At 46.5% G+C, this 115343-nt stretch carries 97 protein-coding genes, 1 tRNA gene and 1 other RNA gene (1 of these 99 running past the window's edge); 36 read left to right on the plus strand and 63 right to left on the minus strand.

Annotation, left to right across the window (positions count from 1 at the left end):
* Positions 1-2: 2 nt before the first annotated feature.
* A tRNA-Pro gene (locus QMA41_RS19465) sits at positions 3-76 on the minus strand.
* A gap of 262 nt (positions 77-338) precedes the next feature.
* Here QMA41_RS19465 and QMA41_RS19470 point away from each other — a divergent pair.
* From QMA41_RS19470 to rluF, 3 genes are all read left to right on the plus strand, one after another.
* A complete protein-coding gene (locus QMA41_RS19470) occupies positions 339-479 on the plus strand; it encodes a DUF3149 domain-containing protein (RefSeq protein ID WP_006959603.1) in 141 nt (46 codons plus the stop codon).
* A 156-nt stretch (positions 480-635) separates the two neighbouring features.
* Entirely contained in the window at positions 636-1217 is a 582-nt protein-coding gene (gene smrA, locus QMA41_RS19475; protein ID WP_006959604.1) for a DNA endonuclease SmrA, read from the plus strand.
* A gap of 128 nt (positions 1218-1345) precedes the next feature.
* Positions 1346-2380, plus strand: a complete 1035-nt coding sequence (gene rluF, locus QMA41_RS19480) for a 23S rRNA pseudouridine(2604) synthase RluF (RefSeq protein ID WP_281630388.1) — start codon at positions 1346-1348, stop codon at positions 2378-2380.
* Positions 2381-2450: 70 nt separating this feature from the next.
* On the opposite strand, the gene upp is transcribed toward rluF, so the two are convergent.
* Positions 2451-3077 carry a uracil phosphoribosyltransferase gene (gene upp / locus QMA41_RS19485; protein ID WP_019275559.1) on the minus strand — a complete coding sequence of 209 codons (627 nt, stop codon included), beginning with the start codon at positions 3075-3077 and terminating at the stop codon, positions 2451-2453.
* Between the two features lie 178 nt (positions 3078-3255).
* Between upp and purM the strand changes: the two genes are divergently transcribed.
* The 5 genes from purM (at position 3256) to QMA41_RS19510 (ending at position 6232) form a co-directional block, all read left to right on the plus strand.
* Entirely contained in the window at positions 3256-4296 is a 1041-nt protein-coding gene (purM, locus tag QMA41_RS19490; protein WP_006959607.1) for a phosphoribosylformylglycinamidine cyclo-ligase, read from the plus strand.
* Positions 4297-4299: 3 nt separating this feature from the next.
* Positions 4300-4941, plus strand: coding sequence for a phosphoribosylglycinamide formyltransferase (purN, locus tag QMA41_RS19495; RefSeq protein ID WP_021456564.1), 642 nt, complete (start codon positions 4300-4302; stop codon positions 4939-4941).
* Positions 4942-5057: 116 nt separating this feature from the next.
* Complete coding sequence (locus tag QMA41_RS19500) at positions 5058-5708, plus strand: tellurite resistance TerB family protein (RefSeq protein ID WP_065740580.1); 651 nt, start codon at positions 5058-5060, stop codon at positions 5706-5708.
* 126 nt (positions 5709-5834) lie between these two features.
* On the plus strand, positions 5835-6041 hold the full coding sequence (locus QMA41_RS19505; protein ID WP_281630389.1) for a YaeP family protein: 207 nt from the start codon (positions 5835-5837) through the stop codon (positions 6039-6041).
* Complete coding sequence (locus QMA41_RS19510; RefSeq protein WP_006959611.1) at positions 6041-6232, plus strand: DUF4250 domain-containing protein; 192 nt, start codon at positions 6041-6043, stop codon at positions 6230-6232. Before QMA41_RS19505 ends, QMA41_RS19510 begins: the two co-directional genes overlap by 1 nt.
* A gap of 58 nt (positions 6233-6290) precedes the next feature.
* Here QMA41_RS19510 and QMA41_RS19515 read toward each other — a convergent pair whose 3' ends face one another.
* A complete protein-coding gene (locus QMA41_RS19515; RefSeq protein WP_019275555.1) occupies positions 6291-6641 on the minus strand; it encodes a DUF3622 domain-containing protein in 351 nt (116 codons plus the stop codon).
* A gap of 167 nt (positions 6642-6808) precedes the next feature.
* On the minus strand, positions 6809-10720 hold the full coding sequence (purL, locus tag QMA41_RS19520; RefSeq protein WP_281630390.1) for a phosphoribosylformylglycinamidine synthase: 3912 nt from the start codon (positions 10718-10720) through the stop codon (positions 6809-6811).
* Between the two features lie 314 nt (positions 10721-11034).
* Between purL and mltF the strand changes: the two genes are divergently transcribed.
* Both mltF and QMA41_RS19530 read left to right on the plus strand, forming a co-directional pair.
* The gene (gene mltF / locus QMA41_RS19525; RefSeq protein ID WP_095561122.1) at positions 11035-12561 is read left to right on the plus strand and encodes a membrane-bound lytic murein transglycosylase MltF; all 1527 of its coding nucleotides are present in this window, start codon (positions 11035-11037) and stop codon (positions 12559-12561) included.
* A 212-nt stretch (positions 12562-12773) separates the two neighbouring features.
* Positions 12774-12908 (plus strand): hypothetical protein, encoded by a 135-nt coding sequence (locus QMA41_RS19530; RefSeq protein ID WP_006959616.1) that lies wholly within the window; start codon positions 12774-12776, stop codon positions 12906-12908.
* Positions 12909-12950: 42 nt separating this feature from the next.
* On the opposite strand, the gene tadA is transcribed toward QMA41_RS19530, so the two are convergent.
* The 6 genes from tadA to QMA41_RS19560 all read right to left on the minus strand — a co-directional run bounded on the left by tadA (position 12951) and on the right by QMA41_RS19560 (position 18415).
* Complete coding sequence (tadA, locus tag QMA41_RS19535) at positions 12951-13460, minus strand: tRNA adenosine(34) deaminase TadA (protein WP_019275552.1); 510 nt, start codon at positions 13458-13460, stop codon at positions 12951-12953.
* A gap of 295 nt (positions 13461-13755) precedes the next feature.
* Entirely contained in the window at positions 13756-15315 is a 1560-nt protein-coding gene (locus QMA41_RS19540; RefSeq protein WP_019275551.1) for an AbgT family transporter, read from the minus strand.
* A gap of 276 nt (positions 15316-15591) precedes the next feature.
* A complete protein-coding gene (locus QMA41_RS19545; RefSeq protein WP_152472038.1) occupies positions 15592-16023 on the minus strand; it encodes a typIV pilin in 432 nt (143 codons plus the stop codon).
* A complete protein-coding gene (locus QMA41_RS19550; protein WP_281630391.1) occupies positions 16013-17293 on the minus strand; it encodes a hypothetical protein in 1281 nt (426 codons plus the stop codon). Before QMA41_RS19550 ends, QMA41_RS19545 begins: the two co-directional genes overlap by 11 nt.
* Position 17294: 1 nt before the next feature.
* Positions 17295-17930 (minus strand): prepilin-type N-terminal cleavage/methylation domain-containing protein, encoded by a 636-nt coding sequence (locus QMA41_RS19555; RefSeq protein WP_281630392.1) that lies wholly within the window; start codon positions 17928-17930, stop codon positions 17295-17297.
* Positions 17924-18415 carry a GspH/FimT family pseudopilin gene (locus QMA41_RS19560; protein ID WP_045986211.1) on the minus strand — a complete coding sequence of 164 codons (492 nt, stop codon included), beginning with the start codon at positions 18413-18415 and terminating at the stop codon, positions 17924-17926. Before QMA41_RS19560 ends, QMA41_RS19555 begins: the two co-directional genes overlap by 7 nt.
* A 103-nt stretch (positions 18416-18518) precedes the next feature.
* On the opposite strand from QMA41_RS19560, the gene QMA41_RS19565 reads away from it, so the two are divergent.
* Positions 18519-18956 carry a type IV pilin protein gene (locus QMA41_RS19565; RefSeq protein ID WP_038156543.1) on the plus strand — a complete coding sequence of 146 codons (438 nt, stop codon included), beginning with the start codon at positions 18519-18521 and terminating at the stop codon, positions 18954-18956.
* 41 nt (positions 18957-18997) lie between these two features.
* Here QMA41_RS19565 and dnaJ read toward each other — a convergent pair whose 3' ends face one another.
* From dnaJ to grpE, 4 genes are all read right to left on the minus strand, one after another.
* Positions 18998-20143, minus strand: coding sequence for a molecular chaperone DnaJ (dnaJ, locus tag QMA41_RS19570; protein WP_095664653.1), 1146 nt, complete (start codon positions 20141-20143; stop codon positions 18998-19000).
* 179 nt (positions 20144-20322) lie between these two features.
* Positions 20323-22236 (minus strand): molecular chaperone DnaK, encoded by a 1914-nt coding sequence (dnaK, locus tag QMA41_RS19575; protein WP_019274188.1) that lies wholly within the window; start codon positions 22234-22236, stop codon positions 20323-20325.
* A 357-nt stretch (positions 22237-22593) separates the two neighbouring features.
* Positions 22594-23865, minus strand: coding sequence for a dicarboxylate/amino acid:cation symporter (locus QMA41_RS19580; protein WP_019274187.1), 1272 nt, complete (start codon positions 23863-23865; stop codon positions 22594-22596).
* Positions 23866-24152: 287 nt separating this feature from the next.
* A complete protein-coding gene (gene grpE / locus QMA41_RS19585) occupies positions 24153-24758 on the minus strand; it encodes a nucleotide exchange factor GrpE (RefSeq protein ID WP_281630393.1) in 606 nt (201 codons plus the stop codon).
* Positions 24759-24902: 144 nt separating this feature from the next.
* Here grpE and nadK point away from each other — a divergent pair, with 144 nt between their 5' ends.
* From nadK to bamE, 3 genes are all read left to right on the plus strand, one after another.
* Positions 24903-25787 (plus strand): NAD(+) kinase, encoded by an 885-nt coding sequence (gene nadK, locus QMA41_RS19590; RefSeq protein WP_019274185.1) that lies wholly within the window; start codon positions 24903-24905, stop codon positions 25785-25787.
* A gap of 207 nt (positions 25788-25994) precedes the next feature.
* Positions 25995-27659, plus strand: coding sequence for a DNA repair protein RecN (gene recN, locus QMA41_RS19595; protein ID WP_281630394.1), 1665 nt, complete (start codon positions 25995-25997; stop codon positions 27657-27659).
* A 189-nt stretch (positions 27660-27848) separates the two neighbouring features.
* Positions 27849-28208: an outer membrane protein assembly factor BamE gene (gene bamE, locus QMA41_RS19600; RefSeq protein ID WP_006959629.1), complete on the plus strand. Its 360-nt coding sequence runs from the start codon at positions 27849-27851 to the stop codon at positions 28206-28208.
* Positions 28209-28383: 175 nt separating this feature from the next.
* Here bamE and QMA41_RS19605 read toward each other — a convergent pair whose 3' ends face one another.
* Together QMA41_RS19605 and QMA41_RS19610 are read right to left on the minus strand one after the other, a co-directional pair.
* Positions 28384-28737 carry an RnfH family protein gene (locus QMA41_RS19605; protein WP_281630395.1) on the minus strand — a complete coding sequence of 118 codons (354 nt, stop codon included), beginning with the start codon at positions 28735-28737 and terminating at the stop codon, positions 28384-28386.
* Entirely contained in the window at positions 28727-29170 is a 444-nt protein-coding gene (locus QMA41_RS19610) for an SRPBCC family protein (RefSeq protein WP_006959631.1), read from the minus strand. The genes QMA41_RS19605 and QMA41_RS19610 overlap by 11 nt, the downstream gene beginning before the upstream one ends.
* 118 nt (positions 29171-29288) lie before the next feature.
* Between QMA41_RS19610 and smpB the strand changes: the two genes are divergently transcribed.
* The gene (gene smpB / locus QMA41_RS19615) at positions 29289-29774 is read left to right on the plus strand and encodes an SsrA-binding protein SmpB (RefSeq protein ID WP_006959632.1); all 486 of its coding nucleotides are present in this window, start codon (positions 29289-29291) and stop codon (positions 29772-29774) included.
* A gap of 67 nt (positions 29775-29841) precedes the next feature.
* Positions 29842-30208: a transfer-messenger RNA gene (ssrA, locus tag QMA41_RS19620) on the plus strand.
* Positions 30209-30270: 62 nt separating this feature from the next.
* On the opposite strand, the gene QMA41_RS19625 is transcribed toward ssrA, so the two are convergent.
* A complete protein-coding gene (locus QMA41_RS19625) occupies positions 30271-31080 on the minus strand; it encodes a M15 family metallopeptidase (protein WP_281630396.1) in 810 nt (269 codons plus the stop codon).
* Positions 31081-31309: 229 nt separating this feature from the next.
* The gene (locus tag QMA41_RS19630; protein ID WP_006959654.1) at positions 31310-32620 is read right to left on the minus strand and encodes a PAS domain-containing methyl-accepting chemotaxis protein; all 1311 of its coding nucleotides are present in this window, start codon (positions 32618-32620) and stop codon (positions 31310-31312) included.
* Between the two features lie 222 nt (positions 32621-32842).
* Between QMA41_RS19630 and QMA41_RS19635 the strand changes: the two genes are divergently transcribed.
* A complete protein-coding gene (locus QMA41_RS19635) occupies positions 32843-34483 on the plus strand; it encodes a mechanosensitive ion channel family protein (protein ID WP_281630460.1) in 1641 nt (546 codons plus the stop codon).
* Between the two features lie 63 nt (positions 34484-34546).
* Here the strand turns inward: QMA41_RS19635 and QMA41_RS19640 are convergent, their stop codons facing one another.
* Positions 34547-36019 (minus strand): BCCT family transporter, encoded by a 1473-nt coding sequence (locus QMA41_RS19640; protein WP_281630397.1) that lies wholly within the window; start codon positions 36017-36019, stop codon positions 34547-34549.
* A 483-nt stretch (positions 36020-36502) separates the two neighbouring features.
* Here QMA41_RS19640 and QMA41_RS19645 point away from each other — a divergent pair, with 483 nt between their 5' ends.
* Positions 36503-37003 carry a hypothetical protein gene (locus QMA41_RS19645; RefSeq protein ID WP_021456544.1) on the plus strand — a complete coding sequence of 167 codons (501 nt, stop codon included), beginning with the start codon at positions 36503-36505 and terminating at the stop codon, positions 37001-37003.
* Positions 37004-37030: 27 nt separating this feature from the next.
* Here the strand turns inward: QMA41_RS19645 and QMA41_RS19650 are convergent, their stop codons facing one another.
* Complete coding sequence (locus QMA41_RS19650; protein WP_281630398.1) at positions 37031-37378, minus strand: ATPase; 348 nt, start codon at positions 37376-37378, stop codon at positions 37031-37033.
* 9 nt (positions 37379-37387) lie between these two features.
* A complete protein-coding gene (locus QMA41_RS19655) occupies positions 37388-39739 on the minus strand; it encodes a S8 family serine peptidase (protein WP_043007089.1) in 2352 nt (783 codons plus the stop codon).
* A gap of 684 nt (positions 39740-40423) precedes the next feature.
* On the opposite strand from QMA41_RS19655, the gene QMA41_RS19660 reads away from it, so the two are divergent.
* Positions 40424-41188 carry a 1-acylglycerol-3-phosphate O-acyltransferase gene (locus QMA41_RS19660; protein ID WP_043007087.1) on the plus strand — a complete coding sequence of 255 codons (765 nt, stop codon included), beginning with the start codon at positions 40424-40426 and terminating at the stop codon, positions 41186-41188.
* On the opposite strand, the gene QMA41_RS19665 is transcribed toward QMA41_RS19660, so the two are convergent.
* Entirely contained in the window at positions 41185-42156 is a 972-nt protein-coding gene (locus QMA41_RS19665) for a chemotaxis protein (RefSeq protein WP_006959667.1), read from the minus strand. The two genes, QMA41_RS19660 and QMA41_RS19665, sit on opposite strands and share 4 nt — an antisense overlap.
* Before the next feature lie 458 nt (positions 42157-42614).
* Entirely contained in the window at positions 42615-43883 is a 1269-nt protein-coding gene (locus tag QMA41_RS19670; RefSeq protein WP_043007083.1) for an O-acetylhomoserine aminocarboxypropyltransferase/cysteine synthase, read from the minus strand.
* Between the two features lie 116 nt (positions 43884-43999).
* On the opposite strand from QMA41_RS19670, the gene QMA41_RS19675 reads away from it, so the two are divergent.
* Positions 44000-44551 (plus strand): hypothetical protein, encoded by a 552-nt coding sequence (locus tag QMA41_RS19675; RefSeq protein WP_281630399.1) that lies wholly within the window; start codon positions 44000-44002, stop codon positions 44549-44551.
* Here the strand turns inward: QMA41_RS19675 and QMA41_RS19680 are convergent.
* Entirely contained in the window at positions 44548-45525 is a 978-nt protein-coding gene (locus QMA41_RS19680; RefSeq protein WP_019274171.1) for an ion channel, read from the minus strand. The two genes, QMA41_RS19675 and QMA41_RS19680, sit on opposite strands and share 4 nt — an antisense overlap.
* A gap of 93 nt (positions 45526-45618) precedes the next feature.
* Entirely contained in the window at positions 45619-46515 is an 897-nt protein-coding gene (locus QMA41_RS19685; RefSeq protein ID WP_095664643.1) for a LysR substrate-binding domain-containing protein, read from the minus strand.
* A 103-nt stretch (positions 46516-46618) separates the two neighbouring features.
* On the opposite strand from QMA41_RS19685, the gene QMA41_RS19690 reads away from it, so the two are divergent.
* Both QMA41_RS19690 and QMA41_RS19695 read left to right on the plus strand, forming a co-directional pair.
* Positions 46619-47872 carry a D-amino acid dehydrogenase gene (locus QMA41_RS19690; RefSeq protein ID WP_281630400.1) on the plus strand — a complete coding sequence of 418 codons (1254 nt, stop codon included), beginning with the start codon at positions 46619-46621 and terminating at the stop codon, positions 47870-47872.
* A 282-nt stretch (positions 47873-48154) separates the two neighbouring features.
* Entirely contained in the window at positions 48155-49693 is a 1539-nt protein-coding gene (locus QMA41_RS19695) for an alanine/glycine:cation symporter family protein (RefSeq protein WP_038156459.1), read from the plus strand.
* Between the two features lie 120 nt (positions 49694-49813).
* On the opposite strand, the gene QMA41_RS19700 is transcribed toward QMA41_RS19695, so the two are convergent.
* The 4 genes from QMA41_RS19700 to guaB form a co-directional block, all read right to left on the minus strand.
* Entirely contained in the window at positions 49814-50404 is a 591-nt protein-coding gene (locus QMA41_RS19700; RefSeq protein ID WP_038156453.1) for a GPR1/FUN34/YaaH family transporter, read from the minus strand.
* 251 nt (positions 50405-50655) lie between these two features.
* The gene (locus QMA41_RS19705) at positions 50656-52311 is read right to left on the minus strand and encodes a chitinase (RefSeq protein WP_281630401.1); all 1656 of its coding nucleotides are present in this window, start codon (positions 52309-52311) and stop codon (positions 50656-50658) included.
* A gap of 312 nt (positions 52312-52623) precedes the next feature.
* Positions 52624-54177 carry a glutamine-hydrolyzing GMP synthase gene (gene guaA / locus QMA41_RS19710; protein WP_281630402.1) on the minus strand — a complete coding sequence of 518 codons (1554 nt, stop codon included), beginning with the start codon at positions 54175-54177 and terminating at the stop codon, positions 52624-52626.
* A 126-nt stretch (positions 54178-54303) separates the two neighbouring features.
* Entirely contained in the window at positions 54304-55767 is a 1464-nt protein-coding gene (gene guaB / locus QMA41_RS19715) for an IMP dehydrogenase (RefSeq protein ID WP_006959688.1), read from the minus strand.
* 231 nt (positions 55768-55998) lie between these two features.
* On the opposite strand from guaB, the gene xseA reads away from it, so the two are divergent.
* A complete protein-coding gene (gene xseA / locus QMA41_RS19720; RefSeq protein ID WP_281630403.1) occupies positions 55999-57330 on the plus strand; it encodes an exodeoxyribonuclease VII large subunit in 1332 nt (443 codons plus the stop codon).
* Here xseA and QMA41_RS19725 read toward each other — a convergent pair.
* The 14 genes from QMA41_RS19725 to QMA41_RS19790 form a co-directional block, all read right to left on the minus strand.
* The gene (locus tag QMA41_RS19725; protein WP_006959692.1) at positions 57327-57545 is read right to left on the minus strand and encodes a zinc ribbon domain-containing protein; all 219 of its coding nucleotides are present in this window, start codon (positions 57543-57545) and stop codon (positions 57327-57329) included. The genes xseA and QMA41_RS19725 overlap by 4 nt on opposite strands.
* 77 nt (positions 57546-57622) lie before the next feature.
* Complete coding sequence (locus QMA41_RS19730) at positions 57623-58612, minus strand: sensor domain-containing diguanylate cyclase (protein ID WP_281630404.1); 990 nt, start codon at positions 58610-58612, stop codon at positions 57623-57625.
* Positions 58613-58923: 311 nt separating this feature from the next.
* A complete protein-coding gene (locus QMA41_RS19735; protein WP_281630405.1) occupies positions 58924-59790 on the minus strand; it encodes an alanyl-tRNA editing protein in 867 nt (288 codons plus the stop codon).
* 58 nt (positions 59791-59848) lie between these two features.
* Positions 59849-61336 (minus strand): ribosome biogenesis GTPase Der, encoded by a 1488-nt coding sequence (gene der, locus QMA41_RS19740; protein WP_006959698.1) that lies wholly within the window; start codon positions 61334-61336, stop codon positions 59849-59851.
* 155 nt (positions 61337-61491) lie between these two features.
* On the minus strand, positions 61492-62652 hold the full coding sequence (gene bamB, locus QMA41_RS19745; RefSeq protein WP_019274162.1) for an outer membrane protein assembly factor BamB: 1161 nt from the start codon (positions 62650-62652) through the stop codon (positions 61492-61494).
* Positions 62653-62663: 11 nt separating this feature from the next.
* Positions 62664-63278 carry a YfgM family protein gene (locus QMA41_RS19750; protein WP_038156430.1) on the minus strand — a complete coding sequence of 205 codons (615 nt, stop codon included), beginning with the start codon at positions 63276-63278 and terminating at the stop codon, positions 62664-62666.
* 61 nt (positions 63279-63339) lie between these two features.
* The gene (gene hisS, locus QMA41_RS19755) at positions 63340-64608 is read right to left on the minus strand and encodes a histidine--tRNA ligase (RefSeq protein WP_038513214.1); all 1269 of its coding nucleotides are present in this window, start codon (positions 64606-64608) and stop codon (positions 63340-63342) included.
* A gap of 31 nt (positions 64609-64639) precedes the next feature.
* Positions 64640-65758, minus strand: a complete 1119-nt coding sequence (ispG, locus tag QMA41_RS19760; protein WP_019274159.1) for a flavodoxin-dependent (E)-4-hydroxy-3-methylbut-2-enyl-diphosphate synthase — start codon at positions 65756-65758, stop codon at positions 64640-64642.
* An 8-nt stretch (positions 65759-65766) separates the two neighbouring features.
* Positions 65767-66759: a cytoskeleton protein RodZ gene (rodZ, locus tag QMA41_RS19765; protein ID WP_281630406.1), complete on the minus strand. Its 993-nt coding sequence runs from the start codon at positions 66757-66759 to the stop codon at positions 65767-65769.
* Between the two features lie 323 nt (positions 66760-67082).
* Positions 67083-68207, minus strand: coding sequence for a bifunctional tRNA (adenosine(37)-C2)-methyltransferase TrmG/ribosomal RNA large subunit methyltransferase RlmN (locus QMA41_RS19770; RefSeq protein ID WP_006959710.1), 1125 nt, complete (start codon positions 68205-68207; stop codon positions 67083-67085).
* A gap of 162 nt (positions 68208-68369) precedes the next feature.
* Positions 68370-68798 (minus strand): cysteine desulfurase sulfur acceptor subunit CsdE, encoded by a 429-nt coding sequence (gene csdE / locus QMA41_RS19775; protein ID WP_038513219.1) that lies wholly within the window; start codon positions 68796-68798, stop codon positions 68370-68372.
* 17 nt (positions 68799-68815) lie between these two features.
* Positions 68816-69625 (minus strand): tRNA cyclic N6-threonylcarbamoyladenosine(37) synthase TcdA, encoded by an 810-nt coding sequence (tcdA, locus tag QMA41_RS19780; RefSeq protein ID WP_281630407.1) that lies wholly within the window; start codon positions 69623-69625, stop codon positions 68816-68818.
* Positions 69626-69712: 87 nt separating this feature from the next.
* Positions 69713-70816 (minus strand): murein transglycosylase A, encoded by a 1104-nt coding sequence (mltA, locus tag QMA41_RS19785; RefSeq protein WP_065740631.1) that lies wholly within the window; start codon positions 70814-70816, stop codon positions 69713-69715.
* A 68-nt stretch (positions 70817-70884) separates the two neighbouring features.
* Positions 70885-71274, minus strand: a complete 390-nt coding sequence (locus QMA41_RS19790) for a DUF2850 domain-containing protein (RefSeq protein ID WP_006959717.1) — start codon at positions 71272-71274, stop codon at positions 70885-70887.
* A 245-nt stretch (positions 71275-71519) separates the two neighbouring features.
* On the opposite strand from QMA41_RS19790, the gene argA reads away from it, so the two are divergent.
* Together argA and QMA41_RS19800 are read left to right on the plus strand one after the other, a co-directional pair.
* Positions 71520-72857: an amino-acid N-acetyltransferase gene (gene argA, locus QMA41_RS19795; protein WP_006959719.1), complete on the plus strand. Its 1338-nt coding sequence runs from the start codon at positions 71520-71522 to the stop codon at positions 72855-72857.
* Positions 72858-73111: 254 nt separating this feature from the next.
* Positions 73112-73291: a hypothetical protein gene (locus QMA41_RS19800; protein WP_006959721.1), complete on the plus strand. Its 180-nt coding sequence runs from the start codon at positions 73112-73114 to the stop codon at positions 73289-73291.
* A 29-nt stretch (positions 73292-73320) separates the two neighbouring features.
* On the opposite strand, the gene recD is transcribed toward QMA41_RS19800, so the two are convergent.
* The 4 genes from recD to QMA41_RS19820 form a co-directional block, all read right to left on the minus strand.
* Positions 73321-75420 (minus strand): exodeoxyribonuclease V subunit alpha, encoded by a 2100-nt coding sequence (gene recD / locus QMA41_RS19805; RefSeq protein WP_281630408.1) that lies wholly within the window; start codon positions 75418-75420, stop codon positions 73321-73323.
* A 2-nt stretch (positions 75421-75422) separates the two neighbouring features.
* Positions 75423-79043: an exodeoxyribonuclease V subunit beta gene (recB, locus tag QMA41_RS19810; RefSeq protein WP_281630409.1), complete on the minus strand. Its 3621-nt coding sequence runs from the start codon at positions 79041-79043 to the stop codon at positions 75423-75425.
* Positions 79044-79298: 255 nt separating this feature from the next.
* Positions 79299-82760: an exodeoxyribonuclease V subunit gamma gene (recC, locus tag QMA41_RS19815; RefSeq protein ID WP_281630410.1), complete on the minus strand. Its 3462-nt coding sequence runs from the start codon at positions 82758-82760 to the stop codon at positions 79299-79301.
* Between the two features lie 94 nt (positions 82761-82854).
* A complete protein-coding gene (locus QMA41_RS19820) occupies positions 82855-83823 on the minus strand; it encodes a TDT family transporter (RefSeq protein ID WP_281630461.1) in 969 nt (322 codons plus the stop codon).
* Positions 83824-83930: 107 nt separating this feature from the next.
* Between QMA41_RS19820 and QMA41_RS19825 the strand changes: the two genes are divergently transcribed.
* Entirely contained in the window at positions 83931-84818 is an 888-nt protein-coding gene (locus QMA41_RS19825; protein WP_281630411.1) for a LysR substrate-binding domain-containing protein, read from the plus strand.
* A gap of 56 nt (positions 84819-84874) precedes the next feature.
* On the opposite strand, the gene QMA41_RS19830 is transcribed toward QMA41_RS19825, so the two are convergent.
* Positions 84875-88057 (minus strand): multidrug efflux RND transporter permease subunit, encoded by a 3183-nt coding sequence (locus tag QMA41_RS19830; protein WP_281630412.1) that lies wholly within the window; start codon positions 88055-88057, stop codon positions 84875-84877.
* A gap of 15 nt (positions 88058-88072) precedes the next feature.
* Entirely contained in the window at positions 88073-89296 is a 1224-nt protein-coding gene (locus QMA41_RS19835) for an efflux RND transporter periplasmic adaptor subunit (protein WP_281630413.1), read from the minus strand.
* A gap of 147 nt (positions 89297-89443) precedes the next feature.
* Between QMA41_RS19835 and QMA41_RS19840 the strand changes: the two genes are divergently transcribed.
* The 4 genes from QMA41_RS19840 (at position 89444) to ppk2 (ending at position 92308) form a co-directional block, all read left to right on the plus strand.
* Positions 89444-90073, plus strand: coding sequence for a TetR/AcrR family transcriptional regulator (locus tag QMA41_RS19840; RefSeq protein ID WP_281630414.1), 630 nt, complete (start codon positions 89444-89446; stop codon positions 90071-90073).
* A gap of 194 nt (positions 90074-90267) precedes the next feature.
* Entirely contained in the window at positions 90268-90573 is a 306-nt protein-coding gene (locus QMA41_RS19845; protein ID WP_019274144.1) for a YebG family protein, read from the plus strand.
* Between the two features lie 144 nt (positions 90574-90717).
* Positions 90718-91467, plus strand: a complete 750-nt coding sequence (locus QMA41_RS19850; protein ID WP_281630415.1) for a copper homeostasis protein CutC — start codon at positions 90718-90720, stop codon at positions 91465-91467.
* A 58-nt stretch (positions 91468-91525) separates the two neighbouring features.
* On the plus strand, positions 91526-92308 hold the full coding sequence (gene ppk2, locus QMA41_RS19855) for a polyphosphate kinase 2 (protein ID WP_281630416.1): 783 nt from the start codon (positions 91526-91528) through the stop codon (positions 92306-92308).
* A gap of 42 nt (positions 92309-92350) precedes the next feature.
* On the opposite strand, the gene phoU is transcribed toward ppk2, so the two are convergent.
* The 4 genes from phoU to QMA41_RS19875 are packed head-to-tail and all read right to left on the minus strand — an operon-like array spanning position 92351 to position 97755.
* Positions 92351-93049, minus strand: coding sequence for a phosphate signaling complex protein PhoU (phoU, locus tag QMA41_RS19860; RefSeq protein ID WP_019274141.1), 699 nt, complete (start codon positions 93047-93049; stop codon positions 92351-92353).
* 21 nt (positions 93050-93070) lie between these two features.
* Complete coding sequence (gene pstB, locus QMA41_RS19865) at positions 93071-93889, minus strand: phosphate ABC transporter ATP-binding protein PstB (RefSeq protein WP_006959735.1); 819 nt, start codon at positions 93887-93889, stop codon at positions 93071-93073.
* Between the two features lie 3 nt (positions 93890-93892).
* A complete protein-coding gene (gene pstA / locus QMA41_RS19870; RefSeq protein WP_038513253.1) occupies positions 93893-95539 on the minus strand; it encodes a phosphate ABC transporter permease PstA in 1647 nt (548 codons plus the stop codon).
* Between the two features lie 26 nt (positions 95540-95565).
* On the minus strand, positions 95566-97755 hold the full coding sequence (locus QMA41_RS19875) for an ABC transporter permease subunit (RefSeq protein ID WP_281630417.1): 2190 nt from the start codon (positions 97753-97755) through the stop codon (positions 95566-95568).
* Between the two features lie 195 nt (positions 97756-97950).
* On the opposite strand from QMA41_RS19875, the gene ppk1 reads away from it, so the two are divergent.
* Together ppk1 and ppx are read left to right on the plus strand one after the other, a co-directional pair.
* On the plus strand, positions 97951-100062 hold the full coding sequence (gene ppk1 / locus QMA41_RS19880; RefSeq protein ID WP_095572558.1) for a polyphosphate kinase 1: 2112 nt from the start codon (positions 97951-97953) through the stop codon (positions 100060-100062).
* Positions 100037-101536: an exopolyphosphatase gene (gene ppx / locus QMA41_RS19885; protein ID WP_281630418.1), complete on the plus strand. Its 1500-nt coding sequence runs from the start codon at positions 100037-100039 to the stop codon at positions 101534-101536. Before ppk1 ends, ppx begins: the two co-directional genes overlap by 26 nt.
* Before the next feature lie 100 nt (positions 101537-101636).
* On the opposite strand, the gene QMA41_RS19890 is transcribed toward ppx, so the two are convergent.
* The 3 genes from QMA41_RS19890 to phoB are packed head-to-tail and all read right to left on the minus strand — an operon-like array spanning position 101637 to position 104610.
* Positions 101637-102596 carry a phosphate ABC transporter substrate-binding protein gene (locus QMA41_RS19890; protein ID WP_019274135.1) on the minus strand — a complete coding sequence of 320 codons (960 nt, stop codon included), beginning with the start codon at positions 102594-102596 and terminating at the stop codon, positions 101637-101639.
* Entirely contained in the window at positions 102596-103894 is a 1299-nt protein-coding gene (gene phoR / locus QMA41_RS19895) for a phosphate regulon sensor histidine kinase PhoR (RefSeq protein WP_006959747.1), read from the minus strand. Before phoR ends, QMA41_RS19890 begins: the two co-directional genes overlap by 1 nt.
* 26 nt (positions 103895-103920) lie before the next feature.
* On the minus strand, positions 103921-104610 hold the full coding sequence (gene phoB / locus QMA41_RS19900; protein ID WP_006959748.1) for a phosphate regulon transcriptional regulator PhoB: 690 nt from the start codon (positions 104608-104610) through the stop codon (positions 103921-103923).
* 207 nt (positions 104611-104817) lie between these two features.
* Between phoB and rdgC the strand changes: the two genes are divergently transcribed.
* The 3 genes from rdgC to QMA41_RS19915 all read left to right on the plus strand — a co-directional run bounded on the left by rdgC (position 104818) and on the right by QMA41_RS19915 (position 107553).
* Complete coding sequence (gene rdgC, locus QMA41_RS19905) at positions 104818-105732, plus strand: recombination-associated protein RdgC (protein WP_281630419.1); 915 nt, start codon at positions 104818-104820, stop codon at positions 105730-105732.
* A gap of 163 nt (positions 105733-105895) precedes the next feature.
* On the plus strand, positions 105896-107296 hold the full coding sequence (yegQ, locus tag QMA41_RS19910; RefSeq protein ID WP_006959751.1) for a tRNA 5-hydroxyuridine modification protein YegQ: 1401 nt from the start codon (positions 105896-105898) through the stop codon (positions 107294-107296).
* Positions 107297-107298: 2 nt separating this feature from the next.
* On the plus strand, positions 107299-107553 hold the full coding sequence (locus QMA41_RS19915) for a YfhL family 4Fe-4S dicluster ferredoxin (protein WP_006959752.1): 255 nt from the start codon (positions 107299-107301) through the stop codon (positions 107551-107553).
* 53 nt (positions 107554-107606) lie between these two features.
* Here QMA41_RS19915 and mepA read toward each other — a convergent pair whose 3' ends face one another.
* Complete coding sequence (mepA, locus tag QMA41_RS19920) at positions 107607-108461, minus strand: penicillin-insensitive murein endopeptidase (protein WP_281630420.1); 855 nt, start codon at positions 108459-108461, stop codon at positions 107607-107609.
* A gap of 23 nt (positions 108462-108484) precedes the next feature.
* Positions 108485-108817, minus strand: coding sequence for a DUF1904 domain-containing protein (locus tag QMA41_RS19925; RefSeq protein ID WP_095664616.1), 333 nt, complete (start codon positions 108815-108817; stop codon positions 108485-108487).
* A gap of 160 nt (positions 108818-108977) precedes the next feature.
* On the opposite strand from QMA41_RS19925, the gene QMA41_RS19930 reads away from it, so the two are divergent.
* A complete protein-coding gene (locus tag QMA41_RS19930; protein WP_281630421.1) occupies positions 108978-109907 on the plus strand; it encodes a substrate-binding domain-containing protein in 930 nt (309 codons plus the stop codon).
* Positions 109908-109988: 81 nt separating this feature from the next.
* On the opposite strand, the gene secF is transcribed toward QMA41_RS19930, so the two are convergent.
* The 5 genes from secF to queA all read right to left on the minus strand — a co-directional run.
* A complete protein-coding gene (secF, locus tag QMA41_RS19935; RefSeq protein WP_006959756.1) occupies positions 109989-110936 on the minus strand; it encodes a protein translocase subunit SecF in 948 nt (315 codons plus the stop codon).
* 14 nt (positions 110937-110950) lie between these two features.
* Entirely contained in the window at positions 110951-112807 is a 1857-nt protein-coding gene (gene secD / locus QMA41_RS19940; protein WP_080568951.1) for a protein translocase subunit SecD, read from the minus strand.
* A gap of 21 nt (positions 112808-112828) precedes the next feature.
* Positions 112829-113155: a preprotein translocase subunit YajC gene (yajC, locus tag QMA41_RS19945; protein WP_006959758.1), complete on the minus strand. Its 327-nt coding sequence runs from the start codon at positions 113153-113155 to the stop codon at positions 112829-112831.
* 176 nt (positions 113156-113331) lie between these two features.
* The gene (gene tgt / locus QMA41_RS19950; protein WP_019274130.1) at positions 113332-114468 is read right to left on the minus strand and encodes a tRNA guanosine(34) transglycosylase Tgt; all 1137 of its coding nucleotides are present in this window, start codon (positions 114466-114468) and stop codon (positions 113332-113334) included.
* 172 nt (positions 114469-114640) lie between these two features.
* Positions 114641-115343, minus strand: the 3' portion of a protein-coding gene (gene queA / locus QMA41_RS19955; RefSeq protein ID WP_281630422.1) for a tRNA preQ1(34) S-adenosylmethionine ribosyltransferase-isomerase QueA. Its footprint extends 350 nt past the window's final position; 703 of the gene's 1053 nt are visible here — the last part of the coding sequence; its start codon lies beyond the right edge, outside the window; its stop codon occupies positions 114641-114643.

Below are 115343 nucleotides of genomic sequence, written 5' to 3' on the forward strand. Positions count from 1 at the left end.
GGTCGGTGAAGAGGGATTCGAACCCCCGACCCTCTGGTCCCAAACCAGATGCGCTACCAAGCTGCGCTATTCACCGAGATGTTTCTTCGAGCTGATTGCCCGTCAACGAAGGCGTATATTACGGATTCTGATCGTTAACGCAAGCCATTTTACTAAGTTTTTTTACATTTAGGCTTGTTTGACTAAAACACCACCAATGGGTGATAAAATGTGAGCACAAACACAGCACAAGAAACAAATACGCAACCAAAACCATACAATTGATCCAGATCAGTGCCAGTATTGTAACCGTCTATTAATTTAATCCATGTCATCACTATTTTGGATTTGGAGGAAACATGGACTTTTGGCTGAATCTCCTGTTTGGTAATGCAGTTGGACTATCTTCAATGCTAGTCATCTTTGGGGCTTTAGGTCTTATGCTTTTTTATGGCGGTTACTTCATATACAAAGTAATGAACGACAAATCTCCTCACTAGATCGCTTAGCCCTATTTTCGAATAGAGTATCGCTATGCACCGAAGTAGATTCTCTGTCTACTTCGGTTTTTTATTTCCAGTAACCTAAATCTCTGCACCATTATTGGCTGTCATAGGTATAATAAGTTTACCGATTCCCTACTCTGAGATGCAGTTATGTCTCACGATGATGATTTCGCTTTGTTCCAAGAAATGATGGGTGACGTAACACCAATCAAACAAGATACAACCGAACATAAAAAACACCATAAGGTCACTGAAGCACAGCTTGCTAAACGCGAAGCAGCTATCTGGTTAACCGAAGATGACCCAGAATATTTGTCAGTAGACCATGCTCCCATGCTGAAGCCTGAAGATCTCATCGAGTTTAAGCGAGATGGTGTTCAGGAAGGCGTCTACCGAAAGTTACGCTTGGGCAAATACCCCATCCAAGCCCGTCTTGATTTGCACCGCCGCACCTTGAAGGAAGCTCGGGATGAAGTGGTTAAATTCCTCAAACAGTGCATAAAAATGGATATCAGAACGGTCGTCATCGTTCACGGCCGTGGTGAGAAATCTAATCCACCAGCCCTAATGAAAAGCTATGTAGCACAATGGTTAGAACAAATTCGCGACGTACAATGCGTTCATAGTGCACAGCGCTTTCATGGTGGCAGCGGCGCTGTTTATGTCATGCTGCGCAAAAGTTCAGATAAGAAACTCGAAAACCGAGAACGTCATCAAAAGCGTCTTGGTTAACCAAGATATCTTCTAAGTAATATTAAACTTACTCAGATGGCATAACAGTGCTAGAATGTTCAGGCAGCCTAACGGGCTGCTTTTTCATTTTTAGATTAATGCCGTTGTGAAACGTTAGAGAGAACAACATGTCACAAGATGCCAAACGCTTAAACAAATTCATTAGTGAGACGGGCTTTTGCTCACGCCGCGAAGCCGACCGCCTGATAGAACAGGGTCGTGTCACGATTAATGGCAAAGTCCCTGAAATGGGGACTAAAGTTCTACCGGGCGACGATGTTTGCGTTGATGATAAGCCGATCAACGCTGCAACAGATAAGCCTGTTTATATCGCTTTGAATAAGCCGACTGGCATCACCTGTACCACTGAACGTGATATTCCAGGCAACATTGTTGATTTCATTGGCCACAAGAAGCGTATCTTTCCTATCGGTCGTCTAGACAAACCATCTGATGGCTTGATCTTTCTGACCAATGACGGTGATATCGTCAACAAGATCCTCCGTGCCGGCAACAATCACGAAAAAGAGTATGTTGTTCGTGTCGATAAACCGATTACCGAACAGTTCATCAAAAAAATGAGTTCGGGTGTGGATATCCTCGATACCACTACGCTTCCGTGTAAAGTCAGTAAAGAAACAAAGTTCTCTTTCCGCATTGTCCTCACTCAGGGCCTGAACCGACAAATTCGTCGTATGTGTGAAGCTCTGGGTTACGAAGTGTTCAAGCTTCGTCGCGTTCGCATTATGAATATCACCCTCGATGGAATCCCGAACGGTCAGTGGCGCTACCTAAGCGACGACGAGATCGGAGAAATTCTCGCTATGTGTGAGTCATCGAGTGGAACGGAAGACGCCTCAAAAGTGGATGCACGTGGTCGCAACATTCGCAAAGCGACTGACGCCAAGCTATTTGACAGTCGTGAAGAAAATCAGGAGTCGAAAGCTCGCCGTAATCAAAAGCAGCGCACCTTCAAAGGCAAAAATGCCGAAGAATTTCGCCATGCTCCTAATTCTAAAAAAGGGCGTGGAGGAAAATCCGATTCCAAATCTAAGCCGAGCAACAACAAAGGCAAAAACGTCTACAAGCCAAAGTCGGATAAACCCGCTCAGCGACCATCAAATAAGCCCCGTACAGGCGGTACATTAAGTTTGAAGAAATAATCGTTTAGCGCAACATGATCATAAAAAGGGAGCCAATGGCTCCCTTTATAATTTGCTTTCAATCTTCGATTTATACTGTACCGAAGATCTTATCGCCTGCATCACCAAGACCAGGAACGATGTAGCCTTTGTCGTTTAGCTTCTCATCGATAGCTGCAGTGAACAGTTCAACATCTGGGTGTGCTTTTTCGAGCGCTTCAATACCTTCTGGAGCAGCAACAAGCACAAGAACCTTAATAGACTTACAGCCTTTCTCTTTCAGCAAGTCGATCGTAGCGATCATCGAACCACCAGTAGCTAGCATTGGGTCAACAACCAGAGCAATACGCTCATCCATGTTTGAAGCAAGCTTGTTAAAGTATGGTACTGGCTCTAGTGTTTCTTCATCGCGGTAGATACCAACAACACTGATACGTGCACTTGGCATGTGCTCAAGCACACCATCCATCATACCAAGACCTGCACGCAGGATTGGCACAACCGTTACTTTCTTGCCTTTAATCTGGTCTACTTCTACTGGACCATTCCAACCTTCAATGGTTACTTTCTCAGTTTCAAAGTCTGCAGTTGCTTCGTAAGTCAGTAGGCTACCAACTTCAGTTGCTAGCTCACGAAAGCGCTTAGTGCTGATCTCACCTTCTCTCATTAGACCAAGTTTGTGTTTAACAAGAGGGTGTTTTACTTCAACAACTTTCATTTCCATCTCCGGATACATAGGTGATTTTTAAACAAACCTTCAGATTATAAACGATTTCGTTCTCAATTTCTTGCGATAGAACAAAAGAAAAAACTAGCGCAAACGTTTGCTATATTGGTTTGTCCGCTGTTAGAATAGCGCCGATTTCATATCCAACTTTCAAACTGAGGACTTCCTTGTGAGTGCTGATAACACTTCTCTTAGCTATAAAGACGCTGGCGTAGATATCGATGCAGGTAACGCACTAGTAGACCGCATCAAAGGTGCCGTTAAACGTACTCGTCGCCCAGAAGTAATGGGTGGTATTGGTGGTTTTGGTGCTTTGTGCGAGCTACCAACAAAATATAAGCAGCCGGTACTTGTCTCAGGTACTGATGGTGTTGGTACAAAACTACGCCTTGCACTGGATATGAACAAACATGACACCATCGGCGTCGATCTTGTCGCTATGTGCGTTAATGACTTGATTGTTCAAGGTGCTGAGCCGCTATTCTTCCTAGATTATTACGCAACTGGCAAGCTGGATGTAGACACTGCTGCCGACGTCGTTACTGGCATTGCAGATGGTTGTATTCAAGCTGGCTGTGCTCTAATTGGTGGTGAAACCGCTGAAATGCCTGGCATGTACGAAGGCGAAGATTATGACGTCGCGGGATTCTGTGTCGGCGTAGTTGAAAAAGAAGACGTTATCGATGGCAGCAAAGTCGCGGCAGGTGATGCGCTTATCGCGGTAGGTTCAAGTGGTCCTCACTCAAATGGCTATTCACTCATTCGTAAGATTCTCGAAATATCAGGCGCGGATAAAAACGAAGAGTTAGCGGGTCGTACTATTGGTGAGCACTTACTAGAGCCAACAAAAATTTACATTAAATCTGCGCTTAAAATGATTGAAGCGCATGATATCCATGCCATTTCTCACATCACTGGCGGAGGTTTCTGGGAAAATATTCCTCGCGTCCTGCCTGAAGGCACCAAAGCCGTTATCGATGGCAATAGCTGGGAATGGCCGGTGATCTTCAACTGGCTGCAAGAAAAAGGCAATGTGACCACTCATGAAATGTACCGCACATTCAACTGTGGTGTTGGTCTAGTGATTGCGCTGCCAAAAGAACAAGCAAACGCGGCAGTGGCGTTGCTTGAGGCAGAAGGCGAGAAAGCATGGATTATTGGTGAAATCGCCAATGCAAGTGCAGATGAAGAACAAGTAGAGATCAAATAAATTATGAAGAGTATTGTTGTTTTAGTTTCAGGAAATGGTTCGAACTTACAGGCGATTATTGATGCTTGTGAAACCAAGATCAGTACTGGCCGAGTGACCGCTGTTTTTTCAAACAAAGCAACAGCTTATGGCTTAGAGCGTGCTAAGAAAGCAGGCGCAGCCGCACACTCTTTGGATCCGAAATCATTCGATACCCGAGACGCGTTTGATCATGAATTGATGAAGCAGATTGATGAATACAAGCCAGATGTCATTGTACTCGCGGGTTACATGCGCATCTTAAGTGGCGAATTCGTTCGCCACTACAGAGGCCGAATGATCAATATCCACCCTTCTCTACTACCGAAATACCCAGGCCTGAACACCTACCAGCGAGCCATTCATGCCGGAGATGAAGAACACGGCACCAGTGTTCACTTTGTTACTGAACAACTGGATGGTGGCCCGGTAATCCTGCAGGCTAAAGTGCCTATCTTCGATGAAGATACAGTTGAGACATTAACCGAACGTGTTCAGACTCAAGAGCATAAGATTTATCCTCTGGTCGTACAGTGGCTGGTTGAAGAACGTTTGGTAATGAAAGACGAGAAGGAAGCTTATCTTGATGGCAAGCTACTGGGGATTCATGGGTACGCCCAAGAATAATATTTCGGAAAACGATATATGAAAAGGCGAGCTGAATGCTCGCCTTTTTGTTATCACGTATTAATCTTCTATTCATCTCACCTGATTTAGTCTGAACAAAACTAAGGAGGTCCGGAATGGATTTGAAAGGTTTATTAAATCAAGCGTTAAACTCAGACCTTGTTCGTCAGGGTCAACAAAAAGTGCAGCAACAGTCCGGTTCAAACACGCTAAAGTCCCTCGGAGCAGGTGCTGTGGGTGGTGGCTTAGTCAACCTACTCATGGGGTCTAAAAAAAGTAAAAAACTTGGCAAAAAGGTCGGCAAAAATGCACTCAAAATTGGTGGTGCGGCGGCTTTAGGGGCACTGGCTTATACCGTTTACAATAACTGGCAGGGCAAACAAAGTACCGCTTCATCACAAGAAGATTTTAATGCCCACGATGCTATTCATAACGAGCTCATCATCAAAGCTATGATTGCTGCTGCAAAAGCTGATGGTCATGTCGATGCGGAAGAAATGCAGCGCATAGAATCCACGCTGAAAGAAGCAGGTGCGGATGCTGGGTTACAGACCATGCTACACAATGAGCTAAACAAACCTCTCGATCCAAGCGAAATTGCTCGGCTCGCTCAGTCGCCACAACAAGCTTCAGAGATTTATCTCGCGTCTCTAATTGTTGTCGATGAACAGAATTTCATGGAGAAAACCTATTTGCAGGAGTTAGCCAAGCAGTTACAACTGGCGCCAGAAGTGACTTTCCAGCTTGAACAACAACTGCAAAACTAAGCCAAAGCGAATAAAGATCCAGCAGCTCAGCCTAGAGTTTGAGCCAGAACAAACAGCTGCTTTGAGTTTCATTGACAGCCTGTGTATATTTGAGAGCAGTTCTCATTTAATTATTAGGTTAACAACATGAAAGTATATGATTGCTGCGACTTGGTCCGCGAGCTCTACGCGCAAATCGGCAGTGGCGACCAAGCCTATGTACCTAAAGCGATTACTTGCTCACTACGAGCGTTAAACGATATTGCGGCGGATACTAGCCTACCGCAAAATGTAAGAGACAAAGCAGCGTTTGCAGCAGCTAATCTGCTGATTTCAGATTTCGAGGATAAATAATGAACTTGGCGAACTTTGAGACGATGGATCCAATAATGCTGATGAGCATCGTCAACATGAAACTACGAGATGACTTTGGTGGTGATTTAGATAAGCTGGCGACGTATTTTGATATCGATAAGTCAGCACTGGAGACTAAACTCGCTTCCGCAGGTTTTGATTTCCTACCAGAAGCAGGACAATTTCGTTAATCAAAGCGTTATCGGATACAAAAAACCGCCTAAGCAGGCGGTTTTTTATTAGAAGTGATTACTCTTCGTCGAAAAAGTCATCTTCATCATCTAATTCAGCTTGCGCTGCGGCTGCGCGCTTCGCTTCTTCGTAACGTGCTTTCTTTTCAGCGGCTTCTTGCGCTAGGCGCTCTTCACGTTCAACACGAACTTTACGTGCTTCGCCTTTTCGTTCGTTACGTGCCGCTTGGTTTTGAATAAAACCTGCTAGCTCTTTCTCCGCCCATTCTTGCGCTAGAGCTTCTGTTTCAAAGCCTGCTTCTCGCTTAGATACAGATGTTTTACGTGAAGTCACTTGGCGAGTAATTTCTGCACACCAACCGTTACGCTTTTCAGTCACACGAATGGCAAATTTTTTGTTGTTCGACATATTCATTTCCTAAGGGATTCTAATGGAGTATTGAGGGATTTAGCCATCCCTTGGCAAGCGCGGTATTAGAGCGCAAAAAAGAGCCCTTGGCTATAGATTTTTCAACAAATAAAAAAGCGCAGACCTTACGATCTGCGCGTTTACTTTGTAGTGACGATTAAAGTCGATTAACCGATGTTCTTACGTGCGTTTTGGAACATGCGCATCCAAGCGCCATTCTCGCCCCAACCTTCTGGAGACCAAGAGTTCGCGACTGTACGGAATACACGCTCAGGGTGTGGCATCATGATAGTTACGCGACCATCTTGAGTCGTTAGACCTGTGATTGCGTTTGGTGAACCGTTCGGGTTGTTCGGGTATTGCTGCGTTGGGTTACCGTGGTTGTCCACGTAACGAACTGCAACCGTGCCTGATGCTTCAATCGCTGCTAGGTGGTCAGCATCTCGTACTTCTACGCGGCCTTCACCGTGTGATACTGCGATAGGCATACGAGAGCCAGCCATGCCGTCGAAGAATACAGAATCAGACTTCTGAACTTCAACTAGGCTAAAACGAGCTTCAAAACGCTCAGACTCGTTACGAACGAAACGAGGCCACAGGTCTGCACCTGGGATTAGCTCTTTCAGGTTTGATAGCATCTGACAGCCGTTACACACACCTAGAGAGAACGTATCTTCACGTAGGAAGAAGCCTTCAAACTGATTGCGAGCTTGCTCGTTGAACAAGATAGATTTCGCCCAACCTTCACCCGCACCTAGTACGTCACCGTAAGAGAAGCCACCACAAGCCACTAGGCCTTGGTACTCTTCTAAAACAGCTTGACCGGTTAGGATGTCGCTCATGTGAATGTCGGTTGCTTCAAAACCTGCACGGTCGAATGCTGCTGCCATCTCAACGTGAGAGTTAACGCCCTGCTCACGTAGGATTGCCATCTTAGGCTTAGCACCAGTATTTACCATAGAACCCGCGATGTAAGGCGCTGCGATGTCTTCATTTACATCGAAGCTTAGCTTCACGTTCAGACCTGGGTCAGAGTTGTCTTTCTTCGCTTCATGCTCTTGGTCAGCGCATGCTGGGTTATCACGCAGACCTTGCATCTTATGCGTTGTCTCAGCCCAGATAGTACGTAGTTCAGTACGGTTACGTTCAAGAACCACTGTCTCACCAGAAGTGATCACTAGCTCGTCAGAAGCTTCTACGCTGCCAATTACGTGTGAACATGCTTCAAGGCCGTTTGCGGCTAGCGTAGACAGTACAGAATCTAGGTCGTCATTCTTAACCTGAAGTACCGCACCCAACTCTTCGTTAAATAGTGCAGCTAGAGCATCATCACCTAGGTCAGCGATGTCAGCTTTAACACCACAGTGACCCGCGAATGCCATCTCAGCAAGAGTAACGAATAGACCGCCATCGCCCTTATCGTGGTAAGCCACAACTTGATCGTTCGCAACAAGAGCTTGAACACCTTCGTAGAAACCTTTTAGCTGTGCTGCGTTGTCTACGTCTGCTGGCTTATCACCAAGCTGCTTGTAAACCTGTGCTAGCGCTGTCGCGCCTAGACGGTTTTGACCGTTACCTAGGTCGATAAGAACGAGTGACGTGTCACCCTTGTCAGTGCGAAGCTGTGGAGTGATTGTCTTACGCACATCTTCAACACGAGCAAACGCTGTGATGATAAGAGATAGCGGAGACGTTACTTCTTTCTGCTCGCCGTTCTCTTCCCACTTAGTCTTCATCGACATCGAGTCTTTACCAACTGGGATAGTCAGGCCAAGTGCTGGACATAGCTCTTCACCCACAGCCTTAACTGCTTCGTAAAGACCTGCATCTTCACCAGGGTGGCCAGCTGGAGACATCCAGTTTGCAGACAGTTTAACGTGTTTGATATCACCGATGTTCGTCGCTGCAATGTTCGTGATTGCCTCACCAACTGCTAGACGAGCTGAAGCACCAAAATCTAGTAGAGCAACTGGTGTACGCTCACCCATCGACATCGCTTCACCGTGGTAAGTATCGTAGCTTGCTGCTGTTACTGCGCAGTTTGCTACTGGCACCTGCCACGGGCCAACCATTTGGTCACGCGCAACAAGACCAGTCACCGTGCGGTCACCGATAGTGATTAGGAATGTTTTTTCTGCAACCGTTGGTAGACGTAGAACACGATCCACTGCTTCGTTTAGCTCAATACCATCACGGTTAACCGCTGGGTTGTTCGCTTTTAGCGTTTTCGCATCACGGTGCATCTTAGGTGTCTTACCTAGGAGCACATCCATTGGCATATCGATTGGCGTGTTGTCGAAGTGTGAATCTTCAAGTTTCAGTTCACGCTCTTCCGTTGCCACACCTACTACAGCGTATGGTGCGCGCTCACGCTTACAGATCGCATCGAATACTTCCATGTTCTCTGGTGCAACCGCCATTACGTAACGCTCTTGAGATTCGTTACACCAGATCTCAAGCGGGCTCATGCCCGGTTCGTCGTTTGGTACATCACGCAGTTGGAAGATACCGCCACGCTCGCCATCGTCTACAAGCTCTGGAAGTGCGTTAGAGATACCGCCCGCGCCTACATCGTGGATGAATGCGATTGGGTTCTCTTCACCAAGCTGCCAACAACGGTCGATCACTTCCTGACAGCGGCGTTCCATCTCTGGGTTCTCACGCTGTACTGAAGCAAAGTCTAAATCTTCTGCTGATTGACCAGACGCCATTGAAGATGCTGCACCGCCACCAAGGCCGATGTTCATTGCAGGACCACCAAGAACGATTAGGCTTGCACCGACTGGGATCTCTTTCTTCTGCACGTGCTCGTCGCGGATGTTACCCATACCACCAGCGATCATGATTGGCTTGTGGTAACCACGAACTTCTTCACCAGCGTGAGAGTTCACTTTTTCTTCGTAAGTACGGAAGTAACCAAGTAGGTTAGGACGACCAAATTCGTTGTTGAACGCCGCGCCACCAAGTGGCCCCTCTAGCATGATGTCTAAAGCGTTAACGATGCGACCTGGCTTACCGAAATCTGTTTCCCATGGCTGTTCAAAACCAGGAATACGTAGGTTAGATGTTGTGAAACCAACAAGGCCCGCTTTTGGCTTACCACCGATACCAGTCGCGCCTTCGTCACGGATTTCACCACCTGAACCAGTTGAAGCGCCCGGCCAAGGAGAGATAGCCGTTGGGTGGTTGTGCGTTTCCACCTTCATTAGGATGTGTGCATTCTCTTGGTTGTAACCGTATTGGCGAGTTTCTGGGTTCGGGAAGAAACGACCCACATCCGAACCTACCATTACTGCTGCGTTATCTTTGTATGCAGACAGTACGTTTTCAGGCGTGGTTTCGAATGTGTTCTTGATCATCTTGAACAGTGACTTCTCTTGCTTAACGCCGTCGATAGTCCAGTCTGCATTGAAGATCTTGTGGCGACAGTGCTCTGAGTTCGCCTGTGCGAACATCATTAGCTCGATGTCTGTTGGGTTACGGTCTAGCTTGTTTACGAACGCATCGTAAAGGTATTCAATTTCATCGTCTGCAAGTGCAAGACCTAGGGTAACGTTTGCGTTTTCAAGCGCAGCGCGACCACCATTAAGTAGGTCAACATCAGCCACTGGTGCAGGTTCAGCCACTTGGAACAGTGCAGCTGCAGAGTCAAAGTCAGTAAAAACCACTTCCATCATGCGGTCGTGAAGAATCGCCTTTAGCTCAACGAGTTGAAGCTCAGAAAGCTCTGCCGATGTTTCGATGTAGTAAGCCGTACCACGCTCTAGACGAACGACTTTATCTAGACCACAGTTATTAGCAATGTCAGTCGATTTTGAAGACCAAGGCGAGATAGTGCCAGGGCGAGGAGTAGCAAGCAGAAGAAGACCTGCAGGCTCGTGCTCTTCAATTGTAGGACCGTAAGTTAGGAGCTTTTCCAACTTCTCAACTTCTTGAGAATCAAGATCCGCTGATAATTCAGCAAAGTGAGCAAACTCAGCGTAAATACCTGTTACAGGTAAGCTTAATTCACGACAAAGCTCTAGAAGCTTGTTAACACGAAACTCAGAAAGAGCTGGGGAGCCACGCAAAATTCTCATGTGCTTAGGTCTCTTATGCAATTGATTAAGGTGATATTGGAATAAATTCAGTGGGTTAGACTGTTTTACTTCGAAGCTATTCCCCAAGGATTAAAAACCTATGCCGATTTCACCTCTCCTTTGCGGGCGCATTATAAAGGAATTATTTTTGTGATGTAACACCAAAAGCAACCGTTTGCGTCATTTTTTTCGTCAAATTTGAATTACAGCAAAAATCCCAATTTTAAATCTTTAACCCGAAGTGACTCTGATTGTCTTGCCTTGTTATGACACTTTGATATAAATGCCCTACTGGAAGTATGAGAATGATGTGAATGAAGAAGCATTACTTGAACCGTTGGACATCAATCAGCGCCTTGCTGTTTTCTGTATTGATGTTATCCGGCTGTCAGATTGAGTCAGAGCCCAAAAGTGATTTAGACCAGATACGTGAGCGTGGTGTGTTACGTGTCGGAACTCTGAATAACCAGCTGTCTTACTATATCGGTCCTGATGGCCCTGCAGGTTTGGATTACGAACTGGCCCGCGAATTCGCCAATGAGCTTGGTGTGCAGTTGGAAATGAAACCAGCCTACCGTATCTCGTCGTTATATCCTGCGCTAGCCAAAGGTGAAATCGACATTATTGCTGCAGGTTTGACTCAGTCACCTGAACGTATGGAGCGATTCCGACCTGGCCCCGCTTACTACTACGTCAGCCAGCAAGTTGTGTATAAAAAAGGTAAGAAACGACCACGCAACCTAGAGCAACTCCTCAATATCCAACCCGTACCAACAGATGATGGTGAAGAGCTTCCTATCCTTAAAATCATCAGTGACTCTCACGTTAAACAAACTCTGAGCGCCATCAAACAAGAAGAGCACCCTGACTTTGCCTTTGAAGTTGACCCAGATGCTGAAGTGAGTGATCTGCTAAAACAAGTCTCTGATGGAGAGCTGATGTTCACTGTTGCGGATTCAGTCGAAGTCTCTTTATCACAACGTATCTACCCAGATATTGCGCTCGCATTTGAGCTAACAGAAGATCAGCCAATTTCTTGGTTTGTTCGTCGTTCTGAAGATGAAAGCCTTTATGCGCTTATGATCGAATTCTTCGGCTACACCAAACAATCTGGTCACTTAGCCTCTTTAGAAGAAAAGTATATCGGTCATATTGGCAGCTTCGATTACGTTGATACCCGCGCTTTTATTCGTGCGCTAGACTCTAAGCTTCCACAATGGTCACCTCTGTTTAAAGAATACTCAGATGAGTTTGACTGGCGACTCGTGGCGGCACTGGCTTATCAGGAATCACACTGGAACCCGCTTGCTAAATCTCCGACAGGTGTACGAGGCATGATGATGTTGACACTGCCAACCGCTAAAAGTGTTGGCGTAACCAATCGTCTCGATCCTAAGCAGTCAGTTCGTGGAGGTGTTGATTACCTGCGACGAATGGTGTCTCGCATCCCCGACTCCATTGATGAGCATGAAAAAATTTGGTTTGCCCTTGCATCCTATAACGTCGGCTATGGTCACATGATGGATGCCCGAAGACTCACCAAGAAGCAAGGCGGTAACCCAGATGCATGGGCTGACGTGAAAGATCGCCTACCGTTGCTGCGCCAGAAAAAGTACTACAGCCAAACCCGCTATGGCTATGCACGTGGTGATGAAGCGAGAAACTACGTCGAGAATATTCGCCGCTATTACCAGAGTATCATCGGCCATGTCGAACAGCAGACCACGGACAACAGTGATGTCAATATTGATGATCTTGCCGTGATTGAAGTACCTGACAGCCCAATATCAGCGGCGCCAGCGGTATCTTCTGCTGATCCAGCAGCAGAAATACAAGAATAGAAACAACTAGTTAAAGTGCCCAGCCATTGACTAATGGTTGAGCACTTGAATTTTACTTGCCTGACCCAAACATAGTATCGTGAACCAACCTTTTTGGTAGCATTATTTAAATGGTAACAATTGGCTGGTAAAAGACGAGTTACATAACATAATCAATGCCTTCAATACAGATAACAGGCATACAGTTTTAACCCACAGTAGGAGGTTGTTTTATGCGTAGACGTAAAATGCAGTCAAAACGCCTTAATAAAACCGTTGCGGCAAACCGCCGTAAAAGAATGCTCAGCAATAACAAGAAGAAAGTCATTGCCCGTCATCGAGCTTTTATGCAGCTAATTTGTGCATAAACCAGTTGGCAAACACCTTGAATCAGGTGTTTGCTGAAAAACCTACCCTTCTGAACGCTTCATTTGTTTTTGCGCTTTTTTCTCTTTACGACGACGTTTAAAGAACGCCTGAAGCTGGCCTCGACACTCTTCTTCCATCAGTCCTTGTTCAATATCGGCATAGTGATACGCCGCTTGATGTTCAAACAGATTGAGTACTGTTCCTGCAGCCCCCGCCTTTAAGTCCGGAGCACCATAAACAATGCGTTTCACTCGGCTATGGAGTAAGGCCCCCGCGCACATAGGGCACGGCTCTAGCGTAACGTATAATGTTGTATCCAACAGTCGGTAATTTTCCAGTACTTGGCCGGCTTTACGCAGCACCTGCATTTCAGCATGAGCCGTCGCATCATGATGCCCAATTGACTGATTCCATCCTTCAGCAACGATCTCACCATCTTTCACTAGTACGGCCCCAACTGGAACCTCTCCCTCAGCTTCGGCCTGAGCCGCCAACTCCATAGCACGGCGCATGAAAAACTCGTCTTGAGGGGAAAACTGTGAATCTGACAAAAGGAAGCTCCGGTTGTATAAGTAAACGGCTAGGGGTAGCAAATTCTACCCGTATGAACGCGGAAGTGAAAGCAGGACGCAGAGCACCTCACATAAACTACTTCTTAGCACTAAAAAGAAGCGCCAGTCTTTCGACTAGCGCTTCTAAAATCCTAATACCTAAATAGTTGGTGTTGTAGCTAAGCAACAAGCAAGGTTCAGCCCTAATCACCTAGAGGCTCTATGTGATTAGAGTGGCCGTCGCTCCGGTGAACTTGCGCAGTTAACAAAGCTACAGCGCCAAATCTGACGGTATTTACATTGTGTAAGTGTATGGTGCTTGAATACCTAGCGGAATGCCTAACATCCAGTAAGCCACTAGGAAGATTGACCAACCGATTAGCATAGCAATCGAGAATGGCATCATTAATGACGCTAGCGTACCAATACCAGTCGACTTCACGTAACGCTGACAGTAAACCACGACTAGAGGGAAGAATACCATCAGAGGTGAAATGATGTTCGATACAGAGTCACCCACACGGTATGCCGCTTGAGATAGCTCTGGAGAAATACCAACAGCCATTAGCATAGGCACCAGAATTGGACCAATCAGTGCCCATTTCGCTGATGCAGAACCGATTAGAAGGTTTACAGAAGCCGTTAGAAGAATCATACCGATGATTGTTGCTTCACCTGGTAGGTTCATCGCTTTCAGACCTTCTGCACCGTATAGCGCTAGCATCGTACCGATGTTTGATTGCGCGAATGCAGATAGGAATTGTGCACAGAAGAACGACATTACGATGTATGCGCCCATGGTAGACATCGTATCCGCCATCGCTTTGATGATGTCGTTACTTGTCTTGAACGTGCCAGAAACGCGACCGTAAACGTAACCCGGAATGATAAACAGGATGAAGATCAACGGAACGATAGACTTCATGATTGGCGCAGAGAACGCAGTGATCTCACCTTCCGGTGAACGCAGTGCAGAATTTTCTGGGATAAGCGCCACAACAAGAAGTGCGATGCCCGCCATCATAGCCCAACCCGCGTAACGAAACGCTTTAGACTCAAGCTCAGTGAAAGAACCTAGATCTGGTGCTTTCTCTGCGTCTTCGTCGATTGGAGTGTTCTTTAGACGTGGCTCGATGATTTTTTCAGTTACATACCAACCGATAGCCACAATGATTACTGAAGATAGACCAGTAAAAAAGATATTCGCTAGAGGGTTAACTACGTACTCAGGATCGAGAACCTGTGCCGCTGTTTGAGTAAAGCCAGCTAGTAGAGGGTCGATACCTGAAGGGATGAAGTTGGCAGAGAAACCACCTGATACACCTGCGAACGCTGCCGCGATACCCGCTAGAGGGTGACGACCTGCTGCATGGAAGATAATACCACCAAGTGGAATAACCAGAACGTAGCCTGCATCCGCAGCAGTGTGCGACACGATTGCTACAAGAATTAGCATTGGAGTAAGAAGTTTTGCTGGCGTGAAGTTCAGCATCTTCTTAAGACCAGTGGTGATGAAGCCAGAAGAATCGGCAACACCTACACCCAACATCGCTACTAGAACGATACCAAGTGGTGCAAAGCCAGTGAACGTTGTCACCATGTTAGCAAGGAAACTTGCTAGTGCTTCGCCTGTCAGAAGGTTAGTGATGGTAAGAGCTTCGCCAGTTCGAGGGTTTAGAAGGTCGAAAGAAACATTCGACAAAAGTGCAGACGCAGCCCAAGTAATGATCAGTGCCCAGAAGAACAGAATGGCCGGATCCGGGATTTTATTACCAGCTCGTTCTATAAAATTAAGAAAGCGATCCATGCCATTCGGCTTGGACGATGGTGCTTTATTTACTGCTTGGTTACTCATGGTAACTCCATATGTGATGTTGTTGCCTTAGGCCTGTAATAATTGTTGTGACGACCTATTTTTCAGCTACACATTTTATTAAATTGCCCCATAAAAAGCACAAGATTCCAGAAGCTTTTCCATATTTGGAGACATATTTTGCAAAATTGCCATTACTACGCAACAAAGTAAAAACACTAGCCACCCATATAATGAAACAGATTTGAAACCATTTTGAAAAATATAGAGAACGCTTTTAAGTAAAATATCAATAATTAATTTTGATTATAAAATACCCTACATACTAAATTCATTGAATTTGGAAACTGATGTCATTAGCTCAATGGATTGCTGTTTTCCATGGCGATCGAACCAACACACTTCCACGGTAATGTGCTTAACTTCAATCCCATTTTGTAACGAGGAGCGAGCCTCGCATCGCGTTTGAAAGTAATCAGCCGATAACGGCTGACACTGAGTTTGCGAATAGCAGGCATCTTGTTCTATATCGTCGAATAGATAACGTCCTCCCTTCACCGTTGATCCATGCGTGGTGAATTGTTCAAGCTCAGACTCTGCCAAGTAGAGCGCTTCAATAGACCGTTGAGCCCAATCGGATTTCATTTCAATATAGGTATGTAATTTGACTAAACCGACAGCACTGCCGCTGACAAGCAAGAGAGCCAATAGCACCTCAAATAAGCTGACACCTTTCTGGTTAGAAATCATGCCAACTGCCATTGCTCCATTTGACCTTATGGAAATGTCGAGCAGCCGAGGCCGTGACATCTTTATTGAACTGCATGTATAAAGCATTGTTGATCAAAGCGTAGCTATCAGGAGCATCCAATACTAAACCACCTAATGGGTAGACATTTCCATTCTGAAAGTAGCTCACTCTGTGTTGCTCGACTGTGTGCACGTTCAAGGATTCTATCAGAGTCGATAGCAATAGATTGTTGTTTGATTGCGCCCAATCAACAAACCCTGCTGACGGCGTCTCAGAAACAAAGTGATAAATCATGGCCTTCAATGCTTGGTTTCCTGAAATTGAAGCTATGCCATTGTGAAGCACCAGTATCAAGCCTTCATTCAAATGCGTATCAATGGCAAGGTTTATGGATTGCAGGTCATCTGCGCTAAGTTCACAGCTACCGTATACCCAAATAAGTTCATGAGATGCTTTGATAAGATTTGTAATCTGTTGACCGCAATTTTCTATATATTTCGCACTGGGTAACTCGCTGGATAAGCGTGGCATGGTACTTTTAAGCTCATTTGGCACATAACCGAACAAGCTGGTGTCTGACATAACCTCAAACCAATGGCTACGTGGCACATTAAAAACTTCCTGAAATACATCAAGTTGCTCCACATGCTCGAAGTCATTCTGAGTTAAAGGGAGCTGCCAACTGAAATCGGTGTAGTGAGTTGTGCTGCACTGATGCAAATCTGAGCCATGACTCTCAGGAAAGTAGCGAGAGATATCGGTTGCTTGATATGGGTGTATGGTGTCATAGCTATGCGCATAGAAAGTATTTTGATAACGAACCGAAGTACACGCCCAGCGGAACTCGCTAACGCGTTGATTCACATGCGGCGCTATGTTGAGTCCACCATTCACCAATAAATGCGAGGTTGTAGTGATTGGACTTTTGATTTGAAGTTCGGGCAGAAGAAACGCTTTGCTTAAGGTTAAGAAGCCACTGGTTGCACGGACAATATGTGGTGTTCCCGTTTCTATCTTAAGCGCATCCAAACTCAGTTGTTGCTGACATTCACTCAGCTCTTCTGGTATGGCTTGTTTTCCAACAACAGAGGAAATCGCACACTCTAACCCGCTCTCTGCGCGCCAATGTGCACGGCGACTTTCCACTTCATTTTGGCTCTGTTTCATTTGGTAGAACAAGGCTTTATAACTGCCCATGACAATCATGAGTACGCCAGCTAGCAAAAGACTGGTGATTAGAAGGGTCGCAGCACCTCGCTGAGATGTCACGTCACCAGTTCCTCTGTTTAATGGAAAAGGCGAGCGTATTCGATACCTCAGGGGAAAAGCGCAAATAGGTACTTAGTTCAACATTGAGTAGTGAGGAGGAATGGGCTGCACTGGTTAAAGGCACGGACTCCAGTTCAAACTCGGTCACGACAATAAGATTGCTATCGAGCACTGTGTTACAGGTATTACCAAAATGTGTGGTGAAGTTTTCTGCTTCTAAAGCAGACATAGCTCTTGGTAGCTTCTTCGCGCAGACTCTCAAAACCTCTTTTGATTCGCTCTGCCGCTGATATACCACATTCGTGTATGCTGTCTCAGATCCTAAGCTGCCTGACAGGTAAGCGAACGCGAGCAGAGTGTGATGCTCACTATGTTTGACGTAGTACGTTTGTGCTGCGCCAGATAAACGGACGCTTTCACCCAGTACTCCACCATGACCCGCTCGGTACAAATCTAACTTCATCATTTGCAGAACACTATTCGTGCTTTGTAGCAACATCAGCTCTTTGGCGTGAGCAGCAGAGAGCCGTTGACTGTGGAGAAGCATAGTTACGGCTATAGCAATGACTATGAGAGAAATCGAAGTAGAAACGAGAAGCTCAATTAAGCTATAACCCGATTGACCTCCTCTCAACATGGCTGATAACCAAGAGTAATGCCCGAAGGTGCACACACTCTTACGATAGCTGAGCGAAAGTGAGTTCTGAGCTCGAGAACCGTTTCAGAAGATAACTTAGGGTAAAATGTAAACCGCCCGCTCTTGGGTCGCCCATGTGTGGCATCAAAACTGATTTGATTTGAGCTGTAAGTCGTCGCCAGTTCGATGCCAGTAAACGGCTCGCCAGATAAACGCATAAGAACTAAACCATTGTCCTCATCTTCGCTGTCCGTCAAATTCAACGTCCAAGAATCACCTGACCTTGTGAGATGTATCCATAGAGGCTGTCGGCGCAAGATCGCTTGAGATTTTGCCATTAAGACGAAGCCATTCAATTCTTTAGCGAGCCTCATCATCTTAGTGGTATCAGAAACTGAGCTAAAATTAGGAACCGCCCATACCAGTAACAAACTCATCACAGACAGAGTGACAACGGACTCCAGTAACGTAAAGCCACGAGGCATTTCCCAAATCCCTATGTAAATTTAAAAGTGTCGAGAACCATACTTGGCTTGATATTAACAGCGCATAACAATAGGTCAGAGGTGGGTACTAGGAGAGCTCGAAGTGATTGGCGTAAATAACTGCAAACAGAGTAAACAAAGTTTAATTGGGATGACGTTACTCGAATTACTGATCGTGGTTACTCTGATTGGCATCTTGGCGATGTTCGCCTATCCAAGCTATTTGGATCAGGTACGGAAGTCTCACCGCATCACCGCTATTGCGGATCTCGCCCGTATCCAACTCGAATTAGAATCAAGCTATAACGGCCAATATGATTGGCATAAGGTAATATCGAGTGGGAAATGTACGGTGTGCCTTTCCGAGCAAAGTCGCTTTGTGTTTAGCGTGACCAGTAGCGCCAATGCGGCGTACATTATCAAAGCGACAGCGCAAGCAAACAGCCAACAAAATTTAGACTCTTGCTTACAGGAATACAACGTTGATTACCTCAGCCTTGATGCTAGCAATAAAGCGTTTCCTCTTAGCTGCTGGCAATAAAAAAGCCTGCAGTTACAGGCTTTATGTAGAATTTGTTTTTTTTAGCTAGTCAGGTCATCGAAGAACTTCTTCACGCCATTGAAAAAGCCTTCAGCTTTTGGCTTGTGCTTCGTTGCCGCTTCACCACCACAAGACTCTTCAAACTCTTTCAATAGATCTTTCTGGCGAGTACTTAGATTTACCGGAGTTTCTACAACCAGCTTAACGATAAGGTCGCCAACGCCACCGCCGCGAACACCCTTCACGCCTTTACCGCGCATACGGAACATACGACCCGTTTGAGTTTCGGTTGGTACTTTCAGGTTCACACGACCATCCAGTGTTGGTACTTCGACTTCACCACCTAGTGCAGCCATTGCAAAGCTGACAGGCACTTCACAGTAAAGGTTATTGCCATCACGCTCAAAGATGTGGTGCTCTTTGACGTGAACTTGTACATACAAATCACCCGCTGGAGCGCCCATTTCTCCCGCTTCACCTTCACCAGAAAGACGAATACGATCGCCAGTATCAACACCAGCAGGAATCTTAACGTTAAGCGTTTTAGTCTTCTGTTTACGGCCTTGACCATGACATGAGTTACAAGGGTCTTTGATGATCTTGCCTTTACCATGACAGGTAGGACAGGTTTGCTGAACAGCAAAGAAGCCTTGGCGCATTTGAACCTGACCGTGACCGTGACATGTGCCACACGTTTCAGGAGACGAGCCTTTCTTCGCACCGCTGCCATCACAAATATCACAGTTCACAAGCGTTGGAACTTCGATTTCTTTTGAAACACCACGAACGGCTTCTTCTAGCGACAGTTCCATGTTGTAGCGCAGGTCTGCACCGCGTTGCGCGCGCTGCTGGCCACCACCACGTCTGCCACCACCAAAGATATCACCAAACACGTCACCAAAAATGTCACCGAAATCAGCACCAGCACCGCCGCCAAAGCCACCACCGCCCATGCCGCCTTGTTCGAAGGCTGCATGACCGTATTGGTCGTAGGCTGCTTTTTTCTGAGGATCCAGTAGGATTTCGTACGCTTCTTTTACTTCTTTAAACTTCTCTGCAGCAGACTCATCACCCTGGTTGCGGTCTGGGTGGAATTTCATTGCAAGGCGCTTGTACGCCTTTTTAATATCACGTTCTGATGCATCTCGGCTTACGCCTAATACTTCGTAAAAATCACGTTTTGACATGTTCTTCGTCACCAATTTATTACTGCAAACGACCGATTGTCGCTTGGTGTTTGTATCGTTCTAGATAAAGGCTTTGTGCAAAAGTGCTTATCTGGAAAGACAGCGTATTTACAAACAGGCGGGCGTGTGAGTTACCTCAAACGCCCGCATATTACTTTAAGTTAAGTCAGAGTCGAGAATTATTTTTTCTCGTCTTTAACTTCTTCAAACTCAGCGTCAACAACGTCTTCTTCTTGCTTAGGCTGTTCACCAGCTTCAGCACCTGCTTGTTGAGCCTGAGCTTGCTGCTGAGCGATTTCCATTAGCTTCTGAGCCGCTGCCATTAGCGCTTGAACTTTCGCGTCGATAGCTTCTTTATCTTCGCCACCTTTCACTTCTTCAAGTTCAGTAATTGCAGCTTCGATCTTCTCTTTCTCTTCAGCTGGAAGTGCGTCACCCGCTTCTTCAACTTGCTTACGAGTGCCGTGGATCATTTGGTCAGCTTGGTTACGTGCAGCCGCTAGCTCTTCGAACTTCTTGTCCGCTTCTTTGTTAGCTTCTGCTTCTTGAACCATTTTCTCGATTTCGTCGTCGCTTAGACCGCCTGAAGCTTGAATAGTGATCTTCTGCTCTTTACCTGTCTGCTTGTCTTTCGCAGATACGTGCAGGATACCATCCGCATCAAGGTCGAAAGTTACTTCGATTTGAGGCATACCACGAGGTGCTGGCTGAATGCCTTCTAGGTTGAATTGACCTAGAGACTTGTTATACATCGCCTGCTTACGCTCACCTTGAAGAACGTGAATAGTTACCGCGTTCTGGTTGTCTTCTGCTGTAGAGAAAACTTGGTTCGCTTTCGTTGGGATAGTGGTGTTCTTCTCAACTAGCTTAGTCATTACGCCGCCCATAGTCTCGATACCTAGAGACAGAGGAGTAACGTCTAGTAGAAGTACGTCTTTCACATCACCAGCAAGTACACCACCTTGAACTGCAGCACCCATTGCTACTGCTTCATCAGGGTTCACGTCTTTACGAGCATCTTTACCAAAGAATTCAGCAACTTTCGCTTGAACCATAGGCATACGAGTCTGACCACCTACTAGGATAACGTCAGTAATGTCGCCTACAGATAGGTCAGCATCAGCTAGAGCAACTTTCAATGGCTCAAGAGAACGTTGTACTAGGTCTTCAACTAGAGATTCTAGCTTAGCACGCGTCACTTTAACGTTCATGTGCTTAGGACCAGTCGCATCTGCAGTTACGTAAGGTAGGTTTACGTCAGTTTGAGAAGTAGAAGAAAGCTCGATCTTCGCTTTTTCTGCTGCTTCTTTAACACGCTGCATTGCTAGAGGATCGTTCTTAAGGTCGATACCTTGCTCTTTCTTGAACTCTTCAACTAGGTAGTTGATCATGCGGTTATCGAAGTCTTCACCACCAAGGTGTGTGTCACCGTTAGTTGCTAGTACTTCAAACGTTTTCTCACCTTCAACTTCGTCAATCTCGATGATAGAGATATCGAATGTACCACCACCAAGGTCATATACTGCGATAGTGCGGTCACCGCCTTGCTTGTCTAGACCGTAAGCTAGAGCCGCTGCAGTAGGTTCGTTGATGATACGCTTAACTTCTAGACCTGCGATACGGCCAGCATCTTTAGTTGCTTGACGCTGAGCATCGTTAAAGTAAGCAGGTACTGTGATAACTGCGCCAGTTACTTCCTCACCTAGGAAGTCTTCTGCAGTTTTCTTCATTTTCTTCAGTACTTCAGCAGAAACCTGAGGAGCAGCCATTTTCTGGCCTTGTGCCTCAACCCAAGCATCACCGTTGTCAGCCTTAACAATGTTGAAAGGCATGATTTCGATGTCACGCTGAACTTCTTCGTCTTCGAAACGACGACCGATTAGACGCTTAATTGCAAATAGCGTGTTAGTTGGGTTTGTAACCGCTTGACGTTTAGCTGGCTGACCTACTAGCGTCTCACCATCTGTGTATGCAATAACTGATGCTGTTGTACGCTCGCCTTCCGCGTTTTCGATTACGCGTGGCTTGTCACCGTCTAGAACAGCAACACAAGAGTTAGTAGTACCTAAGTCAATACCAATGATTTTACCCATCAGGCTATCTCCGAATAAATTCTATTTTCGTTTTGCTATATCCCCTATGTGGGGATGGAGAATAGGGTTTCAACCCTTACTCACAAACTAAAATAATTTTGTTTGCTTCACTTATGCCCAATAGATAAGGGCTGTAAATAGCTTTTCAAGGGAAGAAGTGAAAAAAAGTGAAAAAAGATTTGAGGATAAGCGAATAGACCGTATTCCGAAGTCATACTTTCAACAAGTGGTGCTCCAAAACTTACATCTTCGTTCTCTCGAGTGGTAATGCTCAAAGCCCAAATAATGTCATTACTACATGCTAAAAACAAAAAGCGAGGCACTTGGCCTCGCTTTCAAATTCCGACACTTTATAGATTAAGCATTCGCTTGTGCAGGTTGTGCTTCCACTTCTTCTTTGCCGATTTCGCCTTCTGATTTAGCAACGATAGTATTTACAGCTGTGTCGCCTACTACGTTAGAAGATGTACAGAACATATCGTTGATACGGTCAACTGCTGCGATGATTGCAAGACCTTCAGGTGGTAGACCTAGTTGGTGAAGAAGAACACCTACCATTACAACACCGCCACCAGGAACACCACCAGCGCCGATAGACAGAAGCAAGATAGTTAGACCTAGCGTGAACACGTCAGCAGTGTTGATTGGCTGACCAAACGCGTTCGCAACAAAAATAGTTGCCAGTGCGATGTAGATAGAAACACCAGACATGTTCATTGTTGCACCAAGTGGTACACCGAAACCTGCCACTGATTTAGAAACTTGAAGTTTCTCAGTCAGAGTGCGCATAGTTACAGGAATAGTCGCGTTAGAGCTCGCTGTAGATAGAGAGAACAGGATCTGTTCACGAGTTGCACGCAGGAACGTCTTTGGTGAAGTACCTGTCGCGATACCTACTGCCATTGGATAGAAGATGAAGATCCAGAATACTAGCATTGCAACAACAAGCGCTACGTAACCTGCTACAGACATTAGCGTGTTCGCGTCTAGCGTTGCACCTAATTGAATCATTAGAGCGAATACACCGTATGGCGCTAGACTCATAACCAGACCAACTAGCTTCATCATGATTTCGTTAGCCATCTTGAACGTGCGGATCGCAGGGCCACCGCGTGAATCAAGTGCTTGGATAGCAAGACCAGTCAGGATTGCCATAAAGATGATTTGCAGCATGTCACCGTTGGCGAATGCCTGAACAGGGTTGCTCGGTACGATGTTAACGACCAGTGAGAAAATGTCAGGTGTTTCAGTCGTCGTCAGCTTAACCGTTTCTGAAATCGTACCCGCTAGATTCGCGTCTGCACCCGGTTGGAAAATAAGACCAACAGTCAGTGCCGCAGTAATTGCGATGATGGTGTTAAAGATGTAAAGGGCAAAAGTTTTACCACCAAGACGACCAAACGCAGTAATGTCTTTCAGGTCCACAATACCGCACACGATAGAAACGTATACTAGTGGAACAACAAGAAGTTTGATCAGGGATACGAACATACCACCTGCGCCTTCTGCGGCACCCAGTAGGTAAGTGTCAAAGATAGCAATTCCGCTAAACAGGTACTGAATCGCAGTACCAATCAGTAGGCCAGCGAACAAGCCTACAAATATCTTGCTTGAAAGCGATTTATCCATCATTCATCTCCAGAATGTTGTGTTTATATTTTATGATTTTATAGTTTATTCCGCCGAGTTTTACGGCAGAGCTCGCACATAATACACACAAAAGTTACAAAATAAAGTATTTGTTTACGATAATGTTACATATTTCTAATCGGAAATTAATTTTCGTGTAAACTTTAACCCAAGAATAATTCACTATATCAATGTGTTAATTTGGTCGTTCTGAGAGCTCTGACGAGATCAAAAAAAGAGAGGCCGAAGCCTCTCTTTTTTAAGTTTAATCAGTTTGGATTAAGCAGTTATTTCGCTACCATCACCATGGCAGGACGAATAACACGACCATTCAGCTCGTAGCCTTTCTGCATAACAAACATCACAGTGTTTGACTCATGATCTGGGCTTTCTTGAATAGACATCGCCTGATGCATTTCAGGGTTGAACGCTTCACCTTCTGGGTTAATTTCCTTCAGGCCAAATTTCGCAACAGCATCAACAAACGTTTTATGTGTCAGCTCTACACCTTCAACAATTGGCTTCACCGCTTCGTTGTCTGTATCCGCAGCCTGGATCGCTCGCTCTAGGTTGTCGATAACAGGTAGTAGCTCTTCCGCAAACTTGTTCAATGCGTATTTACGAGCCTTGTCAATTTCCGTCTCGGTACGACGGCGCATGTTTTCAACTTCCGCCTTAGCACGCAGAACAGAATCTTGCTGCTCTTTAACTTTCGCTTCACTTGAAAGAAGTGCTGCTTCGAGCTGAGCAATCTTAGACTCTTGTTTGTCTTGTTCAGTTGCTTCGTTCCATTCGATATCAGCGTCAGTACCTACAACTTCTGCTTCAACTTCTTGCGCAGTGTCTTGCTGCTGTAGCTCTTCTTCTTTGATCTTGTTTTCTTCGTTGCTCATGATATCTCCAGAATTCAATTCCATCTGTATCTAAACCGTCACGTTTATCGCGTTTAGATACATAAAAATTCGCATAAATAGCTAACTTGCCATTATTATGGGGATGAAGATTGTCGAATCAAGCCTATTTAGTGCGGAAAACCTATGAAAAAGCCTTTTGAAGTGATCGCCATCATTGGTAAACCCCGAGATCAGCAAGCCATTCAGACTCATAGAGAGCTTTATATCTGGCTTCAATCGGAAGGGTATCAGGTTTTTATTGACGACAGACTGGCTGAAATTCTAGACGACGTACCAAGTGAACATTTTGCGAGCCTGATTCAGTTAGGCAAAGCCGCCGATCTCGCCATTGTCGTTGGCGGGGATGGCAATATGCTTGGTGCCGCAAGAGTCCTGTCTCGATTTAATATTTCGGTTATCGGTGTCAACCGAGGCAACCTTGGCTTTCTCACAGATCTCAATCCAGAAGATTTTCAGTCGGCGCTGAAGAAAGTCCTCGCAGGTGAGTTCATCGAAGAAGAGCGCTTTTTACTGGAAGCGGAAGTCCATCGCCACGGTCAGATAAAAAGCCACAACGCTGCATTGAATGAAGCGGTGCTACACCCAGGCCAAGTTGCCCATATGATCGAGTTTGAGGTGTATATAGATGAAAGTTTTGCCTTTTCACTACGAGCGGATGGGCTGATCGTTTCAACTCCAACAGGCTCAACAGCCTATTCATTGTCCGGTGGCGGCCCGATTCTGTCACCGAGCCTTAATGCAATTTCGCTCGTTCCTATGTTCCCCCATACATTATCGAGCCGCCCGTTGGTTGTTGATAGTAAGCGTCGTATCAAATTGGTTGTTTCACCGGATAACCGTGGCACCCAAGAAGTGGGTTGTGATGGACAAGTTTCTTTACCTGTCTCACCGGGTGACGAAATCCACATCTACCAGAGCCCTAATGTTCTTAAGCTCATTCATCCTAAAGACTACAGCTACTACCATGTATTGCGGAACAAACTAGGCTGGTCGAGCAAATTGTTCTAATTGAGAAAAGTTTTAAGGGTTGACGAAAAGCGTCAGCCCTTTTTGTTTAAAGCCTTCGTAACTCAACGGCTCCCACTCAACAATCACACCAGCAAAGCACACTCCTGATCCCGCTCACAAAAATTTTCATCACCACCTTTACTGTATAAAGAAACAGTATATACTGTTTTCTTATACAGTATTGTTCATTTAAACAGGTACAACAAAATGCTGGCTCATCTAAGTGTTAATAATTTCGCTATTGTTAAATCTCTACAGCTGGAGCTATCTCACGGCATGACCACCATCACCGGAGAAACTGGTGCGGGTAAATCTATTGCAATTGACGCTTTAGGTCTTTGCTTAGGTGGTCGGGCGGAAGCCGGCATGGTACGTCAGGGGGAAGAGAAAACCGAAGTCAGTGCGGCCTTTTCCCTTGAGAACAACATTCACGCAACGCGTTGGCTAGAAGATAACGATCTGCTGGAAGGTAGTGACTGTATCTTGCGTCGCATCATCAATAAAGAAGGCCGTTCAAGAGCCTTTATTAATGGCAGCCCGGTACCACTTTCACAACTAAAAACTCTTGGGCAATTACTGATCAATATCCATGGTCAGCATGCGCACCATCAACTAATGAAAAGTGACTACCAGATGGCCATGCTGGACCAATATGCAGGCCATACAAACCTTTTAAAAGGTACTCGTAACGCCTACCAAAATTGGCGCCAGGCCGATAACAACCTTAAGCAGTTAAAAGAAAATAGTGCAGCTAACCTTGCACAAAAACAACTGCTTGAATACCAAATCAAAGAGCTTAACGAGCTCTCTCTTGGCGAGGATGAATATGAAGAACTCGAACAGGAACACAAAAGATTGTCTAACAGCGGAGAACTCGCCGCCACCTGCCAACAAGCCATCGAGCTTATTTACGAAGGTGAAGAAGTTAATGCGCTTGGTATTCTCCAATCAGCCAGTAGCTCCCTGATCCAGCTTGCTGAATTGGATGAAGCGCTTGCAGAACTGCCAAACATGCTCTCAGAAGCCATCATCCAAATCGAAGAAGCCAACAGTGAATTGCGTGGCTATCTCGATAACATAGATGTTGATCCTGCTCGTATGGCCTTTGTTGAAGAACGATTCTCAAAAGTCATGTCGATGGCACGTAAACATCATGTACTTCCAGATGAGCTGTATCAGCATCACCAAGATTTGTTGTCACAAATTGAGGCTTTAGATTGCTCCGATGAAAAGCTGGAAGAACTTGAACAAGCAGTCGAAGCCAAATATCAAGCTTTCCTGACCTCAGCGGAGAAGCTTCACAAATCTCGCTGTCGCTACGCTAAAGAGCTCAACAAGCTAATCACAGCCAGCATGCACGAGCTCAGCATGGAAAAAGCGCAATTCTGTATTGAAGTGGATAAGCAGTGTACTCACCCTTCTCCACTCGGAATGGATAATGTCTGTTTTGTGGTCTCAACCAACCCAGGTCAGCCGATGCAGCCTATCGCAAAAGTAGCGTCTGGTGGTGAGCTGTCTCGAATCTCTCTAGCGATTCAAGTCATTACAGCACAGAAAGTCGATACCCCAAGTTTGATCTTCGATGAAGTCGACGTGGGCATCAGTGGGCCAACTGCCGCTGTCGTCGGGAAAATGCTGCGTAAGCTTGGTGAATCGACTCAAGTTCTGTGTGTCACTCACCTGCCTCAGGTTGCGGGGTGCGGCCATCAACAGCTCTTTGTTGCTAAGCAAACCAAAGCCGGAAAAACAGAAACTCAGATGCATTCATTAGACAACGAACAGCGTGTATCCGAGTTGGCCAGATTACTTGGCGGCAGTGAAATTACCGAGTCAACCTTGGCGAATGCAAAAGAGTTACTAATTGCGGCTTGATAGATTCTACGGCTGATTCTCAACTTAGCGCCAAAGTTCCGACTTAGGGGAATTTTGGTACGAGTTTGCAACTAAATTCAAAAATCGTGGTCTGAAACAGTTCAAAACAAGATGAGCTTTTTACATTAGCGCTCAGCTTGTTTATTATCAGCCCAATTTGAGAAATATCCGTTACAAGAATTTATCCGTATGCAATTGAAAAAGTGGCTAATCGCTGTACCACTCTCTATGACACTGTTGACTGGCTGCTCTTTGGTAGAAAAGCTGGTATATCGAATTGACATCAACCAAGGTAACTACGTTGAGCAACAAGCCGTCGATCAACTGAAGTTTGGTATGACCAAAGAGCAGGTACGCTTCGTGATGGGCTCACCAATGCTAATTGAAAACGGTTATCCTGATACTTGGTACTACATTTACCACCATACCGAAGGGCACAAAGATTCGGTGCAGAAGGACTTGATCGTCAATTTCAACGATAAAGGCCAATTGGTCGATGTGACTGGTGACTTCCCACCTAGCTCTGATTTCTTTGAAGGAATCAATTAAGGAAGCGAGAAGCGAGAAGCGAGAAGCGAGAAGCGAGAAGCGAGAAGCGAGAAGCGAGAAGCGAGAAGCGAGAAGCGAGAAATTTTTAAGGGTTGGCGCATAGCGTCAACCCTTTTGTTTTGGCATTAAGTAAATCAACCAGAAAAAAGGTGATTACCTTAAAAGCTAATTACGCTCAATCTTCCTTCCTAAGTGGATTTTTTTTACCGCCAGTGACTGGGTCTGCTGCCCCTGATTCTTTGGCTTGCTCAGCGCGTTTACGGCGAATTTCTTTCGGGTCTGCAAGCAGTGGGCGATAAATTTCAATACGGTCTTTATCACGAATCGTAGCGTTGAGCTTCACGTTGCGGCTGAACACTCCAACTTTGTTCTTGGTCAGATCAATTTCTGGGTATTGTTCTAAAACACCAGATTCTTTAACGATCTCCTCAACCGTCATCGACTTGTTGACTACTATGGTATATACACGTTGCTCCAATGGGAGAGCATAAACCACTTCAACGTGGATCATATCAGACTCAATACTCATAGCACGGATAAACCTGTTTAGCGCGTTGAGTAAACGCATTCACCATATTGCTGGTAAGTTCGTTAAAAATCTTACCAAAAGCCATTTCGATCATTTTGCTGGAAAATTCAAACTCTAACTTAAGCTCAACTTTGCAGGCTTTATCGTCTAAGGCAGTAAAAAACCACCCCCCTTTCAATGTCTTAAAAGGGCCGTCAACCAAATTCATTAAGATCGCTTCACCACTGACGAGCTCATTTGAAGTGGTAAACGTTTTACTGATCCCCGCTTTCGAAACGTCAACGGAAGCAACCATGGCAGAACCACTGGATTCAATCACTCGGGAGCCTGAACAACCGGGTAAAAATTCAGGGTAACTGGCTACATCATTTACCAGCTTAAACATCTGTTCAGCACTGAACGATACCAGCGCAGAACGGCTGACTTGCTTCATATAGACTCCTCATAGCGCACACCTAAACAGCAGGCATGTACCAATTTTACTTTTATTTGCACTCAGCGCAAATAAAGGGATTTCCTAACTAAGTTCCTAACCGTATAATGCAGCCATTATGGCAAAGAAAAAATCGAAACAAAAAGCGGGTAGCAATACCATCGCTGTCAATAAGAAAGCTCGCCACGAATATTTCATTGATGATGAAATCGAAGCTGGCATGGAGCTTCAAGGCTGGGAAGTTAAAGCACTTCGTGAAGGCAAAGCAAACATCGCAGAAAGCTACGTATTTATGCGAGATGGTGAAGCCTTTGTGAGTGGTATGACTATTACTCCTCTTAACCAAGCATCGACACACGTTGTGGCGAACCCTACACGTGTTCGTAAACTACTGATGAGCCGTCGTGAGCTTGATAACCTTTTTGGTCGAATTAACCGTGAAGGTATGACGCTTGCTGCACTCTCGCTCTACTGGTCTCGCTCTTGGGTGAAGATGAAAATCGGTGTGGCAAAAGGTAAGAAGCTGCACGATAAACGTACTGATCTGAAAGAAAAAGATTGGGCGAGAGAAAAAGCTCGCGTAATGAAGAGTTCGCTGCGCTAATATTGAGCACTTAAACGCACAAGTCTAGACAGGTTACGCTTTTCTGGTACTATGCGAAGAACACTTTGGGGCTGATTTAGGATTCGACAGGAATTTTGCAGTCTGAGGTGCATGCCGTGGGGCGGTTGGCCACGTAAAAAGCCGCAAAAAAATAGTCGCAAACGACGAAAACTACGCACTAGCAGCTTAATAACCTGCTCAGAGCTCTCTCGCCCTAGCTTCCGCACGTAAGACGGGGACCAACGAGAGATCAAACCCAAACGCGCTAGCCCGGATTCTCCCGCCTGAGAGATGAACGGCGAAATTTAATTCAGGATAGTCACTTACTGGCGTGTCGGTTCGCAGGTACTTGGTGAATTTAAAGATCGACTAAGCATGTAGTACCAATGATGAATGGTTTTTGGACGCGGGTTCAACTCCCGCCAGCTCCACCAAACGTTTGGAAAGGCCCAACTCTTACGAGTTGGGCCTTTTTGTATTCAGCGCATCAGCGAGATTAAAACGCTTGTACTGTTTTATATGCACACATCGCTCGTGCTTTTTCACTTCCTTCTACTTCATTTTGTTCGAAACAGTGGCGATATGACGTAACGTATTGGTTGAATGCTTCCATCGCATCAGGTTTAGGTTTAGTTAATAACTTCTCAATGAATTGACGTGAGCCGACTTCGAAGTGCTGAGTGTCTATCGGTGTATTCCAATCCCCGCCCCAGATAAGAAATCCGTAGTGTGCGAAAAGCTCCGTGACCTCTTCGGCCATGCCTTGACGTTCGATCTCATTTCGAGCACGAAAACGAGTCCGGTTGATATAGTTGTCTACAGATTGAATCGGTTTGACGGTAATTTTTCCATCTGGCCCAAACTCTAGAAACGGGTTTTGTACTGGATTGATATCAATGGCAACACCGTAAGCATGTTTCGACCAACTAGACCCTCCCGTGATGGGGCGCGCATTGAAAGCGCTGCTATTGTTCGCGGCCATCGAAGCATTATCATCACCTTTGAATTCACGCATCAAACGAGCGGAATGAAGAGGAAACTGACGCTTGTGCAGTTCTGTAAAAATCCGCTCAACGGAAGGCGCCACAACATCGAACACGATCATGCTGCCTTGCTTCGTTTGACCATCAAAAGTGACGAAGTCGAAATCCACTTTGGATAGCCGATCACAGCCGACTGGAGCACCTTCACTCAATACTCCCTGTTTCTTCATCATGCCACATTGCCAATCCGAAACAGGTGCGACTTTAGTGTACCCCGTCGAACTCAATAAGACAGCGAGCAAGCCCAGCCAATGTTTTTTCATTTCACTTATCTCAACGTATTCCCTGAAGGTGGACTTATTCTAGCGAATTGACTGATTAGGCGAGATATTTAAAGCACTGAATTTACGTCAAATTGTGATTCTGACTCCGACAAGCTTTCAAGTTCGCGTTTAGGAATGAAAGTAACGCTGGGAATTAGTTGAAAAACGGATAGAAAAACTCAATAGAAAGCCAACCACTTCCTACTGAGTTTTTGCGATTTGGATTTCATTAACTTTCGTTGCCTTTAAAACTGTTCACCGCAGAGGCGACACTTTCGGCACCTGTATATATCTCGTCCATCGTCTCGGAGACAGTTTGAATTTTACCGCTGGCTTCCTGAGCGACATAATTGACATCATTCATCGCCTGCGTGACTTCTTTGGTCAGTGACATATTTTTGTTGACCACCTGCGTGATTTCTTCCGTAGACTCTGATGTCCTTGAAGCCAACTTACGCACTTCGTCGGCCACCACAGCAAACCCTCGGCCTTGGTCACCAGCGCGTGCCGCCTCGATAGCAGCATTCAGTGCTAACAAGTTGGTTTGCTCTGCAATGCTGCCTATGGTTTTTACAATTTCAGAGACATCATCCGAAAGCGATGCTAGCTCCTCAACCTGACTGATCGATACCGTAAGGTTATCCATCATTCTTTGCGAAATTCCCACCGTATCTTGCAAGACCTGATTGCCTTCCTGAGCCACTTGCGAAGTTTGTAGTGCGGTTGAATAAGCGATGTTTGCCGCTTCCGAGATCGCCATTTCGCGATTCACATCATCGGTGATGTCTGAAGCAAATTTCACCACTTTATACACTTCTCCTTTCTCGTTGCGCACTGGGCTGTAAGATGCCTGAATCCATAACTCCTCCCCGTAGCTGGTCTTACGTAAGAATCGGCCCGAGAAAGCACGACCTTGAGCCAGTTCGCGCCAGAAGTTTGGGTTTTCATGATAAAAATCATCAAAACAAAACATGCGGTGATGCTGCCCCTGAACCTGCTCAATTGCGTAACCCAAACCAGAGAGGAAGTTCTTATTCGCGTCAAGAATGGTACCGTCGGGCTGAAACTCAATCACGGCAAAGTTTTGATGAAGCGCCGTAATAAGATCTTTATCCGCCTGAGCTTTCTTAACTTTCTCAGTAACGTCACTGGCAATTTTCATCACACTTTTCACACTACCAGTATCATCAAAAATGGGAAAGTAAGTCGCTTCAATAATGACCAAATCCCCCGTTTTACTGTAGCGTTCAAAAGTACCTGATTTCACTTCACCTCTCGCCAAAGATTGCCAGAACTGAGTGTAATCAGCGCTCTGGGTATAACTCTTATCGCAGAATATTCGATGATGCTTACCCATTAGCTCTTCAGGTTGGTAACCCATTGCCTGTAAAAACAGTGGACTGGCATTTTGGATGTGCCCCTCAGTATCGAACTCAATGGTCACTAACGACTTGCTCATAGAGGCAACAATCAGATGATTGTGATGCTGAAGGCTAAGCTTTTGTTCAGATTCTTCATTATTTTTGTCAAATGGCCACATAACTTACACACTCTTCATGCTCAATGAATTGCTTTAAGTATGGTTGCTGGTTCAAATTATGCACACACCTCTAAAGGGGTAGCAATATCTGTCGCTCTCAAAGACTTAGAACGCACTTTTTCATGAAAGTGGAGTGAGAACATTGGATTAGCTATGCAACAAACCACACATTAAATAGATTAATGAGAACCAATAGACCAATAACTAAGGTGCGCCTCAGTGATGACTTTTGTATTCAGAGTTTTATGTGTTTTTAGCCTATGTTTTTCCTCTTTTTATACATTTGCTGCAGAGCGATTTCCATTGGCGCCACCTGACACCAGTAGCCCACAAGCAACCTATCTCAGCTTCACACATTTAGTCGAGCAGGCGAATCAAACGCTGCTTGAACTCCCCTCTTTACCAGCAACAGAGAAAGAGGCGGCCAGACAATCGGTGTACGCCCTGTTCAACAAAGCAATGCAATGCTTTGACTTGTCTGAAGTACCCAAGTCGAGCCAGCAACGAGTCGCACTCGAGTCCGTCATGTTGATGAAAGAAATCCTCGACCGTCTACCTGAATTTGAAGCTGCATCGATTCCGGATCAAAGCAAGCTGAGCTACTGGCGATTGCCTCATACTCAGTTGATCATTGAAAAGCAAGCCGATGGCAAATACCTTTTTTCCGCTCAAACCGTCGATAAACTCTACTCTAGCTATCAGCTCGTCAAGCACTTACCTAATCGTAACGGTACGGTAGAAGACTTTTACCAGTACTACTCTTTGAGTGCCGGGAAGCTGATTCCTCCCGCTTGGTTTGGTTACATTGAAGCCCTCCCCGATGTATTCATGGAAGAATTTTCCGATCAAGCAATATGGCAATGGCTCGCACTAGCGATAGTGAGTGTAGTGTTATTTGCTTACGGTTATGCGGTTTATCGCTATATTGGCAACACCATAATGACGCCTATTTTTATGGCTTTGGGGATTGGTGGCTTTCTGTACCTGATCAGCCACGAAATCAATATGACAGGTAAGCTGATGTCGACATTAAACGTCTCTGGTGAATTGTTGATCTGGCTTTTAGTGACTCAGTCAGCCTACCTGATTGGCTATAAAGCCTGCACGGTTTTGCCTAACCGAGGTGAACATGCCTCTAATCTGCGTCAAAGCGTGACACAAATTGTCGGCACTTTAGTCGGCTCCGCTCTGGCAGTGTCAATCTTTGGCTATGGCTTAAGTCGTATCGGCGTTCCGGTTTACGGTATCGTCACCGGGCTGAGCCTTGGAGGTATGGCCATCGCTCTAGCGATTCGTCCGACAATGGAAAACCTGATCGGTGGCGTAATTCTATTTATGGACAAATCATTATCCGTTGGTGATTACTGCCAAATTGGCCAAGTCTCTGGTGTTGTTGAACGTATCGGTGTTCGGTCGACACGAATCCGAGCGAAAGATCGTACCCAAATAACTATTGCCAATGGCGATCTGGTTAAGATGGAAATCGTCAACTTCACTCGCCGTGATCGCTACCCATTTTCCACTCAGATCGGTCTGCGTTATGAGACAACTATGCCTCAGGTTGAGCAAATTGCGTATGAAATAAAAACAGCACTTCTCGCCCACCCCGATGTTCTCGAGTCCCCGCTACGTGTCCACTTTTCTTCCTTTGGTGAATACAGCCTAAACATTGATGTACTGGCTCATATTGATACCAAAGACAGAAATGAGTTCTTGCAGTTGCAACAAGATCTATTGATGCGTATCGAGCAAATTGTTAACGCGAATCACGCAGAATTTGCTCTGCCTGCCCAAACAACCTACCTGCACATGTCAGCAAACACAGCAGAACAAGGCCGCTCCAAGTCAGAAGCGATCACTTAAAATGATTGAAATGGAGCAATGGCTAAACCCGTGATTGCTCCATTTCACTTTACGGCAATCGGCTCATATTTGTGGCTGGGAGCCTGAACCACTTCGTGTAGCAAACTTGTCCGGTAACCACTTTTCAATCAACACGGCAATGGCCTGACACACCATGACCAAGGTAAATGGGATTGCTCCAGCAATCGCCACCTGTTTATTCAAGTCGACATCGTTAATGGCGACCAGCGCTAGGCCCATCACAACAACAATGATAGACCAACTAACTTTACTGCTGGTACGCTCATCTCCCGTCAGCATGCCTGCGGCATAAATAGCTGAATCCGAACTGGAAATAACAAACGTCAGCAACAGCACTAACGCCGTAATCGAAAGAACACCACTTAATGGTAAGTGTTCAAAGAAACCAAATAGACCTTTCGTATAATCCTGCTGCACAGCTGCAACCACCTCATTGAGGTAGCTGCTTTCAAACACCGCTCCGGCAAAACTTGAGAACCACACAATCGACGCCAAAGTAGGCACCATGATTGTACAAAACAAAAACTGTCGAACGGTTCGACCACGGCTGATACGCGCAATAAAAGGCCCTACGAATGGTGCCCAGGCAATCCACCAAATTAAGTAGATCACCGTCCATCCTTGACTCCACTTCTCCCCACCTTCAATGGCTGACAACGAAACCTGTGGCAGAATCGCGATGTACGCTTTCAGCGAACTGGCAAGACGACCAATCACGCCCGCCATATCAACATTCACAAGTACGAAACCTAGCAACGCGACCATCAGCCAAATATTGAAGCTACTCAGCCGCTTAATCCCACGTTCAAGCCCAAGCACACTAGAAAAAGTAAACAGCACGCCAATGACTATGGTTAGCCCAATACGCAGGTTAGTCAGGTCAGCCGTCGTGCCCGTCAAACTTCTCACACCCTGCTCGACCAGCGCCATGGTGTTGGCCAGCACGCCAGCGATACCAAATAAGATGGCCAGCACAGCGATCAGGTCAACAATACCTAGCCAACCCGTTCGGCGACGAGAAAACGAGGCACTCACACGCATTGGCCGCTGTTTAACGTAAGCTAACCATCCCATTAATAACCCTGCCAGCGCATAGAGGCTCCATGCATGTACCCCCCAATGAAAATACGTCAGGGCCAGCGCCGTATCTTGCACATCATTGACCAGCTCTAAAGGCGGCATGTTGGCAAAGTGGAAAATAGGCTCGGCGACACCCCAGAAAATCAACCCTGAGCCCATGCCTGTCGTAAAGAGCATAACGAGCCAAGAGATGAAGCTAAATTCTGGTTGTTGGTTTCCCAGTTTCACCTTTCCTAGAGGCGACAGACACAGCACCGCGCAAGTAACAAATGCCAACGTAGAGAGTAAGATCACTTCATCATCAAGTTGAGCAATAACCAAGTTAGTCAGCTCTGCTATTTTATACACACTAAACTGAGGGAACAGGGTTACGATAGCAGCCATAGTAATAGCAAATCCCATGATCACACGTGACTGAAGGTGATTTGAATTCATAATTTAAAAGCTTTTGGAGGCGAAGATAGGTATAGAGCTACTGTGCCGCCACGCTTGTTTACTGTCTATTAACAATCACTTCTCCTCATCAGGAATGCGCAACTAATCACAGACAGAAAAATTTATTCATTCCCCGTAATCTAACTGAGATAAATGCCGATTAGACGATCTGTTATCTTCATGATATTCAACACACTCGTTAACACTTTTCTCGACGTCACCCCACATAGCGCTGTTTATAATCGCTAGTCATTTTCATTAGTAGAAGTCATCACCTTGATACCGGGAAAATCATATTTCAAATCGCTCAAGAAACGCTGGAAGCAACAGGCCAAAGATAAAGTCAAAGCCATGCTGTTAGGATGCGTACCGGGACAAAAAAATCCACAACAACGGTTAGGATCATCCCGCCCGGCTGGTAGCTGCCAATTGAAACACACCCTCTGCCACAACCTTGAACAATATGAAGGTAAGGTGCCTCACATGTACCTCGACACCCGAGGCCACGTGACAACCGGTATTGGGCACTTGATTGCCAATACTCATCAGGCCGCAGAATTGGAGTTTCTCCATCTATCTTCGGGAAAACGAGCTACAAAATCAGAGATCATTAAAGAGTTCACACGGATACGGAAGCTTCCCTACGGGCAAAAATACGGTGCGGGGTTTTACAAAAAACACACAGGCTTGATTCTGAGTGACCAAGCTATGTTTACCATGATGGAGCAGCACATCGAGAGCTTTGAGAACGAACTGTGGGCTATTTATGGCAAGACAAACTTTGAGCGTTTACCAGACAACGTTAAGCTGGCGCTGTTTGATATGATCTTTAACTTAGGCATGCCCAAACTTAAAAATACGTTTGTGAAATTTAATCAGCATATTCACGCAGGCAACTTCCGTAAAGCGGCGCAGGAGTGTCGCCGTCGAGGCATTTCAGACCACCGTAATCAGTATGTGAGATCACTACTGGAAAGGGCATAAAAAAGCGCCCCATTAGGGGCGCTCTGGTTATTGTGAGTAAAGACGTCGAATAGGCTCAGGCTCAACATAATCAATCAGCTCCTCATTGCTCAGCTTATCGATTTGATCCTGAGTGGCCGACACCACCAGCACATGCTGATTATCCAGTGCGTCGACGACTTCAATGTCATTAGAATGAAGAAGCTCTCTAGCTTGCAGCTCTTTGCCTTCGTGATACTTCACAAAGAACCGCGGTTGCTCTGCCGCTGCCTGAGCAGGTCTCTTATCCACTGGGGGAAACGCCGGATTTCCTGCCATTGCATTGGCGGAGAAAGTCGCGGCCAGTAGGCTGAGAGCGCCAACACATGGCAATGACGTTAGTATTTGCTTCTTCATACTCACTCCTTATTGAAATGATAGTGTCCAGCTATTGATGCTGCCCGTATCTTGGTTAGCGCTGTCTACCGCATTCAACTTCCAAGTTCCTTTAGACTCAAAGCCACTAAAGTCAGCTTGGTAAGTCTCCTTGATGTTGTTTGCCGAACTGCCAGTATTGTCATGCAGTGTCACTTGACCACCTGTCGGTGACGTTAACGTAACACGTAAGTCACCGATGTATGTGTGACTAATGTCCAGTTCAACAGATACCGTACCCGCATCACCAGAGCGTGATACATCCAATGAACTAGTCGCGCCTGCGCTGTTGTTATCTGGAATCGCGATGGTATCTGAGTTAGTAAAGCTTGATGGCGTTTGGTTCCCAGAATCTGCACCGTTATGCGTTGCAACCAGAGAGGCACCGCTGTACGCCGAGTAGCCGTACACCAATACTTCATAAGTACCCGCAGAGCTTACGTTCAGTGAACAGCTTTCACCGTTACCTTGTTCCCATGAACGGCAGTCATAGGTACTGGTACTAGGCGTACCATTAAAACGCACGTACATATCCGCATCACCCGTACCTCCACTCAGGTTAAAGGTCGCTTGAGTCGCATCAGAAGGAACGTCGAACGTGTAAATTGTGCTTGATTTGCTTCCTGCAGATAGTGAAGTTTTCGCAACACCATTCTCAAGTACTTTACTTAGATCGAGTGGGCCATTACAGCCAGAATCCAAGTAAGTCTTCGCGGCATCCGCATTCACCAAACCATAACCTGTACGGTTGTCACGACCTTCAGAATCGATGTCCGTTGCCGATGCTGTCAGTGCTTTACGTACTTGTTGCGCTGTACACGTTGGGTGATAGCTCCATACTAGACCGGCAACACCTGCTACGTGTGGCGTCGCCATAGATGTACCATTGTAGTACTCATAATCTTCACCCTTGGTGGTTTTGACTGTTACGCTTTGACCAAGCTGATTCGCCAGTTCTAGGCCAAATTCGCGGTCAACTGTAACGGAAACCATACGATAGTCATTGTTGTCATCCAGTACGAATGGGTTCTGTAAACCTGACAATTCTTGGTTACTGTATACGATCGCTGCTTTAGCACCTGCGTTGTAACACGCCTTAACTGGGTTGATTTCTGGGCGAACGCCTGTTGCTTGGTTATCAATACGCTCAGTCAGACAGATCTTGTCTGACATATCGCCACAGTTATAGCTGCCTGACGAGATATCACAAGCTGCAAGAGGTGCGGTAAACGTACCGGCAATCGGATCAGAAATGTAATCGCCTGACTGAAGAATTTTACGATTGTGTGGAACGACACCACGGTCGAAGTTGCTCACTCCGTTAATCGTAATATCTGACAGTACACCTTCACCAACAGTTACAGTTGACAGTACCGCCACACCTGGTGCTGCGATATCCACTTGATCTGTCGCTTGAGAGAAAGCAGCATGCTGGTTTTTGTTGTCTACAGCCGCCACTGACATTACAGCATCATAAGAGGCTGGGTAGCTGTGAGCTGTGTTACCAGAGTTACCTGCCGCGGCTATAAGTAGAACACCGTCATCGTATATCGACTGAAGTGCGTTGCGCTCTGTTATGCTCGACTGACTACCACCGAGGCTCATGTTGACTACATCGGCACCGTTGTCCGCACAGGTCTGGATCGCCTTCACTAAGCTAGATGAATATCCCCAGCCCGCTTCATTAAACACCTTAACGATATGCAGATTCACGTTCTGGTTTGGCATTACGCCTTTAACGCCTTCGTTGTTGGCAATCGCTGCGATAGTACCCGCAACGTGAGTACCGTGAGCATTATTATTACCCGGAGAGCTCCATGAGCCTGTGCCACTGTCGTTAGTACCTTGGACACGGTTGCCGCTCAGGTCGTTATGACTGATGTCGTAACCTGAATCAATAATACACACAGTACGGTTGCCCGCATTGGAGTCACTTAACAATTGAGCGTTAACGGCGCTAAAGCCCCAAGGCGTAGTTTCACTCAATAGGTAACGTGGAGGGTCGACCTCAACATATTCAACCTGGCTATTCTCACGCAGTGCCGACAGCTCGCTGTCATCCACTTCCACACTGTAAAGTGCTTGGTTACCCAATTTCTCTACTTTGCGAGCTTTCACTTCATCTAACACCGCTTCGCGCGCTTTCGATGGAGCGACTGCTGAACTAGCCATTGAGAATGGTGCAGGCGCATCTTCTTTGAACTTGACTATATATTTAGTCGGGAGATCCGCTTCATTAAAGCCCATTGGTGACGCTGCGAAAGCAGACGTTGCACCAGCTATAGCCACTGTCATTGATGATAGGACGAATATCCCTTTGGTTTTATTTATCATGTTGTGCATTTGCTCTGATCCTTTTTGAGCTATTATTATTCACTTTATCCTCATGAACAGTCATTCTTCATAACTACTCAAGAGAGCATTAGCTATAAAGTATGCTTATAAAACATCCAATAATTTATAAAATAAAATATTCACAAACAGGCAAGAAATCAACTAAACAACAGGACCAGTTAACATTAAATGATTAATAAAAAACCTTAAAAAGCAATTAGTTAATAACAAAAAGTGCATTTATAGTTATTTTATTTGAGTTTTTATTCTAATGACATATAAATTGATATTATTAATAATTAGAGCTTATGGAAGCTCTGACTTTACAGGGAATGACAAAATGACAATTTAGTCATTAAAATGAATAAAGGGATATTACTATTACAGCAAGAAGTCGATCTTTTCCGGCTTTGCAAACACAATGATTGTAAAACAATGGGCACAACCGTCCCCCACTCTCGTCAGCTTGATAGCGGCTCTTTGCTGATATCCTCTTATATTGGATCAGAGACGTGCTACCATACCCACCTCGATATAAAGTTAATTGCATATTAATATTGAAATCTCGATGAAGTTTCCCCCAACTGAACTCAATTTCTGTTGCAATTTAGTTAAATAGATTGAAAACTCTAGCTTAAACCGAATGGTTTCCATCGGTCTCATGACGTACTCGTATTAAAGAGGAAAAGTGTTTTGCTTGGTATTATTCGCCTGATTTTGGCTGCGATTTTTGTTGTCTTCACTACTCTGTTTGCTTTGATTTATTGCTTGTTCAGCCCAAGAAATCCAAAGCATGTCTACTTTTTCTGTCGTTGGTTTAATCAGCTACACAAGCTCATCGGCCTCAAATTGATACAACGTGGATTAGATAGAGCCCCAACGCCAGCCAATAGCGTTTATATCTCTAATCATCAAAGTGTGTACGACTTTGTCACAGCACCGGGGATGCTGCGCCCAAGAACCGTCTCCTTGGGGAAAAAAGATCTACTCTGGATTCCTTTCTTCGGTCAACTTTACTGGATTACTGGCAATATACTGATTAACAGAGAAAACAAGTCACAGGCACGCGATACCATCAAACAAGTAGCAGAAGCCATTCATCAACGAGATCTGTCTGTTTGGGTTTACCCCGAGGGAACACGCAGTAAAGGTCGAGGGTTGTTACCTTTTAAAACTGGCGCATTTCGCATGGCGATTGAAGCTGGGGTTCCGATTACCCCCATGTGTGTCAGCACTACCCATAACAAGATTGACTTAAATCGTCGTGACAATGGTGTGGTGATTTCTGAAATGCTCGAACCCATTGATGTCTCTGGGTATAAAATCGAAGACGCACGAAAGCTAGCGGAGCATTGTCACACATTAATGGCATCGAAAATAAAAGAGCTGGACAACGAAGTTGCCCAGCTCGAAAGACAGAACAGTAAATCGCTCTCAGGAGAGCAACACAGTCTTTAGAAAATATATTGGTCCATCATTGCGACCATACGGCCAATCTCTGGTTTGGTGATAGTATCATTCGCACCTAATGCCAGAGCTTTGGCCCGGTTGTCATCACTCATCAATGACGAGAACATCACAATCGGTAGCTCTTTGTAAGCTTCAGAGTCACGTAAGCGTTTGACTAAGTGCATACCATCCATACGAGGCATTTCAACGTCCGTCACCACAGCGTCAACCAACTCAGTAACAGGTATCTCTTCTTTCTTAGCGACTTCCGCAATTTCCATTAACTTCTCATGCGCCTCACCACCATCTTTACATGCAATGATGTTATAACCCGCCGAGCTTAATGTGTCCTGAATCAAGCTGCGAATGAAGGCAGAGTCATCGACCACCATAACAGTCTTCGCATTACGCTTCGCCACCATTTTCTGATTAAGATCGACACTTTTATCCACCTTAACATCGTATTTTTCCATACTCAGTTCTGGGTTGATGTCTGCGATGATCTTCTCGAAATCAAGGATCATAATCAGGTTGCCATCTTTACGCACAACGGCGACCACACAATCCTGTTCACCAGCTTCAAGGAATTGGCTTGGTGACTCAACATCATTCCAGGAAATACGATGAATGCGGCTAATGCTGTCAATCAGAAAGCCGTTAGTCATGCGGTTGAAATCCGTCACAATGACAAACTTCTTCTCTAAATCTTTGCTCGTTGGAACACCTAACCAGCCAGCAAGGTCGACCAGAGGAGTAAGAATATCTCGGGAAGAGAATACACCAACCATATGTGGCTGAGCATTCGGGTAATCGGTCGTTTCCGGTACCTGTATGACTTCACGCACTTTGGCAACGTTAATGCCGTAATAACAGGTCTTTTTAGAGCCATCGGGCATCTGTTTAACTAGATGAAACTCAATAATCTCAAGTTCATTGGTGCCGCTTTCTGTAAGAATTGTACTGCTTGAAACGCTCATAGTTGATTTTACTCATTCCCGGTATCATTCACACTTACGCAGAGTGTTTCTCGCCTGCGTAACTACCTTTAATCTGCCGCCTCGGGATTTGTATTTTTAGTTAATGCTTGAGGCGCAAGTAAAACTATCTCATTTATCAATATAAATGCCAGAAGAATTCATCAATCTCATTGCAAGCTCTTGTGTCGCTCACACTATGATGAAGCATTGGTTACCTCTCCTAGTATAAGCCCCGAGTGGTGAACTTTCCTTAAACCAGAAAGAAATGCTCTCATAAGGCTGTAATTGTAGAATCAACAGCACTGGTAAGTATCTGTATAGAAAGGTGAACTCAATGTCTACTTTACTATAACGGCAATGTTGCGAAATAGTTGAATAAATATCACGAAATCAATGTCAAAGAGTGAGAGGAAATAAGGTTTGATTAAAAGCACTGGGATTTCCCAGTGCTTTAGCCGTTATGCACTCAACGCTTGTTCCAAGTCGGCAAGAATATCGTCGATATGCTCAATACCCACGGAAAGTCTGATCATTTCAGGCGAAACGCCGGCCTGAGCCTGCTCTGCTTCACTTAACTGGCGGTGGGTGGTGGAAGCGGGATGACAAGCCAGGGATTTGGCATCACCGATGTTAACCAGTCGCTTAAAGATTTTCAGTGCATCATAGAAACGTACCCCAGCGTCGTAGCCATCTTTAAGACCAAAAGACAGAATCGCCGAAGGTTTACCTTTCATGTACTTCTCAGCCAGCGGGTAATGATCTGAAGTTGGCAAGCCCGCATAACTAACCCAACTGACTTTATCGTGCTGGTTGAGGAACTCTGCAACCTTGAGCGCATTTTCTGTATGGCGCTCCATACGTAGCGACAGTGTTTCCAACCCTTGGATCAGCATAAATGCATTCATTGGTGATAACGCAGCCCCAGTGTTACGTAGTGGTACTGTCCTAGCCCTACCAATAAAGGCCGCCTCACCAAACGCTTCGGTGTACACCACGCCATGGTAAGACGGTTCTGGCTGATTAAAAACTGGGAAACGGGCTTTATGCTGCGCCCAAGGGAATTTACCGGAATCGATGATGATCCCGCCCAATGTCGTTCCATGCCCGCCGACGTATTTCGTTAAGGAGTGAACGACGATATCAGCACCAAATTCAATCGGCTTACACAAGGCAGGAGTCGCAACCGTATTATCGACAATCACAGGAACACCTTTGGCATGTGCCAGCTCCGCAACCCGCTCTAAATCAATAATATTACCTGCCGGGTTACCGATACTTTCACAGTAAATCGCCTTAGTGTTGTCATCGATCAGTTCAGCAAGACTTTCTGGTTTATCGTCTTTCGCAAATTTCACCTCAATACCTTGGTTTGGCAACATATGGGCGAACAGCGTGTAGGTACCACCATAAAGCTGAGGTGTCGAAATAATGTTATCTCCTGCCTGAGCCAGTGTCAGAATCGCGTAGTTGATTGCCGCACTCCCCGCACTAACAACCAGGCCTGCAATCCCCCCTTCCAGCGCTGCCATACGTTTTTCCAGCACATCATTGGTCGGGTTCATAATCCGAGTGTAGATGTTCCCCGGCACTTCAAGGTTAAACAAATCAGCACCATGCTGAGCATTGTCAAACTCGTAGGCAACCGTCTGATAGATAGGCGTAGCAACCGATTTAGTGGTTGGGTCAGTTTCATAACCAAAGTGAATTGATAAGGTTTCGTCTTTCATATACCTTCCTTGGGCAAGCGAATAAATGTGGAATTAATGTCTTATCAATAAATACCCGCATTGTGTTCAAAACCTAATCATACTGTGAATGCATTCACACTAAACCCTTGAAAGCCATGACTGAGAAGATTCTGCTAAATACGCCTCTTTATACCTTTTGTCGTCAACTGGATACGGCCAACATAACAGACCTCTCGTTGTTTACGACAGATACGAAACAAGTGTGGCTGGACAAAATTGCCCTGCTGCGAAAGCAACTAACTGCGCTGCCACATTTAGCCGGACAAGTGATATTACGCTTACCAATGGGTCTAGAGAGTGAAGAGATTGACGCTGTGGTGCTTTATCGTGGGATCGTATTTGTTATTCAACTTGAGCTTGAGAGCACTGACTATAAGGCAAGTTCGAGCGCCCGAGTTTATCAGACAGCCCGACAGTTGAAAGATCTCACGACTCTCAATAAAGAACTGTATATGGTTCCTGTGCTACTGGCAGCCAAAGCAAAGCCTCAAGCTGGACCATTGGCCGCTTCCCAAGACTTATTGTTTGATACCATGTGTGACTCTGGCGAGTATTTATCTGCGCTGATCGAGCACTTTTCCAACCAGTTTAAAGCGGATGAAATCGATGCTGAAAACTGGTTGGTACAACATTATCGCAGCCTCTAACGCGTCATTTTCTTCACGAACACCACCACAAACAACGCCATGGTAAAGCTGCCGAGAAACGCTTCGAAGGCAGCGATAAACCTCGCGACCCCGACGGGCGAGATATCCCCGTAACCCAAAGTGGTAAACGTAACGACGCTAAAGTAGAGCGAGTTGAGGAATTCAAAAAAGTAGAACTGCCAGCCGCTAAGATCTTCGTATATCGGGTGCGCGCCCGTAGTATCCAAAAAGAAATACGCCATCGCACAAACCAATATCAGAAAAATGGAAAAGCCCACAACCCGCATTGGATCTTCGCCATAGCCACAAAACAGATCGACGACCTTAGAAACGATCCGCTTTATGCTGAACTTAGGCATCTGATAACGACGAAAACGCATCTCTCGCTTGAAGAAATCGCCAGCCATCTCAAACAGCCCCTGCTTTTCACACTGTTTACGTATATTGCGACAAACTTCTTCCGCTTCTTGGTACAGAGAAGCAGACTCTTTGTACTTTCGCTTTTTACGCGCCTGCCTGGCCTGGTGCTCTTGCTTGAGGTACGTCCCCCACTCAACATTTTCCAGTTTCGCCCGGCCGAGATCGGCTCCCAATAAGTTGCAGTTATCTAACTTTGCACAATGAAGATTTGCTCCCAACATCTTTGATTTCATTAAGGAGGAGCCACGCAAATCCAGACCGAAAAAGTGTGCATCGGTCAGATCCGCGCGGTAAAAATCCACGTTGCGACATGAATAGCCTTCTTTACAACCTCGATTGACCAAATTGATATCAACCAAGTTCGTTTTTGCCAACTGAAATCCGTCTAAAGGTTTACCCGCTGCGGCCCATTGTTCAACCTTGTCTTTTATATCATCTTTGCTTTTATCGACTTTGGGATCATGCCAGTAACATAGTCCTGACTCTCCACACGGTTGATCGCAGCACCAGCCATCAGGATTTTGATAGCTGCATTGGCCTTGTGTAGATTTCATATGCGCTGCCCCGTAAGCACGTCAGCAAACTGACGCTTACTGACTCTATTAAGTGTAGTGGGTGCATATGCACTCGCAAACGCAATTTACAACTTAATCAATAAGGCTTTGTTGTTTCAGCCAACTTTTAAATAATCGGGTATGAGGATTATCAAGGTGGGTAATAATGAAATAGCCCGCATTGGCACGAATGGCAGGAAACGGCGCGACTAGCCTTTCTTGATTGATCTCATCTCCCAAAAGAGCCATTCGCGCCAGCGCAATTCCCAACCCCGCTTCCGCCGCAGACATCGCCATGTCGGTGCGATTAAAGAAGTGGCCCTGATGAGTGTCGAAGTCAAGACTATGCTGTGCGGCCCAGTATTTCCACTCCTGATCTTTCGAGGAATCGCTCCAAGGCATAGCGTCATGAAGCAAAGTAACTTGCTGCCAGTCTTCAGATGAACCCGTCGCACAGAGGTGTGAAAAGTGATGAAAGTACCCTGGGCTCATCACAGGTAAAAGAGATTCTTCCATCAACAGTTCTGCTTGAGGCAACTTGTAAGGCAAAGGCCCATAATCAATGGCAATGTCAAAGTCTCGACTCTCACTGTCCACCAACGCTCCTTCGGCAAAAGTGTGGATCTGGATCTCTGGATGACGCTTCTGAAAATCGTCCAAACGCGGCACCAACCATTTGAAGGCCAAAGAGGGAGTGAGCTTAAGCCGTATCTGTTTACTGTCGGTAACGTGCGTCAATTTGTAGACATTGTCCTCAATTGCCGCCAAATGTGGCGTCACTGACTGAACCAGCTTATTCCCTTTTTCGGTCAGGCGGATACCTCTTGCGTGACGCTCAAACACACTAAAGCCTAAGCGCTCTTCCACCGCCTGCAGTTGCTGACTGACCGCTCCCGTAGTGAGATTGAGCTCACGGGCAGCGCTGGTCAGACTGCTGTGTTTAGCGACGATGCACACCAGATTGATGCCATTAAGCAGAACAGATTTCATAAAAGCTTTTAGTTTTTCTAAACAGTACTGTTAATTCTTATCGATTGTTAATCAGATGTAAATCCACCACGCTTAGCAAAATCGTTAATTTGTGGAGTTGAGTGTGAAAGTCGTTATCTTAGGCAGTGGTGTGGTGGGATTAACCAGCGCTTGGTATTTATCTCAAGCAGGTTGCCAAGTCACTGTCATTGATCGCCAGCCCCGCGCTGCGGAAGAAACCAGCTTTGCTAACGCCGGGCAGATCTCTTATGGCTATTCATCCCCTTGGGCTGCACCTGGTGTTCCACTCAAGGCAATGAAATGGCTATTAGAAGAACACGCTCCGCTAAAAATCAAACCTAGCCTCAGCCCCGAACTCCTCCATTGGGCCAGCCAAATGCTGAAAAATTGCCAGCTGGACAGGTACCGGATTAACAAAGCCCGTATGTTGGCGATTGCCAATCGTAGCCGAGAGTGTTTAGCGCAGTTAAACCAGCAATACGACCTCAATTATCAAGGGCGCACTCAAGGGACACTGCAAATTTTCCGCAACCATAAACAATTGGAAGCCGTAGAGAAGGACATTACTTTACTGGAAGAGAGTGGTACTCGCTATCAATTGCTGGATGCCAAGGAGTGCCTGCTTCAGGAGCCGGGGCTAGCCAAGATTCAAGGCACATTGACTGGCGGACTTTATCTACCAGATGACGAAACTGGAGATTGCTACCTGTTTTGCCAGCAACTTCAGGCAATGGCAGAAAACGCTGGCGTCGAGTTTCTGTTTAACACTGAAATTCAACGTTTGAATGTTCAGGGCAATCAGGTCACCTCTGCCGCGACATCACAGGGGGAAATCGAAGCCGACAAGTTTGTGGTCGCAATGGGCAGTTATTCAAAAAAACTTCTGGAACAAATCGGAATAGACATCCCACTCTATCCCGTGAAAGGTTACTCGTTGACTTTACCTGTGATCAATCGAGACTTTGCTCCGCAATCAACCATTATGGATGAAACGTATAAAGTAGCGGTCACACGATTTGAAAACCGGATACGCGTCGCGGGTACAGCCGAGTTAGCCGGATTTGACCCAGCTCTACCAGACAAACGACTCGCGACCTTAAATCATGTCGTTGCTAACCTATTTCCTCAGGGCACGGACTTAACTCAAGCAGAGTACTGGACAGGCTTTCGCCCAATGACACCAGATGGGACACCCATTATTGGGGAGACAAAGATCGAGAATCTGTTCACGAATACGGGTCATGGCACCTTAGGTTGGACGATGGCCTGTGGGTCAGCCGATATTCTAACTGAGGTCATCACAAGGTCTAATAACCTTAAATATAAAGAGCTAAGTACATATCGATACGGTAAATAGTATAAATATCTGCAAGAACCAACACTCACAGTACAAAAAACGAGCTACCAAACACGGCGCATATTCCTAAGTGCGCTGTGGATTTAGTCATATCAATTCAATTCTCAAGCAAATTGAAATTCCACACTACAATAACACCACTCGTTAACATTTATTTAGCATTTTGTGCCTGAGCTCACGCAAACAAACTTTAAAGTATAAATTGGTTAACATCGGAGTTACAAAAAGGTTAATATCCTGTTCAGAAAACCACCACTATAAAACTAAACAGGGAAAATACTTATGCAGTCATTAGTTGATTTTCTGAATGGAATCATCTGGAGTCCGGCACTGATTTATTTGTGTCTTGGCGCTGGTTTGTTCTACTCAATCATGACGCGATTCGTGCAAGTTCGTCACTTCGGTGAAATGTGGCGTCTGCTTCTTTCAGGTAAAAGCTCGTCCAAGGGCATTTCTTCTTTCCAGGCACTCGCCGTCTCACTTTCTGGACGTGTAGGTACAGGTAACATTGCAGGTGTTGCAGCGGCTATCGGTTTCGGTGGTCCTGGTGCAGTCTTCTGGATGTGGGTTGTTGCATTCTTTGGTGCAGCAACAGCATACGCAGAATCAACACTAGCGCAGATTTATAAAGAAGAAGACAACGGCGAATTCCGTGGTGGTCCTGCTTACTACATTGAGAAAGCAATGGGTCAGACGTGGTACGCGTGGATCTTCGCTATCGCGACCATTTTCGCTTGTGGTTTCCTACTACCGGGTGTTCAGTCAAATAGTATTGGTAATGCTGTTGAGGCAGCGTTTGGCTCAGGTGCAATGATCGAGACAGCGATCGGCACATTCAGCTTTGCGAAAATCTTAACAGGTACTGTTATCTCCGTAATCCTAGCCTTCATCATCTTCGGTGGTGTTAAGCGTATCGCGAACTTCACACAAATCGTGGTTCCTTTCATGGCGCTGGCTTACATCGTAACGGCCTTCATCATCATCCTTCTAAACATCGGTGAAGTACCACGCGTATTCTCAATGATCATTGGTGATGCGTTCACACCTATGGCAGGTGTTGGTGCAGCTATCGGTTGGGGTGTTAAACGCGGTGTTTACTCAAACGAAGCGGGTCAAGGTACAGGTCCTCACGCAGCTGCAGCTGCAAGCGTTGACCACCCAGCTCAGCAAGGTCTGGTACAGTCGTTCTCTATCTACATCGATACACTACTAGTATGTTCGGCGACAGCATTTATGATTATCATCACGGGTGCATACAACGTACACGGTGCAGAAGGCTTCCTAGTTCAGAACGTAGCAGCGGACATTGCGGCGAATGGCCCTGTCTTCACTCAGATGGCAATTGAAAGTGCATTACCGGGTATTGGTAAGCCGTTCATTGCGATTGCATTGTTCTTCTTTGCTTTCACAACCATCCTTGCGTACTACTACATTGCGGAAACAAATGTGGCCTATATCCGTCGCCACATCAAAGTTAACGGCTTGATGTTCGTACTGAAATTGGCACTTATTGCCGTTGTGTTCTACGGTACAGTTAAGACTGCAAACCTTGCGTGGGCAATGGGTGACGTGGGTGTTGGCCTGATGGCATGGCTAAACATCGTCGGTATTCTGATTATCTTCTTCATGGCGAAGCCTGCACTTAAGGCTCTAAATGATTATGAAGAGCAGCAAAAACAAGGCGTGAAAGAGTACACGTTCAACCCTGTAAAACTAGGCATCAAAGGTGCAGATTACTGGGAAGATAAATACCGTCGTAAGACAGGCAAAGAGCCTACAGCAGAAGAAGAGTCCAAACCTGTTGAGCAACCTTCAACCTAATTTGGATATCTAAGATAAAAAGCAGTGGTAAAAAAAGGGGTTAGCCTATGGCTAACCCCTTTCATCTTATGTTCCCAAATATATTTCTAACACGGCCATTAGCCATGCAAGCAATATTCTTTACGCTGCAACAGCTTCTGTTGCAACCGATGCTTTTTTCTCACCAATAGGAAGAATAGTACGGCCATATTCGTTGTTCAGTACTTGAGCCATCGCGAAGTAGATTGCACTTGCGCCACAGAAAATACCTTCAAAACCTGCAATTGTGCCAATCAGCTCACTCCCCGTGAAATCACGTGCGGCAAGTAGGAAAAACAGAATAGTTAGCGAGCCGAAAACCACTTGCTTCGCTGTTGGGTAGCAAAGAGAGCCGATAAACATGAAACCCGTGAAGATGCCCCACAGAGCTAGGTACCAACCCATAAAGTGTGCAGGGCTTGCTGGTAAACCCATGTAAGGCATAACAATCAAGCCAACCAATGTTAGCCAGAACAAGCCATAAGAAGTAAACGCGGTAGTACCAAACGTATCACCACGTTTAAAGCACATCATGCCGACAATCACTTGGCTCAGACCACCATAGAAAATACCCATTGCCAAAATCATTGAGTCAATTGGGAAGAAGCCTGCGTTATGAATGTTTAGCAGGATGGTTGTCATACCGAAACCCATCAGACCAAGTGGAGCTGGGTTAGCCAGTTTTGTTGACATTTCGCACACCTTTCAAAAAAATTAATAAAATTTACGCGCGAAGTTTAATTCCGTTCGATAAAAAAGATAGATCTGGAATGTGCAATCTAAGATTCCGAAAACCGTCCCATAAAGCTAGAAGCAATGGCAGGCTACGCCATCAATAGAATGAACAGTTGCTTGAAACCACTGTTCATTGTTCTTAGTAGTCGCAAATAAAAAAGCTCCTGCTTATTGCAGGAGCTTAGTTAATGAGTCATGAACCTTTTACATTACTGGCAAGAGATTTCATCCCAGAACCAGTTCGACTGAGTTGGCGTGTCCCAAACGCCCGGTCCGTTTTTAGCGACAAAACATTTACCTTCATGGGTAACTTTATCGCCGTTAGCAACCTGAGTTACACCTGCTTGCCACTGAATAAAGGTATCAGGCACTGGCGTAGGGTCAGGATTCGGAGTTGGATCTGGCGTAGGATCCGGTGTTGGTTCCGTTGGCGTTCCGGAAACTAATTCCCATGGCCCACCAGCACTCGGATTATCCCCCTGTGTCCACCATTTCGCTTTATACGTCGCCCCTTCATGGGTGACTTCATCACCTGTGTTGTACACCTTAGTAGCACTCCAAGCCTTTCCTGTGCCAGGATCAGGGTCAACCGGGTCTAACTGGTCAACAACACGCACTTCAGGCCAACTCGCGTGAGAGCCGTACAAATTAGTCACACATTTTTCGTAGTCACCCGGTACCAGCGCAGAGTAAGCGGTCTGGAATCCAACTAATTCACACTCAAATGAATAACCACCCGGACGATCAGCATAGTACTTCCAGTTGCCATCCCAGTTGGTGTACAACACATCAGTCGCACCATTTAGGTTAAGGCTGCCGTATGGAGTCTGTTGCCAACAGGTATTCTTTTCATCGGCTTCGATTGGAATCTGATAATAAGACGACAGTCCTTCCCAATATCTTATGCGGTTAACGGGTTGCCCTTTATTCTTATTCTGTTCTCCACACTCAATTCCCCCATTGATGATATTAATCGTGGTGCCAAAGCCATAACCAATCCCCGCTTCAATTTCACGTTGAGAAGGCGACCACGTTTTATCAATCACATGCAACATCGCTGGTTTCGGTGCTTGTGGCGTTAAAAAGAACCAGATCGCAGATGCTAAGTTCAACCAAGAGTCGGCAACTAAGCCTGGGTTGTTGAGCAAAACAGACGCATCACCATCAAACATTGCTTCGGAAAATGCGCCGTAATTAAAGTGGTAAGAAAGCTGCTTAGCACCACGTCCAAAATAACCCTGTCCAGCAGCACACGGCCATTTTTTGTTTTGCCAATCGTTCTGGCCACAACCAGTGGTATAGCCTTCCTGACCTTCTGACCAGCCCATTTCACGCACGTGTACAAGTGCCTGTTGCCACTCTTCAAGACCTAATGGGTTATCCGACACATTATCTTTGGCAATATGCCCCCCTGTTTCCTGCGCGAAGTGGGCAAATGCCGTCACGATCGAACGTTTACAGATCGCATCGGAATCTCGCCCATCCGTATACTCAGCACAAAACGCAGGGAACTTACCAATCGCACGTAGGAAGCGGGTATAAGTATATTCAGGCGCAGCCATATTAGTCAGAAAATCCCACTCAGCCTGAGGGAACACACGTTCAGCGCGCTTAACGTTATCCGGATTAGTGGCAAGGTTGGGCTCAATCGCCTCAACAACGCTATTCGGTGCTGTAGTGAGTGCCTGAGACCATATCTGGTACATAGGATCGGAAGTTTGTGCTTGTTCTGCCGCCTGAATATCAGCGCGGGCAACCACATAACCATTCGGATTCTGCGGGTCAGGTTGGATATTGGTCATCGCCCAACTGGACGACATAGCAGCCAAAGATACGGCGGCGGCCAAGTAACTTACTTTCTTCATCTCACTTTTCCTTGTTTTATAAAACTGAAAAGAGATTAGAAAAAGTCAGATCAAGAATCACGGTGAATGAACTCACCTGATGTTAAGTTGCGAGTCACTTTGTAGTTACAACGAAATAAGAAACGGTCTAGGCCAATAAAAATGTCTTTTGGCTTCAAAAACACCAAATAATTCACCGATATAGAATCCAATAACACTGTCATCATCAGCGAGCAATGTTAATTTATCAGAACATTACACTATATAATTATTAAGCCATTAAAAAAGCCAGCCCGAAGGCTGGCTCTTAACGTTTTGCATCAACGAACAGGATTATTCCCACTCAATCGTCGCTGGTGGTTTACCCGAAATGTCGTAAACCACACGCGAAATACCGTCAACTTCGTTGATAATACGGTTAGATACTTTACCAAGGAAATCGTATGGTAGGTGCGCCCAATGTGCCGTCATGAAGTCGATCGTTTCCACTGCACGTAGAGAAACGACCCAGTCGTATTTACGGCCATCGCCCATAACGCCAACAGAGCGTACAGGTAGGAATACCGTGAAGGCTTGCGATACTTTGTTGTAAAGATCCGCTGCATGTAGCTCTTCAATGAAGATAGCATCTGCACGACGTAGCAAGTCACAGTACTCTTTCTTGATTTCTCCAAGAACACGAACCCCTAGACCAGGACCTGGGAACGGGTGGCGGTAAAGCATGTTGTATGGAAGACCAAGCTCTAGGCCAATCTTACGAACTTCATCTTTGAACAGCTCACGTAGAGGTTCAACAAGACCCATTTCCATATCGTCTGGCAGGCCGCCAACGTTATGGTGAGATTTGATTACGTGTGCTTTACCTGTCTTAGATGCCGCTGACTCGATCACGTCTGGGTAGATAGTACCCTGCGCAAGCCATTTCGCGTTTTTCAGCTTCTTAGATTCTTCATCGAATACGTCGACAAATACGTGACCGATAGTCTTACGCTTCTCTTCTGGATCCGACTTACCTTCAAGAGCTGCAAGGAAACGCTCTTCTGCATCAACTTTGATGATGTTCAGACCGAATTGGTCACCGAACATATCCATCACTTGCTGACCTTCGTTTAGGCGAAGCAGACCGTTATCGACGAATACACAGGTTAGCTTGTCACCAATAGCGCGGTGAACCAGCATTGCGACGACAGATGAATCCACACCGCCCGACAGGCCTAGGATAACTTCATCGCCACCTACCTGCTCTTTAATACGCGCAACAGCATCTTCAATGATCGATTCAGAAGTCCAAAGCCCTTCACAACCACATACGCCAAGAACAAAGTTCTCAAGCATTTGCTTGCCTTGCTTAGTGTGCGTTACTTCAGGGTGGAACTGAACACCGTAGTATTTCTTCTCTTCATTGGCCATTGCCGCATAAGGACAAGTGTCAGTCTCGCCGACTTTTACGAAGTCCGCTGGAATTTCTACCACTTTGTCACCGTGGCTCATCCACACGTCTTGAGTTGCTTCAAGATCTTTAAACAGTGTCGATTCACCAGAAACTTTGACTTGTGCGTAGCCGAATTCACGCTCGGTTGACCCAGCAACTTTACCACCTAGCTGCTCAGCCATAGTCTGCATGCCGTAACATACACCTAGTACTGGCACACCAGAGTCAAATACATATTGAGGCGCGCGTGGAGAGTTATCTTCCGTTACGCTTTCTGGACCACCAGATAGGATGATACCGTCTGGATTGAATTCACGAATATCCGCTTCTTCAACGTCCCAGCTCCACAGTTCACAGTACACACCGATTTCACGTACACGGCGTGCGACTAGCTGAGTGTACTGAGAACCGAAGTCCAAGATCAGAATACGTTGGTCATGAATATTTTTAGTCATTTTGAGCAGTCTTATAAGCTAGGTTATTAAAACGGAGGCGAGTGTACTCGCCTCTTATTAATGCTTCAAGGAAAAAAGCAAACGTTTACGTCAGGTGTGTAGGTTTTATTTTTACAACAGTAAAAATTAACCTAGACGGTAGTTTGGTGCTTCCTTGGTAATTTGAACGTCGTGTACATGAGACTCTTTCATGCCAGCGCCCGAAATACGTACAAATTCAGCTTTAGTACGCATATCTTCAACGGTTGCACTGCCAGTAAGACCCATGCTTGAACGTAGACCACCCATTTGTTGGTGAACGATCTCTTTCAGGCGACCTTTGTATGCGATACGGCCTTCGATACCTTCAGGAACAAGTTTGTCGGCAGCATTATCAGACTGGAAGTAACGGTCAGATGAGCCTTGAGACATCGCGCCTAAAGAGCCCATACCGCGGTAAGCTTTGTAAGAACGGCCATTGTATAGAATGACTTCACCTGGTGCTTCTTCTGTACCAGCGAACATTGAGCCAACCATCACACATGATGCGCCAGCAACGATAGCTTTACAGATATCACCAGAGAAACGAATACCGCCATCCGCAATGACTGGAATGCCATATTCGTTCGCAACTTCTGCCGCATCTGCAATAGCAGTAACCTGAGGAACACCTACGCCAGTTACGATACGAGTGGTACAGATAGAGCCAGGGCCGATGCCCACTTTAACCGCACTGACACCCGCTTCAATCAGCGCTTTAGCGCCTGCACTAGTTGCAACGTTACCACCAATGATGTCTAGATCTGGGTAAGCCGCACGAGTTTCACGAATACGGTTTAGGACACCTTCAGAATGGCCATGAGAAGAGTCGATAAGTAGAACGTCAACACCCGCTTCAACCAAGGCTGCAACACGCTCTTCGTTACCTGCACCAGCACCAACTGCTGCACCAACGCGTAGACGACCTTGCGCATCTTTACATGCGTTTGGTTTACGTTCTGCTTTATGGAAATCTTTTGCTGTAATCATACCGGTTAGTTGGAACTCATCGTTCACAACCAGTACTTTCTCAACACGTGCTTCATGCATTTTCTCTTGCACTTCTTCACGAGTTGCACCTTCTTTTACTGCCGCCAGACGCTCCTTAGGTGTCATAACGACTTCAACTTTCTTAGAAAGGTCAGTTACGAAACGAACGTCACGGCCAGTGATGATACCAACTAACTCATTGTTGTCAGTTACGACAGGGAAACCTGCAAAACCATGCTTTTCTGTTAGAGCCACAACGTCTGCAATTGTTGCATCAGGGTTTACAGTAACCGGATGTGAAACCACGCCAGCTTCGTAAATCTTAACCTGATGAACCATTTCAGCTTGCTGCTCAATCGACATGTTTTTGTGGATAAAGCCAATGCCACCTTCCTGCGCTAGAGCGATAGCCAGACGAGCTTCCGTCACGGTATCCATAGAGGCAGAAATCATCGGAATGTTAAGGGTGATGTTTTTCGTCAGCTGAGTGCGAAGATCAGCTGTGTTTGGGAGAACGGTGGAGTGTGCTGGCACTAGTAGAACATCGTCGAATGTCAGCGCTTCTTTGGCAATTCTTAGCATTTGCAATATCTCACAATTAGAGGAGTAAAAGAACAATCCGGTCTCATCGTTTCGCATAATGAGGGCAGTTAGCGGAGAAGCTAGGCTGCATTTGGATTAGATATTGCGGACGGATTATACGGCTAACGCAATCGCTTGACCACAAGTTTTTTTAATTTTTTTCTTGCAATTCCCCCCTTGCTATGTATTATATTGCCGCTAATTTCCATACTCACGCCTATGAGATTAGCTGTGTCATCTTTGACCAATCAAAACATCTTCACTGTATCTCGTCTTAATTCTGAAGTTCGCCTATTACTAGAAAATGAAATGGGTATTGTGTGGTTGGTCGGCGAAATCTCAAACTTCTCTGCGCCCGTTTCAGGCCATTGGTATTTTACCCTCAAAGACTCCCGTGCTCAGGTTAAGTGCGCCATGTTCCGTGGTAACAATCGCCGGGTGACTTTTAAACCTCAGAATGGCAATCAGGTTTTAGTCAAAGCTCGTCTGTCATTGTATGAGCCTCGTGGTGACTACCAACTTATTATCGAGAGTATGCAGCCTGAGGGTGATGGCCGACTTCAGCAGCAGTTTGAAGAATTGAAAATGAAGCTGGCCGGTGAAGGTTTGTTTGCCCAAACCAGCAAACAAACATTGCCGGAGCACCCAAAACGCGTTGGCGTAGTGACCTCCAAAACCGGCGCTGCCCTCTTCGATATTCTTGATGTCCTTAAGAGGCGTGATCCTTCGTTACCTGTCGTGGTTTACCCGACACTAGTTCAAGGAGAGGATGCGGCCATTCAGATCGCACAGGCCATAGGTTGTGCGAATAGTCGCAACGAATGTGACGTGTTGATTGTTGGTCGAGGCGGCGGTTCTTTGGAAGATCTTTGGTGTTTCAACAACGAAATTGTCGCACGTACAATTGCAGCCAGTCAGATACCTATTATCAGTGCTGTCGGACATGAAATCGATGTGACTATCGCCGACTTTGTTGCCGATATGCGTGCACCTACACCATCAGCCGCAGCGGAATTAGTCAGCCGAGATAACAGCCACAAAGCGCAAGCCATCAATGCTCGTCAGCACAAACTTCATAGTGCTATTCGTCATTATCTGACCAAGCATAAACAAACCACGTCGACGCTACAGCACCGACTGGAACGTCAACACCCGTCTCATCAACTTCAGAGACAGAGCCAACAGCTCGACGAGTTGTCTGTTCGTCTGCAACGCTCAATGGAACGCTATCTGACTACCCGCAGTCAGAATGTAGAACGCCAGCAATATAAGCTACAACTCCACTCTCCAGTGGCGCGACTCAATGAACAGAAGCTGTCGTTACAAAGACTTGAGCAAACTCTGATGGACGCGATGGACAGAAAGCTACTTAACTCTCGCCACCAACTCGCACTGGCTGCTGAAAAACTGGATACTGTCAGCCCGCTCGCGACGTTAAAACGTGGATACTCCATTACTCAAGATGCATCAGGTAAAGTGCTGACCAAAGCGGCCGAGACAAAAACGGGTGATACTCTGGTCACCCGTTTATCTGACGGAGAGATACATTCTACCGTCGTTTAAGCCTGTTTAATGAACTGAAAGCCAACTCTGGACTTCGACTTAAGTTCGTTACAAGTGTGACAAAAATAGCTGGCGGAACCACAAGCCTGTAATTTTTCTAGCTTGTCTTCACACTCAGGGCAGTAGCCAACCTTGATGTAATCACTTGCACAGTCATTGCAGTGGTAATGACCTTGCCACTCTAGCTCTTTCTGACATACTGGACACGGATTCATATTGAATTCTCTTAATCGATGCTTCTACTGAGAGCTTATATTCTGAGACACTCCAGATACTATGATCTAAGTCACTCTCAGTGGTGAAGCTTAACCTGATACATCTGCTTATCCGCTTGTTTAATCAAGCACTCGATAGAGTCTAGGCGTTCAATATTCACAATAGACAACCCGACACTCACATTGACTTCAATCGTATGCAGTGGAGTAATCTCTGCCAAACTTTCTCTGAGCTCGGTATGCAGGGTCCGGAGAGCTTCTTCATCATCTGAAAACGCAAACGCGACAAACTCATCGCCACCATAGCGTCCACTAATGCCTGACTCTGAAAAACAGTGTTTGAAAGCGTGGCCAACTGCTGTTAACACAACATCCCCTGCTTCATGTCCATTCTTGTCATTGATCTGCTTGAACTTATCAATATCGGCAAAGAAGCATGCGACGTAAGTTAAATTGGTGTTGAGACAATCAGAGGCTCGCTGAAGCAACGCTCGTCGATTCAGACAACCTGTTAAGCAATCATAACTAGCGTGATAGTGAAGCTGCTGTTCAAGCTGATATTTTTCCCACGCGACAGCGTAAAGAGAAGCCAACATTTCTAGAACTTCCAGCTCTTCTTCGCTTGGCTTAGAAGGTTGCGAGCTGTATATCGCAAATGTCCCCATCACAGTCTTATCATTCGCTAATATAGGTACCGACCAGCAAGCACGAAGGTTAGCTTTTTCAGTAATAGAGAGAAAAGGCGCCCAGTTAGGGTGGTGATTGATGTCTTCCACCACAACCGTTCGCTTGAGAAAAGCCGCTGCACCACAAGAGCCGACGTTTTCCCCAATCTCAACCCCTTCTATCGCCTGATTGTAGAAATCAGGCAAACTAGGCGCATATTCCAAATGCAATTGTTGTGTCGGCTCATCAAGACGCAAAATGGACGCACGGCGTTCACCAAACCAATGCTCGGACAGATCAACCACTCTGCGATTGAGTTCTGCTTTCCCCATTCCTAATGCAAGCTTGGTGAGCAACTTATTGACCTCTCTGTGGGCGTGCAGAAGTCGGTTATAACTCATAAGGCTGACTCGTTTTTATTATTAACAGAACAAAGTAACATATAAGGTCATTTTATAATCAGACCTTAGCCACACTAGCATACTGAATAATTGATTATCGAGTTGACATCTATATTATGGGGTAAAGATCTTCATGAGATCATCGGCTAAATCCATTTTGATCAGCGATCACCCCTCAAAAGAATATTTATATAACCACACACCGAAAGCATAAGTTACATGTGCTGTTTTTGAATTTAAAACAAGATTAAACCCCAAAAAAAACACAAAAACCCAGGAATTTAGAATTTAATAAAATGATCGCATTCTAATTATTCCGCGATTACATTAGTGTGCATTTCAATATTTTGCGCATCAATTTGAATCAAATTAACCACAATGCCTTTGTATTCATTGAGGTTTTTAGCATGTGTACCACCGCAAGGGATTTCAGCAAGGTTCTGTTCTCCAAGATCACATCGCCAATAACGTGAGTCTGTTAACGCATCGCCACAGCATTTTATCTCGATATCAGAATCGACAGTTAACCATTGTGCTATCTGCTGGTTAACCCAGGATTGTATCTTTTCTAAATCAGCCAGCATGTCTGCACTGTTTAGCCCTCGCTTGCGCAGTGTTTTGCCAAGACGGTATGTATCGATACACTTATCTTCACTCACAAAGCTTGTCTCTTGGGCATAGCTGTTAAAGTCGTAGTAGCCGTGTGGGTCTTTACGATCTGCCTCTTTGCGCCAGTAACCATTTTCCACTAACACTTTGTTAAGCGCCAAATAGGCGATATGCCCAGCGCTGTGTCCCCGACTCAGTGCTTGCTGATACGGTTTGTCTACAACGAGTGTGACCTCCTGCTGAGCCACAAGGCCTGTGACCGATTTATCTAGGCAATGCACAACAACAAATGCCCATCCTTCTTCATCGCGTTTGACTGGGATTGCACTGTCAACGTAGAGCTCATCACTGCTGAGTTCAACAGCGCCAACCAAACAATCAATCACCACGTGACCGTCAATGGTTCCTTTATCCGCTGGATGATCAGGCCAGATATAGCTTACGGGATGGAATGGGGTCATTTCGGTGATGAGGTAAAGGTAATCTTGTCCCAATTCAACGCGTTGAACCTGAGAAATAAGCTGCCACGTATCGTGACAAAAGCGTGTAATTGTAGGTGTAACAGACATCTAGCTATCCTGTATAAAAAAAGCGCCCTTTTTTAAAGGCGCTTTTTGTTGTTCTATATTATTTCTTGCGGTTTTTCATCATGCTCATCAAGCGCTTACGTTTACGCTCTTGAGACAAGGTCATCTTATTTGACTTACCTTCAAATGGGTTATCGCTGTTTTGGAATTGAATTCGAATTGGCGTGCCCATGATCTCTAATGACTTACGGTAATAGTTCATCAGATAGCGCTTGTAAGAATCCGGCAGTTCATTAACCTGATTACCGTGAATCACCACGATTGGTGGGTTATAACCGCCTGCGTGTGCATATTTCAGCTTCACACGACGACCACGAACCAATGGTGGCTGGTGATCTTCTGTCGCCATTTTCATGATACGAGTCAGAACCGAAGTGCCCACACGAGTGGTCGCTGACTTATATGCTTCCTGAACTGATTCGAACAAGTGGCCAACACCAGTACCGTGAAGAGCAGAAATAAAGTGAATACGAGCGAAGTCAACAAAGCCAAGACGACGATCAAGTTCTTTCTTAACGTGCTCTTTAACGTCCATATCCAAGCCATCCCACTTGTTAACGGCAATGACAATCGAACGACCTGCGTTCAATGCAAAGCCAAGCAGGCTAAGATCTTGGTCTGAGATGTTTTCGCGTGCATCGATAACAAGCAGTACAACGTTAGCATCTTCTACCGCTTTCAAAGTCTTAACAACGGAGAACTTCTCTACTGTTTCGTTGATACGCTTACGACGACGGACACCCGCAGTATCGATAAGAACATACTCTCGACCGTCTCGCTCCATCGGAATGTAGATGGAGTCACGAGTCGTGCCCGGCATGTCATACACAACCACACGCTCTTCACCAAGGATGCGGTTAGTTAGCGTCGATTTACCAACATTTGGACGACCGATAATCGCCAATTTGATTGGTTGATCTTGAAGACGCTTAAATTCCGCTTCCGCTTCTTCTTCAGTGTAATCAAGCTTCTCTTCATCTTCGTCAATGAAGTCTGTCAGATCTTCGATTTCACCTCGTGCTTCTTCCGCCATTTTCTCAGCAAATGGGTTTAGTGCGCGGTCGATCAATGCACCCACACCACGGCCATGTGCCGCAGCAATCTGGTACATGCTTTCAACGCCTAGCTGCCAGAAGTCAGCCGAAGCTGCATCCGCATCAATGCCATCAACTTTGTTAACGACAAGCATTGAAGGCTTTTCAATCTTACGCAGGTGATTAGAAATCGCGATGTCCGATGGAGTTAGACCGGCACGGCCATCCACCATAAACAGTACAACATCAGCTTCATCAATCGCCGCAAGCGACTGTTCAGCCATTTTAGTTTCAACACCTTCTTCAGTACCATCGATACCACCAGTGTCAATAACAATAAATTCGTGTTCACCAAGCTTAGCTTGGCCATATTTACGGTCACGAGTTAAGCCAGGGAAGTCCGCGACTAATGCGTCACGCGTGCGAGTCAGTCGATTAAACAACGTTGATTTACCAACGTTTGGACGCCCTACCAGAGCAACAACAGGTACCATAACAACCTCTACAATATACTTTCTATGTAGTTATAGGTAATGACTAATCCCAATACCAGTGTTTACCTATAACTACAGATTTTCTTTTGTTCTATCCAATAAAACGGCTCCCAACTGTTACCAGCCAGGAGCCGAATGTGAATTATATCACACGATTACTTGGTAATGCTCAGTTTCTTTACATCGCCATTACGTGTTACTGCAATGTAGCCATCTGGAACATTAATTGGCGCGACAGCGAAGCCGCTGCTGTTGATTTGCTGCTGTGCAACAAACTCGCCAGTATCGCGGTCAAGCCAATGCAGATAACCTTCGCTATCGCCTACAACCACATAACCATCAATGAGTGCCGGTGCGGTCAATAGACGGTGTTCAAGTTGCTCGTTACTCCAAAGCTCTGTGCCACTGCGTGCATCAACGGCAACCAGATAATCTTTATCTGTCACCACAAACAGACGACCACCATCGCTGGCAAGATCAGTAGATGACGAGTATTTACGCTTCCAGACTGACTTACCCGAGCGCAGATCAATAGCGGTCAACTGACCGTTATAACCAACAATATACAGTGTGCTACCAAGAACCAGTGGAGAAGCATCAACGTCGACTAGACGATCGATTTCTGTTGCTCCTTGTGGCGTACCGATAGGCTGTTGCCAAATCAGCTGACCACGCTCTGCAATCGCAGCCGCTAGACGACCATTCGCTGTTCCCCAGAATACACCGCCAGATACCGTCACAGGAGCGCTGTTACCGCGCAGAGTCAGACTTGGAACTTCTGTGCTGATGGTCCACTTGGTATCACCGGTTGCCTGATCCAGAGCAATCAACATACCCGTTGCAGTGTGAACAATAACTAAGTTGCTTTCCGTCGCAGGTGCCGCTAGCACTTCACCTTCAACATCTACACGCCAGTTAACTTCACCTGTTTCTTCGTTCAGGGCAATCACCTGACCGTTTTCACTACCAATAAAAATTTGGCTGTAACCTGCAGTGATGCCACCAGATAAGCGAGCGGGAACATTCTGTTCAAGATCTTGTTGCCACAAGGTACTGCCATTTTCAGGGCTCAGTGCCTTCACAATACCTTCACGGCTTGCAACAAAGACTTTGTCATAAGCATATTCAGGAGACAATTTAGAGAAGTAGTTTGATACGCCATCACCAACACTGGCACTCCATTCACTCTTCGGAGTGAATTCACTGTCAACCTGAGGCACTGGCGCCATGATAATGGTATCTTCTTCACTGGCACAGCCAGCAAGAACACCCAAAATGGCCGCCGCAGTGAGGGCTTTTTTCAGCATTTTATTCATGCACAGCACCATTACTTCGCCAGGTCGTCCAGTTTCATTTGTATAGTCTGACTTGCATCATCCGCTTGCTGTGCTTCGGTATAAGCTGCGTACGCACCTTCCGCGTCACCTTTACGAAGAAGAATATCCCCTTTCAGCTCCGCAACACGTCCAGCCCAGCTTTCATCATTGATTGCAGCAAGCTCAGAAACAGCCGCATCAAATTCACCTTGTTCTGCTTTCAAGCGAGCAAGACGGAAAGAAATAACAGAAATGAGTGCTTGGTCTTCAGTCGCTGTTTTTGCCCATTCAAGTTGTGCAAGTGCTTCATCTAAGCTGCCCGCTTCAACCTGAACTTTAGCCAGCTGAAGAGCCGCTAGGACTGCATACTGAGTCTCTTTGTTGCCATCAATAAAGCTCTGAACCGCACCTTCACCTTCAGCACCTTTGGCCGCTAGCTCCTGAACAGCTTTAGTATAACTTTCAGACGCCGCTTCCTGAGCTGCTGTCACTGAATCTTGGTAGTAGCGCCAACCAAATAGGCCACCCAGACCGATAACCGCGCCGAAAATCACCGCTTTACCGTTTTCTTTCCACCAATCTTTGATCGCTTCTACTTGTTGTTCTTCAGTATCGTAGAGTTCCACTTCCTGTCCTCTTAAATCTAAAAAGTGGTGACTAGAATCACCACTTCAAATTTGAATGCGTTTAAACCAACTCTGCCAGCTTAGCTGCAACGTCTGCTTGGCCGTAAGTTTCTTGAGTACCGCCAATCAGGTCTTTCAGTACCACAGTGTTATCTGCTACTTCGTTCTCACCAAGAACCAGTGCCACTGCTGCACCCACCTTGTCGGCACGCTTAAATTGTTTCTTAAAGTTGCCACCACCGAAATGGTTCATCACACGAATGCCAGGAACTTGCTCACGTAGTAGCTCAGCCAGCTTCATGCCCGCCATCATAGTGCCTTCGCCCGCAGTAACCATGTAGACATCAACAGAGCGGCGAACGTCTGTCAGTTCTAGCGTTTCTAGCATGAGAACCAGACGCTCAAGACCCATTGCGAAACCGACAGCTGGCGTTGCTTTACCACCCAACTGTTCGACTAGGCCATCATAACGGCCACCGCCACATACCGTGCCTTGAGCCCCTAAGCTTTCCGTGATCCACTCAAAGACCGTGCGGTTGTAGTAATCAAGACCACGAACCAGACGCTCATTTACTGTGTATTCGATACCTGCAGCGTCAAGAAGTTCACAAAGACCAGCAAAATGTTGTTTGGACTCTTCACCAAGGTAATCTGAAAGACGTGGCGCATCACCAAGAATCGCCTGAACATCTGGGTTCTTGGTATCCAGAACGCGCAGCGGGTTTGTGTGCATACGACGCTTGCAGTCATCATCCAGAATATCGATGTGTTGCTCAAGGAAGGCAATCAAAGCTGTGCGGTAGTTGGCACGGTCTTCAAGAGAACCTATAGAGTTCAGCTCAAGACGAACGTGCTTATCAATACCCAACTCACGCCACAGACGTGCTGTCATCATGATAAGTTCAGCATCGACATCTGGACCATCCAAACCAAACACTTCTACACCACACTGGTGGAATTGACGGTAGCGGCCTTTCTGTGGACGTTCATGACGGAACATAGGTCCCATGTACCATAGACGCTGCTCAGAGCGGTCAATCAGGCTGTTCTCAATACAAGAGCGCACACAACCAGCAGTCCCTTCAGGACGAAGAGTTAGGCTGTCACCATTGCGATCGTCAAAGGTGTACATCTCCTTTTCAACCACATCCGTGACTTCACCGATAGCACGGCTAAATAGATGAGTCATCTCAACGATTGGCATGCGCACTTCGCTGTAACCGTATGCGCTGATTACATTCTTCACTGCATTTTCAAGTTTTTGCCACAGTGGTGATTGAGTTGGAAGGCAGTCGTTCATGCCTCGAATTGCTTGGATTTTCTTTGCCACAATATTTACCGTAATTTTGGTTACGTTGAGATTAATCTTTTACTTTTACGTCGATGCGGTTTGCTTCGTCTAATGTTGAAGCTTTCGCACGAATTTTAGCTTCTAGCTGGTCAACAAGGTCATTATTGTCGAAACGCTCTTTCTGACGTTTACCGTCTTCGTAGAATGCGCTCTTCTTGTTACTGCCAGCAAGACCAAGATGAGAGACTTCTGCTTCACCCGGGCCATTGACGACACAACCGATGATAGACACGTCCATCGGAGTGATAATGTCTTCAAGACGCTCTTCTAACGCGTTAACCGTGCTAATCACATCAAACTCCTGACGTGAACAGCTTGGGCAAGCAATGAAGTTGATACCACGGGAGCGAATACGTAGGGATTTAAGAATATCAAAGCCTACTTTGATCTCTTCAACCGGGTTAGCTGCCAGAGAAATACGCAGCGTATCACCGATACCTTCTGCCAATAGCATACCTAGGCCAACCGCAGACTTCACAGAACCCGCACGAGCACCGCCCGCTTCAGTAATGCCCAAGTGAAGTGGCTGATCAATTTTCTTCGCCAACAAGCGATACGAATCCACAGCGAGGAATACATCTGACGCTTTCACACTGACCTTGAACTGGTCAAAGTTAAGACGATCCAGAATATCGACATGACGCATTGCAGACTCTACCAGAGCCTCAGGCGTTGGTTCGCCGTACTTCATCTGGATATCTTTTTCCAGAGAGCCGCCATTCACACCGATACGGATAGGAATATTCTTATCGCGCGCGCAATCAACGACTGAACGAATACGATCTTCGTTACCGATATTACCTGGGTTGATACGCAGACAGTCAACGCCGTACTCCGCGACTTTCAGCGCGATACGGTAGTCAAAGTGAATATCAGCCACCAGCGGAATATTGACCTGCTGCTTAATTTGCTTAAAGGCTTCAGCCGCATCCATAGTAGGAACTGACACGCGAACGATATCAGCACCGACATTTTCCAGTGATTTTATTTGTGCAACAGTCGCTTCGACGTCTGTTGTTCTGGTGTTAGTCATCGACTGCACTGCAATCGGAGCACCGTCACCAATAGGCACATCGCCCACGTAAATACGAGTCGATGGGCGACGTTTGATAGGAGATTCGTGTTGCATATTTATTTCTAAGGTAAGGTGAATCTTGCTACTTTGCCTGAAGTATACCCAGAAAGGTCGACAGGTTCACTTGATAATGTCATTGAAACGTTTTCAGGGGCACCCAAAATCACTTTATAAGGCCTTTCACCGCTCACTTGTAAATCCTGACCAGCTTTCTTAATGCCTGTCGCCAGTGTTTTACCCGTCGCATCTTTCACCTGAATCCAACAGTCATCGCTGAAAGACATTTCTAAGAGGTTGGCGACAACGGGTTCAGAAGAATTTTCGTTTTCTTTCTCTGGTTGGTTCTGCTCAGCGGCAACAACCGGTTCAGTGACTGGCTCCGTGACGACTTCAGGTTCAGCAGGCTCAGTAATTGCTTGGACAACTTCAGTTGGCTGCTCAACGATTTCAGGCTCAGCCGTTGCTGTTTCAACCGGAGTAGTGACCTCTTCAAGTGGCTGTTCAACCACTTGCTGGCCCTCTGGTGATTCATTAATCAGGCTTGGCTCAACCGCAGCAAAATCTAGCTCATTGTTTTCAGCCAGTTCTTGCTCGATTTTCATTTCTTGTTCCGTTGCAGTGGTCAGCTCAACTGCGCTGTTTTCTTGATTTTGCCACCACCAAACGGAAGAGATACCGACAATAATGGCAAAAATGCCCCATGTCAGAGTCATAATGCGGCTATCGTGTTTTTCTTTATTGGTCTTCTGCGAAAAGCTTTGCATCTCATGCTCTTCGTGCTGCGCTTCACCACAATCATCTAATGCGCACAACACCACAGATTCTTTAATGCCCACGACACGTGCATAAGAGCGTAGGTAACCACGAGTAAAGGTCGCCACCTGTTCACTTTCAAATTGATTCAATTCGATGTTTTCAATGATGGAGCGACGCAAACGTAGTCGATCCGCCACTTGTTGCTGCGTCAGGCCGAGCTCTTCACGTTTTTGTTTTAAAATCGTACCCGCTTCGATTTTATTCTCTTCTTGTACTGGTGTTTGCTGTTCAACACTCATAATGTTTTAACGTCTCTTTTCAGGGGATTCTGAGCCAATCGCACGTTTATCGTTTTTCGTTAGTTGTGCTGGTTTTGTTCAAAATCCAAAATTTTTGAGGATATTGCCTCACCAAATTGCATAAAAGTACTTCACTCAATCGCAGAGGTATTACCTCTAAAGCACTAAAGTTTAATTCTAATAGATATCAGAGATGAAACAACATAGAAAAGGCGCATAAATTACAAGCAGCTCAAGGTTTTTCCTGATTTTGACATTATTTAGCAACACCAATTTACAAAAAAGCCAGAGCTGAGCCCTGGCTTTGTCGTCAAAACACTCAATTAAACTGCTTTTACTGCGATGGTGTCGCCTTTGGCTGCTCGAATCATCGCGGTACGTTTGGTACGGTCAATCACATCACCGACCAACTGACCACAAGCGGCATCAATATCATCACCACGCGTTTTACGAACCGTCACTGTATGCTCATATTGCATTAATGTTTTCTGGAAACGGTCAATGCGTGAGTTGCTTGGTTTTTTGTAAGGTGAACCCGGATAAGGGTTAAACGGAATCAGGTTAATCTTACACGGCGTATCTTTCATCAGCTCAGCCAATTCACGCGCATGGTCCATATCATCGTTTACATGGTCCAGTAGCACGTATTCCACAGTCACTTTACCGCGGTTCGCATTGGAAGAAGCGATGTAACGACGCACAGATGCTAGGAAGTCTTGAATATCCCAACGGTCGTTGATTGGCATGATTTCACTGCGCAACTTATCGTTTGGTGCATGAAGTGAAATCGCTAGCGCGACATCAATTTGACCTGTCATTTGATCCAGACCCGATACCACACCAGAAGTCGATACCGTGACGCGACGTTTAGATAGACCAAAACCTAGATCATCCAACATCAATTCCAATGCTGGGATCAGGTTTTTCATGTTTAGCAGTGGCTCACCCATACCCATCATCACAACGTTAGTGATAGGACGACGGCCTGTCTCTTTTTCCAAACCGATTTCACGTGCTGCACGCCATACCTGACCAATAATCTCAGAGACTTTCAGATTACGGTTAAAGCCTTGCTGAGCGGTTGAACAGAACTTACATTCCAATGCACAACCAACCTGAGACGACACACACAAAGTCGCACGATCATCTTCAGGAATGTAAACCGTTTCTACGTCTTGGTCGCCAACCTTCATCGCCCACTTAATTGTGCCGTCTGAAGAGTGTTGAGCTTCCGCCACCACAGGGGCTTTAATCTCACACCGATGGATCAGCTTCTCACGCAATTTCTTGTTAATGTTGGTCATCTTCTCGAAGTCATCGACACCAAAATGGTAGATCCACTTCATCACCTGCTCGGCACGAAATGCTTTTTCACCAAGCTCTTCAGCAAAAAACTTGCGCATTCCTTGGCGATCAAAGTCGAGTAGATTGATTTTTTCAGTGGTCATGTGGCCTCACGAAACGACGTAACATTAATTAAGGGCGCGAATTGTACAGCCTTTATTCAGCGACAACAAGAGGTCTAACACCCTGTATTTTTTAAGGCATTAATATCTCAGTGATTAAATTTTATACAGAAGCAATCAACCCGCCAAATCGGCGGGTTGCGGTTAGCAGGAGACTTGTTTTATCTGTTCGACAATCGCTTTTAAACCATTGCCTCGCGATGGGCTAAGATGGGCGATGAGACCCAATTTTTCAAAGTACTCATCAATATTGAATGCCTGAATTTCTGCGCTGGTTTTGCCATCATAAGCCGCCATAACGAGCGCAATGAGGCCTCGCACAATACGTGCGTCGGAGTCGGCGCAAAAGTGCCACACACCATCAAGGTTTTCACTCACCAGCCAAACCTGGCTTTCACAGCCAGAAACCGTGACTTGTTCAGACTTCAGCTCATCAGGCATCGCAGGAAGTTTTTTTCCCCACTGAATAACCTGACGGTAACGATCTTCCCAGCCTTTAAAGCCTTGCATAGTGGTAACGATGTCTTCTACTTGAATATCAGTGCCAAAAGGTGACTGTGGGAATGAGGACATAAGAATCTCCAAACGAACTATTTACGGTATTTCTGAATCAGCTTCTCGACAATGCGCGAAACCGCCACAAAGCCGAATGTTGCGGTAACGACCGTTGCCGCTCCAAATCCACTGGCGCAGTCCATACGTTTTGGCCCTTCCGCTGTCGATTTTACACCACACACGCTGCCATCTGGCTGAGGGTATTTCAGTTGTTCCGTTGAAAATACACACTCAATGCCAAATTTACGCTGAGGATTCTTGGGGAAATTGTGGTGACGACGCAAAGTATCTTTGATTTTTTTCGCCAATGGATCTTGGATGGTTTTGGTCAGGTCAGCAACTTGAATCTGGGTTGGATCGACTTGCCCGCCTGCACCACCGGTAGTGATCACTTTAATCTTGTTGCTACGACAGTACGCTAGCAATGAAGCTTTCGCTTTCACGCTGTCGATCGCATCAAGCACGTAATCAAACTCTTTTGACAGATACTCGTGCTGGTTGTCTGGCGTAATAAAGTCATCAATCAGATTCACTTTGCACTCTGGATTGATAAGCCTGACGCGTTCGGCCATCACTTCAATTTTACTCTGTCCCACCGTACCGCTCATGGCATGGATCTGACGGTTGATGTTAGTGACACAAACGTCATCCATATCAATCAAGGTCAACTCACCGATGCCTGTACGAGCCAATGCTTCAACCGCCCAAGAGCCTACGCCGCCAATGCCGATCACACAAACGTGCGCAGCGCGAAGGATCTCCACTTCGCTATTGCCATAAAGACGACGAGTGCCGCCGAAGCGTTGTTTGTAGTTGTCTGAAGCCGGAGTATCAAGTTCGCGCATGGTGCTGTTCTTCCGCCGAGTGATGGTACAAAAATAAAGAGTGCGATTTATACGCACTCTTTATTAAAAAGTCTAGATGAGAAAAAGCTATTGTAACTTCTCGGGAGGCAATGCCCAAGGAGCCTGAGTTGACGAGTTTTCCAGCCCCAGCTTCCAGACCCGCCCAAAGTGCTTATAGTGACCCGCCTCAGTGCCTGCTCTCGGCCCCATACCATGGTATAAATCGAGGTGATTCTGCTTCACCGCACCACCGGTATCGAGAACAATCAGTAGGCGTAACTGATGGGCACCACTCCAAGTGCCATCGGCATTGAGCAATGGCACTTCAGCAAGAATAGGTGTTCCCATAGGGAAAATCGAACGGTCACCCGCCACGGATGCCATTGGCAGTAATGGGATCCCAGCAGTACCTGTTACTGGAGCATCCGCTCGGGGCTCAAAGAACACATAAGATGGATTTTGTTCAAGTAACTCACGAACGGTCGCTTCATCATTTGCCATCACCCACTCTTTGATAGCTTTCAGCGACATTTTTTCGCGCGGAACTTGGTCTCGCTCAATCAACACCTTACCAATACTGACGTAAGCTTTGTTGTTTTTCCCACCGTAGGCAAAATACTCCAGCGTATCGTCATCTTCAAAATGAACAAAGCCGCTGCCCTGCACTTCCATCAGGAATGGGTCGATCATATTCGCCGCATAGCCTAATTCCAGCCCTTGCCCTTCTAATGCGCCACCATAAATTTGAGCGCGCGTCGGGCAGTCAGCCTCACACTCTGGTTTGCCATAGACAGGGTATTTGTAGGTTTCATTCGGTTCATGGCGCAATTCCATCACCGGTGAGAAATAGCCGGTAAACAAGACGTTACCTTGCTTATCACCGCCGCCTAGCTGGGCAGTTTGAATGCCAAAGTCAGCTAACTGCGCAGGATCACCACTCTGTAATACCCATTCATTGAGCTTTTCATACAAAGGCTGATAAACCCGAGCCATAGAAGGTGAGTTTTCAACGACTTGTTGAGACTGTTTGGTAAATTCAGTGAAATCCCTTGGTTTGTCCGATTCTACAACTGCGGTTTTATTCAGAATCGAATTAAATTCACCATCAAGATATTGTTGAGCACGATCGTGCGGTTGTGCACAGCCAAACAGAACACTGGCTGCCACAATTGGAAGATATTTTTTGAACACAGGTTTATTCCTTTCAAGCCTGTAACAAAGGATGACAAACTCAAACGGTTAGCGCAATCAGATAGACGTTAACGAATGTTATTTTTGGACTTTTCTGACAATTGATAAATAGGCTGATAATGCGGTTCAGAAATCAGTCTCATCTGGCTGAAGCTCTGATTAAGGATTTGGTAACGACGCTTTTCTTCGCCCACCTGAAATTCAACATAGCTCCCGTTAAAGCGGTAACGCGTGTTAACCACACCACCGTCAATCACCACACCGGTTTCATTGAGCACGAAGCGGTCTGCAGAGTAAGGCGCCACACCCTGTTCGACCCATGTTCCATAAACCATTGAATTAGGATGTGTAATATCCTGATATCGGTCGTAGAGCACTTTGGATACAAAGATGGCAGCTACGGCCAGCACAACAGCAGCAATCAATACTCCACGCTCTAACAATTTCTTTTTCTTCAAATTTAACGCCTACTTTGAACTTCATTAACCAGCTAATGATAAGTTTATTTATTAAGTTAAGTGTTAGCCTAATTACTTAACTTTGCTAGAAATAAGTATGGTTCTCACCACACCTATAACATTCAAAAATATCTCCAGCTATTGAGTTGATACGTTTTTTGGCGCTCTCTCCCAAAAAGCCCTTGCCGACAAGGGAATAAAATTGCAATATAATCACATATAAATTCATCTTTATTGGATAAATAGTGAAGATTCGTAATACCGCTTTAGTCAAAGGCTTCCGCCAATCGGCCCCTTACGTGAATGCCCACCGTGGCAAAACCATGGTCATCATGCTAGGTGGCGAAGCGGTTGCTGATAACAATTTTGCTAATATTATCAGCGATCTGGCTCTGCTTCATAGCTTGGGGGTCAAGATCGTCCTCGTCCATGGCGCGCGCCCGCAAATCAATCGAATTCTAGACCGATTCCAACATGATACGCCCTATCACAAAGGCGTTCGTATTACTGATGAAACTAGCCTAGATATCGTCATGCAAGCCGCAGGACAACTTCAGTTAGCCATTACCGCCCAGCTGTCGATGAGTTTGGGCAATACGCCTATGGCCGGTACTCAGCTTAACGTCGTGAGCGGTAACTTTGTCATTGCACAACCACTTGGTATCGATGATGGGGTGGATTACTGTCACAGTGGTCGAATACGTCGAATTGATGTCGAAGGCATCAACCGTACACTCGATCAAGGCTCCATAGTGCTACTTGGCCCAATTGCCAGCTCAGTAACCGGTGAATCCTTCAACCTTTTATCCGAAGAAGTTGCAACTCAAGTTGCACTCAAATTACATGCTGACAAGTTAATTGGCTTTTGTTCGGAACAAGGGGTCATTGATGAGAATGGAAATGCTGTTGCTGAGCTCTTCCCGCGTGAAGCAGAGCAGTTTCTCGAAAAACTTGAACAAGACAGCGGCAATAGCGAAGACAGTGCCTCGGGTACTATCCGCTTTCTGCGTGCAGCCACAACCGCCTGTCGAGCTGGCGTCCCACGCAGCCATTTGGTGAGTTATAAAGTCGATGGCGCCTTGATTCAGGAGTTGTTCTCCTTAGATGGTATTGGTACTCAAATCGTAAGAGCGAGTGCTGAGCAAGTTCGCCAGGCTGACATCGACGATATTGGCGGGATACTAGATTTAATTCGTCCTCTCGAAGAACAGCGTGTGCTGGTTAGACGTTCTCGCGAGCAGCTTGAACAAGAGATCCATCAGTTCACCATCATCGAGAAAGATGGCTTGATCATCGGCTGCGCAGCGCTTTACCCATACACTCAGGAAAAAATGGCAGAAATGGCGTGTGTCGCCATTCATCCAGAATATCGTGATGGCAACCGTGGCGTCTTGCTGCTCAACCACATCAAATTACAATCAAAGGCTCAGGGGATTAAGCATATTTTCGTCCTCACGACTCGCAGCCTGCATTGGTTCCGCGAACAAGGCTTCTATGAAATGTCGGTTGATTTTCTCCCTTCGCAAAAGCAAAACCTCTACAACTACCAAAGAAAATCGAAGATTTTAGCGATTGAACTGTAATGCATAGTGACAAGACAAAGAGCTAGGCAGTTTCTTTGTCCTGTCTCACCACTGAAACGCTGTTATCACTATTTAGATCAATTTTTCCGCTTTATTTTGTCGCATTAACTGGTTAAAATTCGAGCTCCCTAATAACCCGCTACGGGAAAAAGGGGAGCCCGATTGGACTCGTCTTCAACTTACAGGCACCTAAGCCTGATAAGTCGCACGGATTGCTTGAGGTAGATAACAACGTCACTAAGAGCAAATGACCGATGAAAACCATCATCTGTAACTCGATCCAGAGTTTCTGGGATATGGCTGATAACGAACTTCTGGAAGGGCTAGACGTCCACTGCGTCTTTCCTGTCAGTAAGGGTTTAAAAGCATTTATATTGAACTACCAGCAGAAGTACGGCATCCGCAGTATCTCTTTCAGCCAGGCAATTCAATAACTCCTCTCAATAGCCATGGATGGTAATTGTTATAAACGGTTTACCAAGCCACTTGCTCTCTCAGTCCTGATCTTCACCCCTCGCGCCAACACTCTGTCATCCACATATAAACTCAATTTTTGCTTTGCACGTGTAATGCCCGTGTAGATAAGCTCACGAGTCAGAATTGGCGTAAATTCCGGTGGCAATATCATCAAGGTGTGCTCAAATTCACTGCCCTGTGATTTGTGAATCGTCATCGCGTAGGCTGTTTCATGCTCTGGTACTCGGCTTGGAAGCACAGCTTTAACCGAGCCATCGGGAAGTTCGAAAAACACCTTCAGTCGCTCAACTCCGTCCGAGTTATCACGTAAACAAAGGCCAATATCACCATTGTACAAACCCAATGCGTGATCGTTACGTACCACCATAACGGGCCTTCCGTGATACCAAACCTCGTCCTGAACCTGAATCATTTTACGTGCGTTTAATGCTCGCTCTATGCGTTGATTAAGTCCTGAGATGCCAAAATCTCCTTCCCGAACGGCACACAGCAAACGACATTTTGCGAACAGCTGCAGCGCATCTTTTGCACGCTGATGAGTGGTTTCTGGTTGTTCCGTATCAGGATCTATCACTACTTGTCCGAGTCGCTTTAAGTAATGGCTGTATTCCTGTGCCAATGTTTGAATCATCTGACTGTAGTGCTGACCATCGATAGGAAATCTCGCTATGTCTTCGAAATCTCGCTGCCAGACCCAATCGACTTTTTGCATTGAGCCGGAATTGATCGCTTTCGCTAATTGTCCGATACCTGAACGGGCATCAAATCGGTAGCTCTTTTGCAGCATGCACAAACTATCAGCAATAGTCGCCGTCGTATTGGAGGAGTGGGCTAGTGTCTGGTAGCCAGTAAGCTGAGCAATCACACCAGCGTGAAGAGCACTGTAGCCTTGTTGGTAAAAGGAGCAAATGTCCCCCAGCACAGCCCCAGCTTCCACCGACGCAAGCTGATCTTTATCACCGAGCAGTATCAAACGAGCATGTTTAGGCAGTGCATCCACCAGCTTGCACATCATAGGCAGATCCACCATAGAGGCTTCATCCACCACTAAGATATCAAGGTGAAGTGGATTGTGTTGGTTGTGACGAAATTCAACGCTGTTTGGCACCGCTCCTAGCAAGCGATGCAAAGTGCTGGCATCGGTCGGGATTTGCTCTTTCAGCGCAGGTTCAACAGGCAATTCTGCTACCGCCTTACCGATAGATTCCGTCAGGCGCGCAGCCGCTTTACCTGTCGGAGCGACGAGCTTAATCACCGGAACATCTCCAGCTTGCAGAGCCTGAGTGATCAGAGCGGCAAGTAATTTCGTCACTGTAGTAGTTTTTCCGGTACCCGGCCCACCAGAAATCACTGCAAAGCGTCGCGTCAATGCCACAGCTGCCGCTACTTTTTGCCAGTTAACACAGACCGACAAAGGTACCAGCTGATCCAGTACGTTCAAATGCTCTATTTTGGTCGCACTAAGGAGCTTTTGGTCTATGGTAGGCCAATCGAGCTGTTCGCTGCTCACTACATCAAGATGATCGCAGACTAACTGCTGTCTGAGTACCTGTGTCGAACTCCCATCAGATTGCGCGGAGGCTTGGGCAGTAAAGAGATAACGATAGTTTCTGGCGAACAGATGATTCAGCAACTCTGCCAGTTTTTGAGCATCAGTAGGCTTTAGGATCATGGGTGACCCAAAGCTGTTCAAGCGATTTGCCAATACAACTTCGTAATGCCAATAGCGATGCAGGTAAAGTCGTTCACCGTCAAAAATCATTGGCGATGTCTGCCCTTGCTCCCCGACCAAAGATGAAGCCTGAAGTAGTGATGGCCAATCTGCCTTTTGTAGCATTTGATTTAGCTCGATAGCCGCCTCACCAAACAACCCCAATTTAGCTGCCAAATCCACAGGCTGTCCGTAACTGTCAAACAGTGGCAAGCAAATATGCCCCTTACCTAACTCGCAGCTGAGGACTGCCGCAATAAAAGCAACGTATTCATCTTTACTTTGAGCAAGAATAAAACGAGCAAACTGATAATCAATCTGTCGGATTGAACCTTTGCTCGCCAGAGGCTGAAGACGCGAAAAGAGATCTTGCATGATTAGAGTAACTCCATCTGACCAGAGCTGGACTGTTTCGGTTCAATAGGACGCCCTTCAATCAGGCTGTCCATGTCTTCGAGAAACTCAAGTGTCGGGCGTGCAGAGAAAATGCCGTGGTCACTTGCTCCATCCATACCACGTAAAAACAGGTAATAGACTCCGCCAAAGTGAGTCTGGTAGTCATAATTTGGTACACGAGAGCGCAGGAATCGGTGTAAAGCCAGCGCATAGATTTGATATTGCAGATCATAGCGGTGATCCGCCATCGCCGCTTTCAAGGCCTCGCCATGATAATCAGCGACATTATCTCCAAGGTAATTGGATTTCCAGTCAAGTACGTAATACTTGCCCTGATGTTCAAACACCAAGTCAATAAAACCTTTCAGCATTCCCTGTGTGGAATGAAAGCCCAGATCGCCCGCTTTGGCAGACAGAGGGTCATGACGCTGAATAACTCGATTCAATGCTGGCGCAGTCAGTATTTCAATCGGTAACAAGAACTCCATTTCAACTAAACATTGGGCAGGCTGTTTTTGATTGAGTTTCAATTGCTTACCATCTAACGGCGTTGCCAATACAGTATCGACGAGTTGTTGCAGTATCGGCAACCAAGCTGGGTCAAGCTGCTCACTCTCCATCAAGTTAACAATGATTTCGCTATTGCTGTCTGAGGTTGCAGATTCGGTAAACTCAACCTCTTCAAATAAAGTGTGAAGGAAGGTACCTGGTCTGGCGCCTTTCGGGAAAGTAAAAATATTTTTCTCAGGCTCAAGCTGCTCTTCCTCCTGCTGCTCATCAGAAGAGTCGACATCCAACAACAAAATGTCCGTCACAGCATCGTCAAAATGGTGGCTGGCTCCCTGCTTAACCAGACCGGAATAACTGGTGATACGCCAGTTACGATCGATTTCATTTTGCAATTCATTGGCATGCAGCGCTTGCTTCTCTGCTTCGCGAGTAATAAGCTTTTCATTCACACTCTCTGGTAAATCCGCCAACCGGACACAACTCAGCTGCTGAGCGTGCTGTTGCAACGCAGCGGTTAAATCGGCGATGCCACCTGGCTCACCATTTTGTAATAAGTACCCCATCGCACTGTGGTGCACGCCAGTCGGCTCTTTCGTCGAGCGACCATTACGTAGCGGCGCCGCACCGACAAAGCACCCATAAACCGCTCGGGTAAGCGCTACGTAGATCAAGCGCAGGTCTTCCGCCAGCCGCTCCTTATCCGCTTGCTGCAATGAAGCATCCTGTTTGGTGATATCCAGAATGGTTTTGTCTGAAGCACTATCGTAATACTTGGCTTCTCTCGCCTCTCGATAGCTGAATACAAACGGCAAAAACACCAGATCGTATTCCAACCCTTTTGATTTGTGGATGGTGACAATCTGCACCAAATTGCGCTCCGATTCCAAACGCTGGATCTGCTCCTCACTTCCCCCGAGACCATTGCGGGCATCACTAATGGCCTGAGCCAACCAGCGCAGCAAACCGTGGTCACTGTCGAGCTCTTGGCTGGCTTGCTGAAGCAGCTCTCCTATGTGCATAAAGTCCGTCAGAGATCGCTCGCCATTATCTTCTTCAAGCAATCGTTCAGCGATGTGCCTTTTGCTCATCACACTACGCAGCATCGGCAATACGCCACGTTGACTCCATAAGCGGCGATACTCCTTAAACGCATTGATGGCATTTTCCCACTCATTTTCATCGTTATTGAGTTTGTCGAGAGTTCCTGCATCAAGAGCAAACAGTTCAGAGGCGAGGCTGGCTCTTAAAGCACGATCATTTTCCGGAGTGAGCACCGCTTGGAGTAATCGTTGTAAGTCTTCTGCCACCTGTGAGACAAATACACTATCTCGGTTAGACAGATACACGCTGGCAATCCCCTGCTCAGCCAAGGCCTGTTTGATCATTCGACCTTCACTGCCAGTTCGCACCAATACCGCAATATCTCCGGCCTGAATCGCGTGTTGAGACTTCCCGTCATCAAAAAACGCACGCTCGCTCTGAGCCGCCGACAGAATACGATGGATTTCATCGGCACAGGCCTGCGCCATGGCTTGGTGATATTCACCTTTTGCTAACGGCTTCTCTTCGGCTTCTTGTAACCAGTAAGTCATTGCCGGTTGACGCTGTCCATCTATCATCCACTGGCGTTTGTCTGCATTCGGGCTCGATTTAACCGGAAGAAACGGAATGTCATCGTCATAAACAAACGGGCTGCTCGGCGTTTCGAACACCTGGTTCACCGCCGCGACCATGTCTGAGCTCGACCGCCAGTTGGTGCCAAGAGTGAAGTGAGAGGAGACCTGATTACGTGCCTTGATGTAGGTAAATATATCCGCGCCACGAAAACCGTAAATCGCCTGTTTGGGATCACCAATCATAAATAAACCGCACTGAGGGTGATCAAGATAGATACGGCTGAATATGCTGTATTGAAGCGGGTCGGTGTCCTGGAATTCATCGATCATGGCGACCGGATAAAGAGATCGGATTCGCTGCGTAAGCAGCTCACTGTCATCTCCATCAATCGCTGCGGACAACTGAGTCAGCAGATCATCAAACGACAGCCACTGTTTCTGCTGCTTGGCCTTCGCCAACATCTCGCGGCACTGTTCTATGGCGTGTGCCAACAGTGGTGCTTCAAGACTAATAGGCTGGGCGAGAAACTGCTCAATAGCCACAAAAGCGGGATGGCTTGGCGCCTGCCCTTTTGGGGTCTTCTCTTGCAGGATATTCTGCGCAAACTTTTCCAGCTTATCCGGGTAATCATAGCCCGTGGTTTCACTCGCCGCCCACGCGTCCACCGTTTCAAGCCAAGCAGGCAATGATTTCTTGGTGTAGCTACGCTTGTTGACATCCGAGTCGCTGATAAGAGCAAGGTAGTCCTGTTGCCCTTCGCGCCAAATTGTTTTGAGTTCGTCAATCTGTTTGAGATTTTGGCTATGCAGGTCAGCCATACTGCCTTGCATTGCTGGCACTGAGAGCTGCAAAGGCGCCCCAGTTAAATAAGGGCTGATCTTTTTCAGCAATTCAGCAGGCGCTCCCCAAATTCGGCGCACTTCTCCGGCAAGATTAAGCGGTAATGGGTAGAAATTACGTCGCCAGTAGTCTGCCACAACCTGAGCTTTAAGGTGGCTCTCATCAGTAATGAATTCGTTATTAAAACGGCTACCGGACTCAAACGCATTTTGAGTCAACATGCGCTGACAAAAACCGTGAATCGTATAGACCGCCGCTTCATCCATCTGCCTTTCCGCTTGAAGGAGAATCTCAGCCGCTTGAGAATGATCGTCAATGGCTTCAAGCAAAGGTTGAATCACGGGATCACCGCTTTGGCCACGAGAAAAAGCCAGTCGCGCATCATGAATTCGGGCTCGAATCCGGTCTCTCAATTCGGCGGTCGCAGCCTCGGTAAAGGTCACCACCAGAATTTGGTCCACCGTTAGCGGCTGCTGGTGTTTGCTTTCCGCACAGCCATGACCAAGCAGCAACCTGAGGTACAGGCCAGCGATAGTGAAGGTTTTTCCTGTTCCGGCAGACGCCTCAATTAAACGCGCGCCATGAAGCGGAAAAGTCATGGTATCCAGTGACGTTACCATTGACGTGGATGTCATAAAATTCGTGCCCTTGATGCATTTATTCCAGATCCAAATGTGATCCAGACTTTAAAATGATATTTATCAATAAAAATCCCATTCAAGATAGGATTTTATGAGACCTCTCTCACGGCAAGCGGCGAGTCTTACCGATAGTATTCGCTGCACGACTTACGCAGGCAGTACCTGACGCTAAGCAACCGAATCATGGTCCCTCTGACCTGTGGCCGTACAGAAAACGCCCTACACCAATAATGATTTCCTGGCGGCCACCTACTTCTCTATCTCTTGATTATCTTTCACTGCCAGTCTCGGCGCTTGTAACACTAATGCCGTCAACGTCCTGACTTGCATCGCCAACTCATCGCTCCATTCAGGCCAGATACGAGCAATGTAAGCGTTCGCGCCTTCCCCATGACTAAGGTAACCATCGTTAAATGTGTCTGCCATTTTCTTGAGTGACTTTTCTTCATCATCAGCCCAATTACCACGGCTAAAGCCCGCTTCTACACAAGCTAAAGCGGTATTCGGGAAGTACGTTAAAGGCGTTGTCATTCCCTGATAGAACAAGCGAACCAACTCTCCCAGCGTCGAGTGAGCAGCAGCCGCACTCTCGAGAGGCGGAAACGTGAGGTGCACGGCTCCTTCTTTGCGGTCATAACCCACCATATGCGAGCATTGCTGATGCCCCATCGCGTTCATAGCCAAATGATCGATCCAGACAGCAAGATAATCCTGAGCACGTATTCGCCCACTGCGAAAACGAACTAAGCCCGATTGATAGCTTTGAGTTAGCCAACCTGTCAGCTGAACAGACTTTCCTTCTCCCAGCACATCAAAGGTCAGTTTCACTTCAAGATCGTCGCTCGGTGAGCCACATAACCAAGTGAGCTTTTCTACCAGCTCTTCAGCCTGCACTCGATTGGTTTCAAATTCGATATCACCAAATGCGCCTACTGGTAGCTTACCTTGAGCACGTTGATGTGCGATGAAGTCGTCAATAATGGCTTGCTGATCCCCTGCTCCGCTGAGCTGGTGTTCAAGCAATAATTCCAACAGGCTATCGCGCATTTGGTAGCTTTCTAAGCCATTGAGAACGAATGGCTCATCATCTTCCATTACAGGTAACGGAGGCTCAAACACCACCTTGAGACGGCGATTGAAGAAGTACTGCACAGGCAAACGCCAGAAGCGTTGTAACTCAACCAAATCCAGTTCGAGTGGATAGACTGCATCCAATAGGTAATCACTTAACTGGCGATTGAACTGGCCACCGACTTGTCCTTGTCGATTCGCCGCAGGTAGCCACTCTTTGGCGTAACTGGCATTATGTTCAACAAAAGCACTCGGGCTAAATGGCACCATAGAGTGACTGGCACTAATACAGTTCAGCAAACGTTGACCCGATTCGTCGACCGCTAACGCTTCATCTCCTGCCAGACAATAGTTTTGTTGGCAATATTCCATCAACTCAGACACCAATACTGACGGTACGCGCTCAGTATTGTCCTGAATCGAGCGACCCACATAGCTGATATAGAGCGTGTGTTGCGCTGACAACAAGGCTTCCAGAAATAGATATCGGTCATCATCCCGACGAGAGCGGTCGCCGGGTTTCGCCCGGCCATTCATCAAATCAAACCCTTCAGGCGGAACCGTTCGTGGATAAATCCCATCGTTCATACCAAGCAGGCAGACAGTGCGAAATGGGATCGAACGCATTGGCATCAAAGTACAGAAGTTCACTTGGCCTGCTAAGAAGCGCTGACTGACTCGGGTTCCGGAGAGTTTGTTGTGCAAGTATTGAGAGACAATATTTGGCGTCAGATCCTGCTCATACGCCGCTTCTTGAAGTTGATCTTTCAATGACGTCAGCGTATCCCGAATAGACTTAAGCGCCGCTTCTCCTTCCAGATCCACGCTAAAGAAGTCATCCAGCGCAACCGTCAAGGTTTCACGCCAGTGTTCAATGGACTGAGTCTTAGCCAACTGGCTACGGTAATGGCTGACGGTTTCGATAAAGTGAGCCAGTTTCCCCGCTAACTCAGCGCCCATCCCCTGGACCTGATTATAGGGGGACAACATCCCGCTTTCGGTTTCCAGCAACCCAGCAGACTCAGGCATAGCGTAACCGAGCAACATGCGCTGAATGCCAAATTGCCAAGTGTTTTGCGAGGTTTCGGGCAAATCAAATTCTTCGCCAGTATGGTGATTAAGTCCCCAACGAATGCCCGACTCTTCAACCCATTGCTTCGCTTGAATGAATTCATCTTCATTCAAACCAAATCGCGCCAAAATAGCAGGCGTTTCAAGCAATTCGAGTAATTCAGAAGCAAGACAACGAGTATTCGGCAAGTTCACTACCTGCATAAACGCATGCAAGATGGGACTTTCCTGATCAGCCGTTCGATCAGAGATGGAATAAGGGATAAATCGTTCACCCGGCGCATTACCAAACACCGCCTGAATGGCCGGACTGTAAGCATTAATATCCGCCACCATAACAATGATATCGCGTGGTTTAAGGCTTGGGTCGGCATCAAACATCGCCAGCAACTGATCATGCAGTACTTCCACTTCACGCATTGGGCTATGGCAAGCATGCAACGTGACCGAGCGATCTCGCTCATCAATCACTTGCTTGTGATGGCTATCATCGAGGGTATTGTCATCTTGATGCTCTTCAAGATTAAGGATATCGGCCTGTAAATGGTGCAACAGAGAATCACGATCAATATCAACGAAAGCTTCAATTTCATGAGACTCCAGTTGAGACAGTAAATACATGTTGTCTCTGCCCAACTTGCCCATTGAAGCTAGTAAGCTGTTGCCCACCACATTGGTGTGCAGTTCGTCATCGAGGTTTTGTTCGATATCGCCTTTGAGCTGCTGTGTTTCACCTTCTAGCTCAGAATGGTCTTGTTTCCATACCAGATGTTGTCGATGCCGAGCAGCCAAGCGCGCGAGGTATTTACGATCGCGTACCTCGCCCCAGTAGTAACGACAGGGGTTAGTAAACATCAGGTGGACATCAATATGCTCACCGATGGCCTTCAGCGCATCCATATAGCGAGGCGGCAGCGAAGTGATGCCAAACACAAACAATCGCTTCGGCAAATGATCAAACTTACCGCTGTAGTTTTCCAGCGTATCGATAAAGTGTTCGTAAAGGTTGGCGCGATGATAGGGCGACTGCCCTAACTCGATGGTGTGGTCGTACAGTGCCCGCCAAAGAATAGGCTGCCAGCTATGTTCTTCTTCCAGCTCAGCTACAACTTGGCCAGCTTCCCAACTAGCGATCCACTCAGGGCGATAAACCAGATAGCCATCGAAAATGTCAGCGATTTTTTCGGCAAGCTGATAGAGCTTACTCTGATCATCGTCATCCACTAGGTAGCGCTTAAGTGCCTCAAACTCAACCTGTTCAAGAAGGTTAGGAAGAATGAACATTAACTTCCAGGTCATGGCTTCTTTGTTGAAGGCGCTTCGCTGCGGCACATCAGTCAACACCTGAGTGAACATATTCCAGATGAAGGTGGCAGGGAGCGGGAATTCAATGTTTGCGGCAACACCAAACTCTTTAGCTAACTCCATTTTCAACCATTGTGACATACCCGGACTCTGAACCAGAATTTGCTCTTGTTCGAATGGGTTTTCTAATGGATTGAGCCTAACCAACTCGACGAGTAGGGATTTTAAAACGTCAACTTGGTTGGAATGGTAGACAGTAAACAAAATGCACTCACACTATTCTTGCCGCAATTGGGTTGAGATTAGCATAAGTGCATAGCTTTCTTGATAATTATACGCTTGTCAGTGCGTCAAAAGGTTACGCATTACGCACTATGACCTTATGAGGCTGATAGAAGCTGAAGTAACGCCATGCTACATACCCGACAACACCTGTCGCTACTACCAGCTCCAGACCCGCTAGAGTATGCACCTGCTCAACATACCGAGCGTCAATACCTGTCTGCTGCATCCACCCTGCTAGCTTAAATAACGCAGTTGAGCCTATAACCATTGGGAAAGTAAACGCGGCATAACCAGGACTAAATGGTAACCTCAGCAATCTGAAAAACGCGAGGTAGATAATCGCTGTCATCAATACACCAATGCCAAACAACAAACCAACAATCACAGGCGATGGCTGCGCTGACACTGTCAGATAACCAGCCAACGATAAGCTCGCGGGTGCAGCCATAATGGCTAAGGTTGGCTTGGCTGCATCAGGCACCTGATGGGTAAACATAAAGCGATAAATCATCATTGGTAGCATCACAGCATACGCCAACATGCCGAATATCAATGCACCATGGGCAATCACGGCCAGGTCTGGATTTCCCGAAAATGAAACGTCAGCAACAATGATGCCTACAGGAGGTACAAACCAGCTTGGTACCATATGATGCAGTTCAAACTCCTGAACTCGGTGGTAGATAAAGCTGACGAGGAAAACAATATGCAGACCGACGGCCCCCAACCAAAGCACATCACCCATCACTGGGGAAAAATGGCCGAGCGAATTAGACACCACCATAGTGCCCATAGCGAATGTAGGGACGACACTACCAACAACAGGGTGCGCCAAGTCCTGATTCAGCAGATGTCTATGAAACAGAAATTTGAACGCCAGAACCACGAGTAACACACTTGCTATCGCTGCCCCGCCCAACTGGCCATAACCATTTAAAGGCGCAAAGTTCTCCCAGCACCAACCTAAACTGGCAATCCCTAGCGCTAATCCTGCCATCGGTGTCGGTGCACCCATCACTTTTGCTTTTGTCGCTTGAATCATCATTGCCTCACATTCTTTCTTCTACGGAGACAATATTACGCTTGCTAAACGTTCGAATATATCTAATTATTTAAAACACTCGTTCAGAATAGTTAAACGTTATTATTATGGCTGCCAATATCTCCCTTAAACAGTTGAAAGTGTTCATTGCTATTACCCAGCACGACACATTGACTGCCGCCTCGGAAGCGCTGTTTTTATCCAAAGCCGCCGTCAGTATGGCGTTATCAGAACTGGAGAAACAGCTCGGTCATTCATTATTTGATCGGGTCAATAATCGCCTTGTTCTCAATCAGGAGGGGCAAAAACTACTGCCACTGGCAGACGAGCTATTGCATCGTGCTCAGGATATCGACCAGCTGTTTGACGGTGACCAAACGCTAAGCGGGCTGCTCAGAATTGGCGCCAGTGATACGATTGGTAATCAAGTCGCCCCTTATATGCTCAGCCAATTTCGCCAGCAGACAGGCCACAAATCGCAGAGCTTATTTATTTCAAACTCTGCTTTGATCTGCGAGAAACTGGTCGACTATGAGCTGGACCTGGCATTAATAGAAGGCAAAACCTTACATCCTCAGCTGACTTCCACTCAGTTTGGTCAAGATGAAATGTGCGTCATCTGTGCGCCGGACTCCCCCTTTGCCAAATCACCTCAACACCCAGTCGGTGAGCTGGAAAACAGCGAATGGATTCTGCGCGAGCCCGGTTCGGGTTCACGGGAGTTTTTCTTACGCGTGATTGCACCACGCCTTGAACACTGGCAAGAAGCGTTTCAGCTCAACACCACTGAAGCGCTGATCAACAGCGTTTCTGCTGGCCTCGGCCTAGGCTGTTTATCGCGCTTGTCGGCGGAACCCGCGATTCGTAGTGGTCGAGTGGTCGAACTGACGTTACCGCTGGATATGAAAAGGCGCTTCTGGTTACTGGTGCACAAAGAAAAGTATCAAAGCCCGCTACTCAAATCCTTCATCGACTTCTGTCATAACTGGCAATAAAAAAAGGGCAACCCCAATCACTAGGGCTGCCCTTCTAATCACTCAAATTAGAGAGATCAGACAGTGGATTCATTTGCTGGCTCAAGCGCCAATTTTTGTTCCTCTTGGTTCTGCTTCGCTGGGCTACGTTTTGCCAGTACGTAATAGAACAGTGGCGTGAGTAGCAGGCCAAATACCGTGACTCCAATCATGCCAGAGAAAACTGCTATCCCCATGGCTTGTCGCATTTCAGCCCCCGCACCGGTAGAGAACACCATAGGCACAACCCCCATAATGAAGGCGATCGATGTCATCAGAATCGGGCGTAGACGCAGACGCGATGCCTCTAAAACCGCCTCCATGACAGTGCGACCTTTATCCTGCAGCTCCTTGGCAAATTCAACGATCAGGATAGCGTTCTTCGTTGCCAGACCAACCAGTACAATCAAACCGATCTGGGTAAAGATGTTGTTATCGCTACCCCACATGATCACACCACTGATCGCCGACAATAGTGTCATCGGGATAATCAATATGATTGCCATAGGTAAACGAACGCTTTCATATTGCGCCGCCAACACAAGGAACACCAACAAGATTACCAGAGGGTAAATCAGCGTGGCTGTATCACCAGCTAACTTCTGCTGGTAAGTCAGCTCTGTCCACTCATATGTCATGCCGATAGGTAAGGTCTCAGCAAGGATCTGCTCAATCGCAGCCTGCGCCTCACCTGAACTAAAGCCAGGCATTGGGCTACCGTTCACTTCAGCCGTCGTATACGCGTTGTAATGCATCACACGATCTGGACCTGCGCTGTAGTTAACGTCAACAAAGGCCCCCAGAGGAATCATATCGCCATCGGCATTGCGAACCTTAAGCTGACGGATTTGCTCTGGTGTCTGACGGAACTCTTCATCAGCCTGAACATTGACCTGATAAGTTCGGCCAAAACGGTTGATGTCATTTACATAGGTACTACCCATGTAGGATTGAAGTGTAGAGAACACATCGTCAAGAGACAGATCCTGCTTCAGCGCTTTAGTACGATCGACGTCCAGATCAAGCTGAGGCACATTAACCTGATAGCTTGAGAATACGCCAGTCAGTGCTGGATGCGCCCAAGCTTTCATGATCACTTGTTGAGTGACACCATACAAAGCTTCATAGCCATGGTTTGCTCTGTCCTGGATTTGGAGACGGAAACCACCAATAGTTCCCAGCCCCTGTACAGGTGGCGGTGGGAAAATAGCGATAAAGGCATCTGGAATCGAAGCGAATTTCTGGTTCAGCTGCATCGCAATCGCGTTGGCACTCAAGCTTGGATCTTGGCGTTCATCGAAGTCGGCCAATGGTGTAAACACAATGCCGCTATTTGGGCTATTGGTGAAACCATTGATGCTCAGCCCTGGGAAAGCCACAGAGTGTTCAACCCCCGGCTGCGCCAGAGCGATTTCTGACATTTCACGAATCACCGCTTCAGTTCGATCCAGTGATGCTGCATCTGGTAATTGTGCAAACGCCACCAGATATTGCTTATCCTGCCCCGGTACGTAGCCCGTAGGAGTCTGATCAAACTGATAAGCTGTCAAGCCAAGCAAGCCAACATACATCAAGCCAATCAAGGCACCTAAACGGATGGTCTTGGTCACCGCGTAGCCGTATACCATAGCACCACGATTAAATAGCTTATTGAACGGTGCAAAGATAAAGCGGCCAAACAATCTGTCCATAGTGCGGGTTAACCAGTCTTTCGGCTGATCGTGACCACGTAGCAATAGCGCTGATAACGCAGGACTTAAGGTCAGCGAGTTAATCGCTGAAATAAAGGTTGAGATAGTAATCGTCAACGCGAACTGTTTATAAAACTGCCCGGTTAGACCAGACATAAACGCCGTCGGGATAAATACCGCCGCCAAGACTAACGTCGTTGCAACGATTGGCCCCGTTACTTCTCGCATCGCTTTTTCAGTCGCGGCAATCGGTGCTAAACCTTCTTCAATATTCCGCTCAACGTTTTCGACGACAACAATGGCGTCATCGACGACAATACCAATCGCTAATACCAGACCAAACAGGGACAAGGCATTGAGCGAGAACCCCATCAGATACATAAAGGCAAACGTACCTACCAGTGATACAGGTACTGCTACCAATGGAATGATCGAAGCGCGCCAAGTCTGCAAGAATAAAACAACAACCAGTACCACCAGCAAGACAGCTTCGAGCAATGTCTGAACGACGGCTTCAATTGAGCCACGCACGAAAACTGTTGGGTCATAAACGATCTCGTAGCTCACGCCTTGTGGGAAGGTTTGCGACAACTCCTCCATCTTCGCTCGTACATCATCAGAAATCTGAATCGCGTTAGAGCCAGAAGCTTGGAAAATAGGAATAGCAACCGCATCCTGATTATCCAGCATTGAGCGAAGAGAATATGTCTCTGCGCCTAACTCAATACGCGCTACGTCTCTGAGTCGGTTAACCTGACCATCTTCACCCACTTTGATAATGATGTTTTCAAACTCTTCAACTTCGCTTAGACGACCTTTCACATTGATCAATAGCTGGAAGTCAGAGTCGCCACTTGGTTGCGCGCCCAGACTACCTGCCGCAGCTTGTTGGTTCTGTTCCTGAATCGCAGCAATCACTTCGCTTGGATTCATGTCCAGAGCGGCGACTTTGTTTGGATCCAGCCAGATACGCATGCTATATTCACCGCCACCAAATAGTCGAACCGCACCAACACCTTCGATACGAGCCAACTCATCTTTGACATTCAGTGCCGCATAGTTCGCTAGGTACAGCAGGTCATAACGCTCATCAGGTGAAATTAGGTGAACCACCATCGTCAGATCCGGTGATGACTTTTCTGTCACCACACCCAAGCGCTGCACAGTTTCTGGCAAGCGAGGTAAAGCGCGATCCACTCGGCTTTGAACCAGTGTTTGTGCCTTGTCCACATCGGTACCGATGGCAAACGTTACGGTTAAGGTCATTACACCATCTGATGTCGCCTGCGAAGACATGTACAACATGTCTTCCACACCATTAATCTCTTCTTCGAGTGGAGATGCAACGGTATCGGCAATAACTTTAGGGTTTGCTCCCGGGTAGGTCGCCGTCACGACAACGGTCGGCGGCACCACTTCCGGATACTCAGTGATAGGCAACTGCCACACTGAGATCGCACCGCCGATAAAAATCAATATCGACAATACGGAAGCGAAAATCGGCCGACGTATAAAAAACTGAGAAAACATTGCAATGATTCCTTCTTAGTTCACTTGCAAAGTCAGAAGCTCATTGCGCTGCTGATCAAGTAGCGCCTGTTGCTGACGAATACTCGCGAGAGTGTTTTCATCCACCATAGAGACTTCATTTGGCGTCACTGGCATATTGGCACGTACACGCTGCAGGCCATTGACGACGATCTTATCGCCCGCATTCAGACCAGAAGCGATAATACGCAAGCCGTTAACACCTTCACCAAGTGAGATAGCGCGATACTGAACAACATTGTCGTCACCAAGCACCAATACATATTTGTTATTCAGATCAGTACCAATCGCTTTGTTATCGATCAGAACGCCCTGATAACTTGCAGAACCTGCTATACGTAACTTGGCAAACATACCTGGAAGTAAGTTTTGCTTTTCGTTATCAAACACAGCGCGGACTCGAATAGTGCCCGTAGTTTCGTCAATCGCGTTATCAACGAAGTCGATGTAACCCACATGCGGATAACCGGTGTCATTCGCTAGAGCCATCTGCACCACATTTTCCGCTTCACCATTTTCAGGCAGAAGGTTATTAAGCTGTTGATATTTCAGGTAGCTACGCTCATCAACATCAAAATAGGCGTACATATGAGAAGTCGAAACTAACGAGGTCAGCACAGTTTGGCCAGTCGTCACATAGTTACCTTTGGTGATTTCAGCGTTAGAAACTTTACCGTCGATAGGGGCGCGAACCAGAGTGAATTCCAGATCCAACTCAGCTTGAACTAACGCGGCTTTTAATGCAGATACACTGGCAATACTGCGCTGCTTATCCGCAAATCGGGCATCCACAGTTTCCTGAGAAATCGCTTTGGTTTTGCTCAGACGCTGAGCTCGTTCATAGTCTTTGATCGCCTGATTAAGGCTAGTTTGAGCGCTGCTGAGCTCCGCTTTAAGGCGTGTCACTTCAGCCGCGAACAGACGATTGTCGATGGAAAACAGTACATCTCCCGCTTCAACCACACTGCCTTCTTGGAAGTGAACTTTATCGACATAACCCGAAACGCGAGGCATCACAGTAACTGTCTGAGGTGACTCCAGACGACCTGAGTACTCATCTAACTCAGTGACTTTTTCAATTAATACCTGAGCCACTTCAACCCCAGGCGGTGGTGGCGCTGTCGCAGCTGATTCTGCGTGTGAATCCTGACATCCCGACAACACCAAAGGTGCTGCAATTGAGATTAGTAGAAGAGGATTTCTAAGGTGTTTACCTACCATCTCGCTATCCTTATCGTTATTTTTGTACCGATCGGTATAATAATCTCAAGTTTTGAGTTAGATCAAGATAAATTTATAAAATGAATGATTAGTGCATATAGACAACGTATGACAGCCGCATTACCATTTAAGGGAGTTCAGGAATAAGTGACAGATAGATTTATGACAGGCGGAACTTCTGGCCGACCACGCTGTTTTGACCAAGAGACAGCGTTAGAAGAGGCATTAAAAGTTTTTTGGAATCAAGGGTATGAGGGTGCTTCACTCACAGACCTAACGAAAGCTATGGGGATTAATAAACCCAGCATGTATGCGGCTTTCGGCAACAAAGAACAGCTCTTCCTACAGGCCGTTGATATGTACAAGCGACGCGAAAGCGAGTTCTTCTATCAAGCGCTTGAACAGCAAAACATCTGCGACGTCATTACTGGTATCCTATCTGGCTCTGCTCAAGCACACTGCTGCAATGAAAAACCCAAAGGCTGCCTAATGATACAGGGCGCACTGGCTTGCAGTTCAGAAGCCAGCACCATCAAGCAAACCCTAATGGCTAGCCGCAATGAGATGGGAGAAATTCTCCACCAAAGGTTTGAAAAAGCGCAACAAGAAGGTCAATTGATCGAAGGCGCCAACCCGAGAGTAATGAGCCACTACCTTGCGACTGTTCTTAACGGTTTATCCGTCCACTCGGTGGATGATATTTCAGAAGAAATGATCCATGCCGTGGCTAACATGGCGATGAACAATTTGCTTTCATGCTGCATTCAGCCAGACTGATCACTCTCCCAATCGCAGAAGAGCTCACGCTTCTTCTGCCCTGAGTTTGTTTAGATAATCAACCAATTGCTCATACTATCAGCAAACGCATTGCCCAGCTCTCAGAGTTGAGCTCGCTATCTGGACTTAATTGGTTAAAAACTGTATAAACAGACAGTAATATATTCCATTAATTTTGAGTTAGAGGACCAACCATGGCTGTAATCGTCAAGTACGTGGTAGAACGCAACGGAGAAGAGAAAATGACTTTTACCTCTAAAGCGGAAGCTGACGCCTATGACAAAATGCTTGATATGGCTGATGAGCTTTTTGAGCTACTAGGTAAAAGTGAGTTGCTGGAAGATGAAGGCAAGCAAGAAGACTTGGCTATGTTCCTGGCACAAAACAAAGAAGAAGTACTTTTCGCACTTGGTGCTAAACGCAAACCTGCACCAAAGAAAAAGAAAATTGAGGCGGTTGAAGACGCTGAAGAAGATTCAGATCAAGAAGACGCAGCATAACAACACGCTAAACAAATGTATAAAACCTCAGCAATGGCTGAGGTTTTTTGTTTTAGGGAAAACAAATCGCCTCACGTTTACCCTAATTCCCTGCTCATCTCTGAGTTACTATTTCTACTGTCTAGCCGTCATGAGAAAATTGAGATGAGTTATATTGTCGAAGTATGTATCGATAACATTGAATCCCTTCACCGCGCGATTGAAGGTGGTGCAGGCCGCATTGAACTTTGTTCATCACTGGCACTAGGTGGTCTTACACCAAGCTTTGGCTTGATGAAACAAGCGGGCAAACTCTCATCCGTGCCTGTGTATGCCATGATTCGTCCTCGTCAGGGCGACTTTCTCTACACCGAGGAAGAGATTAAAAGCATGTTGATTGATATCGAAGCGGCTGCCGATGCTGCTTTACATGGTGTGGTTCTTGGCACTTTGAGTGCGGATGGTCACATTGATATGAACGCCGCTAAACGTCTGATCAACCAAGCCAAATCCCTCAAACTAGGTGTCACTTTCCATCGCGCGATTGACCAATGCGCCGATTATCAGAGATCTATTGAAGATATTGCCGAACTTGGTTGCGAACGTGTTCTTACATCGGGACTTGCTACTAACGTCGAACAAGGCCTTGATGTTCTTCGTCATATGGTAGAGCTTGCTGACAATCGCTTCTCAATTATGGCAGGCGCAGGCCTAAACGCAGAAAATGTCTGCAAGATCGTTTCTGAATCTGCTGTTCAGGAAGTGCATTTATCGGGTAAATCCACACGGCGAAGCAAAATGAAGCTCATCGCGGATCAAGCCAAAATGGGCAATCAGAATATTGATGACTTTGTTGTCCCGGTCACGGATCCACAAGCAATTGAAAAGGTCGTAAAAGCTCTCACTTCTTCGTGATTCTTCTCTCCCGTCTGACTTTGAAATGCTAACCTTTTGATAGCAAAAGGAGAGTCTTATGAGTAAAGGCAAACTGGATAAAAAGTTTTACGAAAAGGAACTGTCTCGTCTTCAAGTTGAATTGGTTAAGCTGCAAGAATGGGTCAAGCAAGAAGGTCTTAAAGTCGTTGTGATTTTTGAAGGTCGGGACGCAGCAGGCAAAGGTGGCGTCATCAAACGTATCACTGAAAAGCTCAACCCTCGTATCTGTCGCATTGCAGCCCTACCTGCTCCAACCGAGAAAGAAAAGACCCAATGGTATTTCCAGCGCTATGTGGCGCACCTTCCTGCTGCTGGTGAAATGGTTTTATTTGACCGTAGCTGGTACAACCGCGCAGGCGTCGAAAAAGTCATGAACTTCTGTACCCAAGAACAGTATGACGAATTTCTGCGATCATGCCCCGAATTTGAACGTATGTTGCAGCGTTCTGGGATTATTTTACTCAAATATTGGTTTTCAGTTTCAGATGAAGAGCAGGAGAAGCGCTTCCTTGAACGGATTAATACACCGGTAAAACGCTGGAAATTTAGTCCAATGGATTTGGAGTCACGCAATCGCTGGGCGGAGTATTCTGAAGCCAAAGACAAAATGTTTGCCTACACAGACACAAAACAGTGCCCATGGTGGGTTGTGCCCTCTGATGACAAAAAGCGCGCTCGCTTAAACTGTATCAGTCACTTACTGGAGCAGATTGATTATCAGGAAATTACCTATCCAGATATCTCACTGCCTGAACTCAGTAAAGAAGGTTACATCCGCGCTCCTATTGAAGAGCAAACTTTTGTTCCTGAAAAATACTGAAGCCCGCCAAGCCATTAGAAGATACAGTATGTCGCTGCGTGTTTAGCGCAGCGCATCATCAATACTTTGTTCACCCAAGTGGCGAACATCTTTGCCTTTAACAAAGTAGATGATGTATTCGCAGATGTTTTGACAGCGGTCCCCTACTCGCTCAATCGCGCGTGCAGACCACATAACCTGTAGAATATGGGGAATGTTCTTCGGATCTTCCATCATATAGGTCATCAACTGGCGGATAACGGCTTCATACTCCGCATCAATTTTATCATCCAGCTTATACACTTCCGCGGCAGAATCGACATCCATACGCGCAAATGCATCTAAAACCTGATGCAGCATGCCTATCGCTTGACGGCAAAGTGGTTCAAGGGACACCTGGAACATTTGCTCTTGGGATGACGGACTTTCAATCGCTACATACGCCATTTTGGTTGCCACGTCCCCAATACGTTCAAGATCGGTGATGGTTTTGATGATAGCCATGATCAAGCGTAGGTCTTTGGCCGTTGGCTGACGTTTGGCAATAATTCGTGTGCAGGCTTCATCGATAGAGACTTCCATCGCATTCACTTTGTGATCGTCACGCACGACTTTACGCGCTAGCTCAATGTCCTCTTTGTGCAGTGCCTGCATAGCAAAAGATAACTGCTGCTCAACCAGCCCTCCCATCGTCAGAACGTGGGTTCGGATGGATTCTAATTCGACATTAAACTGTCCTGATATGTGACGTCCAAAGTTCATGAAATATCTGTATCTCCCTTATTAACCGTATCTACCTGTGATGTAGTCTTCCGTTTGCTTTTTCAATGGTGAAGTGAAAATTGAATCTGTATCTGAGTACTCGATCAACTTACCCATATGGATAAACGCCGTGTGATCGCTGACCCGTGCAGCCTGCTGCATGTTATGAGTAACAATAACTACAGTATATTTGGTTTTAAGATCATTGATCAGTTCTTCTATCGTCAGAGTGGAAATTGGGTCCAGCGCAGAGGTCGGTTCATCAAGAAGTAATACTTCAGGTTCAATCGCAATTGCACGGGCAATCACCAAACGCTGCTGCTGACCACCAGACAAACCAAACGCATTTTCATGCAGCCTGTCTTTCACCTCTTCCCATAACGCCGCAGCACGCAGAGAGCGCTCAACAGCGTCATCGAGAACTCGACTGTTGCGAATACCCTGCAAGCGTAAGCCATACACCACATTTTCATATATCGATTTTGGAAATGGGTTCGGGCGCTGAAACACCATTCCAACACGGCGGCGTAGTGTCGCCACATCAACCTGTGGGTGATAAATATTTTTGCTATGCAGTTTCACTTTCCCTTCCACGCGGCACCCTTCAACCAGATCATTCATTCGGTTGATGCAACGTAGGAGCGTCGACTTACCACACCCTGAAGGCCCGATAAACGCCGTCACCTGACCTTTAGGAATGCGCATGGAGATATCGCTCAGTGCCTGAGTATTCTGGTAGAACAGATTCAGATCTTCGATTGCAATCGCCGTCTGTTCATCACTCAGGTTGTTCACGTCTAATGGTGCCTGATAGCCCAATGTCTGATTGACTGAAAACATCTCTTAATCTTGCCCCAGAGTTCGATATTTCTCGCGTAGGTTATTGCGAATACTGATCGCCGTCAGGTTCAGTCCGACGATGACACTCACCAGCAAGAACGACGTCGCGTAAACCAACGGCCTTGCACTTTCAATATTAGTGGTTTGGAAACCAACATCATAGATGTGGAAACCTAAATGCATGAATTTTCTATCCAGATGCAAAAATGGGAATTGGCTATCAACTGGCAAGCTAGACGCCAATTTTACCGCCCCCACCAGCATCAAGGGCGCTACCTCGCCTGCAGCACGGGCAACGGCCAGAATCAGTCCAGTAATGATCGCAGGACTTGCCATTGGTAATACAATTCGCCACATCGTCTCAAACTGAGTTGCACCGAGCGCCAAAGAACCATGACGGACGGAACTCGGGATGCGGGTCAAACCTTCTTCGGTAGCCACGATCACAACAGGGAGCGTCAGTACCGCCAATGTTAACGCTGACCAAAGGAGACCCGGCGTACCAAATGTCGGCGTTGGCAACTTCTCAGCATAAAACAGGGAATCGATTGAACCGCCTAATGTATAAACAAAAAAACCGAGTCCAAATACACCATAAACAATTGAGGGGACACCGGCGAGGTTTATAACTGCGACACGAATCAAGCGAGTAAAAGCATTATTTTTCGCGTATTCGTGGAGATAAATCGCAGCAATCACACCCAGTGGCATAACGATAATCGACATGATCAACACCAGCAGAACCGTACCGAACATGGCCGGAAAAACGCCACCTTCAGAATTCGATTCTCTAGGATCATCGGATAAGAATTTCCATGCCTGATGTGCCCACTGAGCCACTTTTTCAACTACCGTCATTTGGTTTGGATACCAGACATCCAGGATCCGACTAAGTGGGATTCGGTACTGATTGCCCTTCATATCTTCGACAATCAGGCCCTGCTGAGCCAATTCTAACCTCAGTGCATCCAGCTGTGATTCCATTTCCGCGAGCTGCTGGCTAAACATGCTCGATTGAGCGTCGTAACGTTTGATGAATTCAGCATCTAAGCGGCCATTCAGTTCACGTCTTTTCTTCTCTAAACGCAACTTGTCAGCCTGAGCACTGATCACTTTGATCTGCTTCTCTACCAAGCGATCAATTTTAGTACGTTGCTTATCGGCAAATACCAGCGCGCTTTTAACATCGGTTTTAGCCTGCTCGCTTACCTTGCCATCAGCAGTAAAATATCCTTTCGGTTGACCGTAAAAGTCCCCACCTCGGGTCCGTTCAATCACCGCCCAACCTTCAGGCTTTGAACGTTCAAGTAAGTCGACTTCCAGAATAGAAACAAAGTCAGCAGGGTAAATATCCCGATTGGCAATCTTAATACTCAGTCGCTGAACTAAGCCTTTCTCCTCGACTTCGGGAGTGAGCGCAATGTCCATTTCGCGTAAGTGGCTGATCGGCACATATTCTTCAGCATAAAGCTGACCAATCAAGACGTCACCCTGTTCAGTTTTCCACTGATAAAGGGGAGCAGGCCAGAAATAGGACAAACCTTTCCAACCGATAAGCAGCAGCAAACCAAGCACTGACAGCAAACTAATGCTGACTGCTCCGCCTGTTAGCCAGACCCAAGGTGAACCGGACTTTAGCCACTTAAACACGATCAATGCCCCTCGGATAACTTCGATTACAGCGCACGATATTTATCCCTTAACCTTTGACGAACCCATTCCGCGAGCGAGTTAACCGCGAAAGTAAACACCAGCAAAATCAGCGCTGCCAAAAACAGAATACGATAGTGAGAGCTGCCCACTTCAGACTCAGGCATTTCAACTGCGATAGTGGCAGACAGGGTGCGCATACCTTCTAGAATATTCCAATCCATGATTGGCGTATTACCTGTAGCCATCAGCACAATCATGGTCTCGCCGACGGCACGCCCCAGCCCCATCATGATGGCAGAAAAGATACCTGGGCTTGCGGTGAGTAGCACGACATGAATCAGGGTTTGCCAAGGCGTAGCACCTAACGCCAAAGAGCCATCTGATAGATGTTTTGGCACCGAGAAAATCGCATCTTCTGCGATGGTGAAAATGGTAGGGATGACGGCAAAGCCCATCGCAAAACCCACCACCAGCGCGTTACGCTGGTCAAAACCAATTCCCTGCTCGGCAAGATACGCACGGACATCGCCATTAAATAACCACTGTTCGATATTGCCACTCTGGCCCAAAATCACGACAGTAAACAACACCATCGCAGGCATCAGAATCAACGCATGCAAACCATTGGGGAATCGACTGCTCCAGTTACGTGGTAGCTTGTGCCAAATCGCCCCAATGGCAACGGTTGAAATGGGTAAGAACAACATCAACGACACCACAGCCGCCAGATGGCTCTCTACAATCGGTGCGAACCATAGCCCGGCTAAGAAACCAATGATCACGGTAGGCAGCGCTTCCATCAGTTCAATCGAAGGTTTCACGACGCGGCGCATGGATGGTGTCATAAAATAAGCCGTGTAAATTGCGCCTAATACAGCAATCGGCACAGCAAACATCATGGCAAATGCCGCCGCTTTTAACGTACCAAATGCGATGGGCACAAGGCTGAATTTGGCTTCGAACTCATCGTTCGCCGATGTGGTTTGCCAAACAAATTCCGGCTCGGGATAACTTTCATACCAGACTTTCTGCCACAGCGAAGATAAAGAGATTTCCGGGAATGGATTATCAACGTAAGCCACATTGAGCTGTGAGTCGGACAGGGTTAGCAGGTGCTTTTCATTGTTAGACATTGCCGCCAATTGCGGCGCTTTATCGTAAGCTCGTTTAAAAATCACCAGTTTTTCGCTGGTGGTGTAATGGCTCTGCACCGTGCCATTGATGTAAAAGCTGTAAAAACCCTTGCGGTACGTATCAGGCAGCAAGAATTGCAGCTGCGACGCCAGTTTAAAATCACGAATCTGAGTGAGATGTCTTTGCCCGTCACTCAACACATCAAACCATTGAGAGACTAACCCATCCTGATGACTGACCAACAAAGAATATGCGCCAGACAACAGCTTAATATCCGTCACCGCGTGTTTGCTCTCGCCCTGACTCAAATCGACCACTTCACGTACTACGAAGCTTTCAATACCTTTTTTGGCAATCACGACTTCAGAGCCGGTTCTTAGGTAAAGCGTGTTGCCATCAGGCGTGAGAAGCAACTGGTCGAGGTCAACAAATGGCTTAGGAAACTCGAAATTCTGAATCTGCTGATTAGCATCACGCCAACGAATTCGAACACGGTTATCTTGGTAATAACCAGCTAGGGTGACATTGTTATCCACAGCAAAAGCAAACGACCTTAGAGCTGAGCCTGACTCTGTCTGCAAATCAAAATCTAAAGAAAAGTTATCAACTTCGGGAGAAAATATACGCTGCTCACCCTGCAGAAGGCTGGTCATCTCAGGCCGATATAACAACACTTGCCCGTTAGCCGTTGCCGCACCCAACCAACCCTGTGCTGGGTTGCCCGAGCTGTACAGTGAATACTGAGCGCCTAGTTCAACCGATAAACTGGGCTGTTGTGACCAGCTCGTCAGGGACCAGAAGTCAATATAACCGGCCTTAGATACCACATAGGCATGCTCACCATAATCATCTATTCCAGCTGCCATTGGCGCTTTAGTGGTAATCGACTGGATAGCAACATTTGGAGTGAATTTTGCGTCAGAGAAAAGAGGCAGGACCATCATTGCCAGATAAACGAAGATCAAAACCAGCGCAGCCAAAACACCGACACCACCTGTCGATACCGCTAGCCGAACTAAACGATCTTTGATTAGTCGCTTTCGATCACGTTCTCGCAATGAAAATTCGGCTTTGGTCATTTCTCTCACTTACCTGCATTTGCCCATGGGTATAATATTTCGATTAGGTGACAATTATATTACAGATCGCAATAAACAACTGAAAATAATGCAATAAGATCATGCAATAAAAGTGTCATACAAACCCCTTAATTTCTAAGCCAGTTCCATTTTTACCACCTAAATTTGGTTAGGCTCGTCAGTAAAGGTCAGGTTATGAGTGCAGAAAAGCTTTACATTGAAAAAGAATTGAGTTGGTTGTCTTTCAATGAACGTGTCCTCCAAGAAGCCGCAGATAAAACGGTGCCTCTCATCGAAAGAATTCGTTTTTTAGGTATATTTTCCAATAATTTAGATGAATTCTATAAAGTCCGATTTGCCGATGTGAAACGTCGAATCCTAATTAATCAGGAACGTGGTGGTAACGACAATTCCAAACACTTGCTGACTAAAATGCAGACCAAGGCTCTCAAACTCAACGAACGCTTCGATGAGTTGTACGCTGAGCTGATCCGCGACATGGCGCGCCGACGTATCTTTCTCGTCAATGAAACTCAGCTCAACGAGTCGCAAGAAAAGTGGGTCAAAAAGTATTTCCGCAATCAGGTTCTCCCACATATCACCCCTCTTCTGATGCGAGACGATATTGATGTCCTGCAGTTTCTTAAAGATGAGTACGCTTACATCGCGGTTGAGCTGCGTAAAGAAGAGCAAAATCAGTATGCGTTGATCGAGATCCCGACCGATCACCTGCCCCGCTTTGTGATGGTTCCCGAGCAGAAAGGAAAACGGCGCAAAACCATTATCTTACTCGACAATATAATTCGTTACTGCCTTGATGAACTGTTTAGCGGCTTTTTTGATTATGACGAGCTAAACGGTTACGCGATGAAAATGACTCGCGACGCGGAATATGACCTTAGCCATGAGGTGGAACATAGCCTACTTGAGCAGATGTCAGAAGGGGTCAGTCAGCGTCTGACAGCAATGCCGGTCCGCTTCGTTTACGAACGTGACATGCCGGAAGAAATGCTGGAGTTTCTGTGCCACAAACTGCAAATATCCAACTACGATAGTTTGATTCCCGGTGGGCGTTACCACAATTTCAAAGACTTCATCGGCTTTCCCAATGTCGGACGCGAGTATTTGGAAAACAAGCCATTGCCACCGATGAAGTGCGCCGATTTCGACGGCTATGCCAACAAATTTGATGCGATCAAAAATCAGGACATCCTGCTTTACTACCCATACCACAGCTTTGAGCACATTTCTGAGTTAGTCCGTCAAGCTTCATTCGATCCTAAAGTGCTCAGCGTTAAGATCAATATTTACCGTGTCGCCAAAGACTCTCGTCTGATGAACTCGTTGATCGATGCAGTACACAATGGCAAGCAGGTAACGGTCGTTGTAGAACTGCAAGCTCGATTCGACGAAGAAGCCAATATCGAATGGTCAAAAGTCCTGACTGAAGCTGGCGTGCAAGTCATTTTTGGTGCTCCGGGTCTGAAAATCCACTCCAAACTCCTACTCATTAGCCGACGAGAAAACGATGAAATCATCCGCTATGCCCATATCGGAACTGGTAATTTTCATGAAAAAACGGCCCGTATTTATACCGATTTCTCGTTACTGACTGCTGACCCAGAAATCACTAATGAAGTACGCAATGTCTTCGGTTATATCGAAAATCCATACCGTCCAGTAAGGTTTGAACACCTGATAGTTTCACCGCGTAACTCACGCAAACAACTCTACCGTCTGATCGACGGTGAAATCGCCAATGCTAAAGCTGGCAAAAAGGCCGCCATTACACTGAAAGTGAATAATCTGGTCGACAAAGGTCTGGTCAATAAGCTCTACGGTGCCAGCGCTTCTGGGGTAGAAATCAAGATGATCATCCGTGGCATGTGTTCACTGGTCCCTGGGGTCGAAGGGGTGAGTGAAAACATCAAGATCATCAGCATCGTTGATCGTTTTCTTGAACATCCGCGAGTCATCATCACGCACAATGATGGAGATCCACAGGTTTACATTTCCTCCGCTGACTGGATGACACGCAATATCGACTACCGCATCGAAGTTGCTGCTCCAGTACGTGACCAACGTCTTAAACAGCGAATTATTGATATCATTAACATCCACTTTACCGATACAGTAAAGGCCCGCTGGATAGACAAAGAAATGAGCAATACCTATGTTCCAAGAGGTAACCGTAAGAAAGTTCGCTCGCAGATTGCTATTTATGACTATCTTAAAAATGTAGAAAAACAAACAAAGAAACGTAAAGAACAGTCCCTTACTGATGACTCAATCTCCGGAAATTCGTGATGTTGCCGCAATTGACCTTGGCTCTAACAGCTTCCACATGGTGGTGGCTCGTGTCGTAGACCAAGATCTGCAACTGGTCAGCCGACATAAGCAGCGAGTTCGCCTCGCTGCTGGCTTAGATGCTCAAAAAAATCTAGATAATGCTTCGATTGAACGAGGCCTTGAATGCCTTGCTATGTTTGCAGAACGCCTACAAGGCTTCGAGGAATGCAATGTACGCATTGCGGCTACACATACTCTTCGTCAAGCCAACAATGCCCATATTTTCCTCCAACGTGCGAGAGAAGTGCTGCCATTCCCTATTGAAATCATCCCCGGCGTCGAAGAAGCACGTTTAATCTATCTCGGAGTGGCGCATACCCAGCCAGAATCAGACTCAAAACTCGTGGTTGATATTGGTGGCGGCAGTACTGAGATGATCATTGGCAAGGGGTTTGACCCGGAGCTGATCAACAGTAAACAAATGGGTTGCGTCAGTTATACCAAGCTTTACTTTGCTAACGGCAAGCTCTCGCGCAAAAATTTTGCTAAAGCAATACTCGCAGCCGAGCAAAGATTAGAATCCATTGCTCATCGCTACTGTAAGAAAGGGTGGGAGATTGCGTTTGGCTCGTCGGGTACGATTAAAGCAATTCGAGAAGTCTTGATTGGCATGGGCTACGACGATGGCATCATCACCGCTAAGCGTCTCGACAAGTTAGTCGAGAAGCTGTGTGATTGGCCCACGATTGAGGATATTGATCTAAGTGGGCTAACACCAGACAGAAAGCCTGTTTTTGCTGCCGGCGTGGCCATTCTGATGGCGATCTTTAAAGACCTCAAAATAGACGAAATGCACTTTTCAGAAGGTGCGTTGCGTGAAGGTTTGCTGTTCGAAATGGAAGATGGCTTTAAACGCTCAGATATTCGGATGAGAACCACGGAAAACCTAGCCAGCAAGCATTTGGTTGACCTTGACCATGCGGCAAGAATTAAACATCAGGCGCAATCTTTCCTGCAACAGGTGCATCAGGATCTAGGCATCAAAAAGAGCTCAGAGCTGTTTGATTTGCTCGACTGGAGCGCCCTGCTTCATGAAGTTGGCCTCAGCATCAGTTTACAAGCCTTCCATCGCCATTCCGCTTATATTCTTCGTCACACCTACATGCCTGGATTTAACCGTGAACAACAAACAGTGTTGGCCATGCTAGTCCGTTTTCAGCGTAAGGCACTTAAACTACATGAAATGGAAGAGTTCACGTTATTCAAGAAAAAACACATCATTGGTGTGATTCGTATCTTGCGCCTCGCGATCTTACTCAACGGTCAACGTAACGAAGACGCTTTGCCAAAACTGATGTTGAGCATAGACGGCGATACATGGACATTGGGTTCAGAGGATGACGAGTGGCTAGAGCACAACAAACTCCTGCATGCTGATTTGATGACTGAACAAGAATACTGGAACAACGCGGGTTGGGCGCTGAATTTTTAGTTGTATAGTCTGAAGTGCTCGATAGCCGTTGGTAGTGTTATCGGGTTGCTTAACAAAGTAAGTTGGATACGCCTACAGCGGTGAGCATCAAATCAGACGCTTAATCGACAATGCCTACTTTTGCCAGCTCACTGCGTGCAATCTCTGCGGAGATCGGCACATAGCCATCTTTTTCGACCAGTTTTTGCCCTTGCTGTGAATACATAAAGCGAATGAATTCTCGCTCAATCGGCGGTAGCGGTTTAAACGGGTTCTTGTTTACGTAGACATAGAGATAGCGTGATAGTGGGTACTTACCTGTCAGAATATTTTCCTGACTCGCCTCAATGTAATCCTCACCCTGCTTGGCAATGGGAAGCAGTTTCACTCCAGAGACCTGATACCCTACCCCAGAGTAACCAATGGTATTGATCGCAGAAGCAACAGACTGAACAACGGACGCTGAGCCTGGCTGCTCATTGACATTACTTTTAAAGTCTCCGCCACACAGCGCATTATTCTTAAAGTATCCGTAAGTACCAGAGACCGAGTTACGACCGAACAACTGCATACTGCGTTTAGCCCAATGATAATCGAGCCCTAACTCAGCCCAAGTAGAAATAGACTGAGTCCCGCCACAACGCAGCGTTGCAGAAAAAATATTGTCTAGCTGTGTAAAGTTGAGCCCTTTCAGCGGGTTGTCTCGGTGAACGAAGATTCCAATCGCATCAATGGCAATTCTGAGTTCTGTTGGCTTGTAGCCGTGTTCACGCTCAAAGGCTTCAATTTCCCGATTTCGCATCGGTCGGCTCATTGGCCCGAATTGAGCAGTCCCTTCGGTTAACGCTGGCGGAGCCGTTGAAGAACCAGAGGCTTGCACCTGACCATTCACGCTCGGGTAAAGTTGCTTAAACTCTTCTACCCACAAGGTTGTCATGCCGGCTAATGTGTCAGAACCAACACTGGTTAAACTCCCAGTAATACCGGGCACTTTTTGATATTCAGATAGGCTCGTCGAAGCCGCTTGGACACCAAAAGAAAAGCTGGCAGAAACAATAAGAGTAGTGAGCGCTAACTTCATTAATTCACCACCAAACGCGGTGGTAACACGAATGAGAATTTGCTGCCGACACCCACTTCGGACTGTATTTCTAGATGCGAGTCGTGATGCGTCAAAGCGTGTTTCACGATCGCCAGACCAAGACCACTGCCACCGGTATCCCTAGATCGTGCTTTATCCACTCGATAGAAACGCTCAGTGAGTCGGTGTAAGTGTTGAGGTTCAATGCCTTCACCACCATCTTCCACTTCTAAACATGCACCTTGCGCAGTCTGATACCAACGCACCCGAACATCCGCTCCTGCTGGTGTGTATTTCACCGCGTTATAAACCAAGTTTGAAATGGCACTACGTAGTTGGTCTTCATCACCAAGTACACGCAGACTGTTATCAATATCAAAATTCAGCTTATGCTGCTGATCGCCACTCAGGCTCGCCGCCTCTTTCTCCAACACATCTAGCATTGCTGGGACATTCACAACATCTTCCAACTCATGCATTGGTGCCGCTTCAATCTTAGATAATGTGAGCAGTTGATTAACCAAGCTGTTCATACGATTGAGCTGCTCAGTCATTACGCCATGGGCTTTGGTCCACATCGGGCCGACGACCATATCTGGGTCTTCGGTCATTTCAAGATAACCTTGCAGCACCGTCATTGGCGTACGCAGCTCATGAGAGACATTGGCAAAGAAGTTACGACGCATGCCTTCCAACTGCTTAAGCTGAGACACATCACGTACCACCATCAGGTGCTCACCTTCGGTGTACGGTACAATACGCAGCTCAAGCATACGCTCGACATTAAGTGGCGAACGCATTTCAAGCGGCTCAGAGAAATCTTGTTTATTAAGATACTTGATGAAATCTGGCGTGCGGATAAGGTTGGAAATTGGCTGACCTGAATCGTCCGGCCAACGGAAGCCGAGTAAGTGTTGGGCGAGCTTGTTGCACCAAACAATGTTGCCTTCACTACGGAACACAACAACCGCATCCGGTAAGGATTCAGCACCATTGCGGAATCGGCGAATCAGATTGGTCAGCTCTTTGCGCTTTTTGCGCTGGCGCTGCTGCAAGCGGTAGATACCGTTAAATAACGACTCCCAGTTACCGCTTCCCGATGGTGGTGTCAGGCGCTTTTCATCCCACAACCACGCCGACAGGCGCATCTGATTATGCAGATGCCATACAAGCTGCAAAACCGTGGCCGCTAGAAGCAACCACGGCATATGACCGAAAATCCATCCGACAATCACCCAAGGGGTGTAAAAAAAAGCCAGCTCCCAGGCTAGCTTTTTCCAAGTTAACCGCTCTACCACTTACCTCTCCAGATGGTAAATTTAAATTATGCCTTGGTTGAGAAACGGTAGCCTGCACCACGTACCGTCTGAATCAACTTGTCATGGCCTGCCGCTTCTAACGCCTTACGCAGACGACGAATGTGCACATCAACAGTACGGTCTTCAACATACACGTTGGTTCCCCATACGTTGTTCAGCAGTTGCTCTCGGCTGTAAACACGTTCTTGGTGCGTCATAAAGAAGTGCAGCATCTTGAACTCAGTTGGACCCATATCCAAAGGCTGATCGTTCGCCGTTACGCGGTGCGAAACAGGATCCAGTTTTAAGCCCTGCACATCAATCACATCTTCAAGTGCCGTTGGCGTTACACGGCGAATCACCGCTTTAAGACGCGCCACCAGCTCTTTTGGCGAGAATGGCTTAGTAATGTAGTCATCTGCGCCGACTTCCAGACCACGAACCTTGTCTTCTTCTTCACCACGTGCTGTTAACATCACAACTGGAATGTTGCGCGTCAGCTCTTCACGTTTCATGTGTTTGATGAAGTTGATGCCGCTGCCACCAGGTAGCATCCAGTCTAGCAATACTAGATCTGGGAAGGGTTCAGCTAGCTTAGTCACCGCACTATCGTAGTCTTCAGCTTCGACCGCTTGGTAACCTTTTTGCTCAAGAACAAAGCAAAGCATTTCACGAATTGGTGCTTCGTCTTCAACAACCAGAATCCTTCTAGACATAATTGAATAACCTTTGAGTTAGTTGAATTTAATCGGGTATTTACCCTTTGCAACGATAGGCATTATTACCATCAATTATGACACTTTTGTGACCTTTGAAAACAAATTTTCATATAACTTTCATCCCACTATTGCGCGCTTGCATTAGGACAAGCAGGATAAAAGTCTTTATGATGAGCGGCCAAACTTCAGGTATAGAGAAAGTGTATGTGGTTTAAAAACTGTCTGGTTTACCGTTTTAACCGAGATATTGAGTTCAAAGCAGACGAGCTGGAAAAGCAGCTTGAAGAGTTTCGTTTTACGCCGTGTGGCAGTCAGGACAAGCAAAAGTTTGGCTGGGTTACTGCAATGGGTAAACATGGCGACACGATGACTCACGTGTCTGAAAACCGCATTCTGATCTGCGCTAAGAAAGAAGAGAAAATGCTGCCAGCGTCTGTGATCAAAGAATCACTCAATGCAAAAGTTGAGGCGATGGAAGCACAAGAAGGCCGACCTCTGAAGAAAAAAGAGAAAGATAATCTCAAAGATGACATTGTCATGGATTTGCTACCGCGCGCATTCAGCCGCAGCAACCATACCTTTGTTCTTATTCTGCCTAAAGAAGGCTTTATTCTGGTAGATGCCAGCAGCTATAAGAAAGCGGAAGATGTGCTCGCCCTTCTGCGTAAGACCATGGGTAGCCTACCTGTCGTGCCAGCCATTCCAGAGAAAGCCGTTGAAACCACATTAACTGAATGGGTGAAAACGGGCGAAACTCCAGTTGGAATGCAAATGTTGGACGAAGCTGAGCTTAAGTCGGTTCTCGAAGAAGGCGGTGTGATCCGCTGTAAGAAACAAGAACTGACGGCAGACGAAATTCGCAGTCACATCGATGCCGATAAGGTAGTAACTAAACTGGCTCTTTGGTGGCAAGAGCGTATTGAGTTCATTCTGGCAGAAGATGGCAGCATCAAGCGCCTTAAATTCTCTGATGAACTGAAAGATCAAAATGATGATATTCCTCGTGAAGATCAGGCTGCACGATTTGACGCTGACTTCTCACTCATGTGCGGCGAGTTAAGCGCCTTCCTGCCAAACTTATACGAGTGTTTAGGCGGCTTGCCTCACCCTAACGCTTAACCTCCTCTCTAGGTGCTCGGCATGTTCGAGCGCCTATCTGTAATCTCCTCACCTAAGTTATGGACTTTTTTCTAGTCACAGGTCACGTTTTGGCGTAAAATTTGCGCCCCAATTCCATAAGGTGGAATGGACCTGACTTGAGATCAGACTAAGAGAATTACACATGACTACTGAGAAAGCATTCGTACCTGAGCTACTGTCACCAGCGGGTAGCCTGAAAAATATGCGTTACGCCTTTGCCTATGGTGCAGACGCGGTATACGCAGGCCAGCCTCGTTACAGCCTTCGCGTACGTAACAACGAGTTCAACCACGAAAACCTAAAAATTGGTATCGACGAAGCGCACGCCCAAGGCAAAAAGCTTTACGTGGTATGTAACATCCAGCCACACAACTCCAAGTTAAAGACCTTCATCCGTGACCTTAAGCCTGTGGTTGAAATGGGTCCTGATGCGCTCATCATGTCGGATCCGGGTCTGATTATGATGGTTCGTGAAGCATTCCCAGAGATGCCAATTCACCTGTCAGTTCAAGCCAACGCCGTCAACTGGGCAACGGTTAAGTTCTGGGCAGCCAATGGCGTTGAACGTGTGATTGTTTCTCGTGAGCTTTCTCTGGAAGAGATTGAAGAAATTCGCGAGCACTGTCCTGAAACCGAACTTGAAGTGTTCGTTCACGGTGCTCTATGTATGGCTTACTCTGGTCGTTGTCTCCTATCTGGATACATCAACAAGCGTGACCCTAACCAAGGTACATGTACCAATGCATGTCGTTGGGAATACAACGTAGAAAAAGGCAAAGAGAACGACTCTGGCGATATCGTTGAAGCCTTCGACCCTAACGAAGCACAAGCCGTTGAAGTGCAAGATGAACGCCCTGAGGCAACACTTGGTCTAGGTAAACCAACCGACGAAGTGGTACTGCTTTCTGAAAGCCACCGCCCAGAAGAAAAAATGGCGGCGTTCGAAGATGAGCACGGCACTTACATCATGAACTCAAAAGACCTGCGTGCCATTCAGCACGTTGAGCGTCTGACTAAAATGGGTGTCCACTCACTCAAGATTGAAGGTCGTACTAAGTCATTCTACTACTGTGCACGTACCGCTCAGGTTTATCGTAAAGCGATCGACGATGCTGTCGCGGGCAAGCCATTCGATGAAAGCCTGATGACCACACTTGAGAGCCTAGCTCACCGTGGTTATACAGAGGGTTTCTTACGTCGTCATACGCACGATACTTACCAAAATTACGACTATGGTTATTCCGTATCTGATGCTCAGCAATTTGTTGGTGAGTTCACGGGTAAGCGCCGTGGTGATTTAGCTGAAGTTGAAGTAAAGAACAAATTCGTTATTGGTGACAGTCTTGAGCTTATGACACCAAAAGGCAACGTTGTCTTTACTCTAGAAGCGATGGAAAACCGTAAATCACAACCCGTTGATGACGCAAAAGGAAACGGCCACTTTGTTTTCATTCCTGTACCTCAGGACATGGACTTAGAATACGGTCTGTTAATGCGCAATCTTAATAATGGTCAGGATACCCGTAACCCAACAGGTAAATAACCATGGCGTTGTTAATCACGGATAAGTGCATTAACTGTGATATGTGTGACCCAGAGTGCCCAAACGGCGCGATTACCATGGGTGATACTATCTTTGAGATCGACCCCGATCTTTGCACTGAGTGTAAAGGCCACTATGAGAAGCCGACCTGTCAGTCGGTGTGCCCGATCACCAAGTGCATCATCACTGACCCAAATCATGTCGAGACTGAAGAAGAGTTGTTAGAAAAGTTCGTCATCATCCAAGGGTTAGCCTAAACAGAAAATGCCGCTCCATTGAGCGGCATTTTTATTCTATTGAGTAACCCTGATCAAATACTTTCCAGCAGTTGCTGACATTCCATCGGCATCACTTTCATTTTTTTCTTCTTCGGTTTACTTACTGCGACTTTTGGAGCGGCAGGTTTAGGCTGTGGTTTCCAACTAGCCAACTCAGCGCCACATCCATCGCCTTTCGGCGGTGCAGCCTGTGGTTTACAGGTGATGTTCCCTTCAGGGCATTTTAGCCTGACGTGCATATGATAATGGTGCCCCCACCACGGTCTTACTTTTCTTAACCAATCCCGCTCAGCCGATACTTCCTGTGCGCACAGTTTTTCTTTGATGACAGGGTGAACAAAGATGCGTGCAACTTCCTCATCACTCGCCGCCATTTTGATCAATTCGAAATGGCGCTGGTCCCAGTTTCGTTTGACTAACTGATACTGCTGGAGGTTGACCACGCTCATTGGTTCAGGCTTACTAAGCTGCTTAGAAGAAAGCTTGTCATCAGCCAGCTTGAGCCAAATATCGATATCCAAGCCGGTCTGATGGCTCGAATGCCCAGAAGAGAAGCGCCCCCCCTGAGGCAATGAGATATCACCAATCAGAATACGAGTGTTAAGGTGCTGCGCAGCCAGAGCGGCTAAACGCTGAACAAAACTAACAGCCTGCGGGTGAGCATAGTAACGTTGTCGCTGGCTGCGTAATACTTGATAGCCTTCCCCTTGAAGAGGCAGTGCCGCCGCGCCTGTGAGACAACCGTTGGCATAGCTACCAATCGCTTGAGGAGATTGCGTCGAAGGTGATTGAATCCTCTCCCAAGGGCTGGCTTGAAGCGAAGATGTGAAAAGGAGAAGTACAATGAATCCAGCTTGCTTCAACCATCCTTTGATTGCCAATCCCATGTACTATCTCCTAACGTTTCTGTTTAGTAATGCTCACCGTTGTCGTAGTAAGCTTTAGCATCCAGAGCGGTAAAAATCACCGCGACATCCACATCTTCACCAATCATCCCACGCACTTGCTGAGTAATAATCTCTGCGACAGCGTCCTGAGTTTGCTGTCCACGATAAAACCACAATACCTCAACAAACGGATATGACTGACTCACCTCACCTTCATGATAAAACGTAGTGTAGATGTACTCGAATGTGAAATCTTCACGAGGGCAATCCATGTGCGGCTGCAGCTCATCAATCAGAGATTTTGATAAGGTTTGAACCGTTTGCGGCTCGACAGCACGAAAACGTAAATGTGGCATAGCTTGCTTCCCTTTTTAATGTTTTCTCCATCATATCAAGTCCAACAATAATGTCTTGTCGATTGGACTTCTTGATGATCTTAGCGCACATCAACTAGGGTTAATATTAACCCCTATCGCATCAACTCTTGAGTGCCAGATGGGTAGAAGGAGAAACACCATGACACGAAGATTGATGTACTTGCTTGCCCTCTTATATAGCTCTTTTTCGGTTGCTCAGGATTGCATTGGCGTGGTCCCAGCAGGCTCCGTGCATGATTTCTGGAAGTCAGTCAAAGCAGGAAGTGAAAAAGCAGGTCAAGAACTAGGCCTTAAAATTTACTTTCGTGGTCCCCACGATGAATCCGATGTCAGTGCTCAACGCTTCATCATCGATCAAGTCATGGAGAATGCCTGTATTGGCTTAGTCTTAGCACCGAATACCAGAGATAGAGCCTATGATGTCGCCCGCTTGAAAGAAGCGGGTGTACCCACAGTCTACTTTGACCGAGATACTGGCTCTCCGGATGTGGTCAGCGTGATTGCCACTAACAATTATCAAGCAGGCGTCCTCGCGGGAAAAGAAATGGCTAAAAAGCTAGGTAACAAAGGAAGGGTCGCGTTACTCAGAATGAAGAAAGGCGTGATTTCTACCGATGCTCGTGAAAAGGGCTTTGTCGATGGCGCAACTTCATCTGGGCTCGTCGTGGCTGTCGATGATTATCTTGATACTAAAATTGGAGAAGCTCGTAAAAATGCGGAGCGAATTCTTCAAAGTCAGATTGCTGAATTGGACGGCATATTTACACCTAATGAATCCACCACGTTAGGTGTACTTATGGCTCTGGACACCGTCTCTGCCCCAGAGGGACTCATCCACATCGGCTTCGACTCCAATGACTCTCTGGTGAATGCACTCGAAGACGGTTCTATTTATGGGCTTATCATCCAGCAACCTTTCGAAATGGGCTACAAAAGTGTCTATACCGTATACCAAGCCTTTCTGGGCCAAGAGTATTCCAAAAACATCGCTACCGAGACCATTTTCGTCACTAAAGAAAACATGCTTTTGCCTAGCGTCAATCAGGCGCTGTTAATGAAATACGATTAACTCAGACTGTGGTTAATTACGCAGATAAAAACAAAAGGCCGCTGACAAGTCAGCGGCCTTTTTCATACAACACGTTTTGCCTTATGGCATTTCGTCAAACTCTGCGCCTTCTTTCTCAACTTGAGGCGGCATCAGATGCTCTTTAGTAATACCCAGTTTCAATGCCAGTGCCGAAGCCACATAGATTGAAGAGTATGTACCTACAGTGATACCCAGTAGAAGTGCAGTGGCGAAGCCATGAATCATAGCGCCGCCTTGCGTGAACAGAGCAATGACTACGAATAAGGTAGTACCGGATGTAATCAAGGTACGGCTCAATGTTTGTGTGATTGAGCTGTTCATGATTTCAGCCGGTTCGCCTTTACGCATCTTGCGGAAGTTTTCACGAATACGGTCAAATACAACAATGGTATCGTTGAGCGAGTACCCCACTACCGTCAGCAAGGCTGCAACGATTGTCAGGTCAACCTCGATTTGCATCAAGGAAAACACGCCAAGCGTAATGATAACGTCGTGTGCCAGAGCAAGTACCGCACCAGCCGCTAAACGCCATTCGAATCGCACCGAAACGTAAATCAGGATACAGATAAGAGAAACGATGATCGCCAGACCACCTGCTTCTGTTAGCTCATCACCTACGTTTGGCCCTACAAACTCGATACGGCGCATTTCAACGCTTTCACCAGTGCCTTCCTTGATGGCAGAAAGAATTTGGTTACCCAAAGTCTCACCTGCGACACCATCACGAGGGCGCAAACGAACCATCACATCACGAGCACTACCAAAGTTTTGAACCGTTGCGTCACCAAAACCTTTTGCTTCCAGCGCAGTACGAATCTCTTCCAAATCAGCAGGCTGCTCAAAGCCAACTTCAATCAGCGTACCGCCAGTGAAGTCTAGGCCCCAGTTCAACCACTTAGTAGAAAGAGTAAAAATCGACGCGCCAATCATCAGGATCGACAGCACGAAGGCGAATTTCGACCAACGCATAAAGTCGATCAATTTGTCTGCTTTTAGAATCTGAAACATAATAATTCCTAGCCTTAGATCGACAGTTTGTTGATGCGCTTACCACCGTACATCAGGTTCACGATACAACGTGTACCAATGATGGCAGTAAACATAGACGTTAAGATGCCGATAGACAGTGTCACCGCGAAGCCTTTGATTGCGCCTGTACCTACAGCAAACAGGATTATTGCGGTAATCAAAGTGGTGATGTTGGCATCGGCAATGGTACTGAATGCATTCGCATAGCCTTGATGGATCGCCTGCTGAGGGTTTCTTCCGTCACGTAACTCTTCACGTATCCGTTCGAAAATCAAGACGTTAGCATCGACCGCCATACCGACTGTAAGAACAATACCGGCAATACCAGGCAATGTCATCGTTGCTCCCGGAATCATCGACATCACACCAATAATCAGTACGAGGTTTACCATCAGCGCAGTATTGGCAATCAGACCAAACTTACGGTAGTAAAGCAGCGTGAATAGCATAACTGCCGCCATCCCCCAGATACATGCCATGATACCCATGTCGATGTTCTGTTGACCCATAGATGGACCAATCGTACGTTCTTCAACGATAGAAATCGGCGCAATCAGAGCACCTGCACGAAGCAGTAGCGCTAGGTTGTGCGCTTCAGCCGCCGAGTCGATACCTGTGATGCGGAAGTTACGGCCAAGCGCTGATTGAATCGTTGCTTGGTTGATCACTTCTTCATGCTTAGTCAGGATAACGCGACCATCTGGCGTCTTACGTCCACTGTCTTTGTATTCTGCAAACACGGTTGCCATCAGCTTGCCAATGTTCTTCTTAGAGAACGCTGACATCTTGTTACCACCTTCGCTATCTAGCGAGATGTTAACTTGCGGGCGGCCATACTCATCCACGCTTGAGCTCGCGTCAGTGATGCTAGAACCACCTAGGATAACACGTTTCTTAAGCACAACCGGACGACCATCACGGTCTTGTTTGATTTCACTGCCCGCTGGCGCTCGGCCACTGGCTGCAGCAGCGAGGTCTGCTTTGTCGTCGACTTCGCGGAATTCAAGCGTTGCCGTCGCACCCAGAATTTCCTTCGCACGAGCGGTATCCTGAACACCTGGTAGTTCAACAACAATGCGGCTTGCGCCCTGACGCTGTACAAGTGGTTCAGCAACACCCAGTTCGTTTACACGGTTACGCAAAATAGTAATGTTCTGCTCAACAGCGTAGTTACGAATTTCGGTCAGACGTTGCTCAGTAAAAGTGGCAGTCAGAGTGAAACGACCATCAGAGTCTGAGTCCACAAAGGTCATATCAGGATGGTTTTGCTGCAGTAAGCGTTTGGCATCAGCAAGCTGCTCTTCATTGCGCAGCAAGACTTCAACCGCCTCTTTGCCTGAAGGGCGAATCGCACGGTAGCGAATCTTTTCTTCACGCAGTTCACTACGGAAAGCTTCTTCTTGCTGGCTGACCAGTTTCTCCATCGCTGCGTCCATATCTACTTCCATCAGGAAGTGAACACCACCACGCAGGTCAAGGCCTAGCTTCATTGGCGCTGCGCCAATCGCTTCTAACCAGTCTGGAGTTGCAGGAGCTAGGTTAAGAGCAACAATATTGTCTTTACCTAGAGCTTCATTGATGACATCACGAGCACTGATTTGAGTGTCGGTATCGTTGAAGCGTACAAGAATGGATCCATTTTCGAGAGCAATGGATTTATGAGATAAGCCCTTTTCATCAAGAGCTTCAGTGACAGAATCCAGCGTTGACATATCTACAGAGGCGCCACGCGCCCCTGTAACTTGAATTGCCGGATCTTCACCGTAGATATTTGGAAGTGCATACAATGCTGCGATAGCGATGGTAAACACCACCATCAAGTACTTCCATAACGGATAGCGGTTAAGCACAGCGAGGATCCTTTAGCTGTTTTATAGAGACTTCAGCGTACCTTTTGGTAGCACTGCAGTAACGAAATCTTTCTTGATCACAACTTCGTTATTCGTGTTTAGCTCGATTGAGATGTAGTCGTTGTCTTCTGCAATCTTAGTGATTTTACCCACTAGGCCACCGCTAGTCAGAACTTCATCACCTTTGCCCATAGAAGACATCAGGCTCTTGTGCTCTTTCACGCGTTTAGCTTGTGGACGGTAAATCATGAAGTAGAAAATTACCGCGAACATACCAAGCATGATTAGCATTTCGAAACCGCCGCCTGCTGGTGCACTTTCTGCTGCGTAAGCTGGAGAAATAATCATTAAAACAATCCTCTATTATTTTTTATTAATATTCCAAGTTGGGCCTACGCTTTTGAGTTTCAAGAGAAAGAGTGGCTATTAGAGATCACTCTCTCAAAAATTCACTGCGTCTGCCTACTTTATTAGCAAAAGCCTCTGGCGAAATGCCAAAGGCTTTAATTCTTTTATCTAGTCAATTACTGCTCTTTCGCCAGTGGTGGCACTTCGCGACCACGACGCTCATAGAACTCTTTGACGAACTCATCAAAGCGATCTTCATCAATCGCCTTACGGATACTTTCCATCACACGTTGGTAGTAACGCAAGTTGTGAATGGTATTCAGGCGAGCACCTAGAATTTCATTACAGCGATCTAAGTGGTGTAGGTACGACTTAGAGTAATTCTGACAAGTGTAACAGTCACACTCTGGATCCAATGGTGTTGTATCTGTTTTATGTTTCGCATTACGGATCTTGATCACACCACCCGTCACAAATAGGTGACCATTACGGGCATTACGCGTTGGCATTACGCAGTCAAACATATCAATACCACGACGTACACCTTCTACTAAATCTTCTGGTTTGCCAACACCCATTAAGTAACGAGGTTTGTCTTCCGGAAGCTGTGGACAAGTGTGCTCAAGAATACGGTGCATGTCTTCTTTTGGTTCGCCAACCGCCAAACCACCGACAGCGTAGCCGTCGAAACCGATTTCCGTCAGGCCTTTCACCGATACATCACGCAGGTCTTCGTAAACGCCGCCCTGAACGATACCAAATAGGTTGTTCTGATTTTCTAGCTTATCGAAATGATCACGTGAGCGCTGAGCCCAACGCAGCGACATTTCCATCGACTTTTTCGCCTCTGCGTGTGTCGCTGGGTATGGCGTACATTCATCGAAGATCATCACAATGTCAGACCCAAGGTCTTTTTGGATTTCCATCGACTTTTCTGCGTCCATGAAAATCTTGTCACCGTTTACAGGGTTACGGAAATGTACACCCTCTTCAGTGATCTTACGGATGTCACCTAGGCTGAATACCTGAAAACCGCCTGAGTCTGTCAGGATAGGACCGTGCCAGTTCATGAAATCGTGCAAGTCGCCATGCATTTTCATGATTTCCTGACCTGGGCGTAACCAAAGGTGGAAAGTGTTGCCAAGAAGAATTTCAGCGCCTGTGCCTTTAACTTCTTCAGGCGTCATACCTTTAACAGTACCGTAAGTACCAACAGGCATAAAAGCAGGTGTCTGAACAGTGCCACGTTCAAAGGTCAGTTGACCACGACGTGCAACACCATCTTTCTTCTTAAGATCAAATTTTAACTTCACGAAGCCTCCAATTGTCAGAGAAACAGTCTGACGATATTTTCGGGGTTATCCCCATTAGGGAGCGGTCGCCTTCCATGCGAGATACAAATCAACCTATTGATTTGCGTCCTAGCTTACTGCTAGCACTCGTAAATAACTCAATTTAAAAAAAGCTGACTAGCGTAAGAGGCAGCTAGTCCGTTTTTTTCCTGATGAACATCGAATCACCATACGAGAAGAAACGATACTTGTTTTCTACCGCGTGTTTGTATGCGTTCATCGTATTTTCGTAACCTGCAAATGCACTGACCAACATGATCAGTGTCGACTCTGGCAGATGGAAGTTAGTGATTAAACAATCCACTAACTGATATTCGTAACCTGGGTAGATAAAGATTTCAGTATCACCAAAGAATGGCGCAAGTGCAGTGCCTTTCTTCAGTGCATCCTGAGCAGCACTTTCTAGGGAACGTACCGATGTTGTACCCACTGCAATGACTCGACCATTGCGCGCTTTCGCAGCGTTAATCGCATCCACCACTTCTTGCGCTACTTCCACATACTCTGCGTGCATGTGGTGATCGTTGATATTTTCGACCTTAACCGGTTGGAATGTACCGGCACCTACGTGAAGAGTCACATAAGCAAACTCAGCACCTTTCGCCTTGATTTTCTCAAGCAGCGCTTCATCAAAGTGCAGACCAGCTGTCGGCGCAGCCACTGCACCTGGTTTTTCGTTGTAAACCGTTTGGTAGCGCTCTTTATCTGAATCTTCATCTGGGCGATCAATATAAGGTGGAAGCGGCATGTGGCCGATCTCTTCCAAAACCGCCAACACGTTTTTCTCTGCATTAAATTTCAATTCAAACAAGGCGTCATGGCGGGCAACCATTTGT

It is taken from the genome of Vibrio sp. St2, assembly GCF_947311885.1.
GTDB lineage: Bacteria > Pseudomonadota > Gammaproteobacteria > Enterobacterales > Vibrionaceae > Vibrio > Vibrio coralliilyticus.

Bases quoted from the DNA above. Each gene is read 5' to 3' on its own strand.
- QMA41_RS19680 (WP_019274171.1), bottom strand. From the start codon at position 45,525: ATGAAATCTACACAAGGCCAATGCAGCTATCAAAATCCTGATGGCTGG.
- QMA41_RS19730 (WP_281630404.1), bottom strand. From the start codon at position 58,612: ATGAGTTATAACCGACTTCTGCACGCCCACAGAGAGGTCAATAAGTTG.
- QMA41_RS19635 (WP_281630460.1), top strand. From the start codon at position 32,843: ATGACTTTTGTATTCAGAGTTTTATGTGTTTTTAGCCTATGTTTTTCC.
- QMA41_RS19610 (WP_006959631.1), bottom strand. From the start codon at position 29,170: ATGAAGCAAGTCAGCCGTTCTGCGCTGGTATCGTTCAGTGCTGAACAG.
- ispG (WP_019274159.1), bottom strand. From the start codon at position 65,758: ATGCAACACGAATCTCCTATCAAACGTCGCCCATCGACTCGTATTTAC.
- QMA41_RS19540 (WP_019275551.1), bottom strand. From the start codon at position 15,315: ATGAGTAACCAAGCAGTAAATAAAGCACCATCGTCCAAGCCGAATGGC.
- mepA (WP_281630420.1), bottom strand. From the start codon at position 108,461: ATGGGATTGGCAATCAAAGGATGGTTGAAGCAAGCTGGATTCATTGTA.
- QMA41_RS19630 (WP_006959654.1), bottom strand. From the start codon at position 32,620: ATGTGGCCATTTGACAAAAATAATGAAGAATCTGAACAAAAGCTTAGC.
- dnaK (WP_019274188.1), bottom strand. From the start codon at position 22,236: ATGGGTAAAATCATTGGTATTGACTTAGGTACTACTAACTCTTGTGTT.
- ppk2 (WP_281630416.1), top strand. From the start codon at position 91,526: ATGAGTAAAGGCAAACTGGATAAAAAGTTTTACGAAAAGGAACTGTCT.
- QMA41_RS19605 (WP_281630395.1), bottom strand. From the start codon at position 28,737: ATGAGTATTGAGTCTGATATGATCCACGTTGAAGTGGTTTATGCTCTC.
- yajC (WP_006959758.1), bottom strand. From the start codon at position 113,155: ATGATTATTTCTCCAGCTTACGCAGCAGAAAGTGCACCAGCAGGCGGC.
- QMA41_RS19695 (WP_038156459.1), top strand. From the start codon at position 48,155: ATGCAGTCATTAGTTGATTTTCTGAATGGAATCATCTGGAGTCCGGCA.
- phoB (WP_006959748.1), bottom strand. From the start codon at position 104,610: ATGTCTAGAAGGATTCTGGTTGTTGAAGACGAAGCACCAATTCGTGAA.
- QMA41_RS19825 (WP_281630411.1), top strand. From the start codon at position 83,931: ATGGCTGCCAATATCTCCCTTAAACAGTTGAAAGTGTTCATTGCTATT.
- rodZ (WP_281630406.1), bottom strand. From the start codon at position 66,759: ATGAGTGTTGAACAGCAAACACCAGTACAAGAAGAGAATAAAATCGAA.
- grpE (WP_281630393.1), bottom strand. From the start codon at position 24,758: ATGAGCAACGAAGAAAACAAGATCAAAGAAGAAGAGCTACAGCAGCAA.
- QMA41_RS19625 (WP_281630396.1), bottom strand. From the start codon at position 31,080: ATGAAAAAACATTGGCTGGGCTTGCTCGCTGTCTTATTGAGTTCGACG.
- ppx (WP_281630418.1), top strand. From the start codon at position 100,037: ATGACTCAATCTCCGGAAATTCGTGATGTTGCCGCAATTGACCTTGGC.
- QMA41_RS19845 (WP_019274144.1), top strand. From the start codon at position 90,268: ATGGCTGTAATCGTCAAGTACGTGGTAGAACGCAACGGAGAAGAGAAA.
- dnaJ (WP_095664653.1), bottom strand. From the start codon at position 20,143: ATGTCAAAACGTGATTTTTACGAAGTATTAGGCGTAAGCCGAGATGCA.
- QMA41_RS19685 (WP_095664643.1), bottom strand. From the start codon at position 46,515: ATGAAATCTGTTCTGCTTAATGGCATCAATCTGGTGTGCATCGTCGCT.
- QMA41_RS19515 (WP_019275555.1), bottom strand. From the start codon at position 6,641: ATGTCGAACAACAAAAAATTTGCCATTCGTGTGACTGAAAAGCGTAAC.
- QMA41_RS19705 (WP_281630401.1), bottom strand. From the start codon at position 52,311: ATGAAGAAAGTAAGTTACTTGGCCGCCGCCGTATCTTTGGCTGCTATG.
- QMA41_RS19735 (WP_281630405.1), bottom strand. From the start codon at position 59,790: ATGTCTGTTACACCTACAATTACACGCTTTTGTCACGATACGTGGCAG.
- upp (WP_019275559.1), bottom strand. From the start codon at position 3,077: ATGAAAGTTGTTGAAGTAAAACACCCTCTTGTTAAACACAAACTTGGT.
- QMA41_RS19510 (WP_006959611.1), top strand. From the start codon at position 6,041: ATGAACTTGGCGAACTTTGAGACGATGGATCCAATAATGCTGATGAGC.
- QMA41_RS19500 (WP_065740580.1), top strand. From the start codon at position 5,058: ATGGATTTGAAAGGTTTATTAAATCAAGCGTTAAACTCAGACCTTGTT.
- recN (WP_281630394.1), top strand. From the start codon at position 25,995: ATGCTGGCTCATCTAAGTGTTAATAATTTCGCTATTGTTAAATCTCTA.
- secF (WP_006959756.1), bottom strand. From the start codon at position 110,936: ATGTTTCAGATTCTAAAAGCAGACAAATTGATCGACTTTATGCGTTGG.
- QMA41_RS19770 (WP_006959710.1), bottom strand. From the start codon at position 68,207: ATGACCACTGAAAAAATCAATCTACTCGACTTTGATCGCCAAGGAATG.
- QMA41_RS19850 (WP_281630415.1), top strand. From the start codon at position 90,718: ATGAGTTATATTGTCGAAGTATGTATCGATAACATTGAATCCCTTCAC.
- recB (WP_281630409.1), bottom strand. From the start codon at position 79,043: ATGACATCCACGTCAATGGTAACGTCACTGGATACCATGACTTTTCCG.
- QMA41_RS19800 (WP_006959721.1), top strand. From the start codon at position 73,112: ATGAAAACCATCATCTGTAACTCGATCCAGAGTTTCTGGGATATGGCT.
- rdgC (WP_281630419.1), top strand. From the start codon at position 104,818: ATGTGGTTTAAAAACTGTCTGGTTTACCGTTTTAACCGAGATATTGAG.
- guaB (WP_006959688.1), bottom strand. From the start codon at position 55,767: ATGCTAAGAATTGCCAAAGAAGCGCTGACATTCGACGATGTTCTACTA.
- QMA41_RS19670 (WP_043007083.1), bottom strand. From the start codon at position 43,883: ATGAAAGACGAAACCTTATCAATTCACTTTGGTTATGAAACTGACCCA.
- guaA (WP_281630402.1), bottom strand. From the start codon at position 54,177: ATGACTAAAAATATTCATGACCAACGTATTCTGATCTTGGACTTCGGT.
- bamB (WP_019274162.1), bottom strand. From the start codon at position 62,652: ATGAATAAAATGCTGAAAAAAGCCCTCACTGCGGCGGCCATTTTGGGT.
- QMA41_RS19830 (WP_281630412.1), bottom strand. From the start codon at position 88,057: ATGTTTTCTCAGTTTTTTATACGTCGGCCGATTTTCGCTTCCGTATTG.
- QMA41_RS19820 (WP_281630461.1), bottom strand. From the start codon at position 83,823: ATGATTCAAGCGACAAAAGCAAAAGTGATGGGTGCACCGACACCGATG.
- QMA41_RS19655 (WP_043007089.1), bottom strand. From the start codon at position 39,739: ATGCACAACATGATAAATAAAACCAAAGGGATATTCGTCCTATCATCA.
- QMA41_RS19650 (WP_281630398.1), bottom strand. From the start codon at position 37,378: ATGAAGAAGCAAATACTAACGTCATTGCCATGTGTTGGCGCTCTCAGC.
- QMA41_RS19645 (WP_021456544.1), top strand. From the start codon at position 36,503: ATGTACCTCGACACCCGAGGCCACGTGACAACCGGTATTGGGCACTTG.
- ppk1 (WP_095572558.1), top strand. From the start codon at position 97,951: ATGAGTGCAGAAAAGCTTTACATTGAAAAAGAATTGAGTTGGTTGTCT.
- yegQ (WP_006959751.1), top strand. From the start codon at position 105,896: ATGACTACTGAGAAAGCATTCGTACCTGAGCTACTGTCACCAGCGGGT.
- recD (WP_281630408.1), bottom strand. From the start codon at position 75,420: ATGCAAGATCTCTTTTCGCGTCTTCAGCCTCTGGCGAGCAAAGGTTCA.
- nadK (WP_019274185.1), top strand. From the start codon at position 24,903: ATGAAAAAGCCTTTTGAAGTGATCGCCATCATTGGTAAACCCCGAGAT.
- QMA41_RS19555 (WP_281630392.1), bottom strand. From the start codon at position 17,930: ATGTTGAGAGGAGGTCAATCGGGTTATAGCTTAATTGAGCTTCTCGTT.
- rluF (WP_281630388.1), top strand. From the start codon at position 1,346: ATGTCACAAGATGCCAAACGCTTAAACAAATTCATTAGTGAGACGGGC.
- QMA41_RS19505 (WP_281630389.1), top strand. From the start codon at position 5,835: ATGAAAGTATATGATTGCTGCGACTTGGTCCGCGAGCTCTACGCGCAA.
- tcdA (WP_281630407.1), bottom strand. From the start codon at position 69,625: ATGCGCGAACTTGATACTCCGGCTTCAGACAACTACAAACAACGCTTC.
- QMA41_RS19925 (WP_095664616.1), bottom strand. From the start codon at position 108,817: ATGCCACATTTACGTTTTCGTGCTGTCGAGCCGCAAACGGTTCAAACC.
- csdE (WP_038513219.1), bottom strand. From the start codon at position 68,798: ATGTCCTCATTCCCACAGTCACCTTTTGGCACTGATATTCAAGTAGAA.
- QMA41_RS19875 (WP_281630417.1), bottom strand. From the start codon at position 97,755: ATGACCAAAGCCGAATTTTCATTGCGAGAACGTGATCGAAAGCGACTA.
- QMA41_RS19725 (WP_006959692.1), bottom strand. From the start codon at position 57,545: ATGAATCCGTGTCCAGTATGTCAGAAAGAGCTAGAGTGGCAAGGTCAT.
- mltF (WP_095561122.1), top strand. From the start codon at position 11,035: ATGAAGAAGCATTACTTGAACCGTTGGACATCAATCAGCGCCTTGCTG.
- phoU (WP_019274141.1), bottom strand. From the start codon at position 93,049: ATGAACTTTGGACGTCACATATCAGGACAGTTTAATGTCGAATTAGAA.
- smrA (WP_006959604.1), top strand. From the start codon at position 636: ATGTCTCACGATGATGATTTCGCTTTGTTCCAAGAAATGATGGGTGAC.
- QMA41_RS19930 (WP_281630421.1), top strand. From the start codon at position 108,978: ATGACACGAAGATTGATGTACTTGCTTGCCCTCTTATATAGCTCTTTT.
- QMA41_RS19470 (WP_006959603.1), top strand. From the start codon at position 339: ATGGACTTTTGGCTGAATCTCCTGTTTGGTAATGCAGTTGGACTATCT.
- der (WP_006959698.1), bottom strand. From the start codon at position 61,336: ATGGTACCTGTTGTTGCTCTGGTAGGGCGTCCAAACGTTGGTAAATCA.
- smpB (WP_006959632.1), top strand. From the start codon at position 29,289: ATGGCAAAGAAAAAATCGAAACAAAAAGCGGGTAGCAATACCATCGCT.
- pstB (WP_006959735.1), bottom strand. From the start codon at position 93,889: ATGTTTTCAGTCAATCAGACATTGGGCTATCAGGCACCATTAGACGTG.
- QMA41_RS19640 (WP_281630397.1), bottom strand. From the start codon at position 36,019: ATGAATTCAAATCACCTTCAGTCACGTGTGATCATGGGATTTGCTATT.
- QMA41_RS19915 (WP_006959752.1), top strand. From the start codon at position 107,299: ATGGCGTTGTTAATCACGGATAAGTGCATTAACTGTGATATGTGTGAC.
- QMA41_RS19675 (WP_281630399.1), top strand. From the start codon at position 44,000: ATGACTGAGAAGATTCTGCTAAATACGCCTCTTTATACCTTTTGTCGT.
- QMA41_RS19700 (WP_038156453.1), bottom strand. From the start codon at position 50,404: ATGTCAACAAAACTGGCTAACCCAGCTCCACTTGGTCTGATGGGTTTC.
- purL (WP_281630390.1), bottom strand. From the start codon at position 10,720: ATGAGAATTTTGCGTGGCTCCCCAGCTCTTTCTGAGTTTCGTGTTAAC.
- QMA41_RS19560 (WP_045986211.1), bottom strand. From the start codon at position 18,415: ATGCCTCGTGGCTTTACGTTACTGGAGTCCGTTGTCACTCTGTCTGTG.
- QMA41_RS19890 (WP_019274135.1), bottom strand. From the start codon at position 102,596: ATGAAGTTAGCGCTCACTACTCTTATTGTTTCTGCCAGCTTTTCTTTT.
- bamE (WP_006959629.1), top strand. From the start codon at position 27,849: ATGCAATTGAAAAAGTGGCTAATCGCTGTACCACTCTCTATGACACTG.
- QMA41_RS19545 (WP_152472038.1), bottom strand. From the start codon at position 16,023: ATGATTTCTAACCAGAAAGGTGTCAGCTTATTTGAGGTGCTATTGGCT.
- purN (WP_021456564.1), top strand. From the start codon at position 4,300: ATGAAGAGTATTGTTGTTTTAGTTTCAGGAAATGGTTCGAACTTACAG.
- QMA41_RS19530 (WP_006959616.1), top strand. From the start codon at position 12,774: ATGCGTAGACGTAAAATGCAGTCAAAACGCCTTAATAAAACCGTTGCG.
- QMA41_RS19835 (WP_281630413.1), bottom strand. From the start codon at position 89,296: ATGGTAGGTAAACACCTTAGAAATCCTCTTCTACTAATCTCAATTGCA.
- QMA41_RS19580 (WP_019274187.1), bottom strand. From the start codon at position 23,865: ATGGATAAATCGCTTTCAAGCAAGATATTTGTAGGCTTGTTCGCTGGC.
- QMA41_RS19665 (WP_006959667.1), bottom strand. From the start codon at position 42,156: ATGAGCGTTTCAAGCAGTACAATTCTTACAGAAAGCGGCACCAATGAA.